Source organism: Microvirga sp. RSM25, assembly GCF_044784385.1.
In the GTDB taxonomy this organism is placed as follows: Bacteria; Pseudomonadota; Alphaproteobacteria; order Rhizobiales; family Beijerinckiaceae; genus Microvirga; species Microvirga tunisiensis.
Map to the genome: position 1 here is coordinate 4,673,609 of NZ_CP173039.1, position 113,044 is coordinate 4,786,652.

The 113,044-nt window shown below is 64.3% G+C and carries 102 protein-coding genes and 5 pseudogenes (1 of these 107 only partly in view); 62 read left to right on the top strand and 45 right to left on the bottom strand.

All coding sequences use genetic code 11. The features are described 5' to 3' along the window. Positions 1–265 carry the start of an ABC transporter ATP-binding protein gene (locus ACD578_RS22230; protein WP_404288572.1) on the bottom strand. Its footprint begins 2,282 nt before the window's first position, so the window shows 265 of its 2,547 coding nt (coding positions 1–265); the start codon lies at positions 263–265; the stop codon falls past the left edge of the window. A 265-nt stretch (positions 266–530) separates the two neighbouring features. On the opposite strand from ACD578_RS22230, the gene ACD578_RS22235 reads away from it, so the two are divergent. Beyond that, positions 531–1,085: a tetratricopeptide repeat protein gene (locus ACD578_RS22235; protein ID WP_404288574.1), complete on the top strand. Its 555-nt coding sequence runs from the start codon at positions 531–533 to the stop codon at positions 1,083–1,085. A gap of 193 nt (positions 1,086–1,278) precedes the next feature. Here ACD578_RS22235 and ACD578_RS22240 read toward each other — a convergent pair whose 3' ends face one another. Beyond that, positions 1,279–2,136, bottom strand: a complete 858-nt coding sequence (locus tag ACD578_RS22240; protein ID WP_404288576.1) for a GNAT family N-acetyltransferase — start codon at positions 2,134–2,136, stop codon at positions 1,279–1,281. Between the two features lie 136 nt (positions 2,137–2,272). Between ACD578_RS22240 and ACD578_RS22245 the strand changes: the two genes are divergently transcribed. Together ACD578_RS22245 and ACD578_RS22250 are read left to right on the top strand one after the other, a co-directional pair. Next, positions 2,273–2,770 (top strand): MmcB family DNA repair protein, encoded by a 498-nt coding sequence (locus tag ACD578_RS22245; RefSeq protein ID WP_404293991.1) that lies wholly within the window; start codon positions 2,273–2,275, stop codon positions 2,768–2,770. 116 nt (positions 2,771–2,886) lie between these two features. Further along, on the top strand, positions 2,887–3,429 hold the full coding sequence (locus tag ACD578_RS22250; RefSeq protein ID WP_404288578.1) for a DUF6790 family protein: 543 nt from the start codon (positions 2,887–2,889) through the stop codon (positions 3,427–3,429). A 20-nt stretch (positions 3,430–3,449) separates the two neighbouring features. On the opposite strand, the gene ACD578_RS22255 is transcribed toward ACD578_RS22250, so the two are convergent. Together ACD578_RS22255 and ACD578_RS22260 are read right to left on the bottom strand one after the other, a co-directional pair. Beyond that, complete coding sequence (locus ACD578_RS22255) at positions 3,450–4,007, bottom strand: ActR/PrrA/RegA family redox response regulator transcription factor (protein ID WP_152714742.1); 558 nt, start codon at positions 4,005–4,007, stop codon at positions 3,450–3,452. 82 nt (positions 4,008–4,089) lie between these two features. Next, positions 4,090–5,445: an ActS/PrrB/RegB family redox-sensitive histidine kinase gene (locus tag ACD578_RS22260; protein WP_404288580.1), complete on the bottom strand. Its 1,356-nt coding sequence runs from the start codon at positions 5,443–5,445 to the stop codon at positions 4,090–4,092. Positions 5,446–5,673: 228 nt separating this feature from the next. On the opposite strand from ACD578_RS22260, the gene ACD578_RS22265 reads away from it, so the two are divergent. The 4 genes from ACD578_RS22265 (at position 5,674) to ACD578_RS22280 (ending at position 11,196) form a co-directional block, all read left to right on the top strand. Continuing rightward, positions 5,674–6,936: a polyhydroxyalkanoate depolymerase gene (locus ACD578_RS22265; protein WP_404288582.1), complete on the top strand. Its 1,263-nt coding sequence runs from the start codon at positions 5,674–5,676 to the stop codon at positions 6,934–6,936. Between the two features lie 76 nt (positions 6,937–7,012). Continuing rightward, positions 7,013–7,756 (top strand): M48 family metallopeptidase, encoded by a 744-nt coding sequence (locus ACD578_RS22270; RefSeq protein ID WP_404288584.1) that lies wholly within the window; start codon positions 7,013–7,015, stop codon positions 7,754–7,756. Positions 7,757–8,238: 482 nt separating this feature from the next. Next, positions 8,239–9,924 (top strand): methyl-accepting chemotaxis protein, encoded by a 1,686-nt coding sequence (locus ACD578_RS22275; RefSeq protein ID WP_404288586.1) that lies wholly within the window; start codon positions 8,239–8,241, stop codon positions 9,922–9,924. Between the two features lie 72 nt (positions 9,925–9,996). Further along, positions 9,997–11,196, top strand: a complete 1,200-nt coding sequence (locus tag ACD578_RS22280; protein WP_404288588.1) for a multidrug effflux MFS transporter — start codon at positions 9,997–9,999, stop codon at positions 11,194–11,196. Here ACD578_RS22280 and ACD578_RS22285 read toward each other — a convergent pair. Both ACD578_RS22285 and ACD578_RS22290 read right to left on the bottom strand, forming a co-directional pair. After that, positions 11,181–11,531 (bottom strand): DUF1330 domain-containing protein, encoded by a 351-nt coding sequence (locus ACD578_RS22285; RefSeq protein WP_404288590.1) that lies wholly within the window; start codon positions 11,529–11,531, stop codon positions 11,181–11,183. The two genes, ACD578_RS22280 and ACD578_RS22285, sit on opposite strands and share 16 nt — an antisense overlap. 150 nt (positions 11,532–11,681) lie before the next feature. Beyond that, positions 11,682–13,820 (bottom strand): transglycosylase domain-containing protein, encoded by a 2,139-nt coding sequence (locus tag ACD578_RS22290; RefSeq protein WP_404288592.1) that lies wholly within the window; start codon positions 13,818–13,820, stop codon positions 11,682–11,684. Positions 13,821–13,967: 147 nt separating this feature from the next. On the opposite strand from ACD578_RS22290, the gene ACD578_RS22295 reads away from it, so the two are divergent. Both ACD578_RS22295 and ACD578_RS22300 read left to right on the top strand, forming a co-directional pair. Continuing rightward, on the top strand, positions 13,968–15,215 hold the full coding sequence (locus tag ACD578_RS22295) for a cation:proton antiporter (protein WP_404288594.1): 1,248 nt from the start codon (positions 13,968–13,970) through the stop codon (positions 15,213–15,215). A 121-nt stretch (positions 15,216–15,336) separates the two neighbouring features. Next, positions 15,337–16,083: a Crp/Fnr family transcriptional regulator gene (locus ACD578_RS22300; RefSeq protein WP_404288596.1), complete on the top strand. Its 747-nt coding sequence runs from the start codon at positions 15,337–15,339 to the stop codon at positions 16,081–16,083. Between the two features lie 296 nt (positions 16,084–16,379). Here ACD578_RS22300 and ACD578_RS22305 read toward each other — a convergent pair whose 3' ends face one another. Further along, a complete protein-coding gene (locus tag ACD578_RS22305; protein WP_404288598.1) occupies positions 16,380–17,822 on the bottom strand; it encodes a UdgX family uracil-DNA binding protein in 1,443 nt (480 codons plus the stop codon). 229 nt (positions 17,823–18,051) lie between these two features. After that, a complete protein-coding gene (locus ACD578_RS22310) occupies positions 18,052–19,266 on the bottom strand; it encodes a putative DNA modification/repair radical SAM protein (protein WP_404288600.1) in 1,215 nt (404 codons plus the stop codon). 333 nt (positions 19,267–19,599) lie between these two features. Between ACD578_RS22310 and ACD578_RS22315 the strand changes: the two genes are divergently transcribed. Then, positions 19,600–19,974: a ComEA family DNA-binding protein gene (locus ACD578_RS22315; RefSeq protein ID WP_404288602.1), complete on the top strand. Its 375-nt coding sequence runs from the start codon at positions 19,600–19,602 to the stop codon at positions 19,972–19,974. A gap of 53 nt (positions 19,975–20,027) precedes the next feature. Here ACD578_RS22315 and ACD578_RS22320 read toward each other — a convergent pair whose 3' ends face one another. Further along, complete coding sequence (locus ACD578_RS22320) at positions 20,028–20,657, bottom strand: PRC-barrel domain-containing protein (RefSeq protein WP_404288604.1); 630 nt, start codon at positions 20,655–20,657, stop codon at positions 20,028–20,030. Between the two features lie 203 nt (positions 20,658–20,860). Here ACD578_RS22320 and ACD578_RS22325 point away from each other — a divergent pair, with 203 nt between their 5' ends. Genes ACD578_RS22325 through ACD578_RS22335 form a run of 3 tightly spaced genes read left to right on the top strand, consistent with a single transcriptional unit; the run spans position 20,861 to position 23,735 of the window. Next, the gene (locus ACD578_RS22325) at positions 20,861–21,406 is read left to right on the top strand and encodes a TRAP transporter small permease (RefSeq protein ID WP_404288606.1); all 546 of its coding nucleotides are present in this window, start codon (positions 20,861–20,863) and stop codon (positions 21,404–21,406) included. A gap of 4 nt (positions 21,407–21,410) precedes the next feature. Further along, complete coding sequence (locus tag ACD578_RS22330) at positions 21,411–22,718, top strand: TRAP transporter large permease (protein ID WP_404288608.1); 1,308 nt, start codon at positions 21,411–21,413, stop codon at positions 22,716–22,718. Positions 22,719–22,751: 33 nt separating this feature from the next. After that, the gene (locus ACD578_RS22335) at positions 22,752–23,735 is read left to right on the top strand and encodes a TRAP transporter substrate-binding protein (protein WP_404288610.1); all 984 of its coding nucleotides are present in this window, start codon (positions 22,752–22,754) and stop codon (positions 23,733–23,735) included. Between the two features lie 118 nt (positions 23,736–23,853). Here ACD578_RS22335 and ACD578_RS22340 read toward each other — a convergent pair whose 3' ends face one another. Continuing rightward, positions 23,854–24,276 (bottom strand): OsmC family protein, encoded by a 423-nt coding sequence (locus ACD578_RS22340; protein WP_152713745.1) that lies wholly within the window; start codon positions 24,274–24,276, stop codon positions 23,854–23,856. Positions 24,277–24,369: 93 nt separating this feature from the next. Between ACD578_RS22340 and ACD578_RS22345 the strand changes: the two genes are divergently transcribed. Beyond that, positions 24,370–25,014, top strand: coding sequence for a DUF1345 domain-containing protein (locus tag ACD578_RS22345; RefSeq protein WP_404288612.1), 645 nt, complete (start codon positions 24,370–24,372; stop codon positions 25,012–25,014). Positions 25,015–25,168: 154 nt separating this feature from the next. Continuing rightward, positions 25,169–25,714: a GNAT family N-acetyltransferase gene (locus ACD578_RS22350; protein ID WP_404288614.1), complete on the top strand. Its 546-nt coding sequence runs from the start codon at positions 25,169–25,171 to the stop codon at positions 25,712–25,714. 19 nt (positions 25,715–25,733) lie between these two features. On the opposite strand, the gene ACD578_RS22355 is transcribed toward ACD578_RS22350, so the two are convergent. From ACD578_RS22355 to ACD578_RS22370, 4 genes are all read right to left on the bottom strand, one after another. Beyond that, positions 25,734–26,321: a DUF2239 family protein gene (locus tag ACD578_RS22355; protein ID WP_404288616.1), complete on the bottom strand. Its 588-nt coding sequence runs from the start codon at positions 26,319–26,321 to the stop codon at positions 25,734–25,736. A gap of 87 nt (positions 26,322–26,408) precedes the next feature. Continuing rightward, positions 26,409–26,960: a regulatory protein RecX gene (locus ACD578_RS22360; protein ID WP_404288618.1), complete on the bottom strand. Its 552-nt coding sequence runs from the start codon at positions 26,958–26,960 to the stop codon at positions 26,409–26,411. Continuing rightward, positions 26,957–27,709: a phosphatase PAP2 family protein gene (locus ACD578_RS22365; RefSeq protein ID WP_404288620.1), complete on the bottom strand. Its 753-nt coding sequence runs from the start codon at positions 27,707–27,709 to the stop codon at positions 26,957–26,959. The genes ACD578_RS22360 and ACD578_RS22365 overlap by 4 nt, the downstream gene beginning before the upstream one ends. A 248-nt stretch (positions 27,710–27,957) precedes the next feature. Then, the gene (locus ACD578_RS22370; protein ID WP_404288622.1) at positions 27,958–29,151 is read right to left on the bottom strand and encodes a winged helix-turn-helix domain-containing protein; all 1,194 of its coding nucleotides are present in this window, start codon (positions 29,149–29,151) and stop codon (positions 27,958–27,960) included. A gap of 295 nt (positions 29,152–29,446) precedes the next feature. On the opposite strand from ACD578_RS22370, the pseudogene ACD578_RS22375 reads away from it, so the two are divergent. Then, positions 29,447–30,571 (top strand): annotated as a pseudogene (locus ACD578_RS22375) (MFS transporter); the annotation flags it as partial. Positions 30,572–30,855: 284 nt separating this feature from the next. On the opposite strand, the gene ACD578_RS22380 reads toward ACD578_RS22375, so the two are convergent. The 5 genes from ACD578_RS22380 to ACD578_RS22400 all read right to left on the bottom strand — a co-directional run bounded on the left by ACD578_RS22380 (position 30,856) and on the right by ACD578_RS22400 (position 35,159). Beyond that, positions 30,856–32,028: an ABC transporter permease gene (locus ACD578_RS22380; RefSeq protein ID WP_404288624.1), complete on the bottom strand. Its 1,173-nt coding sequence runs from the start codon at positions 32,026–32,028 to the stop codon at positions 30,856–30,858. Next, complete coding sequence (locus tag ACD578_RS22385; protein WP_404288626.1) at positions 32,025–32,987, bottom strand: ABC transporter ATP-binding protein; 963 nt, start codon at positions 32,985–32,987, stop codon at positions 32,025–32,027. The genes ACD578_RS22380 and ACD578_RS22385 overlap by 4 nt, the downstream gene beginning before the upstream one ends. After that, on the bottom strand, positions 32,984–33,970 hold the full coding sequence (locus tag ACD578_RS22390) for an HlyD family secretion protein (protein ID WP_404288628.1): 987 nt from the start codon (positions 33,968–33,970) through the stop codon (positions 32,984–32,986). The genes ACD578_RS22385 and ACD578_RS22390 overlap by 4 nt, the downstream gene beginning before the upstream one ends. Further along, entirely contained in the window at positions 33,967–34,614 is a 648-nt protein-coding gene (locus ACD578_RS22395; RefSeq protein WP_404288630.1) for a TetR/AcrR family transcriptional regulator, read from the bottom strand. The genes ACD578_RS22390 and ACD578_RS22395 overlap by 4 nt, the downstream gene beginning before the upstream one ends. A 290-nt stretch (positions 34,615–34,904) precedes the next feature. Beyond that, on the bottom strand, positions 34,905–35,159 hold the full coding sequence (locus ACD578_RS22400) for a hypothetical protein (protein ID WP_404288632.1): 255 nt from the start codon (positions 35,157–35,159) through the stop codon (positions 34,905–34,907). A 195-nt stretch (positions 35,160–35,354) separates the two neighbouring features. Here ACD578_RS22400 and ACD578_RS22405 point away from each other — a divergent pair, with 195 nt between their 5' ends. The 7 genes from ACD578_RS22405 (at position 35,355) to ACD578_RS22435 (ending at position 44,845) form a co-directional block, all read left to right on the top strand. Continuing rightward, positions 35,355–36,896, top strand: a complete 1,542-nt coding sequence (locus ACD578_RS22405; RefSeq protein WP_152713720.1) for an ATP-binding protein — start codon at positions 35,355–35,357, stop codon at positions 36,894–36,896. 100 nt (positions 36,897–36,996) lie between these two features. Further along, positions 36,997–38,850 (top strand): ABC transporter ATP-binding protein, encoded by a 1,854-nt coding sequence (locus ACD578_RS22410; RefSeq protein WP_404288635.1) that lies wholly within the window; start codon positions 36,997–36,999, stop codon positions 38,848–38,850. 102 nt (positions 38,851–38,952) lie between these two features. Beyond that, on the top strand, positions 38,953–40,389 hold the full coding sequence (locus ACD578_RS22415) for a M20 family metallopeptidase (protein WP_404288637.1): 1,437 nt from the start codon (positions 38,953–38,955) through the stop codon (positions 40,387–40,389). A 146-nt stretch (positions 40,390–40,535) separates the two neighbouring features. Continuing rightward, positions 40,536–41,474 carry a ring-cleaving dioxygenase gene (locus tag ACD578_RS22420; protein ID WP_152718637.1) on the top strand — a complete coding sequence of 313 codons (939 nt, stop codon included), beginning with the start codon at positions 40,536–40,538 and terminating at the stop codon, positions 41,472–41,474. Between the two features lie 236 nt (positions 41,475–41,710). Beyond that, positions 41,711–42,229 carry a molybdopterin-dependent oxidoreductase gene (locus tag ACD578_RS22425; protein ID WP_404288639.1) on the top strand — a complete coding sequence of 173 codons (519 nt, stop codon included), beginning with the start codon at positions 41,711–41,713 and terminating at the stop codon, positions 42,227–42,229. Positions 42,230–42,261: 32 nt separating this feature from the next. Then, positions 42,262–44,196, top strand: a complete 1,935-nt coding sequence (locus tag ACD578_RS22430) for a putative bifunctional diguanylate cyclase/phosphodiesterase (RefSeq protein ID WP_404288641.1) — start codon at positions 42,262–42,264, stop codon at positions 44,194–44,196. A 262-nt stretch (positions 44,197–44,458) separates the two neighbouring features. Then, positions 44,459–44,845 (top strand): 6-carboxytetrahydropterin synthase, encoded by a 387-nt coding sequence (locus tag ACD578_RS22435; RefSeq protein WP_404288643.1) that lies wholly within the window; start codon positions 44,459–44,461, stop codon positions 44,843–44,845. Between the two features lie 75 nt (positions 44,846–44,920). On the opposite strand, the gene ACD578_RS22440 is transcribed toward ACD578_RS22435, so the two are convergent. Then, positions 44,921–45,739, bottom strand: a complete 819-nt coding sequence (locus ACD578_RS22440; protein ID WP_404288645.1) for a MipA/OmpV family protein — start codon at positions 45,737–45,739, stop codon at positions 44,921–44,923. 188 nt (positions 45,740–45,927) lie between these two features. Between ACD578_RS22440 and ACD578_RS22445 the strand changes: the two genes are divergently transcribed. Further along, on the top strand, positions 45,928–46,134 hold the full coding sequence (locus ACD578_RS22445; protein WP_152709565.1) for a hypothetical protein: 207 nt from the start codon (positions 45,928–45,930) through the stop codon (positions 46,132–46,134). Positions 46,135–46,234: 100 nt separating this feature from the next. Here the strand turns inward: ACD578_RS22445 and ACD578_RS22450 are convergent, their stop codons facing one another. Next, entirely contained in the window at positions 46,235–46,783 is a 549-nt protein-coding gene (locus ACD578_RS22450; protein WP_404288647.1) for a BON domain-containing protein, read from the bottom strand. 93 nt (positions 46,784–46,876) lie between these two features. On the opposite strand from ACD578_RS22450, the gene ACD578_RS22455 reads away from it, so the two are divergent. Both ACD578_RS22455 and ACD578_RS22460 read left to right on the top strand, forming a co-directional pair. Continuing rightward, positions 46,877–47,149 (top strand): HNH endonuclease, encoded by a 273-nt coding sequence (locus ACD578_RS22455; RefSeq protein ID WP_404288649.1) that lies wholly within the window; start codon positions 46,877–46,879, stop codon positions 47,147–47,149. Positions 47,150–47,234: 85 nt separating this feature from the next. Further along, positions 47,235–47,414 carry a hypothetical protein gene (locus ACD578_RS22460; protein ID WP_404288651.1) on the top strand — a complete coding sequence of 60 codons (180 nt, stop codon included), beginning with the start codon at positions 47,235–47,237 and terminating at the stop codon, positions 47,412–47,414. A 4-nt stretch (positions 47,415–47,418) separates the two neighbouring features. Here the strand turns inward: ACD578_RS22460 and ACD578_RS22465 are convergent, their stop codons facing one another. Then, complete coding sequence (locus ACD578_RS22465) at positions 47,419–48,522, bottom strand: patatin-like phospholipase family protein (protein ID WP_404288653.1); 1,104 nt, start codon at positions 48,520–48,522, stop codon at positions 47,419–47,421. 134 nt (positions 48,523–48,656) lie between these two features. On the opposite strand from ACD578_RS22465, the gene ACD578_RS22470 reads away from it, so the two are divergent. Then, positions 48,657–49,388, top strand: coding sequence for a dienelactone hydrolase family protein (locus ACD578_RS22470; RefSeq protein WP_404288655.1), 732 nt, complete (start codon positions 48,657–48,659; stop codon positions 49,386–49,388). A gap of 29 nt (positions 49,389–49,417) precedes the next feature. On the opposite strand, the pseudogene ACD578_RS22475 reads toward ACD578_RS22470, so the two are convergent. Continuing rightward, positions 49,418–50,118, bottom strand: a pseudogene (locus tag ACD578_RS22475) (winged helix-turn-helix transcriptional regulator). A 63-nt stretch (positions 50,119–50,181) separates the two neighbouring features. On the opposite strand from ACD578_RS22475, the gene ACD578_RS22480 reads away from it, so the two are divergent. The 5 genes and pseudogenes from ACD578_RS22480 (at position 50,182) to ACD578_RS22500 (ending at position 51,817) form a co-directional block, all read left to right on the top strand. After that, positions 50,182–50,613: a VOC family protein gene (locus tag ACD578_RS22480; RefSeq protein ID WP_404288657.1), complete on the top strand. Its 432-nt coding sequence runs from the start codon at positions 50,182–50,184 to the stop codon at positions 50,611–50,613. 44 nt (positions 50,614–50,657) lie between these two features. Beyond that, a complete protein-coding gene (locus ACD578_RS22485) occupies positions 50,658–51,137 on the top strand; it encodes an SRPBCC family protein (protein WP_404288659.1) in 480 nt (159 codons plus the stop codon). A 30-nt stretch (positions 51,138–51,167) separates the two neighbouring features. Then, positions 51,168–51,587 (top strand): DoxX family protein, encoded by a 420-nt coding sequence (locus ACD578_RS22490; protein WP_404293993.1) that lies wholly within the window; start codon positions 51,168–51,170, stop codon positions 51,585–51,587. A gap of 35 nt (positions 51,588–51,622) precedes the next feature. Next, a pseudogene (locus ACD578_RS22495) lies at positions 51,623–51,676 on the top strand (VOC family protein); the annotation flags it as partial. Positions 51,677–51,679: 3 nt separating this feature from the next. Beyond that, positions 51,680–51,817, top strand: coding sequence for a hypothetical protein (locus ACD578_RS22500; RefSeq protein WP_404288661.1), 138 nt, complete (start codon positions 51,680–51,682; stop codon positions 51,815–51,817). Between the two features lie 12 nt (positions 51,818–51,829). Here ACD578_RS22500 and ACD578_RS22505 read toward each other — a convergent pair whose 3' ends face one another. Continuing rightward, positions 51,830–53,524 carry a diguanylate cyclase gene (locus ACD578_RS22505; protein ID WP_404288663.1) on the bottom strand — a complete coding sequence of 565 codons (1,695 nt, stop codon included), beginning with the start codon at positions 53,522–53,524 and terminating at the stop codon, positions 51,830–51,832. 221 nt (positions 53,525–53,745) lie between these two features. Between ACD578_RS22505 and ACD578_RS22510 the strand changes: the two genes are divergently transcribed. From ACD578_RS22510 to ACD578_RS22520, 3 genes are all read left to right on the top strand, one after another. Then, entirely contained in the window at positions 53,746–54,210 is a 465-nt protein-coding gene (locus ACD578_RS22510; RefSeq protein WP_404288665.1) for a DUF4126 domain-containing protein, read from the top strand. Continuing rightward, positions 54,207–55,586, top strand: a complete 1,380-nt coding sequence (locus tag ACD578_RS22515; protein WP_404288667.1) for an FAD-containing oxidoreductase — start codon at positions 54,207–54,209, stop codon at positions 55,584–55,586. The genes ACD578_RS22510 and ACD578_RS22515 overlap by 4 nt, the downstream gene beginning before the upstream one ends. Positions 55,587–56,013: 427 nt before the next feature. Next, on the top strand, positions 56,014–56,655 hold the full coding sequence (locus ACD578_RS22520) for an O-methyltransferase (protein WP_404288669.1): 642 nt from the start codon (positions 56,014–56,016) through the stop codon (positions 56,653–56,655). 73 nt (positions 56,656–56,728) lie between these two features. Here the strand turns inward: ACD578_RS22520 and gyrB are convergent, their stop codons facing one another. From gyrB to mutM, 10 genes and pseudogenes are all read right to left on the bottom strand, one after another. Next, positions 56,729–59,155 (bottom strand): DNA topoisomerase (ATP-hydrolyzing) subunit B, encoded by a 2,427-nt coding sequence (gene gyrB / locus ACD578_RS22525; RefSeq protein WP_404288671.1) that lies wholly within the window; start codon positions 59,153–59,155, stop codon positions 56,729–56,731. A 191-nt stretch (positions 59,156–59,346) separates the two neighbouring features. Then, positions 59,347–59,961, bottom strand: coding sequence for a LysE family translocator (locus tag ACD578_RS22530; protein WP_404288673.1), 615 nt, complete (start codon positions 59,959–59,961; stop codon positions 59,347–59,349). Positions 59,962–59,985: 24 nt separating this feature from the next. Then, positions 59,986–60,315, bottom strand: coding sequence for a DHCW motif cupin fold protein (locus ACD578_RS22535; RefSeq protein ID WP_404288675.1), 330 nt, complete (start codon positions 60,313–60,315; stop codon positions 59,986–59,988). Further along, positions 60,312–61,474, bottom strand: a pseudogene (gene recF / locus ACD578_RS22540) (DNA replication/repair protein RecF). The gene ACD578_RS22535 and the pseudogene recF overlap by 4 nt, the downstream one beginning before the upstream one ends. A 282-nt stretch (positions 61,475–61,756) precedes the next feature. Further along, on the bottom strand, positions 61,757–62,875 hold the full coding sequence (gene dnaN, locus ACD578_RS22545) for a DNA polymerase III subunit beta (protein ID WP_152709533.1): 1,119 nt from the start codon (positions 62,873–62,875) through the stop codon (positions 61,757–61,759). A 160-nt stretch (positions 62,876–63,035) separates the two neighbouring features. Further along, positions 63,036–64,487 (bottom strand): chromosomal replication initiator protein DnaA, encoded by a 1,452-nt coding sequence (gene dnaA, locus ACD578_RS22550; protein WP_404293995.1) that lies wholly within the window; start codon positions 64,485–64,487, stop codon positions 63,036–63,038. 831 nt (positions 64,488–65,318) lie between these two features. Continuing rightward, positions 65,319–65,585, bottom strand: a complete 267-nt coding sequence (gene rpsT / locus ACD578_RS22555) for a 30S ribosomal protein S20 (RefSeq protein WP_152709529.1) — start codon at positions 65,583–65,585, stop codon at positions 65,319–65,321. Positions 65,586–65,759: 174 nt separating this feature from the next. Then, a complete protein-coding gene (locus tag ACD578_RS22560) occupies positions 65,760–66,551 on the bottom strand; it encodes a TSUP family transporter (RefSeq protein WP_404288678.1) in 792 nt (263 codons plus the stop codon). A gap of 3 nt (positions 66,552–66,554) precedes the next feature. Beyond that, a complete protein-coding gene (locus ACD578_RS22565) occupies positions 66,555–67,328 on the bottom strand; it encodes an enoyl-CoA hydratase (protein WP_404288680.1) in 774 nt (257 codons plus the stop codon). Between the two features lie 87 nt (positions 67,329–67,415). After that, entirely contained in the window at positions 67,416–68,309 is an 894-nt protein-coding gene (gene mutM, locus ACD578_RS22570; protein WP_404288682.1) for a bifunctional DNA-formamidopyrimidine glycosylase/DNA-(apurinic or apyrimidinic site) lyase, read from the bottom strand. 98 nt (positions 68,310–68,407) lie between these two features. Here mutM and ubiE point away from each other — a divergent pair, with 98 nt between their 5' ends. The 10 genes from ubiE (at position 68,408) to ACD578_RS22620 (ending at position 75,205) form a co-directional block, all read left to right on the top strand. Beyond that, positions 68,408–69,157 carry a bifunctional demethylmenaquinone methyltransferase/2-methoxy-6-polyprenyl-1,4-benzoquinol methylase UbiE gene (gene ubiE / locus ACD578_RS22575; protein WP_404293997.1) on the top strand — a complete coding sequence of 250 codons (750 nt, stop codon included), beginning with the start codon at positions 68,408–68,410 and terminating at the stop codon, positions 69,155–69,157. Between the two features lie 2 nt (positions 69,158–69,159). Further along, the gene (gene ubiB, locus ACD578_RS22580; RefSeq protein WP_404288684.1) at positions 69,160–70,734 is read left to right on the top strand and encodes a 2-polyprenylphenol 6-hydroxylase; all 1,575 of its coding nucleotides are present in this window, start codon (positions 69,160–69,162) and stop codon (positions 70,732–70,734) included. Continuing rightward, the gene (gene coaBC, locus ACD578_RS22585) at positions 70,731–71,945 is read left to right on the top strand and encodes a bifunctional phosphopantothenoylcysteine decarboxylase/phosphopantothenate--cysteine ligase CoaBC (RefSeq protein ID WP_404288686.1); all 1,215 of its coding nucleotides are present in this window, start codon (positions 70,731–70,733) and stop codon (positions 71,943–71,945) included. The genes ubiB and coaBC overlap by 4 nt, the downstream gene beginning before the upstream one ends. After that, positions 71,942–72,397, top strand: coding sequence for a dUTP diphosphatase (dut, locus tag ACD578_RS22590; protein ID WP_152709520.1), 456 nt, complete (start codon positions 71,942–71,944; stop codon positions 72,395–72,397). Before coaBC ends, dut begins: the two co-directional genes overlap by 4 nt. A gap of 12 nt (positions 72,398–72,409) precedes the next feature. After that, complete coding sequence (locus ACD578_RS22595; RefSeq protein WP_152709518.1) at positions 72,410–72,859, top strand: Rrf2 family transcriptional regulator; 450 nt, start codon at positions 72,410–72,412, stop codon at positions 72,857–72,859. Positions 72,860–72,932: 73 nt separating this feature from the next. After that, the gene (gene cysK, locus ACD578_RS22600; RefSeq protein ID WP_404288689.1) at positions 72,933–73,913 is read left to right on the top strand and encodes a cysteine synthase A; all 981 of its coding nucleotides are present in this window, start codon (positions 72,933–72,935) and stop codon (positions 73,911–73,913) included. A gap of 146 nt (positions 73,914–74,059) precedes the next feature. Beyond that, entirely contained in the window at positions 74,060–74,416 is a 357-nt protein-coding gene (locus tag ACD578_RS22605) for a hypothetical protein (RefSeq protein WP_404288691.1), read from the top strand. A 12-nt stretch (positions 74,417–74,428) separates the two neighbouring features. After that, a complete protein-coding gene (locus tag ACD578_RS22610; protein ID WP_404288693.1) occupies positions 74,429–74,656 on the top strand; it encodes a hypothetical protein in 228 nt (75 codons plus the stop codon). A gap of 42 nt (positions 74,657–74,698) precedes the next feature. Beyond that, positions 74,699–75,019, top strand: a complete 321-nt coding sequence (locus ACD578_RS22615) for a hypothetical protein (RefSeq protein ID WP_404288695.1) — start codon at positions 74,699–74,701, stop codon at positions 75,017–75,019. 21 nt (positions 75,020–75,040) lie between these two features. Further along, a complete protein-coding gene (locus ACD578_RS22620; RefSeq protein ID WP_404288697.1) occupies positions 75,041–75,205 on the top strand; it encodes a hypothetical protein in 165 nt (54 codons plus the stop codon). Between the two features lie 110 nt (positions 75,206–75,315). Here ACD578_RS22620 and typA read toward each other — a convergent pair whose 3' ends face one another. Continuing rightward, a complete protein-coding gene (gene typA, locus ACD578_RS22625) occupies positions 75,316–77,142 on the bottom strand; it encodes a translational GTPase TypA (RefSeq protein ID WP_404288699.1) in 1,827 nt (608 codons plus the stop codon). 1,250 nt (positions 77,143–78,392) lie between these two features. Between typA and ACD578_RS22630 the strand changes: the two genes are divergently transcribed. The 3 genes from ACD578_RS22630 to ACD578_RS22640 all read left to right on the top strand — a co-directional run bounded on the left by ACD578_RS22630 (position 78,393) and on the right by ACD578_RS22640 (position 81,302). Then, positions 78,393–80,201, top strand: coding sequence for a PAS domain S-box protein (locus tag ACD578_RS22630; protein ID WP_404288701.1), 1,809 nt, complete (start codon positions 78,393–78,395; stop codon positions 80,199–80,201). Continuing rightward, positions 80,131–80,664 (top strand): sensor histidine kinase, encoded by a 534-nt coding sequence (locus ACD578_RS22635; RefSeq protein ID WP_404288703.1) that lies wholly within the window; start codon positions 80,131–80,133, stop codon positions 80,662–80,664. The genes ACD578_RS22630 and ACD578_RS22635 overlap by 71 nt, the downstream gene beginning before the upstream one ends. Before the next feature lie 125 nt (positions 80,665–80,789). Beyond that, on the top strand, positions 80,790–81,302 hold the full coding sequence (locus ACD578_RS22640) for a hypothetical protein (RefSeq protein ID WP_404288705.1): 513 nt from the start codon (positions 80,790–80,792) through the stop codon (positions 81,300–81,302). A 33-nt stretch (positions 81,303–81,335) separates the two neighbouring features. Here ACD578_RS22640 and ACD578_RS22645 read toward each other — a convergent pair whose 3' ends face one another. The 3 genes and pseudogenes from ACD578_RS22645 to ACD578_RS22655 form a co-directional block, all read right to left on the bottom strand. Next, the gene (locus ACD578_RS22645; protein ID WP_404288707.1) at positions 81,336–82,733 is read right to left on the bottom strand and encodes an amidohydrolase family protein; all 1,398 of its coding nucleotides are present in this window, start codon (positions 82,731–82,733) and stop codon (positions 81,336–81,338) included. 277 nt (positions 82,734–83,010) lie between these two features. Beyond that, a pseudogene (locus tag ACD578_RS22650) lies at positions 83,011–84,278 on the bottom strand (PQQ-dependent sugar dehydrogenase); the annotation flags it as partial. Positions 84,279–84,339: 61 nt separating this feature from the next. Further along, on the bottom strand, positions 84,340–84,804 hold the full coding sequence (locus tag ACD578_RS22655) for a DUF2231 domain-containing protein (RefSeq protein WP_404288709.1): 465 nt from the start codon (positions 84,802–84,804) through the stop codon (positions 84,340–84,342). A gap of 686 nt (positions 84,805–85,490) precedes the next feature. Between ACD578_RS22655 and ACD578_RS22660 the strand changes: the two genes are divergently transcribed. After that, positions 85,491–85,826 carry a hypothetical protein gene (locus ACD578_RS22660; protein WP_404288711.1) on the top strand — a complete coding sequence of 112 codons (336 nt, stop codon included), beginning with the start codon at positions 85,491–85,493 and terminating at the stop codon, positions 85,824–85,826. 276 nt (positions 85,827–86,102) lie between these two features. Here the strand turns inward: ACD578_RS22660 and ACD578_RS22665 are convergent, their stop codons facing one another. Beyond that, a complete protein-coding gene (locus ACD578_RS22665; protein ID WP_404288713.1) occupies positions 86,103–87,746 on the bottom strand; it encodes a cadherin domain-containing protein in 1,644 nt (547 codons plus the stop codon). A 163-nt stretch (positions 87,747–87,909) separates the two neighbouring features. Further along, the gene (locus tag ACD578_RS22670; protein WP_404288715.1) at positions 87,910–89,142 is read right to left on the bottom strand and encodes an argininosuccinate synthase; all 1,233 of its coding nucleotides are present in this window, start codon (positions 89,140–89,142) and stop codon (positions 87,910–87,912) included. 241 nt (positions 89,143–89,383) lie between these two features. Between ACD578_RS22670 and ACD578_RS22675 the strand changes: the two genes are divergently transcribed. From ACD578_RS22675 to ACD578_RS22735, 13 genes are all read left to right on the top strand, one after another. Continuing rightward, complete coding sequence (locus tag ACD578_RS22675; protein WP_404288717.1) at positions 89,384–90,013, top strand: 2-hydroxychromene-2-carboxylate isomerase; 630 nt, start codon at positions 89,384–89,386, stop codon at positions 90,011–90,013. Positions 90,014–90,169: 156 nt separating this feature from the next. After that, entirely contained in the window at positions 90,170–91,465 is a 1,296-nt protein-coding gene (locus ACD578_RS22680) for an MFS transporter (protein WP_404293999.1), read from the top strand. Between the two features lie 257 nt (positions 91,466–91,722). Then, positions 91,723–92,943, top strand: a complete 1,221-nt coding sequence (locus ACD578_RS22685) for an SMP-30/gluconolactonase/LRE family protein (protein WP_404288719.1) — start codon at positions 91,723–91,725, stop codon at positions 92,941–92,943. A 314-nt stretch (positions 92,944–93,257) separates the two neighbouring features. After that, on the top strand, positions 93,258–94,955 hold the full coding sequence (gene rpsA, locus ACD578_RS22690; RefSeq protein ID WP_152709486.1) for a 30S ribosomal protein S1: 1,698 nt from the start codon (positions 93,258–93,260) through the stop codon (positions 94,953–94,955). A 292-nt stretch (positions 94,956–95,247) separates the two neighbouring features. Next, positions 95,248–96,213: a signal peptide peptidase SppA gene (gene sppA / locus ACD578_RS22695; RefSeq protein ID WP_152709484.1), complete on the top strand. Its 966-nt coding sequence runs from the start codon at positions 95,248–95,250 to the stop codon at positions 96,211–96,213. A gap of 26 nt (positions 96,214–96,239) precedes the next feature. Continuing rightward, entirely contained in the window at positions 96,240–96,554 is a 315-nt protein-coding gene (gene ihfB, locus ACD578_RS22700; protein WP_152709482.1) for an integration host factor subunit beta, read from the top strand. A gap of 40 nt (positions 96,555–96,594) precedes the next feature. After that, entirely contained in the window at positions 96,595–96,948 is a 354-nt protein-coding gene (locus ACD578_RS22705) for a LapA family protein (RefSeq protein ID WP_162002792.1), read from the top strand. Positions 96,949–97,015: 67 nt separating this feature from the next. Next, entirely contained in the window at positions 97,016–97,960 is a 945-nt protein-coding gene (locus ACD578_RS22710; RefSeq protein ID WP_404288722.1) for an ornithine cyclodeaminase family protein, read from the top strand. 13 nt (positions 97,961–97,973) lie between these two features. Continuing rightward, positions 97,974–98,636, top strand: coding sequence for a phosphoribosylanthranilate isomerase (locus ACD578_RS22715; protein WP_404288724.1), 663 nt, complete (start codon positions 97,974–97,976; stop codon positions 98,634–98,636). Between the two features lie 57 nt (positions 98,637–98,693). Beyond that, complete coding sequence (trpB, locus tag ACD578_RS22720) at positions 98,694–99,914, top strand: tryptophan synthase subunit beta (RefSeq protein ID WP_404288726.1); 1,221 nt, start codon at positions 98,694–98,696, stop codon at positions 99,912–99,914. Between the two features lie 148 nt (positions 99,915–100,062). Further along, on the top strand, positions 100,063–100,902 hold the full coding sequence (gene trpA, locus ACD578_RS22725; RefSeq protein ID WP_404288728.1) for a tryptophan synthase subunit alpha: 840 nt from the start codon (positions 100,063–100,065) through the stop codon (positions 100,900–100,902). A gap of 196 nt (positions 100,903–101,098) precedes the next feature. After that, the gene (gene accD / locus ACD578_RS22730; RefSeq protein WP_404288730.1) at positions 101,099–101,989 is read left to right on the top strand and encodes an acetyl-CoA carboxylase, carboxyltransferase subunit beta; all 891 of its coding nucleotides are present in this window, start codon (positions 101,099–101,101) and stop codon (positions 101,987–101,989) included. Between the two features lie 70 nt (positions 101,990–102,059). Next, positions 102,060–103,385: a bifunctional folylpolyglutamate synthase/dihydrofolate synthase gene (locus ACD578_RS22735; RefSeq protein WP_404288732.1), complete on the top strand. Its 1,326-nt coding sequence runs from the start codon at positions 102,060–102,062 to the stop codon at positions 103,383–103,385. 242 nt (positions 103,386–103,627) lie between these two features. Here ACD578_RS22735 and trxA read toward each other — a convergent pair whose 3' ends face one another. The 5 genes from trxA to tsaE all read right to left on the bottom strand — a co-directional run bounded on the left by trxA (position 103,628) and on the right by tsaE (position 113,043). Then, positions 103,628–103,948 (bottom strand): thioredoxin, encoded by a 321-nt coding sequence (gene trxA / locus ACD578_RS22740; RefSeq protein ID WP_152709470.1) that lies wholly within the window; start codon positions 103,946–103,948, stop codon positions 103,628–103,630. 102 nt (positions 103,949–104,050) lie between these two features. Continuing rightward, positions 104,051–107,485: a double-strand break repair helicase AddA gene (addA, locus tag ACD578_RS22745; protein WP_404288734.1), complete on the bottom strand. Its 3,435-nt coding sequence runs from the start codon at positions 107,483–107,485 to the stop codon at positions 104,051–104,053. Beyond that, positions 107,482–110,655 (bottom strand): double-strand break repair protein AddB, encoded by a 3,174-nt coding sequence (gene addB / locus ACD578_RS22750; RefSeq protein WP_404288736.1) that lies wholly within the window; start codon positions 110,653–110,655, stop codon positions 107,482–107,484. The genes addA and addB overlap by 4 nt, the downstream gene beginning before the upstream one ends. Positions 110,656–110,712: 57 nt before the next feature. Further along, the gene (locus tag ACD578_RS22755) at positions 110,713–111,447 is read right to left on the bottom strand and encodes a nucleotidyltransferase family protein (protein ID WP_404288738.1); all 735 of its coding nucleotides are present in this window, start codon (positions 111,445–111,447) and stop codon (positions 110,713–110,715) included. Between the two features lie 9 nt (positions 111,448–111,456). Continuing rightward, complete coding sequence (tsaE, locus tag ACD578_RS22760; protein ID WP_404288740.1) at positions 111,457–113,043, bottom strand: tRNA (adenosine(37)-N6)-threonylcarbamoyltransferase complex ATPase subunit type 1 TsaE; 1,587 nt, start codon at positions 113,041–113,043, stop codon at positions 111,457–111,459. Between the last annotated feature and the right edge of the window lies 1 nt (position 113,044).

Sequence of the window (113,044 nt, forward strand, 5' to 3'; positions counted from 1 at the left end):
CAGGGCCCAGCAGGACGCCCGGAAACAGGACGATGGGTTCGGGCCAGAGACCGGCCGGCGGGGAGATGGCGATCCGCAGGAAGGAGGCCGGCGCATTCCAGCCGCCCGCTCCCCCGGTTGCGCGGTCGACGACGACGCGCACCAGATCGAAGCCGACGAGGATCAGAAGGCCTGCCAGGGCCAGAAGGCTGAATCCGACGAAATGGCGAAAAGGAGATGTTTTCCACGCCAGGCGCAGCGGGTCGCGCTCCACGACAACTCCCAAGGACAACTCCAACGAACAGGTTCGGTGACTTTGATAGAGCCTAGAGCATTTTTTGACGAGTGGGATCAGCTTGGCCGTTAAAAAATGCGCTCCGGCACAAAACAGGGCGATCCGAGGCTCCATATCCTCAAGCGGCGCATCGTTCTTCGCGGAAAACCGGATCCACACTTTTCCGCACGATGCGCCGGTTGCCCCTCGCCGCGCCGCGCCTCAACTCTATGTCATCCCCCTTGCTGCCTTTCACGGAGGATCGGTGAGCCTGTCCATGACGTCTCCCCTGCCGCTCGACCCGGTTTTCCAGCTCGTCCTCGAGGTTCCGACCCGCACGCCGAGTCCGGATCTGCCGCGCCGTCTGACGAGGCTCTTCAAGGAACTGGCTCTGTCGGAACCGGCCCGTCCGGTCGAGGACATCGAGGATCAGATCTGGGCACTGTGGGGATCCCACGAAGACCGCCTCGCCGAGGAGACCATGATGGCGGCCGTGGAGGCCATGGGCTCGGGATCGCTCAAGACCGCCCGGCCCCTGCTCGATCATCTGGTCGCCAAGTACCCCGGCTGGGCGGAGGCCTGGAACAAGCGGGCGACGCTCGCGTCCATCGAGAACCGCGACGCGGACAGCCTGCTCGACATCGCCCAGACCCTGCGGCTCGAGCCGCGCCATTTCGGTGCCATTGCCGGGTTCGGCAATATCTGCCTGCGCAACGGACATCTCAACGAGGCCCGCGCGGCGTTTCAGATCGCCCTGTCCATCAACCCGCACATGGACGATCTGCGCGACATGCTGGAGAACCTGTCGCCACATCATCTGATGCTGCATTAGCGCCTCGTGCGGAGCTGATCGGCCGCGCAACGACGAACAGCGGTGCTCGATGGCCGCTCGCCACGTGATCACCGGCCTTGTGCCGGTGATCCCGATGATCTGAAACGCTGCGCTCTTCGGTTCGAGATGGCCGGGACAAGCCCGGCCATGACGTAGAGGGTTATCGTTCCGGCCTGTAAGATCGAAAAATCCTTCACCCCAACTCGAAGGTCGAAATCCCGTAGGTTCGCGAGAGCGGCAGGTCCGGTTCCCGGCCGCGATACATCCGTGCCGTCTCGAACGCGGGCGACAGGCCATAGCGCGCGGCAAGCCGGACGGCGGCCTGGTTCGGCTCCGGCAGATCCAGGAAGACCGCATCGCCGTTCGCCCCTGATGCGAGCGCCCGGAACAGGAGATCGGCCTCGCGCTCGCCATCGGCGAAGAGCGGCCCGATCTTGGAGCCGCTCCGGCAGGCCCGGATGACTCCGTAGCCCTTGATGATCCCATCCTCCACGAACGCGAAGGCATCGCGCGCCTCGGGCTTGAGCCAGCAGCGCAGAAAGGCCTCGCGCGGCGCGGGAAAGAACGGCCGGTCGTAGGCGAGAACGGCGTCCACGATCTCAGGGTTTACTCGCTTCAGGCCCTCGTCCCGGGGCGCTGCGACCTGCGGGGTGCCGCCGAAGCGCACGTTGCGGTGCGCCAGGGCGAAGCCGGATTTCCGATAATTCTCCTGCTGGGCCACGACGCCGTCGAGACCAACCGTGCGATCGCCGAGAGAATCCATGCCGGCCCGCCACAGGCGATGGCCCAAACCGCGTCCGCGCCGGTCCGGCCGGACGACGTAGAGGCCGAGAAAGCCGAAGGTTCCGGCGTAGCGGACCACCGAGATGGACGCGACGGGCTCGTCGCCGAGACAGCCCATCAGGAAGCCTGCCGGATCGGCCGCCTGGAAACACGTGGCATCGTTGAGTCCGGGGTTCCAGCCCTCGGCCGCAGCCCAGTCGATCGCCCGGTCCAGGTCGTGACGGGTCATGACGCGGATCGTCAGATCGTCCGGGTTTTCGAGGGTCATGTCCGGCCTCGTCGGTTGCTCCCGTGAGAGAGCCCGCTGCATGAATCGATCCGAGAATAGAATGCACGTTGAGACACATCGCAAGCGCGACAATGGAACCGTTGCGGGTTCATCGCGGGCCAGTACCTTAGACGCCATGTCCGATTCGCCTGCCATTCTCTCTCGTCCCATCGTCCTGCCCGCCGACGGCCGCCAATCCACCGTTGCCGCCGGTGTCCAGCGCGGCGTGCGCCGCCTGTTCTCGCAACTCGGCCATGTGACCCTGCCGGAATTCACCCTCGCCAACGGCAGGCGCGCCGATCTCATCGCGCTCGCGCCCGACGGCGCGCTCACGATCATCGAGATCAAGTCGAGCGTGGCGGATTTCCGGGCCGACAGGAAATGGCCCGATTACGAGGATTTCTGCGACCGGTTCTATTTCGCCGTGCCGGAAACCGTGCCCTTCGACATCCTGCCGGAGGATCGCGGCCTGATCATCGCCGACAGCTTCGGGGCGGCGATCATGCGGGAGGCGTCGCACCATCCGCTCGCCGGCGCGCGCCGCAAGGCCGTGACCCTGCGCTTCGCCCATTCGGCCGCATCGCTGCTCCATGCCCTGGCCGATCCGGACCGGGTCGCGGACGGGCGTCTCTGAGGCCTGCGCTGCCGCAGCGTGATTTCTGTGCATGTCCGTTTCGAACGGTTGCATGACAGCAGGCCGGGTTTCACTCTTCCCGCGGCCTCTCAGGCTGGGAGGATGGTGGGGCGATCATGGAACAGGCCATCAGGTTTCTGCTCAGCAATTTCACCCTGACCCTTTTCGGCGTCGGGCTTGTGGCTTCGCTCGTCGCCTTGCTGCGACACCCGCGCCCCTGGGGCCGCGCCACAATCATCGAGGCTTTGCTGTCCTGGTTCCTGTTCTTCTCGCTCGGGATCAGCTTCCTCTACAATTTCGTCATGCACGTCTTCTTCTCCGAGATGGCGGCCGCGTTCATCGGCTGGCCGACCAGCCCATTCCAGAAGGAAGTCGGCTTCGCGAGCCTCGGATTCTCCGTCGTGGGATTCATGGCGTTCCAAGGCAGCCCCGGCCTGCGCCTGGCCGCGCTCGTCGGCCCGGCCTGCTTCCTCTGGGGGGCCGCGGCCGGTCACGCGGTGCAGATGGTGGAGGCGCACAACTACGCTCCCGGCAATGCCGGCGTGATCTTCTACACGGACATCCTGCTGCCGGTCTTCGGGCTTGTCTTGCTAGGGATGCGGCGACGGGCCGAGACGATCACAGGGACAGGGATGCCGAGGCCGGCTTTTCCTCGCTAAGCACTCGTTGCCATGGAAAGTCAGCGCGGCGCGCGCTTGGCGAGGATTCGCTGCAGGGTCCGGCGATGCATGTTGAGGCGGCGGGCCGTCTCCGAGACGTTGCGGCCGCACAATTCGTAGACCCGCTGGATATGCTCCCAGCGCACCCGGTCCGCCGACATGGGATTCTCCGGCGGCAAGGCGCGTTCTCCGGGCTGGGCCATGAGGGCGGCATGGATCTCGTCCGCATCGGCGGGTTTCGCCAGATAATCGAAGGCCCCCATCTTCACCGCCGTCACGGCGGTGGCGATGTTGCCGTAGCCGGTGAGGATGACGCCGCGGGCGTCCGGTCGGCGGCTTTTCAGGCGCTCGATCACATCGAGCCCATTGCCGTCTCCGAGGCGCATGTCGATCACCGCGAAAGCCGGTGGTTCGTTTTCGATGGCCGCCAGGCCGTCCGACACGCTCTCGGCCACGCGAACCTGATAGCCGCGGCCTTCCATGGCACGGGCGAGTCGGGTCGAGAACGGCCGGTCGTCATCGACGATCAAGAGGCTCTTGTCGGCGCGATCTTCGAACGCGGCAGGCGCATCGGCCATCAGGACATCTCCTTGCATTTTAAGGCTGAGCTCCTTCATGAGCGAGCCTGTCCGGCTCCTCTCTCATATGGGAATTCTTCCTCTAACCTTTGAGAGATAGCTTGGAATCTCCCTGCGGCGAAATTGCCGCACCTCGTTCAAACGCATGACGGGGCCAAACGATCCGTGCGATGGCGCCGGAGGCGGGCGGAGCGGTATTCGTCAGGGTCAATTCGGCCCCCGAGCGCTCGATCAGGGTCTTGGCGATGAACAGGCCCAATCCCAATCCTCCGCCCTCCTCGCTGTCCTCGGTGCGCTCGGCGGCGCTGCGGGTGGTCACATAGGGCTCGCCGACCCTGAGCAGAATATCGGGAGCGTAGCCGGGGCCGTCATCCCGGATCTCGATGAAAACCTCGTGAGGCGACCAGCAGGCCTCGATCGTCACCCGGCTTTCGGCGAAGTCCGTCGCGTTGTCGAGGATGTTGGACAGGCCATAGACGACGCCGGGATTGCGGCGTCCCATGGGCTCCGGCCCTTCGCCGCTCGTCTCGACCGTGACGTCGAAGCCGACGGCGCGCTGCGGCTCCACGATCTCCTCCACGAGGTGGCTCAGCGAGATCGTCTCCAGGAACTCGGATTCTTCCTCCTGGCCCATGGAGGTGAGCTTGGTCAGGATGGTGCGGCAGCGCTCCACCTGCTCCTGCAGGAGCTTCAGATCCTCTCCCACCGGGCCGTCCTTGGGCATGGAATGGCTCAGTTCCTTCGTCACCAGGGCGATGGTGGCAAGCGGCGTGCCGAGTTCGTGGGCCGCCGCCGCGGCCAGGCCGTCGAGCTGGGACAGGTGCTGCTCGCGGGCGAGCACCAGCTCCGTGGCGGCGAGCGCCTGGGCGAGCTGCCGGGCTTCCTCGGCCACGCGCCAGGCATAGATGCCGGTGAAGGCCGTGCCGAGCACGATCGCGGCCCAGATTCCGGTTACGTAGAGGAAGGGAAGGGTGAAGCTCTGCCCGGGATACCAGGGCAGCGGCTTGTGGGCGAGCACCAGGAGCGTCGCGCAGCCGATGGCCAGAAGGCCGAGCCCCAGGGTCCGCTCCGGGGTCAGGGCCGTGGCGGAGATCAGCACGGGGGCCAGGAACAGCATGGCGAAGGGATTCTCCAACCCGCCCGTCAGGTAGAGCAGCCCCGCCAGCTGCAGGATGTCGAAGGCCAGAAGCGCCGTGGCGATGTTGTCGCTGAGCCGGTGGCTGGCCGGATACTGGATGCGCAGGAGAAGGTTGACCCAGATTGAGGCGCTGATGACCAGGAAGCACAGGGCGAAGGGAAGGGGAAAGCCGAGGCCGAAGCGCACCCCGGCGACCGCCGCCGCCTGACCTGCGATGGCGAGCCAGCGCAGGCGAACGAGAGTGTCGAGGCGCAGATGCCGGGCGTGGTGGGTCAGACTCTTCTGGTCGATTTTGGACATCACCGAACAGAATAGGGCCGCGCGTATGTTCGCCAAGCATTCACTACCGGGCTATTTTCCTATCGTCGACTTGAGGGATGCTCTGAAACCAAAGTATGTAGTTCGTTTTTGCAGGGGAAGAGCTAGGCTGTTGCAATAATCTGAAGGAACTTTAATCTTAAAATTACGGTTGAGGATAAAGCCTACCGCAATATGCGAGAACCAGGCGCCCGGCCTTTGGGGATACAGATGAATTTTTCTTATGTTTGGTACGATACCGCGCATTGGCTTTTGAGTCCGGCTCGCGCAGCTACCGATTTCACGAAGCACTTGTTCGATAATCCCGACAACCCCCTCACGAACACGCCTTATGGCCGGACCGTCTCGGCGGCCTGCGAATTGTTCGAGCGCACCACGCGGCGCTACGGCAAGCCCGCCTTCGACCTGCCGACCACCGTGATCGGCAACGAGGAGGTGGCGGTCACCGAGAAAATCGTCTGGGAGCGTGCCTTCTGCCGCGTCATCTCCTTCGAACGGGATCATGCGAGCGCCAAGGATCAGCCGAAGCTTCTGATCGTCGCTCCGATGTCGGGCCATTACGCCACGCTCCTGCGCGGCACGGTCGAGACCTTCCTGCCGACCCACCAGGTGATGATCACCGACTGGATCGATGCCCGCATGGTTCCTCTGGCGGAAGGTTCGTTCGACCTCGACGATTACATCGATTATCTCAAGGCCATGTTCCGGGAATTCGGCCCGAGCTTAAGCGTGATGGCCGTCTGCCAGCCGGCCGTTCCCGTGATGGCGGCGATCGCCCGCCTCGAGGCCGAGAACGACCCTTCCACCCCGCGCTCCATGATCCTCATGGGCGGTCCCATCGACACCCGCCGCTCACCCACCGCCGTGAACCGGCTGGCGGAGGAACGCGGCATCGATTGGTTCCGGCAGCACTGCATCACCAAGGTGCCGCCGTCCCATCCGGGCTTCTGGCGCGATGTGTACCCCGGCTTCCAGCAGCTTTCCGGCTTCATGGCCATGAACATCGACCGGCACCTGACCGCCCATTACGAGATGTTCAACCATCTCGTGGACGGCGACGGCGATTCGGCCGAGAAGCACCGGGACTTCTACGACGAGTATCTCGCCGTCATGGACCTGACCGCCGAGTTCTATCTTCAGACGATCGAGAAGGTGTTCGTGAACCACGAACTGCCCAAGGGCGAGATGATGCACCGGGATCAGCCGGTGGACCTGATGGACATCCGGCGCTGCGCCATCATGGCGGTCGAGGGCGAGCGGGACGACATCTCGGGCGTAGGCCAGACCCTGGCCGCCCTCGACTTGACCCCCAACCTCCCGTCCGACAAGAAGCTCTATCACCTGCAGGCCGGGGTCGGTCACTATGGCGTCTTCAACGGTTCTCGTTTCAGGGCTCAGATCGCTCCTCGAATCGTTGAATTCATTGAGAATCACAATCGAGAACCAGCCCGGAAGAAGTCGTCAAGGGCTTGAGTCCGTTCTTGATACGTTCCTAGGAGCGGCAAACGGCTGCGCTGACAGAATCAGCGTGACAGGGCAGATTGCGGACATGAAATCCGCCCTGTTCCGCCGCGTCCCTGCGGACCCGCCTCATCTCAAGGTTTTCCATGAGGGCCAATCCTTCAAGGTGGCCCTCAAACGCCGTCCGACGGCCAAACGGATCACGCTGCGCGTCTCCAACGCGACCGGCGAGGTCGTGCTCAGCATCCCCGAGCGCACGGATGTGGGCCTCGCCCAGAAATTCGCCGACAGCCACAGCCAATGGATCGCCACCCGGCTCGCCAAAGTGCCGGAGCGGGTGCCGTTCGAGCCGGGCGCCCTCGTGCCCTTGCGCGGCGTCCCGCACCGGATCGTCCATTGGTCCACGATTCGGGGTGTGACCCAGGCCACCAAGGGCGGCGCGGGCGAGCCGATCATCGCCGTCACCGGCGAAGCGAACCACGTGGCGCGGCGGGTGCGGGATTTCCTCGAGGCCGAGGCCAGACGTGATTTCGCCGCGGCCGTGAAGAAGCATACGGCTCAGCTTGGGCAGCCGGCCAAGCGCATCACCGTGCGCGACACCAAGAGCCGCTGGGGCTCCTGCTCGGCCAATGGGGCGCTCAGCTTCTCCTGGCGGCTGATCATGGCCCCGCCCTTCGTGCTGGATTATCTCGCCGCTCACGAGGTGGCCCACCTGCGCGAACTCAACCATTCCAACCGGTTCTGGAAGCTCACCTACCAGCTCTGCCCGCACACGGACGAGGCGGAGGCCTGGCTCAAGACCTACGGCAGCGCCCTGCACCGCATCGGGTGAGGGGCCGTTGCGGCCAGGTCGTCTTACTGGCCGTCAGCCGGGAAAGGGCCGCTGATAGCCCCTCCCCGTCATCACCGGCCTTGTGCCGGTGATCTCGTTCGGAAAGGCTCGGCGTTCCACAGGATCGGGATGGCCGGGACTGATTCCCGGATCAAGTCCGGGGACGGCCATGACGTGGAGAGTGTCATCCCCGGCGGTCCATAGGACCGGAAAGGGGATCCATGATCAGGCGCAGCGCTATGGATTTCCTTCCCCTCCGCTGCGCTTCGGCCGGGAATGACACCGGGGCCCGCGATCCCCGGATCGCCTGAGCGCGTCCGGGATGACATCCGCTCCCAATCCCTTTGTTTCCATTGGACAATTTATCGATTTTTTAACCAACGCCCCGCAGACATGCCGTTAGGGCAATAGACCTGACGCGTGTCGATCCGGCCGCTCTCCCAGAGCTGGACGTGCCGTCGGTCGGCAGGGGCATGATTCCAATGGCACTGAAGAATTTTTCGATTCCGCAGAAGGTGATTGCGGTTGTTTCTCTCATGGGGCTCGTCGCCGCCATGATCGCCGTGGTGGGCTGGCGCGAGACGTCCAAACTCAAGGACGCGATGGAGATCGTGGGTCTGCGCGAGGAAGCCGCGCGCGAGGCCATGGACCTGCGCGTCGACATCATCGCCATCAGCCGGATGACCTATCAGGTCGCGCAGCAGCCGAACAAGGCGTCCGATTTCAGCACCGAGGCCGAACGCCGCTCGAAGGAGATGCTCGATCGCTTCAAGAAGCTCGAAGCGGTTGCGGATTCGCAGGAGAAGACCCTGCTCGGCGAGATGCGGGCTGCCCTGAATGTCTATTTCGACGCCATCCGCTCCATGATCAAGGTGGCGGCGTCCGACAAGGGTAACGTACAGGCGGTCATGAACGCCGAGGTCGAGAAGGGCCTGGCCTCTCAGCGCAATGTCACCGACACGGTGAAGGCCTACAGCACCTATACGGCGAAGAAGCTCGCCGACATGCGCTCGGCTGCCGAAGAGGGTGCGAATGTCGCGATCCAGCTCCAGATCGGCGTTGCGGCCATCGGCATCGTCCTCGGCGTGCTGATCAGCCTCCTGATGACGAAATTCAGCATCGTGTCGCCCCTGCGCAGCCTGACCTCGGTCATGCGCCGGCTGGCGGATGGCGATCTCGCGGTCGACTTGCCGGCTGGCAATCGCAGCCGCGATATCGGCCTGATGATCGAAGCCGTGCAGGTCTTCAAGGACCGCATGGTCCGCAACAAGGCGCTGGAACTCGAGGCGATTCAGGCCCGCGAGGCCTCCGAGGTCCAGCGCAAGCGGACGATGACCGAGCTGGCCGAGACCTTCGACAGCGCCATCGGCGAGATCATCCAGTCGGTTTCGACGGCCGCCGGCCGCATGCAGTCGACCGCGGAGCAGCTGACGAATTCCGCCCAGGCCACATCCTCGCGCTCCACGGCCGTTGCGGCGGCAGCCGAACAGACCTCGGCCAACGTGCTCGCCATGTCGAGCGCCACCGAGGAACTCGGCGCCTCCGTGGGCGAGATCAGCCGCCAGGTCGAGCAATCCGCCATCATGTCCCGCGAGGCCGTGCAGGCCGCGACGACGACCAACGAGATCGTCTCGCAGCTGAGCGCCGCCGCCGACCGGGTCGGTGCGGTCATCGACATGATCTCGGCCATCGCCGGCCAGACGAACCTCCTGGCGCTGAACGCGACCATCGAGGCCGCCCGCGCCGGCGAGGCCGGCCGCGGCTTCGCCGTGGTGGCGACCGAGGTGAAGTCGCTCGCCGACCAGACCTCGAAGGCGACCGCCGACATCTCGAGCCAGATCGCCGCGATCCAGACCTCGACCTCGCAGGCCGTGGAGGCGATCAACGGCATCACCCAGCGCATCCAGGCGATGAGCGACGTGTCGAGCAGCATCGCCATCGCGGTGGACCAGCAGGGCGCCGCCACGCAGGAGATCGTCTCCTCCGTGAACCAGGCCTCCGCGGGCACGGGCGAAGTGACGGCCAACATCAACAGGGTGGCCCAGGTGGCCGAGGAAACGGAGACCGCCGCCCATCAGGTGCTGACATCGTCCTCGGCTCTCGTGGGCCAGGCGGAGCATCTGCGCGATCAGGTCAACAACTTCCTGGCGACCGTCCGCGCCGCTTGACACGCCTAAAACAGATGACAGGCACGCGGTTTCCGCTTAACCGGGCGTGCCTGTCATTGTTGAACCCGTTTCATGCTCAAACCCGATACGCTGGCCCTCACCGTCGTCCTGGCGCTTCTCACCGCGCTCGGGCCCCTCTCGACGGATATGTATCTGCCCTCGCTGCCCGCGATTGCGGCGGGACTTGAGGCGACGACCGGGCAGACGCAGCTCACCCTCTCGGCCTTCCTTCTCGGCTTTGCCGCCGGGCAGTTCTTCTACGGGCCGATCTCCGACCGGATCGGGCGCAAGCCCGTGCTGCTCTTCGGGCTCGGGCTCTTCACGCTCGCGAGCCTGATCTGCGCGCTCTCGCCCAACATCGAGACCCTGATCGGCGCGCGCTTCCTGCAGGCGCTCGGCGCCTCCGGTCCCATCGTGCTCGGGCGCGCCATCGTGCGCGATTTCTACGAGGGGCCGCGGGCCGGTCGCGAGTTGTCGCGCATGGGCACGATCATGGGCGTGGTGCCGGCGGCGGCCCCGATCCTCGGCGGCGTGATCGAGCGCTTCACGGGCTGGCGCGTGACCTTCGGCGTGATGATCCTGTTCGGCCTAGGCATGGCCGCCGTCATCAGTTTACGCATGCCGGAAAGCATCCGCCGGAAATCGGATGTGCCGATCTCGTTTCTCTCGATCCTGCGGGGATTCCGGCTTCTGCTGGGACATACCGGCTACCGGACTTATGTCGGCCTCTCCATGCTCACCTATGGCGGGCTGTTCGCCTTCATCTCCGGCTCGTCCTTCGTGCTGCAGAAGATCTATCACCTGGACGAATTGTCGTTCGCCTTTTCCTTCACCTTCGTGGTGGCGGGCTTCATCACCGGCACCACGCTCGCTCAGTCTCTCGTGGGGCGCTACGGGCTCGACGGGACCATCAGGCTCGGGGTGACGTGCCTGGCGCTCGGCGGCGTCACCATGCTGGCTCTGGTGCTGGCGGGTGTCCCGTCGTCCTTGAGCATCAGCGCCCCCATGGCGATCTATGGCGTGGGCGTCGGCCTCACCATGCCGCAATCCATGGCCTCGGCCCTGATGCCGTTTCCGGATCGCGCCGGCGCGGCCTCGTCCCTGCTCGGCATCTGCCAGATGACCTTTGCCGCCATCGTGGGCATTCTCCTGGGGCGCAACCTCGACGCCTCCGCGATTCCTTTGCCCGCCACCATCGCCACGACGGGCGTTCTGGCGCTTGCCCTGTTCCTGGCGACGGGACGGGCGCGAGGGCATCAGCCCAAGGGCTGATCCATCGTCGGGATCCCGGCCAGGACATCGGTGGCCTTGTGATCGTCCGAAACGCCGTCAATGAAGAAGATGGCGCCCCGGGAGTTCTTCGTGCGCAGGGGCAGGATTTGCCGATAGGCGGGTGAGTCGTACCAGGCGCGGATGCTGTCCTTATCCGGGAACTCGATCACGATCAGGTCGCCCGACCAGGAGCCCTCCACCACCGACACGGGTCCTCCGTGAATGATGAACCGCCCGTCGAACGGCGCGAGAGTTTCATCGATGCGCTTGAGATATTCGATGACGTCCGGACCGACATTCACATCGTGCAGATGACCGACAGCATAGGCAGGCATGGCGTGCTCCTCCTTGTGTGATGAAGCGAGCATGCCGGGCCGAAGGAGCGTTGGCGATTACGTGCCAGGTCATGATCGGCGAGATTTTCGTCCGCTTACCGTCATGTCGGGTTCGCACCAGAGGTGCGCCCCGGCATGACGGTGCTGCATTCAAAGCCCGAACAGCTTCTCGAAGAAGTTCTTCTCGCGGCTGGCGCGGCGCTGGGGAGCGGGTTGAGGCGGGATCCAGGCATTGTCGCCGTTGCCCGCATTGGCGTAGCGCGGATCGCCTCCGACACCGGCCACGGGCACATCCGACGGGGTGCGGAAGCGCTCGCTGCCCGGCAGCGCCACGGGCTGCTGGTCCTTCAGGGCAATCTTCATGAAGTTGTGCCAGACCTCGGTCGGCAGGTTGCCGCCGGTCACACGCTTGGTGAGCGTGCCGTCGTCGTTGCCGAGCCAGACGCCGGCGACGAGGCTGCCGGAAAAGCCCACGAACCACGCATCCTTGTAGTCGTCGGTCGTTCCGGTCTTGCCGGCGAGCGACCAGCCGGGAATCTGCGCCTTCTGCGCGGTGCCGACCACGAAGGTGTTGTGCATCATCTCGTTCATCATCGCGACGACGCCCGGGTCGATGACGCGGCCGAGACCGCCCGCGTTCGGGCGCTTGTAGACCAGCTTGCCGTCGGTGGTCTTCACCTGGGTGATCACGTAAGGCACGACGCCGGTGCCGCCGTTGGCGAAGGCCGCATAGGCGCTCACCAGTTCGAGCGGCGTGACCTCCGATGTTCCGAGCGCCAGCGAGCCGTTGGCCTGCAGCGGCGAGGAGATGCCGAGCCGCTGCGCCGTCTGCACCACGGCCTTCGGCCCGACCTCCATGTTGAGCTTCACCGCGATGGTGTTGAGCGAGAGCGCCAGCGCGTCGCGCATGGCGATGGGCCCGCGATACTTGCGGTCGTAGTTCTTGGGCGCCCAGCCGCCGAAATTGACCGGGCCGTCCTCGAGAACCGTGTCGGGCGTGTAGCCGCGCTCCACGGCGGTGAGATAGACGAAGGGCTTGAAGGACGAGCCCGGCTGGCGGCGGGCAGCGATAGCCCGGTTGAACTGGCTCGACTCGTAATTGCGGCCGCCCACCAGGGCCTTGACGGCGCCGTCCGGTTGCATGGCGACGAACGCGCCCTGGCTCACGTTGAACTTCTGCCCCTTGGCGTTGAGTTCGTCCACGAGAACGCGCTCGGCCGCCGCCTGCATGGAGGGCTCGACCGTGGTGGAGACCACGATGTCGGCCTCGACGTTGCCGACGAAATCGTCGAGCACGTCCATCACGTAATCGGCGGCGTAATTGGCGGAGCCGGCCCCGTTCGGGCGCACGGGCTCGGCCGGGGTGCCGAGCGCCGTCTTGGTCATGCCCGGCGTGATGAAGCCGAGCTCGTTCATGGCCGCGATCACCAGCTCCGCACGGGCCTGCGCACGATCGGGATTGCGGTTCGGGGCAAGACGCGAGGGCGATTGCACGAGGCCCGCCAGCACGGCGGCTTCCGCAAGCGACACGTTGCGGGCGGACTTGCCGTAATAGCGCTGGGCGGCGGCCTCGACGCCATAGGCGCCGGCGCCGAAATAGACCCGGTTGAGGTACAGCTCGAGGATCTGATCCTTCGAGTAGTTGCGCTCGAGCCAGAGCGCCAGGATCGCCTCCTGGATCTTGCGCGAGGCGGTGCGCTCCTGGGTCAGGAAGAGGTTCTTGGCGAGCTGCTGCGTGAGGGTCGAGCCGCCCTGCAGGCCGCCGCGATGGGCGAGATTGCGATAGACCGCGCGGGAGATGCCGACGGGATCGATGCCGAAATGGTCGTAGAAGCGCCGGTCCTCGATGGCCACGAAGGCCTTGGGCAGGTAGGGCGGAAGCTCCTTGAGCGTGACGGTGCGTCCGCCGGTCTCGCCGCGATTGGCGAGAAGCGAGCCGTCGCTGGCCATGATGGCAATGTTCGGCGGGCGCTTCGGCACCGTGAGCTGGTCGATGGGAGGCAGCTGCGAGGCGTAATAGGCCACGACGCCGCCGACGGCGATGACGCCCCAGAGGCAGAGCACGAGGCCGGCATAGACGAGCTTGCTGAGGAGAGACCGGCCGCCCTTGCGCTTGGATTTCTTTGGCTTGGCGGCGCGGCGCGGCCCGTCGCCGCCGTTCGAAGAAGCCCGCCTGCGCGCCATGGTTCCCCCTGCCCGATCCTCGGGCGAGAGGCGAAAGTCCAACTCCCCCGCTTCCCCAGCGGGTGCATCGAAGACCGGCTCTCGCCGGTCACGTCCGTTCGCCACCTCTTAAACCCCGCATCGATATGGCCGGTATACCGTCCGGCCTTTCATGCTCTGGAGCACCTTAATTGTGGCGGTTTAAGGGGCGGTTAACACCGATTAACCCACCGTCCGCCGGAACTGCCGAGTCTGGGCCGCGTTCGCTGCCTGATGAACGCTTATGTTGTCGTGCTGGCGGGGTTCGGGGTGGTGGTGTTGCTGACCGCCTGGCTTCCGATGATTCTCAAGGAACTGCCCCTGTCCCTGCCGATCTTCTGCGTGGCCCTGGGGGCGCTGATCTTCGCCTTCCCCGATCTTCCCGGGATCATACCGCATCCCAGTGAGGAACTCGCCATCGTCGAGCATCTGAGCGAGTTCGTGGTCATCATCTCGCTCATGGGCGCGGGCCTGAAGATCGACCGGCCCTTCGGCTGGCGGCGCTGGCGGCTCACTTGGCGGCTGCTGGGCATCTCCATGCCGCTGACGATCCTCGGCCTTGCCTGGCTCGGCCAGAACCTGCTGGGCCTGAGCCTGGCCGCGGCCGTGCTGCTGGCGGCCGCGCTCGCCCCCACCGACCCGGTGCTGGCGAGCGACGTGCAGGTCGGCCCGCCGGGAGACGAGGAGGAGGACGAGGTGCGTTTCACGCTCACCTCGGAAGCGGGCCTCAACGACGGCCTGGCCTTTCCCTTCGTCCTGCTCGCCATCGCCTTCGCGCAGGAGGGGAGCTTGGCGAGCGTGGCTGAATGGTTCGCCTATGCGGTTGTCTGGAAGATCGCCGCAGGTGTCGGCATGGGCTATCTGGTCGGGCGGGTGCTCGGCTGGCTCACCTTCCACCTGCCGAACCGGGCCAAGCTGTCGCGCACCGGCGCCGGCTTCGTGGCGCTCGGCATCACCTGCGTGGCCTATGGCCTGACCGAGATGGTGAAAGGCTACGGCTTTCTCGCGGTCTTCGTCGCGGCTTTGGCCCTGCGGGCCACCGAGCCGGAGCACGACTATCACCAGAAGCTGCACGATTTTGCGGAGGAACTCGAGCGGCTCATGATGATGATGCTGCTCGTCCTGCTCGGCGGCGCCACAACGGGCGGCAACCTCCTCGCCGCGCTCACATGGCAGGCCGCCGCCTTCGGCCTTCTGGCGCTGTTCGTGGTGCGACCGCTCGCCGGCTGGATCGGCCTGATCGGAACCGATCCTCCCCCTGGCGAGAAGGCGGCGATCAGCTTCTTCGGCATCCGCGGCATCGGCTCGATCTACTATCTCGCCTATGCCCTGCAGCATGCGAAGTTCGACAACGGGCATCTTCTCTGGAGCACGGCCGGATTCATTATCCTGGTCTCCATCGTGCTCCATGGCATCACCGTGACGCCGACGATGCGGCGGCTCGATTATCGCCGCAAGCTTGCGATAACGGCCGACGGATAACCTAAATCAATGACAGATATTCACTTTTGTGGGATACTGAAGCCATCATCAGTAACCGGTCACTAGGCGCTGATGGCTGAGAGATCCGAGTGCTCCCGCCTTCAACAGGAGGAGCGCCGTCGTGCACGCTTCATTTCAATCGGATCACAATCCGCTCATCCGCAAGCTTGAGAGCATCTTCACGCTCAACGATGAGGAGCGGCAGGCCCTGTCGGACTTGCCGATGCAAGTCCTGGCTCTCAAGGAGAACCAGGACGTTGTGCGCGAGGGGGATCGCCCCTCGCGATCATGCCTGATCTTGAGCGGCTTCGTCTGCGTCTACAAGATCACGGGAGAGGGCAAGCGCCAGATCGTCACGTTCAACATTCCCGGCGATATCCCCGATCTACAAAGCCTTCATCTGAAGGTTCTGGACACCAGCGTGGGCACGATCACTCCATGCAGCGTGGGTTTCATCCCTCACGAAGCCTTGCACGACATCTGCATCCGCCATCCTCGAATCATGAGCGCATTCTGGCGCGAGACCCTCATCGATTCGGCCATCTTCCGGGAATGGATGACCAGCATGGGGCAGCGTGAAGCCTATGGCCGGATCGCTCATCTCCTATGCGAGATGCTGGTGCGCATGAGAGCGGTCGGTTTGGCGGAGGACCATGCCTGCAACCTGCCGATCACCCAGGCGGAGTTCGGTGACGCGCTCGGCCTTTCGACCGTTCACGTCAACCGAATTCTGCAGGAGTTGCGCGCCAATGATCTCATCGAGCTGAAAGGCGACCGGTTGAACATTCTCGACTGGGACAGGCTGAAGGCAGAGGGCGGCTTCGATCCGACCTACCTTCACCTGGAGCGTGAGCGGGAGGCCTCCTGACTCTCGCCTGTCAGCCGGTGCGCGTTGCCACGGGCTGCGGTGAGGAGGGCATACCGGTCTGCGACGGCGAGCAACAGCTCGTGGCGGTCCGGACACACCTTTCGGCGCCGCATGACGATATGGCCGGCAGGGATTTCCGGAAGCGGTCTTCGGCCGGCTCGCGCAATGAGCCACCCTGTCTTGGCTGATCTGGACGAGACTCGGCATTGGACCAGCGCACGCCTTGGCCCAACAGGCGGTGCTTACGGTTCGAAATCGTTTCAATGGCCTCCGAAACCGTCAAGGTCCGGGTCAGCCTATTCCGCCGCCAGCGGCAGCTCGCCCGTTTCCGGATCGGCTTGCGCGAGATCGTGGATGCGGCGCAGGTCGTTCAGGAATGCCTCGTAGGCTTCGCGCTTCGTCGCTTCGTCAGGCAGGCGCAGCAGGTAGGAGGGATGCACGGTGACATAGCCCTCGTAGGACCCGAACCGGGCCCGTCCACGCGAGCGGGTGATCGGCGTCGACTTGCCGGTGAGCGCCAGCAGAGCGGTGCCGCCGAGCGCCACGACGAGCTTCGGCTTCACCAGCTCCAGCTCCTTCACGAGCCAGGGGCGGTAATGCTTCACCTCGCCGGCCGTGGGCTTGGAATGGATGCGCCGATGGCCGCGCTGCTCGAATTTGAAGTGCTTGACCGCATTGGTGAGATAGACATCCTTGCGGTCGATGCCGGCCTCGGTCATCGCCTTGGTGAAGAGCTTGCCGGCCGGTCCCACGAAGGGCCTCCCCTGCAGATCCTCCTGATCGCCCGGCTGCTCGCCGACGAAGACGATCTCGGCATGAGCCGGGCCCTCGCCGAACACGGCCTGGGTCGCGCCGGGCACGAGCGGTCCTGCCTTCGCGATGATGGCGTTGAGCTCCGCCAGGTTCTTCGGCTCCTGATCCCACATGGCTTCAAGAGCGCGCTCCGGAGTGCGTTTGGTGGGCATCGTCGCCTCCTGTTCGATCATCCTTTCAACGCGCTGGGAGGCGGTTTGGATCAGACCCGGGATGGCGGCGGTTTCGGGCATGTTGCGCCAGTACTTCTTCGGCATCTCGGCGCGCATTGCGGTCGGGTTCACCCGGGCGGGGTTGAACACGCTCTCGTAATAGCCGCGCCAGCCCTCCTCGAAGCTGTCCTCGGCGGGTGCATTCTCGCGCTGGGCCGGCGGGCCGAAGGTCAGGGTCTCCCGGTCCCAGCGCATGGAGCCGATAGGCGTGAGGATCGTCCAGTCCATGGAGCGGAAGCGATCGATGAAGAAGGGCGCGGCCGCCTCCAAGATGAAATGCTCCGGCTCGAACCAGGCGGCGAAACGTTCGAGATCCTCTCCGATCATCCGACGGAAGCGTACGAAGGCGTGCATCTTGTGCAGGTCGCGCCGCACGGCACGCGCCATCAGGTCGATGCGATGCACGAGAGGGTCGCTCGCGACCTCGAGCAGATCGCGCTCGCCGTTCCGTACGCGCCAGACGAGCTGATAGAGCAGGGCATAGCGCTCCGGTTCGCTGTGGCAGACCACGTGCTCGATGAGGCGCGCCACGCCTTTCGGGATCGACACCGCCGGCGCGTCGCCCGTCGCCTCCTGGCCGAAGAGGCCGGGCGCATCGTCGACGGCGAAGACCACATGCTGCGGCGCCAGCTCCTCTGCGATGAGCCACCGCACCGCCCGGCGAAAGTTGTGGAGATCCGCTCCGGTTTTGAGAGTGATGCGGTGGAGGTTCATGCCGTCTCTCTCTTGGTCATTCCGGACGCTGTCGGCGATCCGGGATCGGGTGCAGGATGAGGCGCTTCCCTTGCCGTCATCACCGGCCTCGTGCCGGTGATCCCGATGACACGAGGCGCAGTGCTTTTCCGATCGGGATGGCCGGGACGTGCCCGGCCATGACGAGGAGGACTCATCCAACTCTTGGGAACTCTGCGACGCAGTTCCGAGATGACAGTCACATGTCCGTTCATCCAAACAAGCTCAACTGTTCCGGCTTCTCGATCAGCCTCTCGCGCAGGTCGAGCGTGTCGAGCCTGGCTCTCGGGTGGTGGTCGACCGTGATCAGAAAGGGCTTGGCGCGCTTGAGACCCGAGGTGAGGCGGGCGACGTCCTCCAGACGCAATGTCGTGTGCTTGCGCGCCACCACGATCTTGTCGACCGCGCGCGCGCCGAGCCCCGGCACGCGCAGCAGCATCTCGCGCTCGGCCCGGTTCACATCGACCGGGAAGCGGTGGCGGTTTTTGAGCGCCCAGGCGAGCTTGGGATCGACGTCGAGGTCGAGCATGCCCTTCTCACCGCCGGAGGCGATCTCGTCCACGTCGAAGCCGTAATAGCGCAGCAGCCAGTCGGCCTGGTAGAGCCTGCTTTCGCGCATCAGCGGCGGCGATTTCAGGGGCAGGATGGCGCTCGAATCCGGGATCGGGCTGAAGGCGGAGTAATAGACGCGCTTCATGTCGTAATGGCCGTACAGCTTGGCCGAGGTGCGCAGCACGTCCGCATCCGTCGTCTCGTCCGCGCCGACGATCATCTGGGTGGTCTGGCCGGCCGGCGAGAAGTGGCGGCGCTCCTCGCGCGCCTCCTCGATGCGCTCGAACATCTGCGCCATGGCGCTCTCGATGGAGGCGCCGTCCTTCTCGGGCGCCAGCCGCTCCAGGCTCTTTTCCGTCGGCAGTTCGAGATTGATCGACAGGCGGTCGGCGCACAGGCCCGCCTCTTCGATGAGCCAGGGGCTCGCCTCAGGGATCGTCTTCAGGTGGATGTAGCCGCGAAAGCCGTGGTCTCTCCGCAGCTTCTTTGCCACCAGCAGCATCTGCTCCATGGTATGATCCGGCGAGCGGATGATGCCGGATGAGAGAAACAGGCCCTCGATGTAGTTGCGCTTGTAGAACTCGATCGTGAGCGTCACCACCTCGTCGACCGAAAACTTCGCCCGCTTCACGTTGGACGAGCGCCGGTTCACGCAATAGGCGCAGTCGAACAGGCAGTAATTGGTGAGCAGGATTTTCAAGAGCGATACGCAGCGCCCGTCCGGCGTGTAGGCGTGGCAGATGCCGTTCCCGTCCGTCGAGCCGAGGCCTCCTACATCGGCCTTGCGCCTGGGTGCGCCGGAAGAGGAGCAGGAGGCGTCGTATTTGGCCGCGTCCGCCAGGATGCGCAGCTTCTTGGCAAGCTTCTCGTCCATGGGTCTTTCGCAGAGTTGTTCGTGTTTTGTTCTAGCATGAAGTTAGGACTCTGGCGAGAGCGGGCGAGGGGGCGGGTGGTCGCACATCCGAGCGCACCGTGCCGACGTGCGCCGGCGTCCCAGGCCCAACCATGCACGAGCAAAGGGGAGCCCTGATCCGCCACGATCGAGGCTGCTTCTCAGAACGACGAACTGGACGTCCCGGTTCTCGCGTGCCGTCTCGAAGCTGAACCGGGCATAACGGATCGTTCAGGCTCTCCTCCGCGTTGATCGTTCACGATGACCAAGCCGGGCCGAGCCATCGGAGAGATCCGGCGATCACAGGAGGTTTGAATGCGCATATCCCACCTTGGAGCGCTGGTGGCGCTCGGCTCCCTGCTCGCCGCGCCCGTTCTGGCGCAGACGGCCGCCCCGGGCGCCGGCACCTCGAGCCTGGCGGCGAAGCCGCCGATGACCGGCACCGCACCCGCGCCGAGTGCCGCCAGGCCCGCGCCCAGCGCGACCTCCTCCACGAGCGCCCTGATCGACATCAACACAGCCCCCAAGGATCAGCTCGACAAACTGCCCCAGATTGGTGAAGCCCGGGCCGATGCCATCATCAAGGGACGCCCCTATCGGGCCAAGAACGAGCTCGTGGACAAGAAGATCATCCCGCAGAACGCCTATGATGCGATCAAGGATTGGATCATCGCGCACCAGAAATCATGACCAGTCGATAAAAAGGGGCCCGATGGGCCCCTTTCTCGTTCCGAGGATCGGACCTAGCGGCTGTACTTGAACTCCGGGGCGGCCTTCAGCTGATCCTTCGTCATGTCCAGCATGGCGTGATCGGGAGCCGACCGGTTCATGTTGGCATCGGCAGTCGCCGCCGGCGCGTTTGCGGTCGAACCGGTGGTGGCCGGCGCATTCGCGGCCGTGCCTGTTGTCGTGCCGGCGGTATTGCCGCTCGTGCCGGCCGTTCCGGTCGCGGTGTTCGAGGCGCTCGCAGCCGCCCGCGGCTCGTTGACGAACTTGATCTGGTCCATGGGAATGGCCACGTCACGTTCGCCGATGCCCAGGAAGCCGCCGACCCCCACGACCACCGCCTGGATCTTGCCGCTGCTGTCCACAAGCAGTTCGCTGATGTCGCCGATCTTCTCATTGTTCGGGTTGTAGACATCCAATCCTTCGAGCTTGGAGGCCCGCCATTGCCCGGGCTGCTCCTGGGTCAGCCAGCTGCCGGGGTTCATGCGAGCCGGTTCATTCGCGCCGAAGCTGCGGTCGCCCGCCGAAGGGGCCGGCATGGGGCTCGCGGGCTGGTTGGTCTGGGCCAGTGCCGGAATGACCATCAAAGCCGTGCCGACAAGAGCGAGGGAGAGAGGCTTAGCGAGGGAGAGAGGCTTGGAGAACATGGATTCCTCCTACGATCAGGACGTATGATCACGTCTGACATTTCAACGGCGAGGCCGGGGCGATGGTTCTGTCAGGAAGAGAGGCATTCCCGCGGACTTATGCCCAATGCCTGTGCAGCCGGAATCGAGGAAGCGCTTGCACCTGTCATGAATGCCCCTAGACTTGGCCAAAGCTTCCTCGCCGAACGCCCGAAACGGACTGCATGATCCGCACCATTCTCGACGGCCTCTATCTCCTTGCCGGCTATCTCGCAGGCCTGTTCCTCATCGTGATCTTCCTGTTGATGATGGGCCTTTCCATCGGACGGGGCATCGGCATCAATATTCCCGCGGGCGACGATCTCGCCTCCTGGTCCATGGCCGCGATGGCTTTCCTGGGCCTCGCCCACACCTTCCGCTCCGGCGAGATGATCCGGGTCGGGCTGCTCACCGACCGGGTGCGGGGGCGGACCCGGTGGCTGTTGGAGATGTTCTCCCTCGTGATCGGCTTGTGTTTCGTCGGCTTCTTCGCCTGGCACGCGGTGCAGCTCACGTATGACAGCTGGCGCTTCAACGACATGGCCCAGGGCGTGCTGGCGATCCCGCTCTGGATTCCGCAGATCGGCTATGCGAGCGGCCTCGTGATCCTGTTCATCGCCTTCGTCGACGAGTTCCTCCATGTGCTGCGCGGCGGCGACCCGCGCTACGAGAAGCCGCCCGCCACCACGGCCGAAGAGGTGGTGGAGCGCGCGATCCAGAGCGGAGTGTAGGGCCATGGAACTCATCGAGATTTCGGGCCTGCTGCTCCTGCTGCTCGCGGTGCTTCTCGCCGGCGGCGTGTGGATCGCCATCGCGCTCATGGCCTGCGGCTGGGTCGGCATGCAATTCGTGGGCGGCGGCATTCCGGCGGGCTCGGTGCTCGCCACCACGATCTGGGGCAATTCCGCCTCCTGGACGCTCGCCGCCCTGCCGCTCTTCATCTGGATGGGCGAGATCCTGTTCCGCACCAGGCTTTCGGAGGAGATGTTCCGCGGCCTCGCGCCCTGGCTCAACTGGCTGCCGGGACGGCTGATGCACGTGAACGTGCTCGCCTGCGGCATCTTCGGGTCGGTCTCCGGCTCGTCCGCCGCCACCTGCGCGACGGTCGCCAAGATCGCGCTGCCGGAGCTGAAGAAACGCGGCTACGACGACATGGTGAGCTTGGGCAGCCTCGCGGGCGCTGGCACGCTCGGCATTCTCATTCCGCCCTCGATCACCATGGTGGTCTATGCGGTCGCCGCCAACGTGTCGATCATCCAGATCTTCCTCGCGGGCTTCCTGCCGGGCCTTCTCGTGATGGCGCTCTATTCCGGCTATATCGCCGTGTGGTCCCTGCTCAATCCCGAAAAGTCGCCGCCGCCCGAGCCGGCCATGAGCTTTCGCGAGAAGCTGAGGGAATCGACCAATCTCATCCCCGTCGCATTGCTGATCGCGCTGGTCTTCCTCACCCTTCTGCTCGGCTGGGCGACGGCCACCGAATGCGCCGCCTGGGGCGTGCTCGGCTCGCTCGCCATCGCCTGGTGGTCGGGCTCGCTGTCGTGGGACTCGTTCTGGAAGAGCGTCATGGGCACGACGCGCATTACCTGCATGATCATGCTGATCCTGGCGGGCGCGTCCTTCATGTCGACCTCGATGGCCTATACGGGCATTCCCCAGGCGCTCGCCACCTGGGTCGACGGCCTGCACCTCTCGCCTTATGCGCTCATCGCCGCGCTGACGATCATGTACATCCTGCTCGGCACGGCGCTCGACGGCATCTCCATGATTGTGCTCACCACCGCGGTGGTGATCCCGATGGTGAAGACGGCGGGCTTCGACCTGATCTGGTTCGGCATCTTCCTGATCCTGGTGGTCGAGATGGCGGAGGTCTCGCCGCCGGTCGGATTCAACCTCTTCGTGCTGCAGACCATGTCGGGCAAGGATTCGAACACGGTGGCGCTCGCCTCGCTGCCTTTCTTCTTCCTGCTCGTCGCGGCGGTCGCGATCATCACGATCTTTCCCAGTATCGTGATGGTGCTGCCGCAGATGGCCTTTCCGGATTAACGTCGTTCACAAAACCAGAGGGAGACAAAAACGATGAAACACATGACGCGCTTCGGTCTAAGCCTCGCGGGGGCTCTGCTCATGGCGGCCCCCGCGCTGGCGCAGACCAAGTGGAACCTGCCGGCCGCCTATCCGACCGACAACTTCCACACCGAGAACCTGAACGCCTTCGCCAAGGACGTGGCCGACGCCACCGCCGGCAAGCTGCAGGTCACGGTCCATGCCAATGCCTCGCTCTTCAAGGCGCCGGAGATCAAGCGCGCGGTGCAGACGGGCCAAGCCCAGGTCGGCGAGGTGCTGATGTCCCTGCACGAAAACGAGGATCCGGTCTACGGCCTCGACGTGGTGCCCTTCCTCGCCACCTCGTTCGACCAGTCGAAGAAGCTCTGGGACGTGCAGAGGCCGGCGATCGAGAAGAAGTTCGCGAGCCAGGGCCTGATGCTGCTCTTTGCGGTGCCGTGGCCGCCGCAGGGCATCTTCGCCAAGAAGGACATCAACACCGTCGAGGATCTGAAGGGCGTGAAATGGCGCTCCTACAATCCCGGCACCGCCCGGATCGCCGAACTCGTCGGCGCGCAGCCGGTCACGGTGCAGGCGGCGGACCTGCCGCAGGCGCTCGCCACCGGGGTGGTCAACACCTTCATGACCTCGGGGGCCACCGGCTACGACTCGAAGGTGTGGGAATCGCTCACCCACTTCTACGACACCCAGGCCTGGATCCCGAAGAACCTGACCTTCGTCAACAAGGCAGCGTTCGATGCCCTCGACAAGCCGACCCAGGAAGCGGTGCTGAAAGCCGCCAGGACGGCGGAGGAGCGCGGCTGGAAGACCGCCCAGGAAAAGACCAAGTGGTACGTCGACCAGATGACCGCGAAGGGCATGAAGATTCAGCCGCCGAGCGCCGAGCTCAAGGCAGGTCTACAGAAGGTCGGCGAGCAGCTGACGCAGGATTGGCTGAAGAAGGCCGGCCCCGACGGGCAGGCCATCATCGACAGCTACAAGAAGGCGGCGATGTAAGGCATCGTTGCCCTCAGACGTCATGGCCGGGCTTGTCCCGGCCATCCCAATACGGAAGAACGCGGCGCCTCTTTCAATCGGGATCACCGGCACAAGGCCGGTGATGACGGGCGGAGGCTCAAGCCAGCGTGAAATCCATCGTGATTTCGGCGTTGAGCACCTTGGAGACCGGGCAGTTCTTCTCCGCCGCGCGGGCGAGTTCCTCGAACTTGGCGCGGTCGATGCCCGGCACATTGGCATTGAGCGTCAGGGCCGATTTCTTGATCGTAAAGCCGCTGCCCTCCTGTTCGAGAGAGACGACCGCCTCCGTGGCAAGCTCCGTCGGGGTGAAGCCTGCGCCCTGGAGCTGGAACGCGAGCGCCATGGTGAAGCAGCCGGCATGGGCCGCGGCGATCAGCTCCTCCGGATTGGTGCCCTTCTCGTTCTCGAACCGTGTCTTGAAGGAATAGGGCGTCGACGACAGAACACCGGAATCGGACGTGAGCTGGCCACTGCCATCCTTGCCCGTGCCCTGCCAAACGGCTCTTGCCTTGCGGTTCATCCTGATTCTCCTTTTGCGGATAGGTTTGGGGTGATCTAGGACAGGGGATATCGGCCACCAGTGGTCCTATTCCCTTAGGGTTGCGAGTTTGTGATGACGATCCCCATGCAGGCCCGCCTACGCCCGCGGCTCCTCGGCTCCGCCGTCGTCGCGCTCCTCGTCTTTGCCGTTCTACCAACCTCCTGGCCGGTGAATTCGCGGATGCTCGTGGCGTGGGACATCGGCGTTGCCTGTTACCTCTTCCTTGCCTGGACCATGGCCCTGCGCTCATCCACGACCCAGATGCAGGAGCGTGCCGCGCAGGAGGACGAGAAGGCGATGGTCGTGCTCGCGCTGACGCTCGCGGCATCCGTTGCGAGCCTCGCCGCCATCGCGGTGGAATTGACCAATATTCAAGCCAGCCGGGCCGATCAGCAAGGCTTCCACCTGACCATCGCCGGCCTCACGATTCTCTGCTCGTGGTTCTTCGTGCACACGATCTACGCCATCCACTACGCCCATGAATATTACGGCGACAAAGGCGAGCGGCGGGGGCTCGCCTTTCCGCATGAGGGCCGGCCCGATTACTGGGACTTTCTCTACTTCTCGTTCAATCTGGGCGCGGCCGCACAGACGTCGGACGTGGTCATCGTCTCCAAACGCATGCGCCGCCTGGCGCTGGCCCACACGATCCTGTCCTTCCTCTTCAACACGACGGTTCTTGCGCTGGCAGTGAATGTCGGCGCAGGATTGCTCTAGAGCCTCGGACCCAAAAGCGGATTTGCACTTTTGGGATCCATCCGATGCTCTTTGTGCTCGGCGCATCGTTCGGAGCAGAAACCGGGTCTCCTTTTCCGCGCGATGCTCTAGGTTGTTTCCTTTCCAGGAAGTGCCGAATCCTCCAGGCTTCTCCATGTCCCCTTCTCGCGTCCCAGCCGAAATGGTGCCCGTTCTCGAAACCGAGCGTCTCGTCCTGCGCGGTCACCGCGTGGGGGATTTCGCCGATTGCCTCGCGCTCTGGACGGATCCGGAGGTGACGCGGTTCATCGGCGGCAAGCCATCCACGCAGGAGGAGATCTGGTCCCGGCTGGTGCGTTACGTCGGACACTGGGCGCTGATGGGCTTCGGCTATTGGGCCGTGACCGAGAAGGAGAGCGGCCGCTTCATGGGTGAGGTCGGCTTTGCCGATTTCAAGCGCACGATCGAACCGTCACTCGACGGCGTTCCGGAAATCGGCTGGGTGATTGCGCCCCACGGCCATGGCAAGGGCTATGCGACGGAGGCTGCGCGCGCCGCCGTCGCCTGGGGCGACAAGCATTTCGGCCACGCCCGCACGGCCTGCATCATCGCGCCCGAAAACGCATCATCCATCCGGGTGGCTGAGAAATGCGGCTATCGCGAGTTCCAGCACACGACCTACAAGGATCAGCCCACGATCATGTTCGTGCGCTCACCCTAGGAAGAGAGTGTCTCCCGCCTTACGTTCCGGCCGACCCGTTGGCGAAGGCCGCGCCGGCGAGCTTTTCGGCGTACGCGCGAAGATCCTTTGGCCAGAGCTGGATCAAAGCTGTGAACAGCGTTCGATCGCCGGCAAAGAGCGCCCGCGAGGCTTCCTCGAAACCCGCTTCATCACCGGCCAGCGTCGACATGAACCGGTAGAGGGTTTCCTGAGCCTGCCGCGTCCGGTCTTTCGATTCGTTGCTGCGTCGCGCCTCCTCGACGAGCTTGCGCAACGCGACGGAAGCGCCGCCCGGCTGGGCATTGAGCCATTCCCAATGCCGCGGCAGCAGGGTCACCTCCCGCGCGACGACACCGAGCCTGGGCCGTCCGGGGCCACGCGGCTCCGGCTTGTCGGCGGGGTCGCTCAGCCGTGACAGCACATCTTCGGCCGTACCTCGTAAATCGACCTCGACGGCGCGGCAGGTCTCATCGTCGAGGATCAGGACGGACGCGCTCTCGCCCTGATCGAGTGTCGCCTTGGTTTTCGCCGCCACCGACGGGAGATCGCCGGAGGCGATCCGGCGGATGCCGGCGAAAGCCGTATAGGTCTTGTGGTCTTCAGGCATGGTCGTCCTCCGCCATCATCGTCATGTTCGGCAGGGTTTTATCCGGGTCAAATTAGGGTGTCAATAAAATCCGGGTAAAAATATCCGCTACGGTCCATCCCGCTCGTCGTCCCGATCCGCGTCGATGACCCCTCGCGCCACGTCGAACCGGAACCCGGCCCGCGCCATGGCCGCGAGATCCTTGTCGCGATAGGGCGCCCGTTCGCCGGGCCGGAACGGTCCGAGCCTGCGGCGGCGGGCGAAGGCCAGTGCCGCCTGTTCCTCATCGCTTTCCTCGCCCTCCAGCGCCGCCGCGATGGCGGTGCGGTCGACGCCTTTGGCCGAGAGCTTGGCCTGGATCGCCCGGGCCGAGCCGCCCCGTCGACGGAAGGTGGCGACGCGCGCCTCGGCATAGCGGGTATCGTCGATGAGGCCGATCTTCAGGCTTTTCGCCACCACCTCGTCGATCATCTCGTGAAACTCGGCCGGATCCTCGCCGCGCAGGCGGCAGCGCTTGTCGACCTTGCGCCGCAGCACGCGCCGCAGGTTCTCGGCCGAGGAGGCATAGCGCTCGAGATAGGCGAGAGCCGCCCGCTGCAGATAGGCAGGCGTCACCTTGCGTGGCGGCTTGCGGAGAGGCTTTTCCGTTTCGCCCGTCATTCGGACTTGGCATCGGCCGGGGGCGAGGCCTCGCCCGGCTTCTCCACCTGGCCACGTCGCTGCAGTTGCAGGGCCACGAACCAGCACAGGGACGCCCAGGCGGCGCCGACCGACCAGCCGGCGACGACGTCGCTCGGCCAGTGCACGCCGAGATAGACGCGGCTTAAACCCACGAGCAGGGTCGTGATGATGGCCAGACCCATGATGAAGGCGCTGACGCGCCGGCTCTTCTCCACGCGGGCGAGCAGGGCGCCCAGGGTCAGGTAGGTGATGGCCGACAGCATGGCGTGGCCGCTTGGGAAGCTCGCCGTGTAAACCCTCGTCGCACGGGGCACGAGATCCGGACGGGGCCGCTCGAACCCCATTTTCAGCCCTGTGGAGAGCAGCATGCCGCCCACGATGGCGACGAGCACCAGAAGCGCCGCGCCCTGCCTCCGGGTCATGAGCAGGTAGGCCAAAGTGGCCAGGGTGAGAAGCGTCAGGATCGCATAGCCGCCAAGGCCGGTGATGTCCCTGGCCGATTCCTCGAGCCAGGAGGGCCCGAGGGGGTTGGCCGGATTCTGCGGATCGCGCAGGGCCAGCAGGAGCTGGCTGTCGAGGGCATGGGTTTCCCCTTCCCGGACCTCGTCGGCCAGCGCGATGAATGCCCAGGCGAAGAACCCGCAGGCGGACACCGACAACAGGGGGCCGATCTCATTCAGCCGCAGGCGAAGCCACAGGCGCGTGGCGGGGGCGAGGAGCGTGTTCATGGCCTCCTGAGATAGGCAAGTCCGGGGCATCTGGCGAGGGGGACTTGCTCGCGCGATGGATGTCATCCCTGACGAGTCGTAGGCCGGGAATGGATAACACTCGTTGTCATCACCGGCCTTGTGCCGGTGATCCTGATGCGAATGGCGCGGCGCTTCACAGGATCGGGATGGCCGGGACAAGCCCGGCCATGACGTGGGTGGGTGTCATTCCCAGCGGCTAAAGGCTGGGAGCGACACACTCGCTGCAGTCAAACCGCGAGCTTCTTCCGCCACTCCTTCGGCGCCGTGATGCTGCCGAGGTTGAGCCATTCGGCCATCAGGCGAAGCTCCTCCCCAAGAGCGGGCGCGATCTCCTCCGGAGGCGTCCCGGCTTCCGGGTGGATCGAATGCACGATGAGATTGCCCGCAACGCGGTCGGCCTTCAGGTCCACGCGGGCCACGATCCTTTCGCCGAGCACGAAGGGCAGGCAGTAATAGCCGAATTCCCGCTTCTCGGCCGGCGTGTAGATCTCGATCCGGTAGCGGAAATCGAACAGGCGCTCGGTGCGCGTGCGCTCCCAGACGATCGGATCGAACGGCGACACCAGGGCCCTGGCCTCGACGCGGCGCGGGATTCTGGCCTGTGGATCGAGATAGACCGGCCCGCTCCAACCCTCGACGGTGACGGGAACGAGATCGCCGGCTTCGACCAGTTCGGGAATGCGGGCCTTCGCATCCTGCGGCTCCAGGCGGAAATAGTCGCGCAGGCAGCGCTCGGAGGCGATGCCCAGCGCCCGGATGGAGAGCCGCAAGAGCTCGCGCTGCGCTTCGTCCTCGGGTGGGGTCGGCGCGTTCAGAACGTCCGAGTGCAGAACCCGCTCCGGCAGGTCGTAGATGCGCTCGAATCCGCGCCGGGTGGCGGTGGTGACCAGGCCGGCCCAGAACAGCCATTCGAGCGCCCGCTTGCCGTCGCTCCAGCCCCACCAGGAGCCCTGGCCCTTGCCGCCGATGGACAGGTCGCCCGCCCCGATGGGGCCGCGCGCGGCGATTTCGCGGCGAACATCCTCGATGAAGGCGCGCTTCTCGTCACCGAACCGGGCGAGCCCGCCATAAATGCCCTCGCCCCGCTTGGCGCGATCCATGCGCCAGCGGAAGAAACGCTGCAGGTCGAGCCGAATCAGCGAGGCCTCATGGCCCCAATACTCGAAGGCTTCGCGCTTCTTGCGGTGATAAGCGGTCTTCTCGAGAAGATTTCGGTCATAGGCGCCGATTCGCGAAAAGAGCGGCATGTAATGGGCCCGCACCAGCACGTTGACCGAATCGATCTGGAGCAGATGCGAGCGCTGCAGCACGCGGCTCAAGTGACGCTTGGTCGCCGCCTCAGGGCGGTTTTCGTGAAATCCTTGGGCGGCGAGCGCAATGCGCCGGGCTTGGGCGAGGGAGAACTTGGTACGGGATGCCATGGCGCGAACAATACAGGAACATTGTCGGCTCACGCCAGAGCCGGGACTCCCGTCGGAGATCGGAATAAGGCGGAACCTGTGGATGGTCCTTGTGCTTTAGATCAGTCTTCGGTTCGAACGCATATCTGCCCTGCAACGGAGTGGCGGGCAAAATGGCTCGTTCTCCTCTAGATGGGCTCTCCGCAACACGATGGATACGATGGACCAATCACCGAATGAGAGCGTGCGGGAAAACCCGGCACCCGCCTTGAGCCACGCCGAAATCCGCACGATCATCCTCGGCGTCCTGCTGGCCATGTTCCTGGCGGCTCTGGACCAGACCATCATCGCGACGGCGCTCCCGACCATCGGCCGCGAACTGGGCGATCTGGAGCACCTGCCCTGGATCGTGACGGTCTATCTTCTGACCTCCACTGCCGTGACGCCGCTCTACGGCAAGTTCAGCGATTCTTACGGCCGGCGCGGCACCATGCTGATCGGCATCGTGATCTTCATCATCGGCTCCATCGCCTGCGCGCTCGCGCCCAACATGATCGTCCTCATCCTGGCGCGCGGCCTGCAGGGCATCGGCGGCGGCGGGTTGATCGCGCTGGCGCAGACCATCATTGCCGACATCGTCTCGCCGCGGGAGCGCGGACGCTATCAGGTCTACTTCGCCAGCGTGTTCATGACATCGAGCCTGCTCGGGCCGGTGCTGGGCGGCTTCTTCGCCGAGCATCTGCACTGGTCGGTGATCTTCTGGATCAATCTGCCACTGGGGCTGCTGGCTTTCGCCATCGCGTTCCAGAGTCTGAAGAAGCTCCCGCGTTTCGAGCGTCCGCACAAGCTCGATCTCCTGGGTGCGCTTCTTCTCGTGGCGGCAACCGTCGCGCTGCTGTTGGCCTTGAGCTGGGGCGGACTGCGCTACCCCTGGGCCTCCCTGCCGATCCTCGGGCTCTTCGCCGCGTCCCTGGTGCTCTGGGGCCTGTTCGCCGTTCGCATGCGCTTGGCTCCCGAGCCGCTGATTCCGCCCGGTGTGCTGCACAATCCCGTGGTGCGCATGGCCGTGCTCGCCGCCTGTTTCGCCATGGGCACCTATATTGGTCTCACCATCTATCTGCCGGTCTATTTCGAGGCCGTGCGCGGCCTCTCGGCCAGCCTGTCGGGTCTCTCCCTCATCCCCCTCATGGCGGGAACGGTGGTCGGCGCGACGCTCTCCGGCCGCACCATGGCGAAGGTGAAGCACTACAAGCGGCTTCCGACCGTGGGTCTCCTCGTCGCGATGGCGGCCACGGGCGTCCTCGCGATGTATGGCCAATCCCTGTCCATCGTGACTGTCGAGATCATCCTGGCCATCATCAGCGTGGGCTTAGGCACCGTTCTCCCGGTCACTATGGTGACGACCCAGAATGCGGTCGCGCCCCACCAGATGGGCACCGCGACGGGCACGGCCAATTTCTTCCGATCGCTCGGGGGAGCCTTCATCGTGGCGATCTTCGGGGCCATCGTGCTCAGCGGGTCGGGCTTGAGCGGAGCCGCGAGCTTCGAATCCCTGAGCGCAGTCGCTGCTCAGAGCGGCATCGATCTGGCCGATGTGTTCAGCCATGTGTTCATCGCGGCCATCGTGGGCTTCGGTCTGTCGCTCGCCTTTCTCCTCGCCCTGGAGGAGCGGCCTTGCGCGGCAGCGCCATCAAGGCCGCGGAAGCGGCGGTCGCCGATTGACTTTCAGTCAAGGGTCTGGCGGAAGCGCGCCACCGCCACGCCCATAGCAAACAGGGTGAAGACGGCGAGCGCCAGAACGTCGGTCTGCAGGTCGAAGAAGGTCGCGCCCTTGAGCATGATCCCGCGAACGATGCGCAGATAATGGGTGAGGGGCAGAATCTCGCCGACCGCCTGCGCCCAGCCCGGCATGCCCTTGAACGGGAACATGAAGCCGGAGAGCAGGATGTTCGGCAGGAAGAAGAAGAACGACATCTGTATCGCCTGAAGCTGGTTCTGGGCGATGGTCGAGAAGGTGTAGCCGATCGATAGATTCGCCAGGATGAAGAGCAGCGTCAGGCCGACGAGAAGCCAGAGGCTCCCGATCACCGGAATTCCGAACAGGAGCCTCGCGGCGACGAGGATGATGGTCATCTGCACGCCCCCGACCATCAGATAGGGCGCGATTTTGCCGAGCATGATCTCGACCGGGCGGATCGGCATGGCAAGCAGGCTCTCCATCGTGCCGCGCTCGATCTCCCGGGTGACGGACAGGGCCGTGAAGATCAGCATGGTGAGCGTCAGGATCAGGCCCATGAGGCCGGGCACGATGTTGAGGCGGGTCTCGCCCGCCGGATTGTAGCGCTGGTGCACACGCAGCTCATAGGGCAACGGTCGGGGCGCGAGGTGTGCTGCCGGGCCGGTGAGCTCGCGGGAGAAGACCTGCGTCGAGAGGCCCTGCAGGGCCGCAATGGCGCTGCCGGTCGCCGTCGGGTCGGCGGCATCCGCCACGACGAGAAGCGCCGGTCGCTCGCCCCGCATGAGGTCGCGCCCGAAATGCGCCGGGATCTGTACGCCGAACAGCACCTTGCCGGAGAGGATCAGGCGGTCGAGCTCCTCCTCGCTTGCGGCCGAGGTCGAGATGTCGAAGTAGTCGGTGGCGCGCATCGCTGCCAAGAACGACCTGGCAAACGCGCTGTCGTCCTGCACGAGAACGGCGGTCGGCAGATGCCGCGGGCTGGTGTTGATCGCGTAGCCGAACAGCGTGAGCTGCAGGAGCGGGATCATGATCATCATCGCAAACGTGATGCGATCGCGCCGCAGCTGGATCAGCTCCTTAATGAAGGCGGCGCGAAGGCGCATCAGCGAAGCCTTGAAGCCCCGCGTGCGGCGATCGACATCGCTGATTCCGGCGCTCATCCGAAATTGTCCTTCGACCGGCTCATCAGATCGATGAACACATCCTCGAGGGTGGCTTCGCCCGGCGCCCAGTGCTGCGGCCCGTGTTCGCGCAGCTCGTTCGTCGCGGCGTCGAACTTGTGTTTGTCGCGCCCGCTCACATGCAGCGCCGTGCCGAAGGGCGCGACCATGTCGACGCCGTCGAGCGACTTGAGCCGCTCGGCCAGTCCCGCAAGGTCGGGGCCCGTGACCGTGTAGGTCGTCAGATGCGCGTTGGCGATGACCTCGTCGACGGTGCCCTGCGTGAGCAGTTCGCCATAGGCGATGTAGGCGATCTCGTGACAGCGCTCGGCCTCGTCCATGTAATGCGTCGAGACGAGCACGGTCATGCCTTCGTGTGCCAGCGCATGGATCTCGTCCCAGAAATCCCGGCGCGCCTTCGGATCGACGCCGGCGGTCGGCTCGTCGAGGAGGAGAAGCTGCGGCTCGGGCAGGATGCACGCGCCAAGCGCCAGGCGCTGCTTCCAGCCGCCCGACAATTCGCCTGCAAGCTGCTCGGCGCGGTTCTCGAGCCCGAGCCGCACGATGGCGTTACGCGCCGCCTTTCGCGGATCGTCGAGATTGTAGACCCTGGCGACGAATTCGAGGTTCTCGCGGATCGACAGGTCCGCATAGAGCGAGAATTTCTGCGTCATGTATCCCACGTGACGCTTGATCTCGGCCGATTGCGTGAGAATGTCGTAGCCGAGGCAGGTGCCGTGCCCACTGTCGGGCGTCAAAAGCCCGCACAGCATGCGGATGGTCGTCGTCTTGCCGCTGCCATTGGGGCCGAGAAAGCCATAGATCAGCCCGCGCCGAACCTGCATGGAGAGGTTCTTCACGACGGGCCGACCACCGAAGGATTTGGTGAGCCCCTCGACGTCGATGACGATCTCGGGCTCCGCCGCAACGGGACGGGACGATGCGACATCCACGGTCATGATTGCGGTTCCGGCTCAGTGGGGGTGACGGTGACCGGCAGGCCGATGGGCAGGTCCGCTCCGTCCAACGGGCGCGCCTCGACGCGGAACACGAGCTTTGCCCGTTCCTGCTCGCTGAAGATCACCGGCGGCGTGAACTCGGCCTCGTTCGAGATGAAGCTGATTCGGGCCCGGAGCCCATCCTTGCAGCTGTCACACGAGAGGCCGACCGTCTGTCCCAGGGCGATGGTGGCGAGCAGGGGTTCGGGCACATAGAAACGGATCCGACGGTTGGCCGGCGGCAGGAGCGCCAGCACAGGCTGGCCCGCATTCACCGTCTCTCCTGCGCGAAAATAAACGTCCTGCACCTGGGCATCGGACGGTGCCTTCACCTGGCGTTTGGCAAGGTGGGTTTCTGCCTGCATCAGGGCCGCCTCATTCGCCTGCACGGCCGCTTCCGCCGCACCGATTTCCCCCGACCGACCTGCGATCTGTCCGGCATCGATCTGCCGCTGCACCTCGGCGAGGGCGGCCTTGTCCCGCTCGAAGGCCGTCCTGGACTGATCGTACTGCGCCTTTGCAGCAATGCCGCGCTCGAACAGGGTTCTCTGCCGGTCGAGTTCGGCCTGCGAGAGGCCGAGCTGCGCCTGTGCGCGCTCCTCCTGTGCCTCGAGAACCGCGATCTCCTCGGGCCGCCGGAGGGCGGCCTCAAGATTGGCGAGCTGGGCGCGGGTCTGCTGCAGCTTGGCCGCAGCCTCGTTGCGTTGCGCGGATTGCACCGACGCATCGAGCCTGAAGAGCATTGTCCCCTCGGCCACGCGATCTCCCGAGTCGACGGCCAATTCCTCGATGCGTCCCCCTTCCTCGGGAGCCATGAAGACGAGGTAGCCTTCGACATAGCCTTGGAAGCGGATTGTATCGTCGGGCCGTGGCCAGAAGAACCAGGCAGCCGCCCCGCCCGCAAGAAGCAGCACGGCGAGGACGATGAGCCGTGCTGTCTTCATGACGGATGTCCCTTCAGGGCTTTCATCAGAAGCGTCAGATGCGTCTCCAGCATCGCCTCGATGTCGATGGGATCGAAGCGCTGGAAGAGGCTGGTCCAAAGCAGGGCGACGAGCGCCGGCGCGATGGCAAGCTGCGGAAACCGTGCGATCTCGTCAGAGCGGAACTCGCCCCGAGCGACGCCCCGTTCGGCGATGCCGCGCAGGATCCGCAGGCCTCTGACGATCACCTCGCGGTGATAGACTTCCGCCAGTTCGGGAAAGCGGCTCGCTTCCATCAAGAGGAGGCGGACGATGTCGCGACGGCGCGTGCCGAGGATCTCCGTCCGCAGAAACAGGAAAAGCGCCCTGAGCTGGTCCTCCGCCGAAATGTCGGGATCCGGGACCTTCTGCTCGATGGCGCCGACGGGGCCGCCGATGCCGGAACGCACCAGCGCCTCGAACAGGGCCTGCTTCGAGGGCACGTAAAGGTAGAGGGTGCCTTTGGCGACCCCGGCGCGGGCGGCCACATCGTCGAGGCGCGCATCGGCGAAGCCCTTCTCCAGAAAGATGTCGAGGGCGGCGTCCAGGATCGTCTGGAGCTTGGCCTGACGTTCGCTCTCGCTCCGGGCAGGAGCCCGCCGTTTCGCCTGTCGACGCGCCGTCACGATATCCTCACCGGTAATTGACTGACTGGACAGTCATTATAGCCGGAGCGGGGTCGGAAGTCGAATCGGATTTCACGCGAGTTGATTGTGCCCGGGCGGCTGGAGGTTTTAAGCGGGCTGCGGGGTTGGACCCGAAAACGGCCCGCTTTAGGGACCGGTTCGATGCTCAATCCTTAGGTGGCGCATCGTGCGAAAAACCCGATTCAATTTCGCGGATGCGGACCTCGGGTTTCGCACGATGCGCTGAGAGCCCGGTGCCCGGAATACGTCGAGGCGACGCCCGAATCGGCTCAGCGACGACGCTGACGAAACAGGGTCCAGAGGAACGCTACGGCAAGAATCAACAGCAGGAAGATGCCGACGGTCGCAAAAACCGTTTCGGCGCGCGAGGCGCCGGCCGGCGGGAGCATCAGCCCGTTGGGATCCTCCTCCTGGATAACGGAACGGTCGGCTGCAGCCTCGAGAACCCGAGGCCGGCTTCCCTCGTCCCCGATGAAGACCGGGACGGCAGGAAGGGCTCGACTGACGGAAAGCTCGACGGGCATCGATCCTCTCCTGTATCGAGGTCCGCGGACGTCCTGCGAGTTAATGGTCCGGGGGCGGGCAGGTTTCGCAAAACCTGCGGCGTCATGGCTGGGGAAAGCGTATTTCGCCTGTGGAGGACTGACGGCGACCCGGCACTTCCTTAAGCCTTGCCGTGTTAGGACCAAGCCGGTTTTGCAATCGCAAGAGGGAGGGTGATGAAGGTCGGCATCGACATGGGACAGGCATCCTCCGCCCCCGGAGGACAATCGGCACTGCTCGATCTGGAAGAGCTTTTGGCGACGCGTCTGCTCGTCCAGGGCAATTCCGGTTCCGGCAAGTCGCATCTCCTGCGCCGCCTTCTCGAACAGAGTGCCAATCTCGTTCAGCAGGCCATCATCGATCCGGAAGGCGATTTCGTCACGCTGGCCGACAAGTTCGGCCATGTGGTGGTCGATGCCTCCCGCAGCGAGGGCGATCTTCAACGCATCGCCGCCCGCGTGCGCCAGCACAGGGTCTCCGTGGTGTTGAGCCTGGAGGGCCTCGATGCCGAGGCGCAGATGCGCTGCGCCGCCGCCTTCCTCGGCGGCCTCTTCGATGCGGAGCGCGATTACTGGTATCCGATGCTGGTCGTGGTGGACGAAGCGCAGCTCTTCGCGCCCGCCGCTGCCGGCGACGTGTCGGACGAAGCCCGAAAAGTGTCTCTCGGCGCCATGACCAACCTCATGTGCCGCGGCCGCAAGCGCGGGCTCGCGGGCATCATCGCCACCCAGCGCCTCGCCAAGCTCGCCAAGAACGTCGCGGCGGAAGCCTCCAACTTCCTCATGGGCCGCACCTTCCTCGACATCGACATGGCCCGCGCCGCCGACCTTCTGGGCATGGAGCGCCGTCAGGCCGAGATGTTCCGCGATCTCGAGCGCGGCCATTTCGTGGCCCTTGGCCCGGCTCTCTCGCGCCGCCCGCTGCCGATCCGCATCGGCGAGGTCGAGACCTCGACCCGCAGCGGCACCTTCAAGCTCATGCCGCTTCCCGAGCAGCCGAAGCAGGAGGCCCGTGACCTCATCTTCAAGGCCGGCGAGGACGAGCCGGCCCGCCCGGTGATGCCCCGCCGCGCACCTCCGCCGCCTCCGGCCCCGTCCACCAACGATCTTTTGGCGCAGCTCGCGCGCACCCGCCCGGCTGCCGCTCCGGAGCCTCAAGCCCAGGAGACCGAGCAGTCCAAGGCCGAACGTGATGCCGCCCTCGATGCGATCCTGCGTGAGATCCTCGACGATCCGGAGGCCGCCTTCCGCTCGGTGGCCGTTCTGTATCAGGATTTTCTCGTTCGCTGCCGCATCCGCCGCGTTGCCGGGGAGCCCCTGAACCTTCCCGCCTTCCGCCGCCGTCTCGCGGTCGCCCGCGCCGGCGTCGATACGGCGACCGCCGACGGGACCGAATGGGATCGCGCGGTCGCTTTCGCGGCCGATCTCGCGGAGGATATCCAGGGCATCTTCCTGCTCATTGCGCGGGCGGCTATGGAAGGCTCGGCCTGCCCGCCCGACGGCGAGATCGCCCGCGCCTGCGGCAGCCGCTCTCCCGGCCGGGCCCGGCGCCTCATCGCCTATATGGAAAGCCGCAACATCGTCGTGACCCGCAACGATCCGCGGGGCCTGCGCATCATCGCGCTCCCCGATCTCGGCTGGGAAACCGGCCCCGGCGACCCCAATGCCTTCGAGGAGCCTCAGGCGCCCGAGACGCGGGATCTGTTCGCGGTCGGGTAGGTCTTCAACTTAGCGCGATCGTCACCTCAGGGACAAAGATCGTTGCATCATGCGTCCGCTGCCCGCTGTGATTCGGGTCCTAAGAGGACGAGACGCGCCGATGTTCCGCTACTTCGAGACCCGGATCGACTTCACCAAAAGACCTCCTGAGGAATCGCCGCCGGATAATCTCTGGGGCTTCTACTGGCACTTCATCGCCCAGGCGAAGGGCCTGTTCATCGCGCTGTTCGCGCTGGGCTTCGTGCTCGCCGTCTTCGAGGCGCTGATCCCCTATCTCATCGGCCGGCTGGTCAACGCCCTCTCGCATACGTCCCCGGAAAACATTTTTCGCGAGGCCGGGCCGCTGCTGATCGCCATGGGGTCGATCATCCTCCTGGTGCGGCCTGTGGGGACGATCCTGTTCCGGCTTTTGGTCAACCATTCGCTGGCGGTCTCCTTCACCACCATGGTCCATTGGCAGAATTACTGGCACGTGGTGCGCCAGCCCTTGGGCTTCTTCCAGGAGGATTTTGCGGGCCGAATCGCCAACCGGGTGCTGCAGACGGGACGGCCCCTGCGTGAGACGGTTCTGTCGGTGGCTCGCGCCGTCTGGCAGATCCTGATTTTCGGGGCGGCCTCCATCGGATTGATGGGAACGCAGGACATTCGCCTGGCTCTCCCCATGGCCGGATGGTTCATGCTCTATGCGACGTTGCTGGCCTTTTCCGTGCCGAGCATCCAGAAGCGCTCGCGCGCGTCGAGCGAGGCGCGCTCCGCCGTCACCGGCAAGGTGGTGGACAGCTTTACCAACATCATGACGGTCAAGCTGTTCGGGCGCCGCAAGGACGAGGACGAATATATCAGCGAGGGCTATCGCCGGCTCAACGATGCGTTCATGAGCCAGCAGCGCATCAACACGTTCTATGTGGCCGGTCTCACCTTTCTGAATGCGATTTTTCTCGTCTCGACCGGCGCCATGGCGGTGTGGCTCTTCAGCACGAACCGCATCGATGCCGGCACCATGACCACCGCCCTGCTGCTCTCCACCCAGATCGTCTCCATGTCCGGCTGGGTGGCTTTCGAAGTGATGGGCATCTTCGAGAATGTGGGCACGGTGCAGGAGGGCATGAAGACGATCTCGCGTCCGCTCACCATGCAGGACAAGCCGACCGCCCGCCCCCTCACGGTGACGCGCGGCGAGATCCGGTTCGACGACGTGAGCTTCTCCTATGGCGATGGCGACAAGGTCGTCGACAGGCTGAATCTGATCATTCGCCCGGGCGAGAAGATCGGCCTCGTCGGGCGCTCCGGCGTCGGCAAGACGACGCTCGTCAACCTGCTCCTGCGTTTCTTCGAACCACAGGAGGGCCGGATCCTGATCGACGACCAGGACATCGCCGACGCGCAGGAGGAAAGCCTGCGCTCGCAGATCTCGGTGGTGACGCAGGATACCTCGCTGCTGCACCGCTCCATCCGGGAGAACATTCTCTACGGGCGGCCCGAGGCGAGCGAGGAGGCGATGCGCGAGGCGGCGCGTCAGGCCCATGCGGTCGAATTCATTGAGCGCCTGGTCGACGGACGCGGCCGGCGCGGCTTCGATGCGCATGTGGGCGAGCGCGGAGTCAAGCTCTCCGGCGGCCAGCGCCAGCGCATCGCCATTGCCCGCGTGATCTTGAAGGACGCGCCGATCCTGATCCTGGACGAGGCGACCTCGGCCCTGGATTCGGAGGTGGAGGCCGCCATCCAGGAATCGCTCGCCACCCTCATGGAAGGCAAGACGGTGATCGCCATCGCCCACCGCCTCTCGACCCTGCAGCTCATGGACCGCCTGATCGTCATGGACGACGCGAGGATCGTCGAGGAAGGCACGCACGAGGAGCTTCTGGAAAACGGCGGCCTCTATGCCGGCCTCTGGTCGCGCCAGTCGGGCGGGTTCCTCGTGGGGCGCAAGGGCGTGGCGGACGAAGCGGTCTAGGGTGCGTTGAAAACAAAGCTTCCATGAAACGATGTCTCTTCCTTACCGACTCGAACCTGATAATGTTCGCGCCATATCCATTTTACGAGACATCATAACATTATGCATAACGACCGCCTGAGCCTTGATGCCGTCGCCCGTCATGTCGATGCCAAGGCCGAAGATTACTGCGCCTTGAGCGACCGGATCTGGGCCGCGCCGGAATTGGCTTTCGAGGAGCATCGCGCCGTTCAGGAGCAGATCGCCATGCTCGAGCGCGAAGGCTTTCGCATCTCGAAGAATGTCGGCGGCATGGCGACGGCCTTCATTGCGGAATTCGGGAACGGCGGCCCCGTCGTGGGCATCCTCGGCGAGTTCGATGCCCTGCCCGATCTGGCACAGGAATCCGGCCGCACCGAACATGCTCCCACGGTGAAGGGCACGCCAGGCCATGGCTGCGGCCACAACCTGCTGGGGGCAGGTTCCGCACTGGCGGCCGTCGCCCTCAAGGATGCGCTTGTCGCGGAAGGCATTGCCGGCACCGTGCGCTATTACGGCTGCCCGGCTGAAGAGAGCGGCTCGGGCAAGACCTTCATGGCGCGCGCCGGCCTGTTCCACGATCTCGACGCTGCCTTCTGCTGGCATCCGAGCGTCGTCAACGAGGTGCAGACCGCGTCGTCGCTCGCCTGCATCCAGGCTTACTTCCGCTTCAAGGGCCGCGCCGCGCACGCGGCAGCGGCCCCTCATGTGGGCCGTTCCGCGCTCGATGCGGTGGAACTGATGAATGTCGGCGTGAACTACATGCGCGAGCACATGCCCTCCGATGCGCGCGTGCATTACGCCACCACCCACACGGGCGGCGATGCGCCGAATGTGGTGCAGGCCTTCGCGGAATCGCTCTACCTCGTGCGCTCGCCGCACCTGCCCGATGCCGAGCGTCTGTTCGAGCGCGTGAAGAAGATCGCAGACGGCGCGGCGCTGATGACGGAAACTTCCGTCACGGTGCAGATCACGGACGCCACCTCGAATGTCCTGCCCAACAAGGCGCTGCAGGAGGCCATGTACGAGAACATGCGCCGCCTTGGACCGCCCGCCTTCGACAAGGCCGATTTCGCCTTTGCGGAAAAGCTCCAGAGAACGGCGCTGACGGATGAGGAGATCCTGGCCAGCGTCAAGCCGCATGATCTTTCGCTGAAGACCAAGATGCTCCATGACGGGGTGCTCGCCATGCCGACCCGCGAGGATGTCATGATGGGCACCACCGATGTGGGCGATGTCAGCTGGATCGTGCCGACGGTGCAGTGTCACACGGCCTGCTTTGCCATCGGCACGCCGTTCCACACCTGGCAGCTCGTCACGCAGGGCAATCTGCCCGCTGCCCACAAAGGCATGGTGCTGGCCGCCAAGGCCATGGCGGCGACTGCCGCCGATTGCTTGCGCAACCCGGATCTCGTCGCCCGCGCCAAGGCGGAGCTGAAGGAACGCAATGGCGGCCGCGACTACCATTGCCCGATCCCGGACGACGTCACGCCGGACGATCTGCGCGCCAAAGCAGCCTGATCGTCGAGCGCCTTTCAATTCTGCAAACACCCCCGCCGGCGGCTGGGGTGTTCTTGCGTTTCAGCAAGATTGACTTGGCGTCCCGCAGGCTCGTAACGGCACCACCTGGGGTCTATCTTCATCGCAACATTGATGGAGACAGCACCATGAAGCTGACCGGAATTCACCATTTGACGGCCGTTACGGCCGATGCACCGGGCAATCACGCCTTCTACACGCAGTCCTTAGGCCTGCGCCTCGTCAAGAAGACGGTGAACCAGGACGACGTGAGCGCCTATCATCTGTTCTATGCGGACGGAAAGGCCTCTCCCGGCACCGACATCACCTTCTTCGACTGGCCGGTCGAGCGCGAGCGGCGCGGCACGCACAGCATCTCGCAGACAGCCCTGCGCGTGAACGGCGAGAAGGCACTGCAATGGTGGAAGGATCGTTTTGAGAGCCTCAGCATCAGCAGCGAACGGATCGTGGAGCGCGATGGGCGCCTCACCCTCGATTTCGAGGACTTCGAGGGCCAACGCCTCAGTCTCGTCGACGATGGCGGGCAGGGTGAAGTCCATCCGTGGGAACGCAGCCCCGTGCCGGTCGAGTACCAGATCCGGGGCCTTGGACCGATCCGGATCAGTGTGCCGAAGCTCGAGCGCACGGCTCGCGTTCTGACGGAAGCGATGGATATGCGCGCCGCCCGTGAATACCGCGTCGGTGATACGCCGGTTCATGTGTTTGAGATGGGCGAGGGCGGACCGGCGGCGGAACTGCATGTGGCGGTCGAGCCCGGTGTCTCCCCGGCCCGGCCGGGAGCGGGTGGAGTCCACCACGTGGCCTTCCGCACGCCCAACGAGCAGACCTACCAGGAATGCTGGGAGCGGCTGCAGTCGCTAAGGGCACCCTCCAGCGGCCCGGTCGACCGCTACTACTTCCAGAGCCTCTACTTCCGCGAGCCGAACGGCATCCTGTTCGAGATCGCCACGGACGGGCCGGGCTTTGCCACGGACGAGCCCATGGACAAGCTTGGGGAACGTCTGTCCCTGCCGCCCTTCCTGGAGCCGCGCCGGGGGCAGATCGAGGCAGGTCTCAAGCCTCTCTAATATCTGATGATTTCCGTCTCTTGAACGGTCTGGAGACCTGAAGCCGCTTCGCACCACGACGCGAAGCGGTTTTTCTTTGCAGATCCAGACTAGGATTGGATGCCGTTACGTTTAGATAACCATTATAAAATAACAATGGCAGTTTCGTCGCTTTTACTTCTGAAGCAGAGTTGTGTAACACTTTGATCAAATTTATGTGTTTCTATCGCTTACATTAATTTCCGTAGGGGATCTGCATGCTTGGCGCCAAGACGAGAACGGGCCTGCTAGGAACGTTTGTCGCGTTCCTAGGGATCATTGGCGTGGCCTATGCCGCGTCACTGCCCGCCCCGAAGGAGCGGCCGATCCTCACGATCTCGGGCAAGATCGGCGTGACCAACAAGGACAGCACCGCCCAGTTCGATCGCGCGATGCTGGAATCCCTTGGTCTCATTACAATCGAGACGACAACGCCCTGGTACGAAGGCAAGGTCAAGTTCGAAGGCATTTCCCTCGACAAGCTGATGAAGCAGGTCGGAGCAAACGGGCAGCGCGTTTCGGTCATCGCGCTCAACGATTATGCCACCGAGATTCCGATGGAGGATTTCGGGAAGTACAACGTGATCCTCGCGCTCAAGCGCAATGGCGAGTACATGCCCGTGCGGGACAAAGGTCCATTGTTCATCGTCTATCCGTATGACAGCAATCCCGAGCTCAAGAGCCAGACCTACTATGCCCGCTCGGCTTGGCAGGTTGCCAGGATTGAAGTGAAGTAGCAGCAGTCGGCAGGTCTCGGAGGCCTCAGCATTTGTCCCTGCGCACCTTCAAAACGGTTATTGCGATCGTCATTGGCGGTTTTCTGATCGCCGGCATCTACATTTCGGTGCTGGTCGTTCAACGCCAAGGTGCGTTGCAGCAGATCTCCGTCTACAATCCAGCCTGGGAGGCGGGACAAGCCGCTTCCGAGTTTATCCGCCTCGAACATCGCCTGGCCGAATTCGGGATGCCTGGGAGCCATATCGACAAGGACGAGGTCGAACTGCGCTTCGATATCCTGCTCGGCAGAGCCCGGATGCTGAACGAGGGAAGCTTCCAGGACCTTCTCCAGCGCAATCCGGAACATCACGCCACTCTCCGCGAGTTCCAGGAGACGCTCGCGGCAGCCCAGCCCTTGATCGCGGAAATCGACCGGAATCCGGAGGCGGCCAGAAAGGCGCTTGAACTTCTGCGTCCCTTGGAGGGCAGACTCGCACAGCTCGCATCCGTGGCGCACAATCACGGGGCCGCGCTCGTTCAGAAGGATCAGCAGGAATTGATCCGGCTGCACTGGGCCTTCTCCGGCATCGCGGCAAGCCTGATCCTTGTCGGAGTTGTCCTGATCTTCCTGCTCGACAAGCACAACCGGCTGCTGGGGCGAGCCCATGAAGAGCTTCATGTTCTGGCGCATCAGGATGCGCTCACGGGCCTGCCCAATCGCGTGGTGCTGCGCAACGAATTGGAACACGCACTCACACGCTTGAAGCCGAACGGACGCACGGTGTCCGTTTCCTATCTGGATCTGGATCACTTCAAGGATGTCAATGATTCCTTCGGCCACGAAACGGGCGACGAACTGCTCAAGGCCGTAGCCGATCGCCTGCGCGCCTGCATTCCCGCCAGCGAAGGCCAAGTGAGAAACCTGATCTCCCGGTTCGGCGGCGATGAATTTGCCATCCTTCAGACAGGGATTCGTCGGCCCCAGGAAAGCGCCGCCCTCGCATCGCGCATCGTCGAGTCCCTCCGCGCGCCCTTCAGCGTGAACGGGCAGGAACTCTTCATCGGCACGAGCATCGGCATCGCTTTGGCTCAGAGGAATATGACCCCGAGCCAGATCCTGAAGCATGCGGATATGGCCCTCTATCACGCCAAGGCCGATGGGCGGGGCACGTTCCGATTCTTCGAGTCGGATATGGATGAGCAGCTTCAGGCTCGTCGTGTTCTGGAAGTCGATCTGCGCAAGGCGATGACCAACGGCGAGTTCGAGCTGTTCTATCAGCCTCAGATCAATATCCAGAAGAACGAGATCGGCGGCTTCGAGGCTCTCCTGCGCTGGCACCACCCCGAGCGCGGTCTCGTCCCACCGGCGGAGTTCATTCCGGTGATCGAAGATACCGGTCTCATCTCGCCTTTGGGCGATTGGATCATCGAGCAGGCCTGCAAGGAAGCCGCCACTTGGCCGAGGGACGTTCACGTCGCTGTGAATCTCTCGCCGATTCAGTTCCGGAACCGGGGTCTCGTGCAGAGCGTCAGCCGGGCTCTGGCGGCGTCGGGACTCGCTCCGAACCGGCTGGAACTGGAGATCACCGAGTCGGTGCTGCTCCAGGACAATGAGATGACCGTCTCCACGCTTCATCAGCTGCGCCGACTCGGCGTACGGGTCGCGATGGATGATTTCGGAACCGGCTACTCATCCCTGAGCTATTTGCGCAGCTTCCCGTTCGACAAGATCAAGATCGACCAGTCCTTCGTGCGTGAAATGTCCCAGCGGGCGGATTGCCTCGCAATCGTGCAGTCCGTCGCCAACCTGGGCGCCAGCCTAGGCATGCCGACCGTAGCCGAGGGCATCGAGACGGAGGATCAGCTGCGGCAGATCCAGGCGGCCGGGTGCACCGATGCGCAGGGCTATTATTTCGGGCGCCCGAAGCCGGCACGGGAACTGGTCCATACGCTGGCCGCTCTCAAGCACAAGGTCAGAGTCGCGTAAGAAGCAATGGACCCATGCTCTACAAAGCATCGAGGACCACGTTGCGGTGCCTTCGCGGGATTTTGTCGATGAAGCGAAATATGCTAGGCACATTTTCCATGGCCTGAACGCAGGAATGCGAACCCGATCGAATGTTCAGCAGGCTGCGCCTCCAGTGCAGCGTGCGGACAGGCGGACTCGGTTTTCGCTGACGCGGACCTTCGGTTCGCACTCAACGATGCGTTCGGCAACAAGCAGAGAACCGGCGACGGGAGCAAGGTGAATGAAGACATATTGCGAGTTTACGTTCGAGGCCGCGCACTCGGTGGCTCCCTATTCCGGGCTGCACGGGCACACCTTCATCGTCAAGCTCACCTTCGGCGGGGCCGTCGACGAGGTCTATGGCTGGCCGGTCAATCTCTATGACGTCGAGAACTACATCAAGGAGATCAAAGGCGAGCACGGATCGGGCCTGGACCACGGCAACCTGGACCTCAACCCTGAGATCGGCATCGCCTCGCTGGAGAACGTCACCACGTATATCTGGAGGCTCGTGAAGGCCCGGTTCCCCAACCTTGAAGAGGTCGAGCTCAAGCGCGGCATGTCCGGTTCGTCGGAAGGCTGCATCTATCGCGGTGAATCTGCCATCAGCAGCAGCCTAGCGGCCTGAGAACGTTCGATATTCTCAAAATGAAAGAGCCGCCTGCAAGGGCGGCTCTTTCATTTGGGATGCAGCCTTAAATCTTCAGGGCGTGTAGCCGAAGGAATAGGACACCGTCAGCCCGACGCCGACTTGGTGCTCCGAGCCGAAGCGCTCGACGATCGGGCTGTCGGCGGCATCGCCGACCAGATGCTTGTAGGTGACGAAGGCGGTGGTCGACCATTGCTGCGACCAGTCGTAGCTGATCGCCCCGGTCGCCCCCACCGAAGTGATGCCGCCTGACGGCCGGTAGGGCGTGACTTGGCCGTTCAGCGCCGCCTCGGCGGGCGTCACGCCGAAATAGGTGCGGGTGAATTCGTTGTCGCCGAGAGCAAGGCGCGGACCGATCGAGACGGTGAACGCGCCGAATCTCTGGACCGCATCGAGGCCGAAATCGGCCACGAAGCCCTCATGCCCGTTGAAGCCGCGCCGGATCTCGGCGCGGGCCCGCAGGAACTCGAGCGGCCAGTATTCCACGAAGACGCCGGGCTCCACCGCCCAGTCGATCTTCTCCAGGCCGAAGAGCTCCCGATTGTCCTGCAGATAACGCCCGCCCACGAAGCGGCCGACGACACCGAAGCGGACGGCGGAATCCTCCAGGAACGAGAAGCTCAGGCCGTCATCGGGAGCGCTGAAACGCTCGACCGTACCGGCGCGGCGAAAGCTCAGCGAGGGGTAGCCGATGAAGCTGAACTCGTCCGAACCCGGGTAGGACGGCCCCACCCGCAGATTGCCCTTCACGGTGACGATCCAGCCCGAGGAGTCTTGAATGGGTTCGGGCGAGAAGAGCGGATCGGCCGCCTGAGCCACGGTCGAACCCGCCAGTAGGGCAGTCAAAACGGCGAGGGATGAGGCTGCGCGCATGGCTCTTCCGATTCCAAATTCCACCCTGCCGTCGTGGCCGCAAACTGACGTAAGGTCAAGCCTCGGATTTCGACTATGGTTTCGTTTTGGTGACGGCACCGAAATCGACCGGAGGGTTTCAGCCGCGAGAGAACTTTCGCGCAACTGGGCGGTTGATCACGAGACAGAATGTTGCAGGGGAGAGCTTCTTGTCCGTACCCAGTACCAGCGGCCGGCCGCAGCCGGATGAGTTTTATCCCAAGCCGCCACCGACCGAGCCGGTGCCGACCATGCCGATCCCTCCCGAGACTCCTCTGCCGTCCACTCCCCCGAGTGCTCCGTCATCCCTGCCCGAGCAGCCCCCGGAATCTGAAAAGCCCATCATTCATCCGATGCTGCCGCCCGAGGTGCCGTAAGAGGCGCCAAGAGAGTTGCGCGAACCAAATGCGAAGAACGGGGAGATATCGTCCAGCAATGAGAGAAAGCTCCCACGGGAGGTGGGAGCTTCCATGCGTCTCAGACTCCTTCGACGCGAAGATTGTTCTGCACGTGAGCTACGCTTGAGGCCAGTTCCGCCAGATCCTCGGCGCGGCGCTTGAGACCTCGGCTCGAAACGGTGCCGTTGAGCGTGACCTCGCCGTCCTTCACCGCCACCTCGATGTTGGAGGCATCGATGAACGGGTCCTCTGTCAGGCGCTCGCACACATCCTCATGAATGCGCTCGTCGGATCGCTTGTAGCCCTTGGGCCCGCGGCCGCGATGGCCGCCGGAGGAGCGCCCGTCCTCTCGGCCGGAGCGAACATCCACATCGTTGGGATCGCGTGAGCCGAAGGCGCCCAGGCCGGAACGGTCGTGGCTGTAGCCGGGGTCGAATCCTTCGTCGTCCGGAGGGCCGCCCCGTCCATCGTCGATCACCCCGCCTGCAAACTCATTGGCATCGCTGCCGTAGCCGCCCGGATATTCCCGGCCTTCGCCGCGAAAGCCGACGGCACCGCGCGGAGGCACATCACCGTAGCCGTTATCGTCATTGAAGGGGTTCCGGTTCCTGCGGCGGGTGTCTACCATGGGTTCTGCTCCTCTGAATGCAGGAGCAACCACCCCGCTTCCCCTCCGGTTCCACACGAAGAGCCCCCTGAAAGGAGGGCAGGTTTTATTGCCATGAAAGCAGTTCAGCGCATCAGGCTTTTCAACGATGTCTTCGCCCGCGACGAGGGACGTTGCGTTTATTGCGGTATTCCCGCGCGGCGACCGGGACGTGGCGTAAAACGTGCGCCCGATCTCGCGACCCTCGATCACGTGGTGCCCAAGTCCTTCGGCGGCCCGCTCAACCGCGACAACATCGTGCTGGCCTGCTCGGCCTGCAACAACGAGCGCGGCACCATGGATGCACAGGCGTTCCGAGCCTTGAAGGCCGTTCGAACAGAGCCTTGAGCCCCTGAAGCTGTGCAGGCGTGGAACAGGGTCGTCCGTCCCGACGTTCGACAGCAAGAAACGCCACGGTGAAAGGACGATAGCGATGAACATCGAGGATCAAGTGCGCGAAGCCATCATCGCCGAGCTGCAGCGGCAATCGGAGGCCGGCCAGCAGGGCCTTCGCGTCAAGCCTAGCGATGCCGAGATGATTACCATCGAAGGACGCGTCAATCTCGACGAGCTGACCATGGCGGTGGTCGGATCATTGGCCGGGGGCCCCTGATCCGTCAGGCACGAGGCGCCGAAGCTCCAAGTTCGGCCGATACGGCTTCCTGCCGAGGATCCAGGGCCAGGTAGCGAAAGCGGTGCCGGGTTCGCGGCGCATCGTCCAGCAGCGCCAGACTCTTTTTCATATCGCGCTTTCCGGCACCCCAGCGGTCACGGATCGAGGAGGGCGAGTAGTCGAAGGTCTTGCCGGCGCGCTCGTCACTTCCCGCATAATAGGCCAAGTGCAGCAGCGTGGCCGTGGGACCATCCGGCTCCCATTTGTCGCGCAGGGCATATTCCCGCTCAAGCGCCTTCAAGGTCCGCCGCGTGGGGCTGGCGAAGATGAGATCGTTCGCGCGCTCCGCCGTTGAATGGAGCGAGGCTGGACGCGACGCGTGCAGGCTGAACAGCTCGACCGCGATGCAGGTGAAGTCCTGGTTCATCGGTTCGGCGAACGGCACGTCGAGAGGCAGATTGTTGGTGTAGCCCGGATCGCACAACAATTGACCGCCGATCTCGACAGGCGGGAAGATCGGCGTGATCGCGGTGCTGGCCAGAAAGTGCTCGGGCGTGAGCCTGTCGCGGGTCGTATCGAACAGAACCTCGTCACCGGATTCCAGGTCGACGCAGCCGACGGTGAGCCTGATGTCACTTCGGTTCAGCCTGTCGAAATCGACGAGCCGTTCCAGCGTCTGGCGCAGAGGTGTGTGATCGTAGAGCGCAATGTCGTCCGGCATCCAGGGCAACATGGACAGCGCCCCGGGAAAGCGATGGCCGAACAGCCCCGGCCGTCCGAACAGAAGTGTCGTGATCGTGTGAAGCTCGTTATAGGTGTGCCGGGTCTTCGTGCCGCGTCCCAGCAGGCCCGGCGAGCGGATCATCGCCTCGTCCCAGAACGCCTTGAGCCGGGGCAGGCGATCCTCGGGAGCATTCCCGGCGATGATCGCGCCCATGACGGCACCGATGGAGCCGCCGACGATCCATTGTGGCTCGATGCCCTGCTGCAGCAGATGCTCGCATGCCCCGGCCAGATAGGAGCCGAGCGCATTGCCGCCGCCGAGCACCAGGACGAGCGGCTGCTCCTTGGCCAATTTCTCTCGACCGGACTCTGACGAAGGGGCCATCGTGAATGCCTCGGCGGGTCAGCGGGCGTGCCGGATTTGAAATAGCGCTCCTATAGGGTCATAGGAGAGGGCAGGAAACGCTCGCATTCAGCGAGGGTTCCGAGGGCGGGCGGCGCAAGCACGAGGAGAGGATCTTGGCAAAGCAGGACATTTCGATCCGGACGGAAGACGGAACCGCCAAGGCAGGGTTGTTCCGCCCGAGCCATCAAGCTGCGGCGGGTATCATCCTCTACATGGATGCTTTCGGCCCGCGGCCCGCGCTCGATACGATGGCCGAGCGCCTCGCGGGTGAGGGCTATGTGGTTCTCGTTCCCGATCTCTTCTATCGCTTCGGCGATTATGGCCCCTTGGATGCCAGGACGGCCTTTTCGGAGGAGCCCACCCGCAGTGCGTTGCGGAGCATGATCGACGGTACGAGTCAGGACATGACCCGGCGCGATTCGGCCGCGTTCCTTGCCGTATTGACGGAAGCGGGCGCCGTGGGCCGGATCGGCACGGTCGGCTATTGCATGGGCGGAAGCCGCGCCATCCATGCTGCTGCGGCCTATCCCGACCGCATTGCCGCGGCGGCGAGCTTCCATGGTGGACGCCTCGCGAGCGATGCGCCCGACAGTCCGCATCGCCACGTGTCCACGATCAAGGGACGCGTCTATGTGGGAAGCGCGGGCGTGGACGGCAGTTTTCCGCCCGAGCAATCGGCCCTGCTGGCGGAAGCGCTGCGACGGGCCGAGATCGATCACATCATCGAAAACTATGTCGGCATGGCGCATGGCTGGGCCGTTTCCGACCACAACGTTTATGACGAACGCGGTGCCGAGCGGCACTGGAAGCGGCTGCTCACCTTCTTCGAAGAGACGCTGCGATAAGAAGATCGCTGCGGCCTGCCTGACGTCCCTCAGGCGGGCTTTGAAACCTTCGGCGGCAGCGGGAACAGGCTCACGAAACGGCGGGCCATGTCACGGTCGCCCTCGACCCGCAACGCGCCGGTCCGTTCCAGCGCCTCCAGCGGTTGGCTGCCATAGATTGCGCCGGCGAGCACCGGCGGCAGCCCTGTCAGGATCACCTCGGCCTCGTCGAGTGCGGCGCGCCCGATCTCGATCCGTCCGTCGGATAGATGGGCGAGGAAGGTTTCCTCCCCTATGCGAAAACCAATCCTCGCATCCATGCCCTTTGCCCGCTCTCGATTGAACATCGTCCTCATGGACAACACCAGGGACGCCGTGCTGAACGGCAGGGCCGGGTCGTGCGCGGGCGAGCGCGCCGCCCAGCGGCCGAGCGCCTGAAAGATCGGCTCGCTCTCATATCCCCATTCCGTCAGTTCATAGACCTGCACCGCCGCAGGCGGGGCAGCTTGCGCCGCACGAGAATGCCGGCCGATTCCAGCCCCTCGAGGCGTTGGGTAAGGACATTCGCACTGATGCCGGGCAGGCTCTCGCGCAGGTCGCTGAAGCGCTTGGGGCCCAGCATGAGTTCGCGCATCACCAGGAGTGCCCAGCGTTCGCCGACGAGGTCGAGGGCATGGGCGGTCGCACAGGCGTCCTCATAATGGCGCCTGGCGCGAGGTTCTGGCCTATCAGTTATTTTTTCTAACTTCATAGTTGCTATTAATAACTTTTCATGGAATCAATGTCAAATCACAAGCCGAGAGGGAGAGACCCAATGTCCAAGCTGATCTTCGTGAACCTGCCCGTCGCCGATTTGCCCCGGTCCATCGCCTTCTATGAGGCCCTGGGGGCGGTGAAGAACGAGCAATTCACCGACCATACCGCCGCTTGCATGGTCTTCTCCGACACCATTCATGCGATGCTCCTGACCCACGACAAGTTCCGTCAGTTCACGCCGAAAAAGATCGCCAATGCCAAGGAAACGACCGAGGTCCTGATCTGCATCTCCGCTGAAAGCCGCGATGACGTCGATGCGACACTTGCCAGGGCTGCTTCTGCCGGTGGCACGATCGATCCCGGCCCGAAGCAGGACTACGGCTTCATGTATGGCCGCAGCTTCGAGGATCTCGACGGTCACATCTGGGAAGTGATGTGGATGGATGTCGCGGCGGCCAAAGAAGCCATGAGCGAGACGACCGCAGCGTGAGCGCGAAAGTTCATGGGGAGTAAAGTTCACGGGGAGTGAAGACAATGATCGACCAGAATGCTGCTAAGCATGAGCTCTCGATCACGCGACTGATCCATGCCTCGCCCGAGACCGTCTACAAGGTCTGGACCGAACGCACCGGCGAATGGTGGGCGCCGCGCCCCTACACCACGCCCGTGGTCGATTTCGAGCTTCGGCCCGGTGGACGTGCCTACACGATGATGCGCTCGCCCGATGGCGCCGACATGCCCCATGACGGTGTGTTCCTGGAGGTCGTGCCCAATCGCAAGATCGTCGTGACAGATGCCTTCAAACCGGGCTGGATCACGCAGGATGCGTTCATGCTCGCGATCGTCACGTTCGACCCGGAAGGCTCCGGCACCCGCTACACCGCCCGGGTGCAGCACTGGAGCGAGGAGGCCATGAAGCAACACGAACAGATGGGCTCCCATGAGGGCTGGGGCATCGTGGCGGGCCAATTGGCCGAGCTCGCCGAAGGCCGGCTGGTATCCTCCGCGGCTTGATTCATCGAAGTGAGGGAACGAATGAATACGATGTCTTACGCAACGACGGCACAAGCAGACACCAGGAGCAGCGCAGGTGTCTGGACAGGACGGGCCCTGAGCGGCCTCGTCGTCCTCTTCCTCCTCTTCGACGGGGCAATCAAGCTGGTGCCGCTTCAGGTGGTGATCGACACTGTGATCCCGCTCGGCTGGCCGACCGATCCCGCCCTGTGGCGCACCCTGGGAATCGTGCTCATCGCGTCCGCTCTGCTCTACGCCACTCCGCGCACGTCGATCCTGGGCGCGATCCTGATCACCGCCTATCTCGGCGGCGCGATCGCCACCCATGTGCGCATCGGCAGTCCGCTGTTCAGTCACACGCTGTTCGGTGTTTATCTCGGGATCGCTCTCTGGGCTGGACTCTGGCTGCGCGATCCGCGCGTGCGGGCGCTTTTTCCGCTTGCCCGCTGACATCTCGCCTAACATGTCCTTGATGAAACGGCGGTGGTTCGTCTCAGCGATGCGGCTGGATCACGGATCGCTATGGCGTCTCCTGGCAGATCGTGCCAGCCGCACTCCGCATCATGATGATGGACAGGGATCCCGCACAGATCCGCCGGGTCATGGAAGCGCTGCTCGCGATAGTTGAGCTCGATGCGAGCGCACACGAGAGCGCCTATCGCGCCTCCTCGGCGGCGTGACGAATTGATTGTTCAGGCAACGGCCGCGGCGAGCTGGATCTGCAGCCCGTCGATGACGACGCGGTTTCGTCCGGCCGCCTTGGCCTTGTAGAGAGCGCCGTCCGCCCGCTCGATGACATCCTGAATGTCCCGGTCAGCGGCATTTGCCATGGCACCGCCGATGCTGATGGTAATGGACAGTCTCTGCTCCTGGTGCTCGATCGGAAGGGCCTCGATCGCGCGGCGCAGATTCTGGGCGATGGTAATGATCCCGCTCGCATCCGCTCCATGCACGAGGACGATGAACTCCTCGCCGCCGAAACGCGCGATGATGTCGGAGGATCGCAGGGCCTTCGTCAATGCGGTTCCGACGGTCTGGATCACGGCATCGCCAGCGGCATGTCCGTAGGTGTCGTTCACCTTCTTGAAGAGATCGATGTCGAGGAGCAGAACGGCCAGCGAGCGCTCGGAGCGTCGGTAGAGATTGAAAGCATCGCTGGCCAGGAGGCTGAAGCCACGGCGGTTGAGGAGGCCTGATAAGGCATCCGTCTCGGCCAGCTGACGAAGAGCCGTCACGTCCTTTTCATGCTGCGAGGCAACCTCGATCACTTGCTGCTCCGCCGCACCGGCTCGCCGGAGAAGGGAGCGGAGCGCCGCCGAAAGCCTGACGATCTCCGAGGATCCCACCACCCGGGGAACCTGGGAAATCGTCGGATCGCGGCCGATCTTGTCGGCCGCCTGGATGATCGCCTGCAACGGGCGGGCAACGCCCTTCGCAATGAGGCGGGCGCAGATCAGTCCGGCGAAAGCGATTGCGAATCCCAGGCCGATGATCGTCCAGACGATGCCCTTGGTGGCTGCGAAGGCGATGGTGTCGGGCTGACGGGAGATCACGATCCAGCCGAGACCCCGGTAATCCTTGTAGCCGTCTGCAACGGCATAGCCGGTCAGCATCGCCTCGGGCCCTGAGACATCTTCGAAGGCGCCCGTCTTGGCCTGACGCATCGCGCGGATCTGCTCGTCCGGGAACGGCTTGCTGCCGATATTCGGCCCGAGGAGCATTGTCCCATCACCGGAGAGGATCCAGATCGACTTGGCGTCAGGGCGAGCTTGGCTGCGGAGAATGGTCTGCCGCCGCTCCTCCGCCCAGGTCCAACTCAGATGCGCTCCGACCACGCCGATCACGCGGCCGCTCTCGTCACGAACGGGCGCCGCCACGTCGACGAAGCGGAACGGCTCGTTGTTCGGTGCCGGACCCAGAAGAGTGGCGAGGAGCTTGGCTTCGTGCACGTCGCCGACGGCCGGCCCCTTGAGGCCATCCTGGAACCATGGACGCGCCTGGACGGATTGGCCCTCCAGCATGCCTTGCGTCGCAGCCTGGACTGTTCCGTCGGGCGTGGCATATCCGATCCAGGCATAGTCCGGATAGGACGTCCGCAACTGCTCGAGCACCTGGCGGATCATGGCCGGATCGCCTGTCCAGATAGCCTTCAGGGGCGGCATGGCGGCCAGATTGCGGACCTCCCGGTAGCGTTCGAACATGCCGCGATCCAGGATGCTCGTCGTGAGGGCCGCATCGTGGGCCTCGTTGTTCATGACGATCTGTCTGACCCGGCTCTGGGCGATATAAGCCGCTCCCGCGGCAAGAGCGCACACGAGGGCAAGGCACAGCACACCCACCAGCAGGGTCACCTGCTGCCGAAGCGACCAATGCCGCATTGCTATCATGAGTGCCGTCCGCTGAAGAAAAAGAGGTTGGAAGGCCGAGCCTTATACCGGCGATGTATCTTCGTGTCACCTTTCCAGCCGGATGGTTAAGGTTGTTTTGCCGGGCCTGGTCTCGCCGCCGAGTTCGTCCAGCCGCCCGGTGTGACGCTCAATGCTATTCCGCATAGGATTGAAAAACGCGTTCCCGCCGTGCAAGCTTGAGCAGACAGCAGGGATGAGCGATGGCCGTTTATATGTTGGCGCTCCTGATCGGAGTGATCGCCGGGTTGCGTGCGATGACGGCTCCCGCAGCCGTCAGCTGGGCAGCCTCTTTCGGTCTTATCAATCTCGAGGGAACCTGGCTCGCCTTCCTGGGCTATCGCTTCACGCCCTGGATCATGACGGTTCTCGCCATCGGCGAACTGATAGGCGATCAGCTCCCCACCACGCCCAGCCGCAAAACGCTGCTTCCCTTCGCGACCCGGATTATCGTCGGTGGCCTGTGCGGCGGTGCGATTGCCGCGCAGAGCGGTTCCTTCCTCGGCGGGCTTGTTGCCGGAGCCGTGGGCGGGATCATCGGCACGCTCGGAGGGGCGGAAGGCCGGGCACGCTTGGCAGCCGCCTTTGGCAAGGATCGTCCCGCCGCTTTGATCGAGGATGTTATCGCGATTCTCGGAGCGGCATTGATCATGGGAGTGGTATCATGACCCAATCTTTCGATGCCATCGTCGTCGGTGCCGGACAGGCAGGGCCTTCGCTGGCCGGACGGTTGGCGGCGGCGGGCATGAAGGTCGCCATCATCGAACGCAAGCTTTTTGGCGGGACCTGCGTCAATACCGGCTGCATGCCGACGAAGACGCTCGTGGCGAGCGCCTATGCGGCGCATCTCGCCCGTAGGGGTGCGGATTACGGCGTTTCCATCACGAGCCCCATCGCTATCGACATGAAGCGGGTCAAGGCGCGCGCCGACACGGTCTCGACCAATGCGCGCACGAATCTCGAGACTTGGCTGCGCGGCATGGATGGCCTGACCGTCATCGAAGGTCATGCCCGTTTCGAGGGACCGGACACGATCCGTGTCGGGAACGAACTGCTGAAGGCATCGCGTATCTTCCTCAATGTGGGTGGCCGCGCGAGCATTCCCGACATGCCGGGCGTCGATACGGTTTCCTATCTCACCAACAGGTCGATCCTCCAGCTCGAGACGCTCCCACGGCATCTCGTCGTAGTCGGCGGCAGCTATATCGGTCTCGAATTCGCGCAGATGTACCGCCGCTTCGGCGCGCAGGTGACCGTCGTCGAAAAGGGACCGCGCCTGATCGCCCGCGAGGACGAGGATGTCTCGGAGGCCATTCGCGACATCCTGACGGCAGAAGGGATCACCGTCCGCACCAACGCCACCTGCATCGGCTTCAAGCCGCACGCTGACGGCGTGGCGGTCGATGTCGATTGCACCTCCGGCGAGCCGGTCGTGGTCGGCTCGCATGTGCTGCTCGCCGTCGGGCGTCGCCCCAACACGGACGATCTCGGCCTCGACAAGGCTGGTGTTCAGGTCGACGCGAGAGGCACCATCGTCGTTGATGACACGCTTGCAACCAGCGTGCCGGGCATCTGGGCTCTGGGCGACTGCAACGGTCGGGGTGCCTTCACGCACACGGCCTACAACGATTACGAGATCGTGACCGCCAATCTGCTCGACGGCGCGTCACGGCGGGTCAGCGATCGGCTGTTGGGCTATGCGCTGTATATCGATCCGCCGCTCGGCCGTGTCGGCATGACGGAGACGGAGGCGCGCAAGACGGGCCGCGAGCTTCTCGTCTCCAAGCGTCCGATGACACGGGTCGGACGCGCGATCGAGAAGGACGAAACCAAGGGCTTCATGAAGATCGTCGCCGATGCCGACACGAAGCAAATCCTCGGTGCCGCGATTCTCGGAACAGGCGGCGACGAGGCGATTCATGGCATCCTCGACATGATGAATGCCGGCGCGAATTACCCGACCTTGCAATGGGCCGTGCCGATCCACCCGACGGTTTCGGAGCTGATTCCGACGGTTCTCGGCGACCTGAAGCCCCCCGGTTGAGGCAAATGTAGGTTCCGTTCTCTCCCTATCGAACCAGGTGCATTACAGAATTGTAATTCTTCCGCAATGCAGCGGGCAAACGGCCACGCCTACCTTGATCCTCGTTGCAGCGCGAACCCATTCATTGCTGTGTCGGCTCATACGGAGGATCATCAGTGACTTCGAATCAGGAGCTCAAAGGGCAACGAAGTGCGACGCTATCCCCCTTGGATTTGAAACAGATCAGGGAAGCCGTCAGCGAACTGCGCGCCACAAGCCCGAAAAGTGTCTTGGCGGACCTCGTCGAGGAAAAGATCCGGGCGCTTGAGGACGATGATCCAGGTCTGCTGCTTGACTATGCACCCTCGCAGAGACGGCGGATCTTCAGTTAAGAAGAAGCCTGAACCAGTCCCACATCCGGGCTCCAATCGATCTCAGGAAACACCGAATGGACGACAAAATCACGGCCGTGCTCGATGCCTATCACGAACTGATCCGCGAGGAGCGGAGCGGGGCCCGTGAAACGCCTCCGGGCGGACGCGACGGCGGGCAGGATCGTCGCATGCGTGCGGTCGGGCCGGAAACTGGCCAGCTGATCAACATCATTGCAAGGGGCTTGCAGGCGCCGAACATTCTCGAACTCGGCACGTCCTTCGGCTATTCCGGCATCTGGCTGGCGGAAGCTGCACGGGCAAGCGGCGGCAGGCTGACGACGATGGAGTTGCACGACTACAAGTCGGCCTATGCCCAGGAGATGGCCATCAAGGCAGGCCTTGCCGAGTCCATCGACTTCAAGGTCGGCGATGCGGTCCAGATGATCGATGAACTGCCGTTTGGACTCGATTTCGTGCTCGTTGATCTGTGGAAGGATCTCTACGTGCCCTGCCTGGAGGCGTTCTATCCCAAGCTCAATCCCGGCGCGATCATCGTGGCCGACAACATGCTGCGTCCTGGAGGCGAAGATGTGAAACGCTACGGCAAAGCCATCCGCGCCAAGCCCGGAATCACGAGCGTGCTGTTACCCGTCGGGACAGGGATCGAGATCAGCCGCTTTGAGCCAATTGAGGCGAGCGGTCACTTCAAGAAGTAAAGGCGAAGCAGTTGATGAACTGCTTCGCCTTTTCATGTCTCGGTGGCGCTGTACGGGTCAGCGACACTCGTGATCAGACGTCCAGATTCGCTACTGAGAGCGCATTTTCCTGGATGAACTCGCGACGGGGCTCCACCACGTCGCCCATGAGCTTGACGAAGAGATCGTCGGCGTCGGTGGTGTCCTTCACCCTCACCTGCAGCAGCGAACGCACGTCGGCATCGAGAGTCGTCTCCCAGAGCTGCTGCGCTGTCATCTCGCCGAGGCCTTTGTAGCGCTGGAGCTGCAGGCCCTTGCGGCCGGCGGCAAGCACCGCGTTGAAGAGCGAGAGCGGGCCGTCGATCTGCATCTCGTCATTCTTGCGCACGAGCTTCGCCGGCTTCGCATAGACGTCCTGCAGGGATGTGGCGCGCTCGTCGAGCTTCTTGGCTTCCTGGCTGGCGATCAGCGCCTGATCGAGCGTTGCTGTCTGCGTCACGCCGCGCACGGTGCGCGAGAAGACATAGCCGCCATCATGGACCTCGCCGGTCCAGCCGCGCTCGAGCTCCTCCGAGATCGCATCGAGGCGCTGGGCGATATAGATTGCTGCAGCGGGGCCGCGGTCGGGATCATCGACCACATCAGGACGCAGCGCGCCGGCAATTGCCGCCTGCTCCACCGCCTTGCGGTTATAGCGCGTATGCAGGCTGTTCAGCACCTGCCGCACGAGGCGGGCCTCGTCAATGAGCCCCTTGAGCTGGGCGCCTTGGAACTCCACACCGGTTTCGAGGCGAAGCGCAGCCGAGTCGATACCGGCATCGATAAGGAAGTCCTCCAGCGCGCGTTCGTCCTTGAGGTAGATCGCCTGCTTGCCGCGGGTCGCCTTATAGAGCGGCGGTTGCGCGATATAGAGATATCCGCGGTCGATCAGCTCCGGCATCTGCCGGAAGAAGAACGTGAGCAGCAGCGTGCGGATGTGCGAGCCGTCCACGTCCGCGTCGGTCATGATGATGATGCGGTGGTAACGCAGCTTGTCGAGGTTGAACTCCTCGCGGCCGATGCCGGTGCCGAGCGCGGTGATCAGCGTGCCGATCTCCTGGCTCGACAGCATCTTGTCGAAGCGCGCGCGCTCGACGTTGAGGATTTTTCCGCGCAAGGGGAGCACCGCCTGGAAGGCCCGGTTGCGGCCCTGCTTGGCGGAGCCGCCGGCCGAGTCGCCCTCGACGAGCAGCAATTCGCACTTCGACGGATCGCGCTCCTGGCAATCAGCGAGCTTGCCGGGAAGAGACGCGATGTCGAGCGCTCCCTTGCGGCGGGTCAGCTCGCGCGCCTTGCGCGCAGCCTCGCGGGCGGCAGCGGCTTCCACCACCTTGCCGACGAGAGTGCGGGCTTCCTGCGGATGCTCCTCGAGCCAGTTGTTGAGAGCCTCGTTCATGACGTTCTCGACGGCGGGACGCACCTCGGACGAGACGAGCTTGTCCTTCGTCTGCGACGAGAACTTCGGATCGGGCACTTTCACCGACACGACGGCGGTCAGGCCCTCGCGGCAATCGTCGCCGGTGAGCGAAACCTTTTCCTTCTTGGTCAGGCCGGAGGATTCCGCATAGCCGTTGACCTGACGGGTCAGGGCTGCGCGAAAGCCCGCGAGGTGCGTGCCGCCATCCCGCTGCGGGATGTTGTTGGTGAAGCAGAGCACGTTCTCGTGGTAGGAGTCGTTCCACCATAAGGCCACTTCGACGCCGATGCCGTCCTTCTCGGAGCGGATCAGGACCGGCTGCTGGATCAGAGGGGTCTTGGCGCGATCCAAATAGCGCACGAAGGCTTCGACGCCGCCCTCGTACATCAGCTCCTCGCGCTTGTGCTCCGCATGGCGCTTGTCGGTGATGATGATGCGCACGCCCGAGTTCAAAAAGGCGAGCTCGCGCAGGCGGTGCTCCAGGGTGGCGTAATCGTACTCCACCATGGTGAAGGTTTCCGTGGAGGCCAGGAAGGTCACTTCCGTGCCGCGCTTGCCTTCGGCGTCGCCGACAACGGCCAGAGGCGCAACCGCATTGCCATGACGGAACTCGATCTCGTGAGCCTTGCCGTTTCGGTAGATGCGCAGCTTGAGCCAGCTGGAGAGCGCGTTCACCACGGACACGCCCACGCCGTGCAGACCGCCGGAAACCTTGTAGGAGTTCTGGTCGAACTTACCGCCCGCATGCAGCTGGGTCATGATGACCTCGGCCGCCGAAATGCCTTCGCCCTGGTGGATGTCGGTGGGAATGCCGCGGCCGTTATCGGTGACCGTCACGGAGCCGTCCGCATTGAGCGTGACCGTGACTTCCGTCGCGTGACCGGCGAGAGCCTCGTCGATGGCGTTGTCCACCACCTCATAGACCATGTGGTGGAGGCCCGAGCCGTCATCGGTATCGCCGATATACATGCCCGGCCGCTTGCGCACCGCATCAAGGCCCTTGAGCACCTTGATCGATTCCGCGCCATAGGCGTCGGCACTTACGTTGATAGCAGGTTCGGCCATTTGGGATCCTTCAGGACGCACAAAAAGGAGAGGCGCGCCAGGTTTTGATTCGTCATATCAGATATTTAGTGACGATTGGTTGAAATTTCACCCCCACGCGCATACGCGCGCGTGAAAAGGGGCCGAAAAATCCACCAGAAACTGCTGATCGAGCTGCCGGAGAGGCGGTTCTTTGCCTCAGGACGCAAGGTTCAACGTGACGCAACGGCCGCTGCCGCGCCGGCCAGCAGGGCGCCCGTGGTGCGGTTGAGGATCCGGATCGCCATCGGCGTCGTGAAGAGCTGCCGGGCGCGAGCGGCGAGCACGATATAGCCGGCAAAGACCACGCCCACCACGCTCAAGGTCGCCACCACCAGTTCCGCATAACCCAGCACTGTGATTTGGGTGAGATCGAGGATGGTCGGCAGGAGGGCCAAGTAGAAGACGATGGTTTTCGGATTGCCCAAGGTCAGGGCAAGCCCGCCGAGCAGAAGCTTGGCTGGATGCTCGGTCCCGGCCTGCGCCTCCACGTCCCTGGCCACGACGGGCGCCGTCCAGATCTTGTAGGCGAGGTAAAGCAGATAGGCTGCGCCCGCATATTTCACGACCAGGAAAATCTCGTGGAAAGCCTGTGCCAGGGCGGCCAATCCTAGGACAGCGAAGGTGAGCCACACCACATCGCCCAGGGCAATACCGATACTGAAGGGGATGGCCTCTTTCGACCCTCGTCCGAGCACTCGCGCCACGATGGCGGCAATCCCCGGCCCCGGTGAGGCGGCGGCGACGAAGAGGGCAGAGGAGAACAGGATGAGACCTGCGAGTTCCATGCGCGCTGCCCTTTCCGGATTGGCTCAATCGACAATAAAAAGTTTTGCCCCGCCCGTCGACCAGGAGCGATGGGGCTCTTCCCCATCGGCGACCTGGAAGCTTTGACCTGCAGTGAGAGTGAAAATACGGCCGTCCTCGAGCTCGGTCACGAACTCGCCCTCGAGAACGAACAGGATATGACCTTTGCTGCACCAACGATCGGCCCGGTAATTCCGGGAGCATTCGACCAGCCGGACTCGGATGTCGCTGAACTCTCGTGTCCGCCAAAGTGCGTCGCCCGTCTCGCCAGGATAGCGAATCGGCTCGACGGAGGACCAATCCGTCGAGCCGAAGCGGATGTCTGACATCTTCATGGGTGATCCTGAGAAGCAACAATGTGACCAGGAGCAACATGCAAGAGATCGGCTCTCCCGTCCAGTTCCTGGAATAGGCCCGGATCCGCTCCCGTCATCCAGACCTGCCCCCTAATGTTTCCAGCGCGTCATAGAGCCCGGCCCGGCGGCGGGGATCGAGGTGAGCGGCGACCTCATCGAGGAGCACGAAGGGAGCGATGCCGCTCATGCTGGCGACGAGCCGGGCATGGGCGAGCACGAGGCCGATCAGCAGCGCCTTCTGCTCGCCGGTGGAGGCCGTGTTGGCGGGAATGTCTTTGGGCCCGTGGCGCACGAGAAGGTCAGAGGCCTGAGGCCCGACGAGGGTGCGTCCGGCCGCCCGATCGCGGGAGCGGTTGTCGCGCAAAAGGGCGCGGTAGCGGTCCTCGGCATCGACGGCAGGCAGAGTAGCGACGAGCGCATCGATTTCACCCTCGAGACCCATCATGGCGAAGGGGAAGGGCGATTCCTCCTCGCGCGTCTCGAGAATGAGGGTCGCAAGCCGCTCCACGGTTTCACGGCGGGCGGCGGCGACTGCAATGGCGAGCTCCGCCACCTCGCGCTCGAGTGCATCGAGCCACAGGCGGTCGTCCGGGTTTTCCTCGAGCACGCGGTTGCGCGAGCGCAACGCCCGCTCCAGCGCATTCACCCGCGTGCCGTGTTCCGCATCGACCGCGAGCACGAGACGGTCGAGGAAGCGGCGCCGGTCACCGGCGGCGCCACGAAACAGCGCATCGAGATCCGGGGTGAGCCAGACGATGCGCAGATACTCGGCAAAGGCGGTCGGCGAGGAGGCGGGCATGCCGTCGATGCGGCAGATGCGCGAGGCGCGCGTATTCTCACCCTGCGGTTCCAGTCCGGTACCGAGACGGTGCTCGCCGTAAGGGGCATCGAGGGTTACGGAAACGGCGAAGGAGCCCGGCCCCTCATTGCGCGCCATCTCGCTAAGTTCCGCCCGTCTTAAGCCCCGTCCGGGCATGAAGAGCGAGATCGCCTCCAGCACATTGGTCTTGCCGGCCCCGTTCTCGCCCACGAGCGCCACGAGCGGGCGCGAGATAGTGAGATCCAGGCTCGCATAGGTGCGGAAATCCTGGAGGATCAGACGGGCGATTCGGGAAGCGGCAACAGGGGAGGAGGACATGCGCCCCCTTCATTCAGGAGCGGGCGCGAAAGATCAAGCGTTGGCACGGCCAAACCGGTTTTGGACCGGTATGATGCGCCCTTTGCATTCAACCCCTTCTCTGTCATGGCCGTCCCCGGGCTCGATCCGGGGATTAGTGCCGGCTATCCGGATCAGGAAGAGTGTCGCGCCGGACCAAAGCGAGATCACCGGCACTAGGCCGGTGATGACATAGAGGTTGATTCTGAAGACGATCCCGGATCGTCGCTGCGCTCCGTCCGGGATGACCAACGCTGAAGCGGTTTACACCCGCATCGGCATCAGGACGTAGAGCGCGGAGGCGCCTTCGCGGTCCTGGACGATGGTGGGGGAGCCGGGATCGGCGAGCTTGAACAGGGCGGTGTCGCCGTCGAGCTGGGCCGTGATGTCGAGGAGATAACGGGCGTTGAAGCCGATATCGATCGGCGTCGCATCGTAATCGACTTCGATCTCCTCTGTCGCGCTGCCCGAATCCGGGTTGTTGACGGTGAGCGTCAGGCGGCCGTCATTGAGCGCGAGCTTCACCGCGCGTCCGCGCTCGGACGAGATGGTGGAGACGCGGTCCACGGCTTTGGAAAAATCGGCACGCTCGACCACGAGAACCTTGTCATTCCCGGCGGGAATGACGCGTTGGTAATCGGGGAAGGTACCGTCGATGAGCTTGGAGGTCAGCACCACGCCGTCGAAGGTCAGCCGCACCTTGGCGGAGGACAATTCGACGGTGATGTTTTCAGAGCCGTCCTCGACGAGCTTGACGATCTCGGCCACCGCCTTGCGCGGAACGATCACGCCGGGCATGCCTTCCGAACCTGTGGGAGCCGGGATTTCGACCCGGGCGAGGCGGTGGCCGTCCGTGGCGACCGCCCGCATGACGACGGAGCCGCCCGCATCGATCGTGTGGAGATAGATGCCGTTGAGGTAGTAGCGCGTCTCTTCTGTCGAGATCGCGAACTGCGTCTTCTCGATCAGGCGCTTGAGATCGGCCGCAGCCAGCGTAAAGCGGTGCGGCAGGTCGCCGGCGGCGAGATCCGGGAAGTCGCTTTCCGGCAGGGCCTGCAGCATGAAGCGCGAACGCCCGGAGCGGATCTGCATCTGGCCCGTATCGGCGGTCATCTCGAGGGAGACCTGGGCGCCGTCCGAGAGTTTGCGCACGATGTCGTAGATCATGTAGGCCGGAACGGTGGTCGAGCCGGCTTCCGTGATCTCGGCGGGGATCGTCTCCGTCACCTCGATATCGAGGTCGGTGGCCTTGAGGCGAAGCGATCCTTCGTCCGCGCGCAGCAGGACATTCGACAGGATCGGAATGGTGTTGCGGCGCTCGACGACGCGGTGCACATGCCCCAGCGCCTTCAGCAGAGCGGCGCGCTCAACGGTAACTCTCATAACCTAGCACCTAGTTTCGGTGAAATTCTTGGCTCACCCCCGCGAAGGACCAGCCTCGAGCGGGATAAGCAGGGCAGCAAGATTGGCTTTTGTCGCCCGAGAAAGCAAGGCCGGGGCTTTGCCCGGCCAATATCCGCCTTGGACGGCCCGGATCCGAGACTTACTCCTGCAGCATCCGCTTGAGGAGTTCGACCTCGTCGGAGAGGGCGTGGTCTTCGCCCAGGGCCTTTTCGATCTTGCGCACCGCATGGAGCACAGTGGTGTGATCGCGCCCGCCGAAGCGGCGACCGATCTCAGGCAGGGAGCGCAGGGTCAGCACCTTGGACAGATACATGGCGATCTGGCGTGGGCGCACCACGGCGGCGGTGCGGCGCTCCGAGAGGATGTCGGAGCGGGAGACGTTGTAGCGGGAGGCCACCAGCTTCTGGATATCCTCGATCTTGACCCGCTTCGGCTCGCGGTTGCGCACCAGATCGCGGATCGCGGTCTCGGCGGTTTCCAACGTGATGGCAGAACTGGTGAGCGTCGCATGGGCGAGCAGGCGGTTCACGGCGCCTTCGAGGTCGCGTCCGTTGGCGGTGATGGCGCGGGCCACATAGGCGATCACGTTCGGGCTCACCTCGAAGGTGGGATGGATCGTCTTCAGCGCCTCGATGCGCGTCGTGAGAATCGAGGTCCGCAGCGCCTCGTCGAGAGCGCTGACCTCGACCACGAGGCCGCCGGCGAGACGCGAGCGGACGCGCTCGTCGAGATTTTCCAGATCCGCCGGCGGACGGTCGGCGGCGATCACGATCTGGCGGCCTGCATCGATGAGGGCATTCAGCGTGTGGCCGAATTCCTGCTGGATCTGCTTGCCCTGAATGAACTGCACGTCGTCGATGATGAGCAGGTCGATGCCGCGAAGGCGCTCCTTGAAGGCCAGCGACGTCTGCGCCTTCAGAGAGGCGACGAAGCCATACATGAAGCGGTCGGCCGTAAGATAGATGACGCGACGGCCTTGAGAGCGCACTTCATGGCCGATGCCATGGAGAAGATGTGTCTTGCCGAGGCCGACGCCCGCGTGGAGATAAAGCGGATTGTAGATCGCCTGGCCATTCTGGGCATGGGCGACCCGGTCTGCCGCCGCATGGGCGAGGGCGTTGGATCGACCAACGATGAAGCTCTCGAAAGTGAGGCGTGAATCGAGTGGCGCACCGCCGAGGTCGCTGTTCTCGCCGCGCTCCTCCTGGGAAGCGGTCACCGAGGGAGATTTGATCTCACCGGCCATGCTCGGCATTGCCATCGACGCGGTCGGAGCCGGACGGGGCGCTTCGCTCGCCCGGCGCTGGGCCGCGGGATCGCGTCCAAGAGTGCTGCGCACGCCGATGGAGACGCGCTCGATGTCGCCAGCCTCGGAGCGATAAACCGTCAGCACTCGGTCGGCATAATGGGATTCGATCCAACTCTTCAGGAAGCGGGTGGGAACGGTGAGATAGGCGCAGCCCTCGATCACCGAATCCAGTTCCAGGCGTCCGAACCAGCTCGCAAAGATATCCTCCCCCAGCTCGGCCCGGAGACGGCGCTTGACCCGCGCCCACACATCCGATGCCGTTTGTTCGCCCGGAGCCTCCATGCCGTTCTCGCTGGGAGCGGCAAAGGTGCGGTGATCTTCGCTGCGATACATCAATGTTCCTCCACGAGGTTCCGCCTCCTTTAAGGTCGGAAACCCCCACGCATGACCCGTTTTGAACACCAAGGCACAATGGCCTCACAGGTTATCCAAAACGTGGCGCCCCCAATTGTACTAAAGATTATCTGAACGCTTTTAAGTGGAGACGATCGCTGACTGTCGTCTCCTTTGCCTTCACTCAAGTTTTATTAAGTTTACCTATCGGTAAAGGATGAGCCTTCGCTTGCTTCTTGAGAGAATGAAACAACGACTTATCCCCGCACATGGTGTCTTTAGTTCTAGCTTTGAGTGAATGACTTCACGGCGAGCCGTTGAAGCAGATTGACCTTACACAGGGTGCGGGACGGCGTGCAATACGGCCGAGTCGAGTCGCAAGCGCTTGCAAGCCCCTTGTTGCGTTCACAGCCTCGTCCACAGGTTTTGAATCTGGGCTTTAAAGTCCTGACTCTTCAACTGATTCACTGTTCCACCACAGCCTGTCCGCAGGTCTAAAAAAGAGTCTTTCCGCAACCTTGATTCAGAACCGATTCGCCTCGACTCGGGAGGTGATTCTGATGCTTCACGATGCTTTGCCTGCTAAGCTCTTGAAGAAGCTAAATGTTTTATGTGCGGTTTGAATCCGGGCTGTGGAGCTTTCACCCGGTCTGCCGGGGATAAAGTCAAGCTGCCATGTGGATAAAATTTGAAGGCGGAATCCGGGTCCAAATACGAAAAAACCCGGCCGCGAGGCCGGGTCTGATCAACGATGAAAAGAACAGCTATGAAGGCTGCTTGTTAAGCGCTCAGCGTCTTGATGCGGCTCGCGAGGCGCGAAACCTTCCGCGACGCGGTATTCCTGTGCACGATGCCCTTCTGAGCGGCGCGCATCATCTCCGGCTCGGCGGCGCGCAGGGCGGCTGCGGCCTCGGTCTGGTTGCCGGCAGCGATCGCCTCTTCAACCTTGCGGACGAAGGTCCGCATCCGGCTGCGACGCGACTTGTTGATCGCGGTGCGCTTCACGATCTTGCGGGTCATCTTCTTGGCGGACACGGTGTTGGCCATGGCCCATCCTCGTTCTTTAAAAATCCCGATGCGCCAAGCTCAAGCTTGTCGAGAGCTCCGGCAGCGATCGGTTGATTGCATGGAAACCGAAGAGCCCGCGGGAAGCGCGGGCTCATGTGAGGCGGCTTATAGACGCGAAGGCCGCGAACGTCAACGTCCGTGGTCCTTTGCGCGTCAAAAAAGCGCCCGAAGGGCCTGACGCCACGGATTGGCCGGGTCGAGAAGAAGCCTGAACGCCATGAGGCTCGACACAAGAACCAGGAGCGGACGGATGATCCGGGAGCCCAGCCGCATGGCGAGCTGCGAGCCGATCTGGGCGCCGAGAAAGGAGGCTCCGGCCATGATGAGCCCGACGGGCCACACCACCGCCCCGGTTGCCGAATAAAGAAGGAGGCTGCCGAAATTGCTCGCGAAATTGACAAGCTTGGTATGAGCGGTCGCCTTCACCACTCCGTAGCCGAGGAGCGTCACGAAGGCGAGCATATAGAAGGAGCCTGCCCCCGGCCCGAAGATGCCGTCATAAAAGCCGATGGCGACCGGCGCGGTGAGGCCGAAAGCCAGGGCCGTCATCCGGGCCTGCGCGTCCTCGTCATGCATCTTGCGTGAGAAGGCGAAGAAGAGGGCTATGGCAATAAGCAGTACCGGGATCAGCACCTCAAGCACGGAGCGCGGCAGGAACTGCACACACAGCGCTCCCGCGATGCTGCTGAGGAAAGCCACCAGGGTGAAGCCCCAAGCCTTGCGCCATTCGATCAGACCCTTTCGGGCGAAGCTGTAGGTTGCGGAGGCCGCTGCGAACGAGCCCTGCACCTTGTTGGTCGCAATGGCCTGGGCCGGATCGAGGCCTGCGAGCAGGAGGGCGGGCACGGTCAGAAGCCCGCCGCCTCCGGCGATGGAATCCACGAAGCCCGCAAGAAAGGAGACCGCCGCGAGAGCCGCGATCATGTCGAAGCCGATGTCGACCACGTTCTACTGGTTCTTGAACTCGGCCGCGCGCTTGCCCACGAAGGCCGCCATGCCTTCTTTCTGGTCGGCGGTGGCGAACATGGCATGGAACAGGCGCCGCTCGAAGCGGATGCCCTCTGCGAGCGACACCTCGTCGGCACGGTTGATGGTTTCCTTCGTCATCATGGCGACGGGGAGCGACATGGAGGCGATGGTCTCGGCCGTCTTCATGGCCTCGCTCATGAGATCGGCCAGCGGCACCACGCGGGCGACAAGGCCGGAGCGCTCGGCCTCCTCGGCGCCCATCATGCGACCCGTCAGGCACATCTCCATGGCCTTGGCCTTGCCGATGAGCCGGGTCAGGCGCTGCGTGCCGCCCATGCCCGGCATCACGCCGAGCCTGATCTCCGGTTGGCCGAACTTGGCGTTATCCGCCGCGATGATGAAATCACACATCATGGCGAACTCGCAGCCGCCGCCGAGCGCAAAGCCCGCCACCGCCGCGATCATCGGCTTGCGTCGTCCCGAAACCTTTTCCCAGCCCGAGAAGTGATCGGCCATGTAGGTATGCGGATAGGTGAGTTCGGCCATCTCCTTGATGTCCGCGCCCGCGGCAAAAGCCTTTTCCGAGCCGGTGATGACGATGCAGCCGATATTCTGATCCGCCTCGAAGGTGTCGAGTGCCTGGTTCACCTCGTTCAGCAGCGCCGAATTGAGGGCGTTCAGGGCCAGGGGCCGGTTGAGTGTGATCAGCCCGACCTTGTCGCGCGCCTCAACGAGAATCGTCTCAAAAACCATGCCGGCGTCTCCTCATTGCTGGATGAGACACCGGTAGGCGAGGCTTAAAGGTCCGGCAAGAGAAAAACCGGATTCGGTGTGTTCGCCTTACGATGAGGAGCGCTTCTGGCATTCCGGGCAATAGAAGGTAGAGCGTCCGGACTGTACGAGCCGCGCTACCGTCCCTGTGCAGGCGGGGGTTGCGCACGGCTCTCCCTCGCGGTCGTAGACCCGGAAGGAATGCTGGAAATAGCCGAGCGAGCCGTCCACCTGCGCATGGTCGCGGAGGGTCGAGCCGCCGGCCTCGACGGCCTCAGTGAGCACGTCCCGGATGATGTCGGCCAAGAGGTGTGCCTTGTCGGTTGGCTGTCCCTTCTTCGTCACGAGCGAACCGGCCGCAGCCTCGGGGTGAAGGCCAGCGCGGAACAGGGCCTCGCAGACATAGATGTTGCCGAGGCCTGCGATCAGGCGCTGGTCGAGGAGGGCGGCCTTCAAGGGGGTGCGTTTGCCCTCGAAGAGCCGGGCGATGGTCTTGCCCGAGAGCTCGTTGCCGAGGGGCTCGATGCCCATGCCGGCAAAATGCTTCGAGGTCTCGATGGCGGAGCGGGGCACCAGATCCATGAAGCCGAAGCGGCGGGCGTCATTATAAGTGACGGCTGCCCCGTTGGAGAGCTGGAACACCACGTGGTCGTGGGCGCCCAGGCCCCCATGCTCGTGGTGGAACTCCCCCGGCATGCGGGTGGCACCGCCTTGGGTCACCAGGAAGCGCCCCGACATGCCGAGATGCATCACCAGCACCTCGCCGGAGGCAAGATCGGCGAGGAGATACTTGGCTCTTCGGCCCAAAGCCTTGATCTCCTGGCCTTCCAGGCGCTCGGAGAACCGTTCGGGAAAGGGAAAACGCAGATCGGGCCGGCGCTGGGTCACCTTGGTGAAGCGGGCGCCAACCATGGCGGGCTCCAGGCCGCGGCGCACGGTTTCGACTTCGGGCAGTTCGGGCATCAACCATCTCTCGGCTTCTTGAGACCTCTTACATAGCCATCCGGCCCCGCTTCCGCTATGGATCGCGACAACAGGTGACGAGAGGTTTGGTGCAGATCATGACCGACGAGAACACCCATTTCGGGTTCCAGTCCGTGCCGCTCGGCGAGAAGCAGGGCAAGGTCAACGAGGTCTTTCGCTCGGTGGCGAGCCGCTACGATCTGATGAACGACCTCATGTCGGCCGGGCTCCACCGCCTCTGGAAGGAGGCTCTCGTCTCGACCCTGCGTCCGCCCCGCGATCGTCCGTTCCGCCATCTCGACGTGGCAGGCGGCACCGGAGACGTCGCCTTCCGCATCCTGGACGAGAGCGGCCCGCAGACCCGCATGACCGTGCTCGACATCAACGGCGAGATGCTCAAAGTCGGCGCCGAGCGGGCTGGCCATCGGTATGAAGGCCGCATTGACTTCGTCGAGGCCAATGCGGAAGAACTGCCCCTCGAGTCCAAGACCTACGACGCCTATACCATCGCCTTCGGGATCCGGAACGTGCCGCGCATCGATGCGGCGCTTCGCGAGGCGCATCGGGTGCTGAAACCCGGCGGGCGCTTCCTGTGCCTTGAATTCTCGAAGGTCGACGTGCCGGTTCTCGACAAGATCTACGATGCCTATTCCTTCAACGTCATTCCCAAGATCGGGGGCATGGTGACGGGCGATGCGGAATCCTACCAGTATCTGGTGGAATCGATCCGTCGCTTTCCGCCGCCGGCCGCCTTCGCTCGTATGATCGAGGAGGCGGGATTCAAGTGCGTGACGCATCGGACGCTGACGGCCGGCGTCGTCGCCATTCATTCCGGCTGGAAGATCTGAGTGTGATCGGCAGTCTCGTTCATCTTATCCGCAACCTGCGCGCCGGCTTCGTTCTGGCCCGGGAAGGCGCACTTGCGCTCATCGATCCGAGCGCCCTGCCGCCTGCTGCCCGCTTCGGCTTGCGGATGGCGCGTCTCATCGAGCGACCGCAAGCCGGCGACGGCGCGGCGCGGCTCTCCAAGGCGCTGACGCGGCTCGGGCCTTCTTACGTAAAATTCGGCCAGTTCCTCGCGACCCGCCCCGACATCGTCGGCGTCGCGGCCGCCCGAGACCTGGAGCGTCTGCAGGACCGCATGCCGCCCTTCCCCCGTGCGGAAGCGGTGCGCATGGTCGAGGTTGCGCTCGGTCGTCCCATCGACGAGCTGTTCCTGGAATTCAGCGAGCCGATAGCCGCCGCCTCCATCGCTCAGGTCCACAAGGCCCGCATCCACACCGCGGAAGGCGAGGAGATCATTGCCGTAAAAGTGGTGCGGCCCGGCGTGCGCGAAGGCTTCGCCCGCGATCTCCAGGCCATGCGCGCCGCCGCCCGCCTGTTCGAGCGCGTGGTGCCCGATGCGCGCCGCCTCAAGCCCCTTGAGATCGTGGAGGCGCTCGCCCGCTCCGTCGCCGTCGAGATGGATCTGCGCCTGGAAGCCGCCGCCGTCTCCGAACTGGCGGAGAACACGAAGGATGATCCCGATTTTCGCGTCCCGAAGCCGGAATGGGATCTCACCGCCCGGGACGTGCTCACCACTACCTGGATCGACGGCATCCGCCTCAACGATCTGTCGGGGATAGAAGCAGCCGGTCTCGATCGAGTGGCTCTGGGGCGCACGGTGATCCAATCCTTCCTGCGTCATGCCATCCGCGACGGCTATTTCCACGCCGACATGCATCCCGGCAATCTGTTCGTGGATGCAGAAGGCCGTCTCGTTGCGGTTGACTTCGGCATCATGGGCCGGCTCGGCATGAAGGAACGGCGGTTCCTCGCCGAAATTCTGTTGGGCTTCATCCGCCGCGATTACCTGCGTGTGGCGCAGGTGCATTTCGAGGCCGGCTATGTGCCACCACACCATTCGGTGGAGGATTTCGCGCAGGCCATCCGTGCCATCGGCGAGCCGATCCACGACCGGCGCGCCGACGAGATTTCGATGGCGAAGCTTTTGACGCTTCTCTTCGAGATCACGGCCCTCTTCGACATGGCAACCCGCATCGAGCTCGTCATGCTGCAGAAGACCATGGTCGTGGTCGAGGGCGTGGCCCGCAACCTCGACCCGAAGCTCGACATGTGGACCACCTCCGAGCCGGTGGTTCGCGACTGGATCGAGCGCAATCTTGGTCCTCTCGGCCGGGTCGAGCAGGCAGGCAAGGGTCTGTGGACGCTCGCCGGCGTCATCGGCGATCTGCCGGAGCTGGCCTTACGCGCTGAGCGGGTGCTCAACCAGCTCGAGGATGTAACGGCACGAGGCGTGGCGCTCGACCAGGACAGTGTCGCGGCCATCGGGCGCGCCGAGGCCCGCGGCAACCGCTGGGGCGTGGCGGCCTTGTGGATTATCGCTGCCTCGCTGATGATCATGCTGTTCAGAGGCTTCGCATGACGGCGCTTTCAGGAAAACGCATCCTCCTCGTCATCGGCGGCGGCATCGCGGCCTACAAGTCGCTCGATCTCATCCGCCGCCTGCGCGAGCGCGGCGCCTCCGTCCGCTGCATCCTGACGGCCGGGGCGCAGCAATTCATCACGCCGCTCGCTGCCTCTGCTCTCACAGGGCAGCGCTCGCATACGGATCTCTTCGACCGTGAGGACGAGGCCGATATCGGCCATATCCGTCTGGCCCGCGATGCGGACCTTGTGGTCGTTGCGCCGGCCACCGCCAATCTCATGGCGAAGATGGCGGGCGGCCATGCGGACGATCTTGCCTCCACGGTGCTGCTCGCAACCACGTTGCCGATCCTGGTCGCGCCGGCCATGAACGTGCGCATGTGGCTGCATCCGGCAACACAGCGCAATCTTAAAGCTCTTCAGGCCGAAGGCGTTCATGCAGTCGGGCCCAATGACGGCGCGATGGCGGAGGCTGAGTTCGGCCCCGGCCGCATGGCTGAGCCCCTGGAAATTGCGGCGGCCGTCGAGCGTCTGCTCGCGCCGTCGGGACCGCTCGCCGGGAAGCATGTGATCGTCACCTCCGGTCCGACGCACGAGCCCATCGATCCGGTGCGCTACATCGCTAACCGCTCCTCCGGCAAGCAGGGTCATGCGATTGCGAAAGCCGCTGTCGAAGCAGGCGCACGCGTGACGCTGATCTCGGGCCCCGTGACGCTGCCCGATCCTGCAGGCGTGATCACCGTGCATGTGGAAAGCGCCCGCGAGATGCTACAGGCCGTCGAAAAGGCCTTGCCGGCCGATATCGGGATCTTTGCGGCCGCCGTGGCCGATTGGCGCGTGGCGAATGCCGGTGAGCAGAAGATCAAGAAGAAGGACGGCGCGCTGCCGAATCTGTCGCTCACCGAAAATCCCGATATCCTCGCCACCATCTCGCATCGCACCAAGAACCGCCCGCCGCTCATGGTGGGCTTTGCGGCCGAGACTGAACATGTGATCGAGCACGCCAAACAGAAGCTGGCGAAGAAGGGCTGCGATCTCATCGTCGCCAACGATGTATCCACCGCAGGCGGTGTCATGGGCGGCGATAGCAATACCGTGCATCTCGTCACCGCGTCGGATGTGGAGACCTGGCCGACCCTGTCGAAAACCGACGTGGCGAAAAAGCTCATTGGGCATTTGAGTGCCATGGCGGAAGGCGCAAAGTCATGAGCCATCGCCTGTGCGTCCAGCGCCTCGCCCACGCTGCCGATCTACCTCTGCCGCGCTATGAGACCGCTGGAGCCGCGGGAATGGATCTCGTGGCGGCCAATCCTGCCGATGCGCCGATCGTCCTGCAGCCGATGCAGCGGATTCTCGTTCCCACCGGCCTCGTGTTTCAACTGCAAACCGGCTTCGAGGCACAGGTGCGGCCCCGTTCGGGACTGGCCTTCAAGCATGGCGTCACCGTGCTCAATGCGCCGGGTACCATCGATGCGGATTACCGCGGCGAGGTGCAGGTACTTCTCGTCAATCTGGGCTCCGAGCCCTTCACTATCTCGCGCGGCATGCGCATCGCCCAAATGGTGATTGCACCGGTAACCGTGGTAGAACCGATCGAGGTGGGACAGGTCGACGAGACCGGCCGCGCCGCAGGCGGTTTCGGATCGACGGGGCTGGGGTAAGGGAGCACTCGCATGAACTTTCTCTCGCGCCGCTCGCTTCTTGCCATCGCTGCCGTCACCGACATTGCGCTTCATGCCCGGCCCATGCCGGTCTCGGCCAAGGCGCTTGCCGCCCGGCACAACCTGCCCCCGCGCTATCTGGAGCCAGTCCTGCAGGCTCTGGTCCGTCAGGGCATCCTGAAAGGCGTGCGCGGTCCCCGTGGAGGCTACGAACTGGCCCGCGAGCGGCGGCGGATCACGGCAGGGGACATCGTGCGCATCGCCATGTCGGCCCTGGAGGAGGACGGGTCCTCGCCGTTGCCGGAATCGCGCCTTGCCGAGGCCGTCGTTTCGCCCTTGGTACAGCGCGGAACCGAGGCGTTCCTGGCCGAGCTCGATAAGGTGACGGTGGAGGATTTGTGTCAGAAGGCGCAGGCTGAATCGGCTGTCGAAACGATGTCCACCGTCGATTTCACAATATGAAACGTGAATTGATGTAAATATCGACACCCCGTGCGGGAAAGGTTAAGTTTCGCCGATCTGAAGGAGGAAACCTATGGCTGACACTCTCCATCTGTCGGGCTCCGATGCCAAGCCCGGACGTGGCCGCATCTACGGCTCGATCACGGAAACCATCGGCAACACCCCGCTCGTGCGCCTGAACCGGCTGCCCAAGGAGCGCGGGATAGACGCCGAGATCCTCGTCAAGCTCGAGTTCTTCAACCCGATCTCAAGCGTGAAGGACCGCATCGGCGTCAGCATGATCGAGGCCATGGAAGCCGCCGGCAAGATCAATCCCGATACGACCCTGATCGAGCCGACCTCCGGCAACACCGGCATTGCGCTCGCCTTCGTGGCAGCAGCGCGCGGCTACCGCCTGATCCTGGTGATGCCCGAGACCATGTCCATCGAGCGTCGCAAGATGTTGGCCTATCTCGGCGCGGAGCTCGTTCTCACCCCTGGCCCCATGGGCATGAAGGGCTCGATAGCCAAGGCCGAAGAACTCCTGAACGAAATTCCCAACTCCGTCATTCCGCAGCAGTTCAAGAACCCGGCCAATCCGGAGATCCACCGCAAGACCACGGCGGAGGAGATCTGGAACGACACCAACGGCCAGTTCGACGCCTTCGTGGCCGGTGTCGGCACCGGTGGCACGATCACGGGCGTCGCCCAAGTGATCAAGCCGCGCCTGCCGAACATGAAGGTGATCGCCGTGGAACCGGAGGATTCCCCGGTGCTCTCCGGCGGCCAGCCCGGCCCGCACAAGATCCAGGGCATCGGTGCCGGCTTCGTGCCGGATGTGCTCGACCGCTCGCTCATCGACGATGTGGTGACGGTGGGCAATCAGACGGCGTTCGATACGGCGCGCCAACTCGCGAAACTTGAGGGCATTCCCGGCGGCATCTCGACCGGCGCCAATGTGGCGGCGGCGCTCGAAGTGGCCTCGCGCCCCGAGTTCAAGGGCAAGCGCATCGTCACCGTCGCGCCTTCCTTCGCCGAGCGCTACATCTCGAGTGCTTTGTTCGACGGTCTCTGATTTCTTCATCAGACAAATGATCGAGGGGCGGCTTCACGGCCGCCCCTTTTTGTTTGCGCTCATCCCAAGCGTAGCCAGAACTTCGCCTTGCCCGCCGGGTTCTCCTTGCACTCACGAGATTCGAGCGATGGTTCAAGGAGCTCATCATGGCGGAACGCAAAGCGCCCTATTCATTGAAGGATCAATCGGCGGACCAGATCCGCAACGAGCAGCGCGGCGGCGTCGACAGTCCGGTCGATCCGAACCGGGATGGCGGCGTTGAGGGCAACGCCACCATGCGGCGCGTGTGGAGCGAGCCCGGCGGCGAGGCCTACAATTACCGCCAGGGGCAGACCGGCCAGACCAGCAAGGCCGGCATGGACGGTCACGACGAGCTCACGGCCGCCGAAACGCCGGAGACCACCAAGCACCTGAGCGATGCCAGCCTGTCGCCGGATGACAAGGATGCAACGGCAGAAGCCATCGAGCGCGCGACAGCGGTCAACGGCAAGGACCAAGGCTGACAGGAGCGTATCATGGGCAATGCAGGCTACGGCAACCACACCGACGACACGAAGAACTATGTCGACAGCGAGCGTCCGGACCCGCAGGCGGGTCGCTCGGCCGAGAAGCAGCCCGGCGGCAAGCAGCCGGCGGCAGGCCCGCACGACAAGCCGCACCTGACGAACCCGGATGCGACCCCTGGGGCCGGCTCCTTGCCGGAATCGGGTGATCACGACGCGACGGATTCGACAAGTTCGTAAGGCAAGTTCGTAAGGCGAGTTCGTAAGGACAGAGAGGCCCCCATGACCCAGAACCGGAACTCGGGACCTCGCGTCCCGACGGAACGTCCCGATCCCGAAGCGGCAGAGCGCGACCCAGGTCCCGGCGCTCAGGACCGTCCTGGTTTCGATCTCGGCGGCGCGGTGGATCCATCCAACAAGACGCAGGTTGGCTCGGGCACCATTCCCGGCGGCCCGAAGGGCAGCCCCACGAGCGGCACCGATGCCGGAGGCCGGGCGACCGGGCTTACCGATCCCAGCGGCTCGCGCTCCCTCGGCAATGAGGGTGACGCGGGCTCCGATTCAGGCGCGGGCCCGACCGACGGCTCCGGCGGTCCCGCTTAAGGCAGCAAAGGAAAGACAGCGATGGCAAAACCCGACAACAAGTCCGACAAGGCTACCGAAGAGGATATCAATGCACCCCGGCTGACCCCGCAGGGCCGCGAGAACCCCGAGGCCTCCGGCGAGGATTCGACGAACCCGATGGGCGAGGGTGCGAAGAAGGGACAGCCCAGCAAGGCCGAGGGATAGACCTGTCTGCAGCCGTCATCCGAGTCGGCTATGCCGTCCGGGATGACGATGAAGCCAAAGGAAAAGGCCGCCCAAGGGGCGGCCTTTCAACTTCGCTCGATGCGCTGCGTTTAAGCGCTCAGCGCTTCCTTCGAACGCTCGGCGCGCTTGCGGTCGTTGGGGTCGAGAATTGCCTTGCGGATGCGGATCGACTTCGGCGTCACCTCGACGAGCTCGTCGTCCTGGATCCAGGCGAGCGACTTCTCCAGCGTCATGCGGATCGGCGGGGTCAGGCGCACCGCCTCGTCCTTGGAGGTCGTGCGGATGTTGGTGAGCTTCTTGCCCTTCAGCACGTTCACCTCAAGATCGTTCTCGCGGTTGTGCTCGCCGACGATCATGCCCTGGTAGACCTTCCAGCCGGGCTCGATCATCATCGGGCCGCGGTCTTCGAGGTTCCACAGCGCGTAGGCCACGGCCTCGCCGGAATCGTTCGAGATCAGCACGCCGTTGCGGCGGCCGGCGATCTCGCCGCGATAGGGCTCGTAGGCGTGGAACAGGCGGTTCATGATCGCAGTGCCGCGGGTGTCGGTCATCAGCTCGCCCTGGTAGCCGATGAGGCCGCGGGTCGGAGCGTAGAACACGAGACGCTGGCGGTTGCCGCCCGAGGGGCGCATCTCGACCATGTCGGCGCGGCGCTCGGACATCTTCTGCACCACGACGCCGGAATGCTCCTCGTCCACGTCGATCACCACTTCCTCGATGGGCTCGAGGAGCTGGCCGTTATCGTCCTTCTCGAACACGACGCGGGGACGTGACACGGCGATCTCGAAGCCCTCGCGGCGCATGGTCTCGATCAGGATCGCAAGCTGCAATTCGCCGCGGCCCGAAACGTAGAACGAGTCCTTGTCGGTGGCTTCCTCGATCTTGAGGGTCACGTTGCCTTCCGCTTCCTTGAACAGGCGGTCGCGGATCATGCGGCTCGTGACCTTGTCGCCCTCGGTGCCCGCAAGCGGTGAGTCGTTGACGATGAAGGACATGGTCACGGTCGGCGGATCGATGGGCTGCGCCTGGATCGGAATGTCGTTCTCAGGAGCGCAGAAGGTGTCGGCCACGGAGCCCTTCACAAGGCCCGCGATGGAGACGATGTCGCCCGCCTCGCCGAGCTCGATCGGCTGGCGCTCGAGTCCGCGGAAGGCCAGAATCTTGGACACGCGGCCGGTCTCGACCACCTTGCCCTCGCGGTCGAGCACCTTGATCGACTGGTTCGGCTTCACGGTGCCGGAGCTGATGCGGCCGGTGACGATGCGGCCCAGAAACGGGTTGGCTTCGAGCAGCGTGCCGAGCATGCGGAACGGGCCTTCCTCGGTCTTGGCCGGAGGCACGTGATCGAGCACGAGGTCGAACAGGGGCGCCAGACCCTCGTCGCTCGGGCCTTCCGGCGCCTTCGCCATCCAGCCGTTGCGGCCCGATCCGTAGAGGATCGGGAAGTCGAGCTGCTCGTCAGTGGCGTCGAGCGCCGCGAAGAGGTCGAACACCTCGTTGACCACCTCGATATGACGGGCGTCGGGACGGTCGATCTTGTTGATGGCCACGATGGGCTTGAGACCGATCTTGAGGGCCTTGGAGACCACGAACTTCGTCTGCGGCATCGGGCCTTCGGCCGCGTCCACGAGCACGATGGCGCCGTCGACCATGCTCAGGATGCGCTCCACCTCGCCGCCGAAATCGGCGTGGCCCGGGGTATCGACGATGTTGATGCGGGTGTCCTTCCAGACGACCGAGGTCGCCTTGGCCAGGATGGTGATGCCGCGCTCTTTCTCAAGATCGTTCGAGTCCATGGCGCGCTCTTCCACGCGCTGGTTCTCGCGGAAGCTGCCCGATTGCTGAAGCAGCTTGTCGACGAGGGTGGTCTTGCCGTGGTCGACGTGAGCGATGATGGCGATATTGCGTAGTTTCATAGGGGTCTTTCAAAGCAAAGCGGCCCGGCACGCGGCAAGCGTAGCCGCGCCCCTGGCTCCTACCGGGCGGAAATCTGATGTGCTGCAATATAATGATAAGAGAGCGGCGGCAATAGGGCAGGGTGACGCCTTTCTGGGAAGAGCAGCCAGCACCGTGTGGCCCGGAGCCTGTGGGCTCCGAGCCGGACGGTTGATCGAGGGTGGCGCGAAGGGCAGCCGGGCTCGATGACTATGGTGGAATGGAAGAGCCGGAGTGCCTCTTCGCGCACGGCTTTTTTAGGCGGACAGGAGAGGCAAGCTCAGTCAACCGCCGCAGGCGTGGTCCGTCTGCTCGACGGGGGCCTGCGACCGATCCCGACTACCCACCCACATCCTGGGCCTCCCGTCGACAGGGGTGCGAACCCTGCCACGGGACCGTGCCTGCTTCCGCACTGCGACGCCTCGCGAGCGCGCCCCTCTCAGAAGCAGATCTGTGCAATGATATAGCTCAGCTCACACCCGTCGTCAAGAACAAAGTGAGAACATTACACACGTCCTCACGTCATCACCGGCCTTGTGCCGGTGATCCCGATCGGAACAGCGCTGCGCCTCACCGCATCGGGATGGCCGGGACAGGCCGGCCCTGACGGCAGAGGGTGTCACGGGCCATGATCCCGATCGTCTCGCTCGGCCTCATCCTGAGGAGCCGCGAAAAGCGGCGTCTCGAAGGAGGGTCCGGAGAGCACTGAACTCCTCCTTCGAGACGCAGCCTCACGGCTGCTCCTCAGGATGAGGGCCATGGGTCTGGAAGCGGGATGGCCGGGGCTGATCCCCGGATCAAGTCCGGGACGGCCATGACGGGGAGAGGATGCACGGAGACCAGCCGGTGTCATCCCCGCGAGGACGCGCAGCGGAGGGGGCGGAACCCATCAGCAGCGCCGAGAGCGGGAGTGGAACCCGCTCCCATCTGCGGAGCGCCCGAGACGATGGGCAGCATCATCGTCACACCTTGCCCTGCCATTCACGTTCGGCCATGGGGAAGCATTGAAGTCACATGGAGTTGGCCTAGATGGCTGAGATCCTCAGCCTTCCGAACCCCGGCATGTCGGCCAGAACAACCTTGATCGCCCTCGCACGTCCGGACTTTCAGCCGCCATCGCGGCCAGGGTTGACGCTCGTCGCCAAGGCGTCGGTGCCGTCAGATCCGCCACTCTCTGCCGTCTCGGGCAGCCGGCTCGTGCGCGGAAGACCCAAAAATCTCCGGTAGGCGCATGATGCATGGTAAGCTTGGTCCCAGTCTGGATTTCCTGAGCGGGGGCGGTGAAATGGGTGCGCTCATGCGCGCCCACGACTGGTCCACGTCGCCCCTCGGGCCGCCGGAAAACTGGCCCCAGAGCCTCCGGACCGTGGTGAGCCTGATGCTCACCTCCAAGTTTCCCATGTTCATCGCCTGGGGACCTCACCTCGCCTTCCTGTACAACGACGGCTATCGGCCGATCTTCGGCGCAAAGCACCCGCATGCCCTCGGATTGCCATTCCGGGATGTGTGGTCGGAAATCTGGCCCGACATCGAACCCCTGGTGACGAAGGCTCTCGCAGGGGAGGCGACGTATCACGAGGACCTGCACCTCGTGATGGAGCGCAACGGCTACCCGGAAGATACGTGGTACACCTTCTCCTACTCGCCTGTACGGGACGAGACGGGCGGCATTGCCGGCATGTTCTGCGCCTGCACGGAGACCACGCAGGAGGTCAAGTCCCGCGCGGCGCTGAAAGCGGAGCAGGATCGGCTCCGCGAGCTCTTCAAGCAGGCTCCGGGCTTCATGGCGATGCTGAGCGGGCGCGATCATGTCTTCGAGCTGGCGAACGACGCCTACCTTCAGCTCGTGGGCCACCGTCGTGACATCATGGGCAAACCCGTGCGAGAGGTTCTGCCCGAGGTCGCGGGTCAGGGCTTCTTCGAGCTGCTGGACAAGGTCTACACGACGGGTGAGCCATTCGTCGGACGCAACTTGCGGGTCGGGCTTCAACGAAAACCGGGAAGCCGTGTTGAGGACCGCTTCGTCGACCTCGTCTATCAGCCGATCACCGACAGCGAGGGCAAGGTCACCGGCATCTTCGCCGAAGGGTATGACGTCACGGAGCGGGTTCAGGCCGAAGAGAGCCTGCGTGAGAGCGAGGCACGGTTCCGCAATCTCGCCGACAACGCCCCTGTCATGGTCTGGGTGACGGCACCCGACGGGACTTGTGCCTACCTGTCCCGCTCCTGGTACGAATTCACCGGGCAGACCCTGGAGACCGGCTTAGGGTTCGGTTGGCTGGACGCGATCCACCCGGATGATCGGGACTGGTCGGACGAGGTGTTCCGGAACGCCAATCTCAAGCGGGAAGCATTCCAGCTGGAGTACCGGCTGCGCCGCGCAGACGGAACCTACCGCTGGGCCATCGATGCTGCGGCGCCGCGCTTTGGCAGTGACGGCACCTTTCTCGGCTATGTGGGGTCGGTGCTCGACATCACCGAGCGCAAGCAGATCGAGGATCGCCTGAGCGCAAGCGTGGCGGAGTTCCGAACCGTCACCAATGTAACGCCTGCTCTCGTCTGGGTGTGCTCAGGAACGGGCCGAAGCATCTTCCTGAACCAGCGTTGGCATGAGTTCACTGGCCAGACCGTCGAGGAAGCCGAGGGGCAAGGGTGGGCGCAAGCCATGCACCCCGAGGATGCCGAGCGTATCCTGCCCTACTGGCAGCATTGCCGTGAAACCGGCGAAACTTATGAGGGCGAGGTGCGCTACCGCCGCCGGGACGGGGAGTACCGCTGGCACGCCTTTCGCGCTCTGCCGCATGCCGACCAGAATGGTGTCATCGAGAAATGGTTCGGCGTCAGCGTGGATATTCATGAGCGCAAGGAATGGGACGATCACCGGGAGCTCCTCATCAACGAGCTGAACCACCGCGTGAAGAACACGCTGACCATCGTCCAGGCGATGGCTGCTCAAAAGCCTGCGGCACGTGAGCGACGAGGACCGGCCCAAGGCCCAGGCCTTCGAGGACCGTCTGTTCGCCCTGGCGCGTGCCCATGACGTGCTCACGCGTGAGAACTGGGAAGGGGCGGAGCTTCGGGAGATCATCGACGAGGTTGTCGAACCCTATCTCCGGCAGAAGACAAAGCACTTCGAGATCGAAGGGCCGCGCCTCCGCCTCATTCCCAGGACGGCTCTGGCCATCGCGATGGCGGTCCACGAACTCGCGACGAACGCTGCAAAGTATGGCGCGCTCTCCGTCCCGTCGGGATGCGTCGTCATCACCTGGGCTATCACGCCGGGTGACGTGCCGCGCCTGGTGCTACGGTGGCAGGAGCGGGGTGGGCCGCCCGTGACCGTTCCGACCCGCAGGGGCTTCGGCACGCGGCTGATCGAGCGGAGCCTGGCGCAGGACATCGGGGGAGAGGTTCGGCTGACCTACGCGCCCGCCGGCGCCGTGTGCGTGATGGACATCCCGTTGAGCGAAGCAGGCGGCACGGCGGAACACCCTTCACGGCATTAGGCGAAAAGCCCCAACCCGAACCCGATGCACTCGCGCGATGGCCGAAGAGAATCTGCTTCTAGGAACTGTTGCACAACCCCATGCGTAACCCTGCGGATGCCATGCCTTCCGCAGGAGACAGATCCATGATCCGGGCCGTGCTGACCGTTCTTGCCCTCGCCCCGATAGCGGCGGCGCCTGCTTCTGCGGCGGGATGGGCCGATGACGAGGCCCAGGCCGGTGCCTGCGAGAAGACGCTGGAACTGATGACGGCCAGCAAGATCGACGAGGCCATCGACACGATCTTCCTGGAAGCGCAGCCGTGGGACGCCCAAGCGGCCAAGACGCGCCCGGACTATGAGAAATTGGCCGATTCGATGCGCGGATTCCTGCGAGCCGGCCTTGAATCGGTGCACAAGCAGAACGAGTCGACAAAGGTGCGCTCCCGTCAAACGGTGTCGCGTCCCACCCTGGGTGAGCGGGTCGTTCATCTCGAGCAATGGGAATTCGACAACGGGCGCAAGGTCTATGCCGGTTGCGTCCGCTGGCCCAATCCAGGCTCCGGGAGAGGATGGGTCACCGAGATGGAGTTCGGACCCGATCAGGCCGAGGTGATCAGGCGGCTGGGGGAGAAGGTCAAACGGGCGGGCGCCAAATAGGAGGCATCGGGGCTGCGCCCCGATCTCGCCACCTCACCGCGGCAGCGTGTCCTTGTGGACCTTGCCGTCCTTCATGATGACGAGGAAGTTCCTGTCCGGATCGGCAACGAGATCGAGGTTCTCGAGGGGATTGCCGTCGACCAGCAGCAGGTCCGCCAGCGCTCCCTCCTGCACGACGCCGAGCGTGCCGGGATAGGGATTGCGCAGGCCGGACAGTTTCAGCAATTCGGCATTCGTCGACGTTGCCATGATCAGCGCCTCGGCTGGCGTATACCATCGCTTGAGGGCCGCGAGCATGGCGCCCTGCCGCTTCGCCAGGGCCTCGGAGAACAGGATGTCCGTGCCGAAGGCCGTCTTGATCCCGTATTTCTTCGCCAGCGCATAGACCACGTCGGTGCCGGTGACCACCTGTCCCATCTTGGCCTGCTCCGCGGGCCCGAGCCCGCTCGCGGCCGACATGTCGAGGAAGGGCTGCGTGCTCAACCAGATCCCCTTCTCGGCCATCAGCCGGGCCGTGGCGTCGTCCATCAGATGTCCGTGCTCGATGCACTTCACACCGGCCGCGATCGACCGCTGGATCGACACGGACGTATAGGCATGGGTGCAGACGTAGGTGCCCCAGTTCTCGGCCGCTTCGACCGCGGCGTGCAGTTCGGCCTCGGTGAAAGTGGACACGTCGAGGGGGCTGAACGGGGATGCCACGCCGCCGCCGGCCGTGAGCTTGATCTGCGATGCGCCCTGCATGAGCTGCTCGCGCGTCCGCAATCGCACCTCGTCGGGACTGTCGGCGATCATGCTTCCGCCGAGCTGCTCGACACGGGCGAGCATCCCGCCGATGGTCCTCGGCAGATCCGAGAGCTGGCGAAAGTCGCCATGGCCGCTGGTGATCGTGATGACGGCGCCGGACGGATAGATGCGCGGCCCTGGCAGCAATCCTTCGTCGATGGCGCGCTTGAGATCGAAGGATGGCCCACCCAGGTCACGGATGGTGGTGAACCCGCGCATCAGCGTGGCCGTGGCCTCGGCCCCGGCCAGGAGGGTGGAATAGCCGATGCCGCTGGACAGAAGCGTCACGGGCGTCGGCCGCACCATCATCGCATGCCAATGCATGTCGATCAGGCCCGGCATCAGCACGCGCCCGCTCCCGGGGAGGACCCGGACGCCGGTCTCCGCCGCGACGTCGATCGGGTCGGCCGATATGCGCTCGATGACGTTTCCCCTCACCAGAACATGAGAGGGACCCGACAGCGTTGCGCTCTTCCCGTCGAAGATCCGGACGTTTTCGAAGAGAACTGGCGCGTTGCGGTCTCTAGCGGGCGATTGCGGCTGCGCCACGGTCGCCGAGGAATGCCCGATCGTCAGAGCTCCCGCCAGGACGAGCAATCGGGACAAGGTGTGCTTCAGATTGCTGACCATTCGTCTGCCGGACATTGCGACCACCTGTTCCCGTGAGCTGCCCCCTTGCACACCGCCGAGGGCATTGAAGTCTTGGTTGAGAAGCCTCGTCTCTGTCCGTGCGTCTGACCATCAGGGAAAACCCTGAAATCGGCAGGGGCGATATGGGAGACGACACGGACCTGACCCCGCCCGGCGTAAAGTGTTCAGGCCGACATCGAATACGACATTCGCCGGGAAGCCCGCCTGGCGCTCTCTTCCTCCGTGTGCGACCTTCCTGATCCCGGTATCATTGACTCCGCGGAGCCGCGGCGTTGGCCGCCGCGACACGCCACACGGTATTGCCCGTATCGTCGGCAATGAGGAGGGCGCCGGTGCCGTCGATGGCGACTCCGACCGGCCGACCGCGGGCCTGGTCGCCCTCCAGAAACCCGGTCACCACATCCTGCGCCTTGCCGGCCGGTCTGCCATTCTCGAACGGCACATAGACCACCTTGTAGCCGTTGAAGGCCTTGCGGTTCCAGCTGCCGTGCTCGCCGATGAAGGCGCCGTTCCTGTAAGGCTCCGGCAAGGACGAGTTCATCGAGAAGGTCAGGCCGAGCGCCGCGACATGGCTGGACAGGGCATAGTCGGGCTTGATCGCCTTCTGAACCATCTCGGGGCGCGGCGGGTGCACGCGCTCGTCCACGTGATTGCCGAAATAGCTCCACGGCCAGCCGTAGAACCCGCCCTCCTGCACCGACGTCAGGTAATCCGGCACGAGATTGGGTCCGAGTTCGTCACGCTCGTTCACGACCGTCCAGAGCGCTCCTGTCTCGGGATGGAAGCTCAGGCCATTGGGGTTGCGCAAGCCCGAGGCGAAGAGCCGGGACGCGCCTGTCGCGCGGTCCACCTGCCAGATCGCGGCCCGGCCCTTCTCGGCCTCGAGTCCACGCTCGCCGGCATTCGAGTTGGAGCCGACGGAGGCATAGAGAAACCGCCCGTCCGGGCTCAGCGCCAGATCCTTGGTCCAGTGGTGATTGATCGGTCCGCCCGGAAGCGGCGCCAGCTCCTTCGGCGGCGCGGTGATCTCCGTCTGACCGAGCTGGTAGGGATAGGCCAGGATCGCATCGGCTGCGGCGACGTAGAGCGTGCCGTCGTGCCAGACGACGCCGAAAGGCGAGTTGAGATTCTTCAAAGGTCCTTGCGCTCGTCGACCTTGCCGTCGCGGTTCGTGTCGCGCAGGAGCGTGATCAGGTTGCTCTCCTTCGACGGCCCGGTGTCACCTTTCGCCACCGCCATGACCCATTCGCGGATGAAGTCCTTGGGCCGCGCCTTCGGCTTGCCTTCGGGCGCGCGCGACTGCACGACGAGCACGTCGCCGTTCGGCAAGGGGCGTACCATGCGCGGACTCACGAGGTCCTTGGCGTAGACCGTTACCGTCAACCCGTCAGGAACCGTCGGCGACTGACCGTCCTTCCAGCCGACGACCTCGGCGACTTTCAGGTCGGGCATGATTTCCGCGCTGGGCTCCGGCAGAACCGGATCCGGACCGATCTGGCTTGCGGTGTCGAAGTTTCCATTGCCGTCGTCGCAGCCCATGAGCGTGAGCGTGAGGAGGCAGGTTCCCGTGAGAGCGGCGGCACGCTGCAGGCGGAAGCAATCAATCATGGTTGCGCACTCCCATGCCGTGGGCATGAACAAGCGAGACGCTGAGCCAGAGCGTGACGAGCATGACCAGCACCGTCAGTGCCGAGAGGGTCAGCCCCCAGGGCATGACCGCAGTCCAGCCGTCGGCGGTGTGAACAAGGTTGTTGAAGAAGGCCAGGATCAGCACGACAAGGGTTCCGATGGCAGCCGGCCAGGCAAACCTCACGGCGCGGGCTCCGAAGCGGACCAGGAAGGAGACCGCGCCGAACAGGGCCGCAGCGACGCCGACGGTGATTCCCGCCAGCAGGAGCCAGGCGGAGAACTCCAGCCACATCAGATTCGACGTCCGCCAATAGGCGATGTCGGTTGCGAGCGCGAGCGTGAAGCACGCGATCGGAAACGACGCCAGCAACCGGTGGATCGTGTGCCCGGCAATCGCAGCGTTCGACGGCCGGTACGGGGCATGGAGCGACGGCATCGGGCCTCTCTGAAGTCGATGACACTTCAAGTCGACGGCCGAGCTTCCGTTAAGTTCCCCATCTCCACCTAAGGGCAGCCTCACATCAACGCGAGACGATCGGGAATGGCAGCACGCGGAGCCGGGCCGCTCCCGTCGGACATCAAAATGGCCGAGACGTGCCCGGCCATGACGGGATGGTGGCAGGACGGAAAGAGTGTGCGCCATGACGAGCAGGTGTCGGCACCAATGGGAGAGGGACAGGCGCGCCACCTCACCGCGCTATCACGGACCAGGAATGACAGTGGCGCATTCCGACCCACGTCATGGCCGGCCTTGTGCCGGCCATCCCGATCATTTGAAGCACGGCGTTTCAGACAATCGGGATTACCGGGACAAGCCCGGTGATGACGGCTGGGGGATGGATGACGGGCGGAGCATCACCCCCACCCGATTGACGCCCCCGCCTGCAACCGTGTTATCTCGTCACCGGAGCCGTCTGTCCCCGGCTCTGAGGCGTGAGACCCCCCCGTAAAGCGGCCGGCATCGGCCGTCAACGATGCCTTCCCAACCTTACGGTCGGGGAGGCGCTGTCGCATGTCCAGGGTGAAAGCCTAAAGGGCAGCGCGGTCGTCCTTGTGCGGCTTCGCAGCTCCCCGACCACCAGCCCCGCTGGTGGTCGCTTCACCTCAAGGGGAGTTGCCGCCATGGACCAGCCGTACAGCCTCTGGGCCGATTGGCTCACCAAGTTCCAAAGCTCGTCCGAACCGATCCAGGCGCTCTGGCTCCTCGCCGGGCTGCTGACCCTTCTCGGCCTTGCCTGGCTCGTGCTGCGGGCGTTGAGCGATCTCATCGGTCTCGCACGTCGCGAGCGCCGCTGGCGCGGCCATCTGGTCTACGGCGTGTACCAGGACGGCCAGGGCCGCTGGATGGTCTACCGGCACGGCCGTAAACCGCAGGAGATCGACTGGGCAAACCCACCGCCGGAACTGATCGGACGCGGAACGGTCGTGCAGGGCGTCTTCCGCAGGCCGGAGGGGTGATGCGTCTGCGGTGTCATTGCTCCTCGCTGTCATCCCCGCGCAGGCGAGGATCCATAACCACTGAGGTTGCAGAAAGGGTGCGATGCCGTGCGCCTTATTCCTCAGCGCCAGCGGTTATGGATTTCTACGGCGCATCGCTTCGGCTCGGGCTCCCGCTCGGCTCGCCCCGGAATGACACGCCTTATTTCGCCTCCCACGTCATGCCCGCACGCGCTGCGGCCATCCACATCTTTGATCCGCGAGCAGGAAGACCGTACTTCTGTACCGATCAATCTCCTAAATGACCCATAAGTCCGTGAATTCCAGATTTGCCTTGTTGGTCAGCGTCGCGAAATGCACGGCTTTCGATGATCCCGTTCCATCCTGATCGTAAGAGAGAGCACCCGTCTTTTTATTGTAGATGATGCGATCCTGCTTGTCCTGGGATTGGCTGCCCACATGGAAGGCCTCCTTCTTCAAGGCGCCAACCTTGAAGAGCTTCTTGAAGATCGCATTTTCAAGATAGATCTTGTCCTGCTTTGGCAGGAAATCGGAAATCTTGTCGACGTTGTTCTTCCCGAGCTTCGTGGTGAAGGCAAAAACGTCATTGCCGCTGCCACCGGTCAATGTGTCGTTACCCAGATATCCATTCAAGAGATCTTGTCCCGCGGTGCCGACCAGTTTGTCCTTACCTTTCGATCCCGAAATCTCTTCCCGAACATCCGTGACGGAAATCGTGAAGGTTGCGGGCAGACCGTCCTTCTCACCGTCGTTCGCAACAACCGTGACCTTGTGGCTCGCTGCCTTCTCGAAATCGAGAGGAACCGTGCCGGAAGCGACCAGCTTGTCGCCCATGATGCTAAAGCGCCCCCCGGCATCGTCGGTCAGCTTGTAGCGTATAGGATCGCCATTGGCGTCGGTCGCTTTAAGGGTACCGACGACTTGACCGGCAGTAGCGTTCTCCGCAACGGACGTTCCTGTGAGCGTCGGCTCGGTCGGCGTCCAGTTCGTTTCGGCATTCACGGTAAGAACCGCTTGGGCTTTCCGGCCCCCCTTATCGTAAGCCGTGATCGTCACGGTTACATGCTCGGCATAAACGAAGTCGCCGGGCGTGTAGGCGAGGCCTCGCACGAACTCGTTGATCATCTCCGCAGTGGCGGATTGATTGAAGGAGATCCTTGCCTCGTCGAAGATATAACCCCGGCCGATCTGCCCGATGACGGTCCCTTTGTAAATCAAGGTTTGATCGAAGGAGTTGTCGACGATTTTGAAATTGCTGCTGACCTCAAAATCGTTCATGACGAAATAAGAGCCGGTGTCCGACACTGAAATGGCAAGAGACGCGATAGGTCCGCCATCATCCGAAATGAGGGCGTTGCCATCGGGATCCAGTCTCACGCTTCCGCCTTCGCGGACATCGAAGCTTCCGCTAAGGCCCGTCAGCGTCGGAGCTGCATCAATCCAAACGTTCGAGCCCTCCACGATTCGATCAAATCCATGGCTGAAAAGGTCGGCCCTGCTGGCAGGGGTCGTGATGGGGCCATTGAGAGTAATCGTTTCGCCCTGGCCCTCGAACGCTCTGAGCTTCAACGCAAGCGCCAGGTTGCTGACCGTCACGTTCGCCTGATTGTCGGCGACATATACCACATCGAAGTTACTGAACGTTTTGCCGCTCAGATCGATATTCGTCCCGGTCAAAGTCAGCGAGGCTCTCGAGCTCGTCGATCTCGCGAGCGAGGTCACACCGGCAAGCTGATCTCCCGAAATCCGTATCGACGGATAATCGCCTTGCACCGCTTCTGACACGATCTCGGAAATTCCGGACAGCGTCACGTAAGCGAAATCGAATGTGCCGCCTCCTTTGAGAACCAGGGTATCCGTTCCTGACCCGGCAAAGGCGCTCCCGGGGAAATTGTTGGCGGTCACTTCGCTGCGGGCCATAGGGTTCTCTCATTCAGCCGAGTGTTGACACCCCGTTCTGTAACATAAAAACGTTATCTTGCAAGGACGGACATTGCGCGCAACATCCGATTGAAAAATGCAACGGGATGCCGTTCGGGCGAGCGCTCGTGGAACGCTCGCCCGAATTGACGGTAGAGGACCTTTACAGCCCCAGCTTCTTCTTGCGCTGGGCCAGGGTGCGCAACCGCAGCGCGTTGAGCTTGATGAAGCCGGCGGCGTCGCGGTGGTCGTAGGCCACGGCGCCTTCCTCGAAGGTGACGAGGTCCTGGTCGTAGAGAGAGTAGGGGCTCGTGCGGCCGATGAGGTGGACGCCGCCCTTGTAGAGCTTGAGCGTCACGTCGCCGGTGACGAATTCCTGGGATTTGTCGATCAGTGCCTGGAGCATCTCGCGCTCCGGCGAGAACCAGAAGCCGTTATAGATGAGCTCGGCGTATTTCGGCATCAGCTCGTCCTTCAGATGCGCGGCGCCGCGGTCGAGGGTGATCGACTCGATGCCGCGATGGGCGAGGTGAAGGATCGTGCCGCCGGGGGTCTCGTACATGCCGCGGCTCTTCATGCCGACGAAGCGGTTCTCGACGAGGTCGAGGCGGCCGATGCCGTTGACCTTGCCGAGCTCGTTGAGCTTCGCCAGCAGGTCGGCCGGGCCCAGCTTCCGGCCGTCGATGGCGATCGGGTCGCCCTTCTCGAACGTGATGGTGATGACGGTGGGCGTGTCGGGCGCGCTCTCGGGACCGTCGGTGCGCGAATAGACGTAATCCGGCACTTCGACGGAGGGATCCTCCAGCACCTTGCCCTCGGAGGAGGCATGCAGGAGGTTCGCGTCGACGGAGAACGGCGCCTCGCCGCGCTTGTCCTTGGCGATGGGGATCTGGTTCTGCTCGGCGAAGGCGATGAGCTGCTCGCGGGAGCGCAGGTCCCATTCGCGCCAGGGGGCGATCACGGTCACGTCGGGCTTGAGGGCATAATAGGCGAGCTCGAAGCGCACCTGATCGTTGCCCTTGCCGGTGGCGCCGTGAGCGACCGCGTCGGCGCCGACCTTCTCGGCGATCTCGATCTGCTTCTTGGCGATCAGCGGACGGGCGATGGAGGTGCCGAGCAGGTAGAGGCCCTCGTATTGCGCGTTGGCGCGGAACATCGGGAACACGTAGTCGCGCACGAACTCGTCGCGCAGGTCCTCGATGAAGATGTTCTCCGGCTTGATGCCCAGAAGCTCGGCCTTCTTGCGCGCCGGCTCCAGCTCCTCGCCCTGGCCGAGATCGGCGGTAAACGTCACCACCTCGCAGCCATAGGTGGTCTGCAGCCACTTGAGGATGATGGAGGTGTCGAGGCCGCCGGAATAGGCGAGCACGACCTTGTTCACGCGCTTCTCAGCCATAGCAAAGGGTTCCAGAGTGCAAGAGTCCAGTGAAAGGGTGCTCGCGACTTAGAACATCGGACCTGAAAGTGGAAGCCACTTTCGGTCGGATCGCATGGTATGCCCGCTCTGCATTCCTGACCAGAAAGCCAGGGGGCTGCCATAACTTAAAGGAACGCGATAGGTCAGATCATGGAGCGAAAAGCCGGCTTTGGAAGCGGGCCGGTTCCTTCCTCCAGGGCTCTGGCAGTGAAAGGCGCTCATGATCCGTCAGCCGAACCTCGAATTCTGGTACGAATTCGCCTCCACCTATTCCTATCTCGCCGCCATGCGCGTCGAAAAGGCCGCCGCGGAGGCCGGCGTGGTGCTCCTCTGGCGGCCGTTCCTGCTCGGGCCCGTCTTCAAGGCCCAAGGCCTGGAGACCTCGCCCTTTGCGCGCTATCCGGACAAGGGGCGCTACATGTGGCGGGACATGGAGCGGGAGGCCGCCCGGCTCGGTCTGCCCTTCTACCGCCCCAAGACCTTTCCCCAGAATGGGCTCACGGCGGCGCGCATCGCGCTCCTGGGCATCGAGCCCGGCTGGACCCCCGCCTTCACGAAGGCCGTCTACACGGCCGAGTTTGGCGAGTGCCGCGACATCGCCGATCCGGCGGTGCTGACCGGCATTCTGACGGAGCTGGGGCTCGCGGCCGAGGCCATCCTGGCCGAGGCGCAGACAGACGCCAACAAGATGCGCCTGCGCCGGATGGGCGACGAGGTCCAGTCCCGCGGCATCTTCGGCGCGCCGACCTTCTTCACCGAGGACGGCGAGATGTTCTGGGGCAACGACCGCCTCGAACAGGCCCTCGACTGGGCCGTCGCCCAGGCAAGGCGCTCGGACTGGCCGGTTTGACCCGAGGTCGAGCTGGCTCTATGTCGGGGTCAACCAAATAAGGCCGCAGTGACACGCCAAACGCTGCCGCCCCTTCCGACAATCCTTCCATCCTCTCCGTAAAGCCATGCGCTCCTCGTTTGGAGCGTGTGCCCACGTTGGAAAACGAGTCGCATGATGTTGATGAAAAACAGTGTCGCCGACCAGAAAGGCCGTCTCAAGTCGATCCTCGGCGGATCGGCCGGCAACATGGTCGAGTGGTACGATTGGTACGTCTATTCAGCCTTCACCCTCTATTTCGCGCCCATCTTCTTTCCCAAGGGCGATCAGACCGCCCAGCTCCTGAACGCGGCGGCCGTCTTCGCCGTCGGCTTCCTCATGCGCCCGATCGGCGCCTGGATCATGGGCATCTATGCCGACCGGAAGGGCCGCAAGGCGGGCCTCACCCTCTCGGTGACGCTGATGTGCACGGGCTCGCTGATGATCGCCGTCACGCCGGGCTATGACAGCATCGGCGTGCTCGCTCCGATCATCCTGATTCTGGCGCGCCTGCTCCAGGGCATCAGCGTCGGCGGCGAGTACGGCGCCAGCGCGACCTACCTGAGCGAAATGGCAGGAAAAAGCCGGCGCGGCTTCTTCTCGAGCTTCCAGTACGTGACGCTGATCTCGGGTCAGCTGATCGCGCTTGCCGTGCTGCTGATCCTGCAGCAGGCCATGTCCGAGCAGAATCTCGAGGCCTGGGGCTGGCGCATCCCGTTCGCCATCGGCGGCGTGCTCGCGGTGATCGTGTTCTACCTCCGCCGCGGCCTCGCCGAGACGGAATCCTACAAGAACGCGCAGGGCGCGGCGGCGCCACGCTCCAGCGGCCTCGCGCTCTTTACCAAATATCCCCGCCAGGCCTTCACGGTCATCGCGCTCACCGCCGGCGGCACGCTCGCCTTCTATGCCTATACCACCTACCTGCAGAAGTTCCTGGTCAACACCTCGGGCTTCTCCCGCGAGTCGGCGAGCCAGATCACGGCGGCGGCGCTCTTCGTCTTCATGCTGCTGCAGCCCGTGGCCGGCGCCTTGTCGGACAAGATCGGCCGCAAGCCCCTGATGGTGGGCTTCGGCATTCTCGGCGTGCTGTTCACCTACCTGATCTTCTCGACGCTCGCCGGCGCGAAGGATCCGTATGTGGCCTTCGCCCTCTGCCTCGCGGCGCTCGTGATCGTCACCGGCTATACCTCGATCAACGCGGTGGTGAAGGCCGAGATGTTCCCGGCGCATATCCGGGCGCTGGGCGTCGCCTTGCCCTATGCCATCGCCAACACGGTCTTCGGCGGCACGGCCGAATACGTGGCGCTCTGGTTCAAGCAGGCCGGCATCGAATACGGCTTCTTCTGGTACGTGACCGCCATGATCGGCCTGTCCCTCATCGTCTATCTCGGGATGAAGGACACCCGCGAGCACAGCCTCATTCACGAGGACTGAGGACGAGCCCTCTGACATCGATCCATCCTTTTCACCCCCCGCTTTTCCGGAAAGCGGGGGTGAATCGTTTATGGCTGCGAGCCCCTGCAATCGGCATGCGCGGTGACGGGCCCAATAACTCTTTCGAGTCGGCCCTTGACCGCATTCCTCAAAAGAACAGTTCAAGCTTCGCTGAAATATGGGATTCTGATCCATTCAGCGAGACTCGCGGTCCGCCGACCAGCGGGTGAAAAAGACGCCGAAACAGGGAGGTGTCCATGACTTCGCAGCGACGTTCGCCGGTCGAGTATCCTGATATCCTGTCCAGACGCAGTCTCATCAAGGCCATGGGTGCCGGAGCCGTCGTGGCCGGATCCGGCGCCGCATGGGCCCAGACTCCCGCCCAGCCTCCCAGCACGGTGACGAATCCTCCGCGGGATTTCGGCCCCGGTGGCGCTCCGACGACCTATTTCACGGACCCGGACGTCATTACGGTCGACCCGCTCTTCAACCAATATGCCCAGCCGAACAGCGCCATCACCCGTCTCTGGACGGGAGCGCTCTGGTCCGAGGGGCCGGCCTGGAACGCCCAGGGGCGCTATCTCGTCTGGAGCGACATTCCGAACAACCGGCAGATGCGCTGGCTCGAGGACGACGGCCGCGTGAGCGTGTTCCGCATGCCGTCGAACAACAGCAACGGCAACAGCTTCGACTTCCAGGGCCGCCAGCTCTCCTGCGAACATCTGACCCGGCGGGTCGTCCGGTACGAGCTCGACGGATCGGTCACGGTGCTGGCCGATTCGTTCGAGGGGAAGCGCCTCAACTCGCCCAACGACGTGGTGGCCCATCCTGATGGCAGCTACTGGTTTACGGACCCGCCCTATGGCGGCCAGCTTTATGAAGGCGCGCCCGACATTCAGGGCGGGCCGAGCAATGCGGGCGGACGGCTCAATCCCAAGCTTGGCCAAGCTGCCGGCATCGGCAGCGCGCGACGGGAGCTGCCGACGAACTGCTACCGTGTCGATCCGAGCGGCCGCGTCGACCTCGTGGTGACGGAGGACCAGGTTCCCGATCCCAACGGATTGTGCTTCTCGCCGGACTACAAGAGGCTCTATGTCGCGAGCACGGGCAAGGGTCCGGGCGACACGGGCGCTGGCGGCAAGAGCGACATTCACGTCTTCGACGTCGGCACCGACAACAAGCTTTCGAACCGGCGGCTGTTTTCCGACTGCACGATCGACGGGGTGAAATGCGGCCCCGACGGCCTGCGCTGCGACGTGGACGGCAACCTGTGGGCTTCGAGCAATGCCGGCCGGGCGGTCGGCTACAGCGGCGTCACCGTCTGGACACCGGAGGGCAAGCTCATGGGACGCATTCGCCTGCCCGAGGTTTGCGGCAATATCTGCTTCGGCGGCCCCAAGCGTAACCGTCTGTTCATGGCGGCCAGCCAGTCGCTCTACGCGGTCTATGTCAACACTCAGGGTGCAGGTCCGGGGTGAGGTGATGCGGGCCCCGGCCGAATGGCTTGAAAGCCTTGTGATCCGGGGCCACATGGGATAAAAGAACCCCCATCCGACAAGACATTGACGGTTTTCGATTGTAAGGGTGCGTGTTCCGCGCCCTCGCGGTGTTCCGAAAAGTCTTGTCGGTACAAGCGTTTCCATCCGTCGATGATACGCCGGCCCGCTCAATGAGCGGCATGCCTCGGACATGGCCCTAAAAGGGGCGTCCTCAGGCAGCGGCGGCTGGAAACGGCCCGTTAACACGAGCCGCCGGCGTTGCCCCTTTAAACGAGGGCCATTCAGGAGAACCTATGTCTGCAGCTTTGCAACAGCCGAGCCGTGAAGATTTCGCGGCCCTGCTCGAAGAATCCTTCCGCACGAACGAGATCAGCGAAGGCTCGGTCGTGAAGGGCAAGGTGGTCGCGATCGAAAAGGACGTCGCGGTCATCGATATCGGCGCCAAGACCGAAGGTCGCGTCGCCCTCAAAGAATTTGCCGGCCCGAACCGCGACCAGACGGTCGTCGTCGGTGACGAGGTCGAGGTCTATGTCGAGCGCATCGAGAATGCGCTGGGCGAGGCCGTCATCTCCCGTGACAAGGCCCGCCGCGAAGAGTCGTGGGTGAAGCTCGAGAAGGCCTTCGAGGCCGGCGAGCGCGTCAACGGCACGATCTTCAACCAGGTGAAGGGCGGCTACACGGTCGACCTCGACGGCGCCGTGGCGTTCCTGCCCCGCTCGCAGGTCGATATCCGCCCGGTCCGCGACGTCACCCCGCTCATGGGCGTGGCTCAGCCGTTCCAGATCCTCAAGATGGATCGCCGCCGCGGCAACATCGTCGTGTCGCGCCGCACGGTTCTCGAAGAGAGCCGCGCCGAGCAGCGTTCCGAGCTCGTGGCGAACCTCGAAGAGGGTCAGGTCATCGACGGCGTGGTCAAGAACATCACCGAGTACGGTGCGTTCGTTGATCTCGGCGGCATCGACGGCCTGCTGCACGTCACCGACATGGCATGGCGCCGCGTGAACCATCCGTCCGAGGTCGTAACCATCGGCCAGACGGTGAAGGTGAAGATCATCAAGATCAACCACGAGACGCACCGCATCTCGCTGGGCATCAAGCAGCTGCTGGCTGATCCGTGGGAAGGCATCGCCGCCCGCTACCCGGTCCAGGCGAAGCTGAAGGGCCGCGTCACGAACATCACCGATTACGGTGCGTTCGTCGAGCTCGAGCCCGGCATCGAAGGCCTGATCCACGTCTCCGAGATGTCCTGGACGAAGAAGAACGTCCACCCGGGCAAGATCATCTCCACCTCGCAGGAGGTTGAGGTCGTGATCCTCGAGGTCGATCAGGTGAAGCGCCGCATCTCGCTGGGTCTGAAGCAGACGCTCCAGAACCCGTGGGATGCTTTCGCCGAGAAGCATCCTGTCGGCTCCGAAGTCGAAGGCGAGGTCAAGAACAAGACCGAGTTCGGTCTGTTCATCGGTCTCGAGAACGACGTCGACGGCATGGTCCACCTCTCGGACCTCGACTGGAACCGTCCGGGCGAGCAGGTCATCGACGACTTCAAGAAGGGCGACATCGTCCGTGCTCAGGTTCTCGACGTGGACGTCGAGAAGGAGCGCATCTCGCTGGGCATCAAGCAGCTTGCGGGCGATCCCTTCGCCGAAGCCGGCGAGATCAAGAAGGGCCAGATCGTCACCTGCGAGGTTCTCGAGGTGAAGGACGGCGGCCTGGAAGTGAAGATCGTCGACACCGACCTCTCCACCTTCATCAAGCGCAACGAGCTCGCTCGTGACCGCGCCGACCAGCGCCCCGAGCGCTTCGCCCCCGGCGAGAAGCTCGATGCCCGCGTCACGCAGTTCGACCGCAAGGCCCGTCGCGTCACCGTCTCCATCAAGGCCCTCGAGGTCGCTGAGGAGAAGGAAGCCATGGCTCAGTACGGCTCGGCCGATTCGGGTGCGTCGCTCGGCGACATCCTCGGCGCCGCTCTGAAGGCCAAGGACAAGAAATAATCGGGCTCGAAAAGAAACCTGATTGGATCCCCGGGCTTAAAGCCCGGGGATTTTTTATTTCGTGAACCCGCGCGAGCCATCGCGCGGGTTTTTTTGTTGGCCGGCGCGCTTGCCGCCCTATGTGCCTCGCAGCGCATCGCGCGGAAAAGCGCGCCCGGTTTTCCGCTCAAGACGATGCGCTACTTAAGGAATTGAGCGTCGGATGGATTCCAAAAGTGGTTTCCACTTTCGGGTCCGATGCTCTAGGGTGCAGCCCTTCTCATCCGATCTGGAACCAGCAAGAGACCAATCGATGTCCATCGATGCCGAAGCCATCGCCGACCGCCGCCGTCTGCGCCGCAAGCTCTCCTTCTGGCGCGTTGCGGGATTCTCGGGCCTCATCGCGGCCGTTGCCGCCCTCGGCTACGCTGCGGCCGACCGGGCGGGATATGGCGCGATCCAGAACCAGATCGCGCGCATTTCCGTCGACGGCGTGATCACCGGCAACCAGCGCCTCGCCGACCTGATGCAGCGCGTGGGCGATTCGAACGCGGTCTCCGGCGTCGTGATTTCCATCAACAGCCCCGGCGGCACGACGACGGGCTCCGAGGAGCTCTATCGCAACATCCGCCGGCTCGCCGAGAAGAAGCCCGTCGTCACCTTCGTCGACGGAACGGCCGCTTCGGGCGGCTACATCACGGCCATCGCGACCGATTACATCGTCGCGCGCGAGACCTCGCTCGTGGGCTCCATCGGGGTGCTGTTCCAATATCCCGACCTGTCGGGACTCATGGGCCAGGTCGGCGTGAAGCTGGAGGAGGTGAAATCCTCGCCGCTCAAGGCGGAGCCGAGCCCCTTCAAGCCCACATCGCCGGAAGCCCGTGCCGCCATGCAGGCGGTGGTCAACGACACCTACGACTGGTTCAAGGCCCTGGTGCGCGACCGTCGCCGCCTCAGCGAGGGCGAGTTGGCCACCGCCTCCACCGGTCAAGTCTTCAGCGGCCGTCAGGGCGTGCCCATGAAGCTCGTCGACAAGATCGGCGGCGAGCGGGATGCGGTCGCCTGGCTCGAGCAGACGAAGGGCGTGGCCAAGGACCTGCCGATTCGCGATTGGAAACCGAGCAGCGACCGGGATCTTTCGATCTTCGCCATGAGCGCGACCGTGGCCGATCTCTTCGGTTTCGAGCGCGTGGCCGAGGCGCTGCGCAGGACATCGGCTCATGGGCAGGTTGCGCAACTTGACGGCCTCCTGGCTGTCTGGCAACCTTTGGAAAAATAAAGCAACGTCAAAGATATAGCCACTCCATGATCAAATCCGAACTGGTGCTCAAGATCGCTGAGCAGAACCCGCATCTCTACCAGCGCGACGTGGAGAAGATCGTGAACGCGATCCTCGACACCATCGCCGACGCCCTCGCCAGGGGCGACCGGGTCGAGCTGCGCGGCTTCGGCGCGTTCTCGGTAAAGAAGCGGGATGCCCGCACGGGTCGCAACCCGCGCACGGGTGCATCCGTTTCCATCTCCGAAAAGGTCGTTCCCGTCTTCAAGACGGGCAAGGAAATGCGTCAGCGGCTCAATGCTCCGGCTCCGAAGGTGCTCAAGGCCGCGGCCGCCCAGTGATCCCTGACGGGATCCTTGAAGTCATTCTTGAGAGGTGTTCGTGATTCGCTTTCTGAAGGCGCTCATTCTCCTGCCGATTGCCATCCTGGTCGTTCTGCTCGCTGTCGCGAACCGCGCTCCGGTGACCCTGTCGCTGGATCCGTTCTCGCAGGACGCGCCGGAATTCGCCGCTCAGCTGCCCCTCTTCGCCGTGATCTTCGCCGCCGTCATGCTCGGTGTGGTGATCGGCGGCGTGGCGAGCTGGCTTGCGCAAGGCAAAAACCGCAAGTCCCGCCGTCAGCTGAGGCGCGAGACGCGGCAGCTGCGCTATGAGACCGAGCGCCTCAAATCGCAGGGCGCCCCGGCCACCACCGTGCCGGCCACGGTTCCTTCCGCTCAAAGCTCCAGGTTCTAACGCATCGTGCGGAAACGTGGCTCCGGTTTCCGCAACCAACGATGCGCTCCTCAGAAGAGACTCTCCCATGCGCGTCGTGACCTCTGCCGAGATCGATCGGGTTCTCAGCTTTCCGGCCCTGATCGATGCCCTGGCCGAGGCCTTTCGCGGCGATATGGTCACGCCGGTGCGCCATCACCACGAGATCGAGCGTCCCGGCGCCCAGGGCACACTCCTGCTCATGCCGTCCTGGACCGGTCCTGCCATGCAGGAGGGTTTCATCGGCGTGAAGATCGTCTCCGTCTTTCCGGAGAACGGCGCCAAAGGCCTTCCAAGCGTGACGGGCTCCTATCTGCTGATGGACGGCGCCACGGGCGAGCCTGTCTCGGTTCTTGACGGGACCCGCCTGACGGTTTGGCGCACCGCCGCCGCCTCGGCGCTTGCCGCGCGCCATCTCGCCCGCGACGATGCCAGCCGCATGGTCATGGTTGGTGCAGGCTCCCTCGCGCCTTTCCTGATCCGCGCCCATATGAGCCAGCGGCCGATCCGCGAGGTGGCGCTCTGGAACCATAACCTCGAGAAGGCGGAAATCCTCGCTGCCGAGTTGCGAGCCGAGGGCCTGCCCGTCGCGGCGGTGGCGGATCTGGAGTCGGCCGTAAGCGAGGCCGATCTCGTCTCCTGCGCCACCCTTTCGACCACTCCCATCGTCACGGGAGCCTGGCTGAAGGCGGGCGCGCATCTCGATCTCGTCGGCGCGTTCAATCTCAAGATGCGCGAAGCCGACGATGAGGCCCTGCGCCGGGCTCAAGTCTATGTCGACACGCCCGCCGCCAAGTCGGAAGGCGGGGACGTCGCGGTGGCCCTGTCCCGGGGCGCCATCTCCGAGAGCCATATCCGCGGCACCTTGACGGATCTGTGCCACAACCCGCCGCGCCGCGACCCCGCGGCCATCACGGCCTTCAAGTCGGTCGGCACCGCGCTGGAGGATCTGGCTGCGGCGATGCTGGTGTGGCGCTCCCTGGCAAAAGTGTAGTAAAATACCCCTTATGGATAGTCTGATCAAAATCTGCGGGCTCTCGACGCCCGAAACCCTCGATGTGGCCCTGGGTGCAGGCGCGGACATGGTCGGCTTCGTGCGCTTTCCCAAGAGCCCCCGTCACGTCAGCCTCGATCTCGGTCACCGTCTCTCCCTGCAGGCCAGGGGCCGCGCCCAGCGCGTGGTGCTGCTTGTCAATCCGGAGGACGAGGCGATCGCGCAGGCCATCGAGGCGATCAACCCTGACCTGATTCAGCTGCATGGAAGCGAAAGCCCCAAGCGCGTGGCCGAGATCCGCTCCATGGTCAGACGCCCGGTCATGAAGGCTTTCGGTATCGCGGAAGCCTCGGATCTGCAGGCACTTGGCCCCTATGCATCCGGCGTCGACCACATCCTGCTCGATGCCAAGCCGCCCCGCGCGGCCAACGCGCTCCCCGGCGGAAACGGGATCGCCTTCGATTGGCGGCTCCTGAACGGGCTTGACCCCGGGCTTTTCTTCATGCTGTCAGGGGGCCTCAATCCCGACAACGTGGCGGAGGCGATCCGGCTCACGAAGCCGCAGGCCGTCGACGTGTCGTCCGGGGTGGAAAGCGGACCAGGTCTCAAGGATCCGGCCAGGATCGAGGCTTTCATCAGGGCCGCCCGGACAGCATTCGCTGCTGCCCATCACTAGTTTAGACAGCGCGTCCTCTCCCGGGCGTGCCTTAAGATCTTCAAGGCAGGACAGGCCGTGTCAGCTCAAGCCCAACCCAACTCCTTCCGCACCGGTCCCGACGAGCGCGGGCATTTCGGCCAGTTCGGCGGCCGCTTTGTCGCCGAGACCCTGATGCCGAACATCCTCGAGCTGGAAAAGGCCTACGAGGAGGCGAGGAACGATCCGGCCTTCCATGCCGACATGGCGTATTTCTCCACGCATTATATCGGCCGTCCGAGCCCGCTCTATTTCGCAGAGCGCATGACCGAACATCTCGGTGGAGCGAAAATCTACTTCAAGCGCGAAGAGCTGAACCATACCGGCGCGCACAAGGTGAACAACGTGCTGGGCCAGATCCTTCTCGCCCGCCGCATGGGCAAGAAGCGCATCATCGCCGAGACAGGCGCGGGCCAGCACGGTGTGGCCACCGCGACGCTCTGCGCGCGCTTCGGCCTCGACTGCGTGGTCTATATGGGGGCCGTCGACGTGGAGCGGCAGAAGCCCAACGTGTTCCGCATGAACATGCTCGGCGCCAAGGTCGTGCCGGTGCAGTCCGGCACCCGGACCCTCAAGGACGCCATGAACGAGGCCCTGCGCGACTGGGTCACCAATGTCTCCGACACCTTCTACTGCATCGGCACGGTGGCGGGTCCGCATCCCTATCCGGCCATGGTGCGCGACTTCCAGTGCGTGATCGGCACCGAGACCCGCGAGCAGATGATGCAGGCGGAAGGCCGCCTGCCGGATTCGCTCGTCGCCTGCATCGGCGGCGGCTCCAACGCCATCGGCCTGTTCCACCCGTTCCTCGACGACAAGGACGTGGAGATCTACGGCGTCGAGGCGGCGGGCCATGGCCTGTCCGGCCTCCATGCCGCGTCGTTGACGGGCGGCCGCCCCGGCGTGCTCCACGGCAACCGCACCTATCTGCTCATGAACCAGGATGGGCAGATCGCGGATGCGCATTCCATCTCGGCCGGCCTCGACTATCCCGGCATCGGCCCGGAGCACGCCTGGCTGCACGAGACGGGCCGGGTGACGTACATCTCCGCCACCGACGAGGAGGCGCTGGAGGCTTTCCAGCTCTGCTCGCGGCTCGAAGGCATCCTGCCCGCGCTCGAGCCCAGCCACGCGCTCGCCAAGGTGATGGAACTGGCCCCGCAAAAGCCCAAGGATCACCTGATGGTGGTCAATATCAGCGGCCGCGGCGACAAGGACCTGTTCCAGATCGCCGAGCATCTGGGTAACCAGATCGTTTGAAAATGCTCCGTGTCATCCCCGGCGGCCGAAGGCCGGGAAGGGGATCCGCAGTGTGGAGCGTGCGGGTGGATTCCCTTCCCCTTCGCTGCGCTCCGGCCGGGAATGACACGCGTGTTCATTCCGATGTCCTCATGCTAAAGACCCGCCCATGACCCAACGCATCGAAGCCCGTTTCCAAAAGTGCCGCGCGGAAGGCCGCGCCGCGCTCGTCACCTATGTGATGGCCGGCGATCCGGATCCCGAGACCTCGCTCCAGATTCTCAAGAGCCTGCCCAGGGCGGGTGCCGACATCGTCGAGTTCGGGCTGCCCTTCACCGATCCGATGGCCGACGGGCCGGCGATCCAGGCGGCGGGCCTGCGCGCCCTGAAGGTGGGCCAGGATACGGTCAAGACCCTCGATCTCATCCGCCGCTTCCGGGCCGAGGATGCGGACACGCCCGTGATTCTCATGGGCTATTTCAATCCCATCTTCGTCTACGGCGTCGACCGCTTCCTCGAGGACGCCAAGGAGGCCGGCATCGACGGCCTGATCGTCGTCGATCTGCCGCCGGAAGAGGACGACGAGCTGTGCCTGCCGGCCCTCAAGGCCGGCCTTGCCTTCATCCGGCTGGCCACGCCGACGACCGACGACAAGCGCCTGCCGGCGGTGCTCGCGAACACGGCGGGCTTCGTCTATTACGTCTCGATCACCGGCATCACCGGCGCTGCGACCCCGGATTTCGGCAAGGTCGCCACGGCCGTGGAGCGGATCAAGCGCCACACGCCCCTGCCGGTGGTGGTGGGCTTCGGCGTCAAGAGCGGCGCCCATGCGGCGGCGGTGGCCAAGGGTGCCGACGGCGTGGTGGTGGGCTCGGCCCTCATCGATGCGCTGAAAAACACTCTCGATGGCCAGGATCGCGCAACGGCAGGCACCATTGAGGCGGTCACGAAGCTGGTGAAGGAATTGAGCGACGGCGTGCGCTCGGTGGCAAAACGCGCCGCGGCCTAATACATAAGGCAAGGTCTCCTCTCATGCCGAGGAGACTGGGTCATAACGCTCTGCCTCATCCTGAGGAGCCGCGAAGCGGCGTCTCGAAGGAGGATCCAGAGAGCACTGGAGGCGCCCTGATCCTTCGGGACGCGAGCACGCTCGCTCCTCAGGACGAGGGCAGGGCTTCCGGGGTGCTGACAGAAAAGGGTAAGCGATGAACTGGATTTCCGAAGTCGTCCGTCCGAAGATCAAGACGCTCTTCAAGCGCGAGACGCCGGACAATCTCTGGATCAAGTGCCCGGAGACGGGGCAGGTCGTGTTCCACAAGGACGTGGAGGCAAACCAGTGGGTGATCCCCGGTTCCAACCACCACATGCGCATCTCCGCCACCCAGCGCCTGCAGCTCATGTTCGACGGCGCCACCTGGCTCGACGTGGCCGTGCCGGAAGTGCCGGTCGATCCGCTCAAGTTCCGCGACGAGAAGAAGTATATCGACCGCCTGAAGGACGCCCGCACCAAGACCGGCCAGCAGGACGCGTTCAAGGTCGGCTTCGGCCGGGTCGAGGACCTGCCGATGACCATCGCCGTGCAGGATTTCGGCTTCATGGGCGGCTCCCTCGGCATGGCCGCGGGCGAGGCCTTCATCAAGGGCGCCGAGACGGCGCTCGACAAGAAGACGCCCTTTGTGCTCTTCGCCGGCTCCGGCGGCGCGCGCATGCAGGAGGGCATCCTCTCCCTCATGCAGATGCCGCGCACCACGGTGGCGATCCGCCGCCTGCGCGATGCGAAGCTCCCCTACATCGTCGTGCTCACCAACCCGACCACGGGCGGCGTGACGGCGTCCTACGCCATGCTCGGCGACGTGCATCTCGCCGAGCCCGGCGCGCTCATCGGCTTTGCCGGCCCGCGCGTGATCGAGCAGACCATCCGCGAGAAGCTGCCCGACGGCTTCCAGCGCGCCGAGTATCTGAAGGAGCACGGCATGGTGGACGCGGTCGTGCACCGGCACGACCTGAAGCCGACCGTCGCGCGCCTGTCGCGCCTCTTCACCAAGGCGCCGGCTTCCGCGCCGGAGACGACGGCCGTCGCTGTCGCCGCCGAGTAACTTATTGTTGTCGCATGGTCTTGCTGAAAAACCGCTTCCCACTTTTTCAGATCATGCTTGGAGCAGGGCGATGGAATCCTCCGATGCGCTGATTGCGCGCTTTCTCGCCCTGCACCCGAAGACCATCGATCTCTCGCTCGGGCGCATCCAGCGGCTTCTGGGCCAGCTCGGCCATCCGGAGCGCCGCCTGCCGCCGGTGATCCATGTGGCCGGCACCAACGGCAAGGGCTCGACCATCGCCTTCATGCGGGCGATCCTGGAGAGCGCGGGGCTCGCCGTCCATGTCTATACCTCGCCCCATCTCGTGCGCTTCCACGAGCGTATTCGGCTCGGGCGGTTCGGGGGCGGGCGCTATGTGAGCGAGGAGAGGCTCGTCGAAGCCTTCCGCCGCTGCGAGGCGGTGAACGCGGGCGAGCCCATCACCGTGTTCGAGATCACGACCGCGGCGGCCCTGCTGATCTTCTCGGAGGAGCCTGCCGACGTGCTCCTGCTCGAGGTCGGCCTCGGCGGCCGCTTCGACGCCACCAACGTCATTGACAGGCCGGCCGCCGCCGTCGCCACGCCCATCGGCCACGACCACGCGGAATATCTCGGCACGACGCTGGAGGCCATCGCCAAGGAGAAGGCGGGCATCTTCAAGCGCGGCTGCCCCGCCATCATCGCCCCGCAGGATTATTTGGAAGCCGACCAGACCCTGCGCGACGAGGCGGAGCGCATCGGCGCCTTGCCGCTCCTCGTCGGCCAGCAGGATTTCTCCGTGCACGAGGAGGGAGGGCGTCTGGTCTATCAGGACGAGAAGGGCCTCCTCGACCTGCCGCGTCCCAAGCTCATCGGGCGGCATCAATTCACGAATGCCGGCACGGCCATCGCGGCCTTGCGCGCGGCCGGCTTCGAGCAGTTCGAGACCTCGGCTTTCGAGGCGGGCCTCACCCGCGCCGAATGGCCGGGCCGCCTCCAGCGCCTCAACCGAGGCCGCCTGCCCGAGATCGCCCCGCAGGGCTGTGAGCTTTGGCTCGACGGCGGCCACAACCAGGATGGCGGCCGGGTTCTCGCCGCCGCGATGGCCGACCAGAGCGAGCGCTCGGATGCGCCCCTCGTGCTCATCGCGGGCATGCTCGGCACGAAGGATTCCCAGGCCTTCTTCAAAAATTTCTCCGGTCTCGCCCGCGAGGTGATTGCGGTGCCGATCTCGGGCCAGATCGCGGCGCGCCCCGCCGAGGAAGTCGCAACCCTTGCGGCAAGCGTCGGGCTCACGACCTCGATTGCTTCCAGCGTCGAATCGGCGCTCGCCGCGCTCCACAACTATGTCTGGGACCGCCCGCCCCGCGTGCTGATCTGCGGCTCGCTTTATCTCGCCGGCGAGGTCCTGGCGGCGAACGGGACTTTGCCGGAGTAGCTCTCCCATCATCATCATCGGCCCTGTACCGGTGATCTCGACAGGTTGAAGGGCTGCGCGTTCCATGATCGGGATGGCCGGGACCGATCCCCGGATCAAGTCCAGGGACGGCCCTATGACGGATGGCGTTCCCGCATTCTCGTCTGGCGATCCTGGGTTCCGCGGTGCAGGCCGGAGATGACCCACGCAAAAGAAAAGGGGCCTTTCGGCCCCTTCGCATCTCTTCAAAAACGGGAACGAACTTATGCCGAAGCCTGGATCCAGCGGGACAGCTCGCCCTTGGGGGCGGCGCCGACCTTCTGGGCGACGACCTTGCCGTCCTTGAACATCATCAGCGCCGGGATCGAGCGGATGCCGAGCTGGGAGGAGATCTGCGGGTTCTCGTCCACGTTGAGCTTGACGATCTTCACCTTGCCGGCCATCTCGTCCGAAATCTCTTCCAGGGCCGGGCCGATCATGCGGCAGGGTCCGCACCATTCGGCCCAGAAATCGACCACGACGGGCTCGGAGGATTGCAGGACATCCTGCGCGAAGCTTGAGTCGGTCACCTTTACGGTTGCCATCAGATCACCTTTGACTTTGAACGCGACTCATATCCCGAGCCGCTCGGCTATAGGGCCAAGGTAAGAACCCGGCTCGATTGAATCAAGCAAGCGCGCTTTCGCTCACGCCGCTTTGATGAGGGTAAGTGCCGATTCCAGGTCGGGTTCCAGAAGTTCGTGGATCACGGGTCCGGAGGTCCAGATCAGGAAGGTGCGGATGCGCCTGTCCGGATAGATCTCGGCCAGCAGCGTCCGGTAGAGGGCAAGCTGCGCCACGTAGGATTGTGGCGGCGGCTGACCGGCTTTCGGCGGACGTGCGGTCGTCTTGAAATCGGCCACCAGGACTTCGTGTTCGAGCACGGCCAGTCGGTCGATCTGGCCCGACACCATGATCTCGCCCTCCGCCGTCCGCACGCGCCCGGCGATGGGCGCCTCGGCCCGCGAGCTCTCGCCGAACAGGGGCTTCAGGTCGGGATGGTCGAGGACGTTGAGGGCGCTGGCCAGGATCGATTCCCGCAAGTCGGAGGCGAGGCGCGGCGCGCGCGCCTTGATGTAGGAACGCGCCATGTTCTCCCGGAGCTCCGGCGACAGACTCGGCAGACGTTCCAGCAGGGCATGGACCAGGGTGCCGCGCAATCGGGCCTCTGGTGCGTAGGGGCCGTCGCCGGGGCGTGTCATGCGATCGGCGGCGCCCAGCGCGCTGGAGGGGCGGATCGGAGGCAGGGGCTCGGGCTCCGGCAGCACCGCCGTCGTCAGCCAATCCGGCACGGCGATGGGATCGAGCGGCTGAACATCGGATTCGGCCGCGAGCGTGCGCGCGAGCGGTGAGCCGTCGCGCCAGACCGAGATCGGGCCATACGGCGCCTCGTCGAGTTCCAGGCCTCCCGCCTTGGCGACGAGCCCATGACGGATCATCTCGCACCAAGCTTCCTGCCGGGTCTCGTTGCCGGTCATCCGGTAAGGAGCGATCACCAGCCGGTCCTTGGCGCGGGTCATGGCGACGTAGAGCAGCCGGTTGTGCTCCTCGTAGCCCTTGGCGTGCAGGAGGTCGCGCGCCTGCGTCATCGCGCTCGAATCGGAATTCTTGCCCGGCGACCAGACGGGAATCCTGTCGCCGCCTGCCGACTGCAATGGCAGCAGCGGCGGATCGCGGCCCAACACCTCGCAGCCATCGATGAGTACCACGATGGGGGCTTCCAGGCCCTTCGCCCCGTGCACGGTCATGACGCGCACTTCGTTGTTCACGGAATCGAGGTCGCGCTTGATGGTGTGGGAGGCGGATTCGAACCGGTTGAGGAAGACGGTGAGCGAGGGCGTCTCCGTCATCTCGGACTGGTGCGCGAAGCACAGGAAAGCATCGATGGCATCGCCCGCTTCGCTGCCCAACCGCGCGACGAGCAGCGAGCGTCCGCCGCGCGGACCGAGCAGGGTGGCGAAGAATCCGAAGGGGCCATGGATGCGCGCGAGCGCGCGCCATGCAGCGAGCGCCTCGCATCCGCGCTTCGCCTTCGCGTCACCTGCTTCCGCATGGCGCGTCATGGCGGCGTGAAGCGATTCCCCGTCGGGGCGGTCGGCGGCGATGCGGATGAGATCGTCGTCGGTGAGCCCGACGAGGGGCGATTTCAGCGCGGTCGCGAGAGTCAGGTCATCGTCCGGCAGAAGCGCCGCACGTCCAGCGGCGACGAGATCGAGCACGGCGATGTGCTCGCCGATGTTGAGTCTGTCCGCGCCAGCCACCGGCACGCCCGCTTCCTTCAGGGCGCGGATCACCGCCTCGAAGGCCGCGCCGCGCTTTCGCACCAGCACGAGCACGTCGCCCGCCGTCCAGATGCGGCCCATCTCGTCGCCCTTGGTGGTCCAGCATTTGACCGCCTGCGCGATGCGCCGCGCGACGACGACGGGCGGGGATTGCTGCTCGGGTTCGTCGATGGGCAGCACCCAGGCCTCGGGTTCTTCTTCTTGAGCGGGCGTCTCGAGGGGCCACATCTCCACGAGACCCGGTGCATGCGGACGTGCGCTTTCATGCACGGTGCCGACCGCCTTGTCCTCGAACGAGAGGCCCTTGAAGTTCCGGTCGACCGCGAAGGTGGCATCCACCGCCGACAGTACGGCCTTGGCCGAGCGGAACGACATGGTGAGCGACACGTCCTCGAAATGGAGCTCCGCTTGCTTGACCTTCTGCGACCAGCTCCGGCGCGTCGTCTCGAATTCCTGCGGGGCGGCGCCCTGGAAGCCGTAGATCGACTGCTTGGGATCGCCGACCGCAAAGAGCGTACGCACGCGCCCGCCCGCCGCGCCCGCGCCCGCGGTGAAATCCTCGGTGATCTTGCGCAGGATCTCCCATTGCTCGGGGTTGGTGTCCTGCGCCTCGTCGATCAGAACATGATCGATGCCGCGGTCGAGCTTGTAGAGCACCCAGGCCGTGTCTCCGCGCGAGAGCAGCGCCAGGGTCTTGTCGATGAGATCCTGGAAGTCGAGCGCGCCGAGGCGCATCTTCGCCTGCTCGACGCGAGCGTGGATTTCGGCCGCAAGCGTAAACAGCGCATCGGTGCGCTCGGCGGCGCGCACGGCCTTGCGCCTGTCGATCAGCGAGCACACCCGCTCCTGCTCGCGCAGCAACGCGTCTTTCAGGCTTTCGCTGACGTCTTTTGTCAGGAAGGCCGAGCCCTTGCGCGGCGTGCCGCTATCCGTGAGAAAGACCGAGAGATAGATTTCCAGCTTCTCAGAAACATTCTTGGCTTCGGCAGTCGCAATAAGAGAGGCCGCCCGCTTCTGATCGGTTGCTTTGCCAGCCAGAAGCTCCTGTGCGATGGCAGGCCATTGTTCCGGCCCGATGCCGCCTTCCAGCATCATGGTCTCGATGGACTCGAGAGTGTCGTCCGGTGCCAGGCCGAGTTCCTGGCGAAGCCGTGCGGGACGCGCCGGATCGTGCAGGAACGTCTTGCATTTCAGGGCCGCATTTATGGCGGAGGCGAGCGCGTCGCCCACTGCATCGACGCTGATGGTATCGAGCGCTTCGGCGAGTTCCGGATAGTTGCCGCTCGCCGCATCGGCCATGACATTCGACGTCGCCTGCGCCAGCATCTCGTCGGTCTGGCTCTCGTCGAGCACGGCAAAGCGCGCGGGCACGTTGGCCTCGAACGGCACGAGGTGTAGAAGCCGCTCGCAGAAGGCGTGGATGGTGTCGATCTTGAGACCGCCCGGCGTTTCCACCGCGCGGGCAAAGAGCGTCCGCGCGAGCTTCACCTGGCGACGCGTCGGCTTCTCGCCCTCCAACTCCGTCAGTTCCTTGACGAGGCTTTCCTCGTCCAGGGTCACCCAGCGGCCGAGACGCTCGAAAACGCGGATCGCCATGTTGGCAGCAGCCGCCTTGGTGAAGGTCAGGCACAGGATGCGGCCCGGCAGCGAGCCCGCAAGCAGAAGGCGCACGACGCGATCCGTCAGAACCTTGGTCTTGCCGGCGCCCGCATTGGCCGACACCCAGGCGGAAGCCCGTGGGTTGGCCGCGCGGCGCTGCGCGTCCTTGGTGTATTCCGGAATGACGAGATCGGCGCTCATTCGGATCCCTCTCCGCCGCCCGCACTTGCCAGCGACCATTCCTTCACGCGTGCCAGATGATCGTATTCCGAAAAGCGGCGCGCATATTTCGGGAAGGGCCGCGAGAGGTAAGCCGCTTCGCCCTTGGCGTAGCGCACGATCATGCCCTCGAACCGGCGGCGGTGCTCTTCGACGATGTCCGCAACACTCCGTGTTTCCTTGCCCGTTGGCTTAATCTCTCGTGGGTCGATAGGTTTGCGTCCGCCAGTCGTATGCACGTAGACCAGGTCCGGCGTTTCCTTCGCCATGGGCAGGCCCTTGAAAGCGCCTTTCATCAGCATCATGGCCTCTAACGTGAGCTGCGGCGAAAAGCCGGCATAGACCTCGCGCACGCCGGGCGGCTGGCCGGTCTTGAAGTCGATGATGGCAAAGCCGCCGTCACGGCGGTGCTCGATGCGGTCGGCTCGGGCGCGCAAGTTGAAGATCGTGCCGTCCGGCAGCGGGATCGACAATCGGCCCGAGCGTTCGGCATGGACCTCGACGAGGTCCGGGCGGCGTTCTTGCTCCCAGCCTACGAATGCAGTGGCGAGCCGCGTAAAGCGCGGCCACCATTCCGCATAGAGCTCGGGAAAAGTCTCGGCGATGTCGGCAAACGCATCCGTGCCGAGTGCGAGCAGTTCCTCCAGCGCGTGAGCGGGGATGGTCTTCGGATATTTCTCGGCGAATTGTCCGACCACGTCATGAATGATCGTGCCGCGCTCGGCCGCGCTCGGCGTGACCGCAATCGCATCGAGCGCGTCGAGCTTGAGGATGTGGCGCGCGAAGATCGAATAGGGATCTCGTACCAGCGTCTCGATCTCCGTGACGCTCAAACTGCGCGGGAAGAGAGCCGGATCGGGTTTCGGCCGCGGGCGGGGCAGAGGAGGCGCGGGCTCCGGCGTGTCGAGGGTGCGCGCGAGGCGGCGGTAATCATCGCCGGCCTTCGTCATCCGCTCCCACACATCCTTGCCGGTGAAGGCCTTGAGGCGCTGCAGGAAGCGCGAGGGCACCATGGGCGAGCCGTCGCGCTTGTGCGCGCGGGTGATCACCACGTCGTGGGTGCCGAGCGCCTGCACGAAATCATGCGCCGTCTGGCCGATGCGCCGCTCCGGCGGCATCAGCCCGACGCGCGTCCGCATGGGCCGGTTGAGGAACGCATCCGTCACGGTCCGCGGGGGCCACGTGCCCTCGTCCAATCCGCCGAGCACCACGCGGTCGACGGAGAGAAGGCGCGCTTCGAGAAGGCCCAGGATTTTCAGGCGGCGATGCGTGGCGCGGGGCGAGGGGCTCAAGGACCGCTGCTTGGCGAGCGCCGTGAAGAAGGTCGGATAATCGACGAAGCGGCCTCGGAGTGGATGCCCTTCCTCCGCGCGGATGTCGGAATGTTCGAGATCGTCGAAGAGCGCGGCGAGCGCCTCGCGGGATGAATCCGTATCCTCGATCTCCTCATCGTCCGCTGCCGTCCACAGGGCCTCCACGGTGCGGCGATGATCCTCCACCAGGGACATGAGATCGAGCTTGCCCTCGCCATGAATGGCCGGCGTGAAGGCATTGAACGCCACTCCGAGACGCTGCAGCAATTCGTCGGCGAGGCCCCACTCGGCTTCCGTCAGGCGCTTGCGTGGACGTGGCGTGCGGTGATCGTTCTCGGCGCGGCGGCTGGCCAGCGCCGCGCGCATGCCCTCAATGCCGAGTGCGGGAGCGGGCCCACGCAGCACGCCGATCTCGAGCACGCTCGCCGCATGTTCGACCGTTTCGCGGGGCAAGCCGAGGCGCACCAGCGGATGGGCGAGCAGAGCCAGCAGCCGCACGGGCCGCAAATCGTCCGCGGCGGCTTCCGCAGCCAGACGCGCGAGGCGTCCCGCGGGCGTGTCGGACAGGGGAATGCCCGCTGAATCCTCGACGCTCAAACCCCAGCGCGCGAGCTCCGCCGTCACGCGTACGGCGAGTGCACGGTCCGGCGTGACGAGGGCTGCGGTCTTGTGTGGATGCGCGATGGTTTCGCGTAAGGCGATCGCGATGGCGAGAGCCTCCTCGCGCTCGTCCATCGCCTCGATGATGGCGAGGCCCTCGCAGCCGCTGTGGCTCAACGCGGCGCGACCCTCGGGCGCGATCAGCGACCAGCGATCCGTGGTATCCGCCGGGCGCAGGGCTTCGGAGAGCAGGTGGTTTCTGGCTTTCGCAGCTTTCGGCACGTCGCCGAGAACGGTGACGTCGGAGCGCGGGACGCGCAGATGCCTGTCGAGAAGGCGGCGGAGCGAGGCCTGCGGATGTCCATGCACCGGATCGGTCTCATCGTCGCCGATGCCGCCGATGGTGGACCAGCTCTCCTCGTCGAGATCCGTGTCGAGGCCGGGTAGCACGATGGCGCCTTTGGGCAGGCGCGCGATGACGCCCATGAGGTTCGCGGTGGCGGGCACGGAGCCGGTCGAGCCCGCGACGATGATGGGATGCTCCGGCCGCTCGCGGGTGAGGCGCCGCGCCTCGGCTTCGAGCAGTGCGTTGCGCCGCTGCGCGGGATCGCTCGCCTGGCGCTCGGCGAGGATTTTGGGCCAGTTCTCGCTCGCGATCTGCACGAAGTGGCGGGTGATCTCGAAATATTTCGAATAATCCGCATCCACCGCCAGTTCGAGGGCATGCCAGTCGATGCCTTCCGTCGTGAAGGCATCCATCAGGGTCTCGAGATCGCCCGCGAGGTTCACCGCGTCGGCGGGCGAGGCCGGCACCATGAAGGGCACCTCGGGGCCGAGCTGCAGCAGGGCGCGGTCCACTTCCGCCGACCAGCGCTGCACGAGACGCGTCAGGATGAGGCGGCGCTCCAGGGGCGGGATCGGGGGCTTGAGGCTCGCGGCGTCCTGCAGCGGCGTGCCTTCCAGACCCGTCAACTCGAACTCGGCCTCGTCGGTTTCGCCCAAGGGCACGATGCGCGGCAGGAGCTGTGCCTTGCCCGAACCGCGCTCGGCGAGCAGTGCGATCAGCGCGCGGGTGGCACGGCGGTTGGGAACATAGATCGTGATGTCGGCAAGAGCGGCGGGATCGTCGGACAGGGGGCCGACAAGGCGGCCGTCGAGAAGCGCATCCACCAGGGTCGGCAGGAAGGCGCAGCCCGGAGGGATCGAAAAGACGTGCGGCAAAGTCTTTGAATCATGCATGACCTGGTCGGAAAGCCGGTTCCCACTTTTCCGGGTCATGCTCGACACCACAAAACCTCATCGCTTGCTGGCGGCAAGGCACTTTTCGGCCTCGGCAATGGCCTGAGGCTCCCCAACATGCAACCATTGCCCCTCCATGCACAAGCCGTAGAGGCGTTCGTTCGCGATGGCACGGTCGTAGAAGGCATTGGCCGAGAACGCTCCATCCGGGGTGCCGTGAACGAGTTCCGGCTTCACGATGGCGACGCCCGCGTAGGCGAAAGGAGCGCTGTCATCCGTTCCGCGGCGGCGAAGACGACCGCTTTCCTCCATGTGAAAATCGCCGCGGCCTTCGAATCCAATGCTTGTGGATAACGGAGCCACGAGCATCAGGATATCCATCCGCTTCGGGTCCCAGGCCTTCACGAGGCGCTTCAGATTTGGCTCTTTTCCCTCGATCCAGAGCGAATCGGAATTGAAGGTGATGAACGGCTCACTTCCTAAAAGCGGCAACGCCTTCTTCACGCCGCCGCCGGTCTCCAGCAGCGCGCCGCGCTCGTCCGAGATGATGATGCGGGGCAGGGCCCGGGTGCGCAAATGCGCTTCGAGCATGTCGGCGAAGTGGTGCACGTTCACCACCACGGTCTCGATGCCCGCCTCGTGCAGCCTGTCGAGGGCGAAGTCGACGAGGCTCTGGCCGGCCACCTTCACGAGGGGCTTCGGCATGGAGGCCGTGATCGGCAGCATGCGCTTGCCCAAGCCTGCAGCGAGGACGATGGCTTTATGCGGCGCGCGCGGGGAGGTCTGGGACAAGGAGATGGCTCAGGATTCGGGAGGGGCTTCATCCGCATGCGGAATGAGCCTCGGCAGATAGTTTTCATACCAGACCTTGAGTTTCCCCAGGGCCGGATGGGCGAGGTTGCGGATGAGGTAGGCTTCGATCCGCGGCAGATGCTTGAGGTAATGCGGCTTGCCATCGCGCCGGTCGAGGCGGGCGAAGATGCCGAGGATCTTGGTGGCGCGCTGGCCCGCCATGATGGCGTAGGCGCGGGCGAAGGCCGAGACGTCGAAGGCAGGATCGGCGGCCTTCCGCTCGCGGGCATAATGGCCGATGAGCTTCAGTTCGAGCTCCGGCGGCACGGTCACGCGCGCATCCTGCAAGAGGGACGCGACGTCATAGGCCGGCGAGCCCAGCACCGCATCCTGGAAATCGATCATTCCCACCCGCTGCAGGCCTTCGCGCTCGGGGAGCCAGATCAGGTTGGGCGAGTGGTAGTCGCGCAGGGTCCAGGAAGCCGGTGTGGAGAGAACTTCGCCCAGAGTCTCGGTCCACAGATTGACGAACTCGGCCCGCGCCGAGCCCGAGAGCTGCGTGCCGATGATGTGCGGCACGTACCAGTCGAGCAGAAGCTCCACCTCGATCAGAAGCGCCTCGAGATCGTAGGGCGGGATCGAATGATCGATCCCCCCGGCCACGGGCAAGATCTGAGGCAGGGTCTGGCCGTGGAGCTGCGCCAGAAGCCGCGTCGCCTCCGCATAGCGCTCGGGGATCGGGCTGTTCTTGTCTGTGAAGGGCTCGGAGCCGAGATCCTCGATGAGGAGGAGACCTGCCTCCAGGTCCTCGCCGTAGATGTAGGGCGCGCTGAAGCCGAGCGCGCGCAGGCCCTTGTCCATGGCCACAAAAGCATGGACCGTCTCGGCGAGCTTCGCGATGGTCGTGTAAGGCTTGCCACGCCGCACGGCGGGTCCGACCGGGCGTGGCGGGGAGATCATCAGGAGCGCGGTTTCGCCCGAGGGCTTCACGAGGCGCTCGTAGGAACGGATCACCGAGGCGTCGCCCGTCATGGGATGGCGTGAGGCATCGGCCCAGCCGCAGCGCTCAACCAGGCTCCGATAGGCCTTCATGCGCTGGAGCCGGGAGGCGAAGGCGCCGGTTCCGGTGAGCATGGCAAGCCGCCCCCTGCCCTGGCTGCCAGGGGCGAAATCGAGGCGGATATCGAGGTGCTCGGGCTTGAGCGCTTCCTCGGCGCGTTCAGGCCACTCGACGAGCGCGATGGCGTTCTCCGTCATTTCGTCCCAGCCCAGCTCCACCAGCTCATAGCCGCCGGAGAGGCGGTAGAAATCCGCATGAACGATGGGGCAGCGCGGGCCGTCATAGACCTGCATCAGGGTGAAGGTGGGGCTTGGAACCTCGAGCTCCGGATCGCCGGCGAGCAACCGCACCAGGGCGCGGGCAAGCGTCGTCTTGCCGGCGCCGAGACCGCCCGAGAGGGTGACGAGATCGCCGGGCTTGAGCTCTTCCGCCAAAATCCTCGCGAAGCGCTCAGTCGACTCGTGGTCGGGGAGCGTCACGATCCATGCGGCTTGCAAAAGGTCCTGCTCGGGCATGCGGGCCAGTCCATTCACCATC

Excerpts from the sequence above, each read along its gene's own strand:
- ACD578_RS22325 (WP_404288606.1), top strand. The coding sequence starts at position 20,861 with ATGATCCGCACCATTCTCGACGGCCTCTATCTCCTTGCCGGCTATCTC.
- ACD578_RS22340 (WP_152713745.1), bottom strand. The coding sequence starts at position 24,276 with ATGAACCGCAAGGCAAGAGCCGTTTGGCAGGGCACGGGCAAGGATGGC.
- addA (WP_404288734.1), bottom strand. The coding sequence starts at position 107,485 with ATGAGCGCCGATCTCGTCATTCCGGAATACACCAAGGACGCGCAGCGC.
- dut (WP_152709520.1), top strand. The coding sequence starts at position 71,942 with ATGAGCCATCGCCTGTGCGTCCAGCGCCTCGCCCACGCTGCCGATCTA.
- ACD578_RS22645 (WP_404288707.1), bottom strand. The coding sequence starts at position 82,733 with ATGTCCGGCAGACGAATGGTCAGCAATCTGAAGCACACCTTGTCCCGA.
- ACD578_RS22315 (WP_404288602.1), top strand. The coding sequence starts at position 19,600 with ATGCGCATATCCCACCTTGGAGCGCTGGTGGCGCTCGGCTCCCTGCTC.
- ACD578_RS22295 (WP_404288594.1), top strand. The coding sequence starts at position 13,968 with ATGAACGCTTATGTTGTCGTGCTGGCGGGGTTCGGGGTGGTGGTGTTG.
- accD (WP_404288730.1), top strand. The coding sequence starts at position 101,099 with ATGAACTGGATTTCCGAAGTCGTCCGTCCGAAGATCAAGACGCTCTTC.
- ACD578_RS22565 (WP_404288680.1), bottom strand. The coding sequence starts at position 67,328 with ATGGTTTTTGAGACGATTCTCGTTGAGGCGCGCGACAAGGTCGGGCTG.
- ACD578_RS22250 (WP_404288578.1), top strand. The coding sequence starts at position 2,887 with ATGGAACAGGCCATCAGGTTTCTGCTCAGCAATTTCACCCTGACCCTT.
- ACD578_RS22350 (WP_404288614.1), top strand. The coding sequence starts at position 25,169 with ATGTCCCCTTCTCGCGTCCCAGCCGAAATGGTGCCCGTTCTCGAAACC.
- ACD578_RS22305 (WP_404288598.1), bottom strand. The coding sequence starts at position 17,822 with ATGAACCTCCACCGCATCACTCTCAAAACCGGAGCGGATCTCCACAAC.
- ACD578_RS22595 (WP_152709518.1), top strand. The coding sequence starts at position 72,410 with ATGAACTTTCTCTCGCGCCGCTCGCTTCTTGCCATCGCTGCCGTCACC.
- ACD578_RS22515 (WP_404288667.1), top strand. The coding sequence starts at position 54,207 with ATGACCCAATCTTTCGATGCCATCGTCGTCGGTGCCGGACAGGCAGGG.
- coaBC (WP_404288686.1), top strand. The coding sequence starts at position 70,731 with ATGACGGCGCTTTCAGGAAAACGCATCCTCCTCGTCATCGGCGGCGGC.
- ACD578_RS22435 (WP_404288643.1), top strand. The coding sequence starts at position 44,459 with ATGAAGACATATTGCGAGTTTACGTTCGAGGCCGCGCACTCGGTGGCT.
- ACD578_RS22655 (WP_404288709.1), bottom strand. The coding sequence starts at position 84,804 with ATGCCGTCGCTCCATGCCCCGTACCGGCCGTCGAACGCTGCGATTGCC.
- ACD578_RS22400 (WP_404288632.1), bottom strand. The coding sequence starts at position 35,159 with ATGCCCGTCGAGCTTTCCGTCAGTCGAGCCCTTCCTGCCGTCCCGGTC.
- ACD578_RS22280 (WP_404288588.1), top strand. The coding sequence starts at position 9,997 with ATGCTCAAACCCGATACGCTGGCCCTCACCGTCGTCCTGGCGCTTCTC.
- trxA (WP_152709470.1), bottom strand. The coding sequence starts at position 103,948 with ATGGCAACCGTAAAGGTGACCGACTCAAGCTTCGCGCAGGATGTCCTG.
- ACD578_RS22265 (WP_404288582.1), top strand. The coding sequence starts at position 5,674 with ATGAATTTTTCTTATGTTTGGTACGATACCGCGCATTGGCTTTTGAGT.
- ACD578_RS22505 (WP_404288663.1), bottom strand. The coding sequence starts at position 53,524 with ATGATAGCAATGCGGCATTGGTCGCTTCGGCAGCAGGTGACCCTGCTG.
- ACD578_RS22415 (WP_404288637.1), top strand. The coding sequence starts at position 38,953 with ATGCATAACGACCGCCTGAGCCTTGATGCCGTCGCCCGTCATGTCGAT.
- ACD578_RS22620 (WP_404288697.1), top strand. The coding sequence starts at position 75,041 with ATGGCAAAACCCGACAACAAGTCCGACAAGGCTACCGAAGAGGATATC.
- ACD578_RS22405 (WP_152713720.1), top strand. The coding sequence starts at position 35,355 with ATGAAGGTCGGCATCGACATGGGACAGGCATCCTCCGCCCCCGGAGGA.
- ACD578_RS22530 (WP_404288673.1), bottom strand. The coding sequence starts at position 59,961 with ATGGAACTCGCAGGTCTCATCCTGTTCTCCTCTGCCCTCTTCGTCGCC.
- ACD578_RS22485 (WP_404288659.1), top strand. The coding sequence starts at position 50,658 with ATGATCGACCAGAATGCTGCTAAGCATGAGCTCTCGATCACGCGACTG.
- ACD578_RS22235 (WP_404288574.1), top strand. The coding sequence starts at position 531 with ATGACGTCTCCCCTGCCGCTCGACCCGGTTTTCCAGCTCGTCCTCGAG.
- ACD578_RS22355 (WP_404288616.1), bottom strand. The coding sequence starts at position 26,321 with ATGCCTGAAGACCACAAGACCTATACGGCTTTCGCCGGCATCCGCCGG.
- ACD578_RS22270 (WP_404288584.1), top strand. The coding sequence starts at position 7,013 with ATGAAATCCGCCCTGTTCCGCCGCGTCCCTGCGGACCCGCCTCATCTC.
- ACD578_RS22675 (WP_404288717.1), top strand. The coding sequence starts at position 89,384 with ATGATCCGTCAGCCGAACCTCGAATTCTGGTACGAATTCGCCTCCACC.
- ACD578_RS22520 (WP_404288669.1), top strand. The coding sequence starts at position 56,014 with ATGGACGACAAAATCACGGCCGTGCTCGATGCCTATCACGAACTGATC.
- ihfB (WP_152709482.1), top strand. The coding sequence starts at position 96,240 with ATGATCAAATCCGAACTGGTGCTCAAGATCGCTGAGCAGAACCCGCAT.
- ACD578_RS22670 (WP_404288715.1), bottom strand. The coding sequence starts at position 89,142 with ATGGCTGAGAAGCGCGTGAACAAGGTCGTGCTCGCCTATTCCGGCGGC.
- addB (WP_404288736.1), bottom strand. The coding sequence starts at position 110,655 with ATGCATGATTCAAAGACTTTGCCGCACGTCTTTTCGATCCCTCCGGGC.
- rpsA (WP_152709486.1), top strand. The coding sequence starts at position 93,258 with ATGTCTGCAGCTTTGCAACAGCCGAGCCGTGAAGATTTCGCGGCCCTG.
- tsaE (WP_404288740.1), bottom strand. The coding sequence starts at position 113,043 with ATGGTGAATGGACTGGCCCGCATGCCCGAGCAGGACCTTTTGCAAGCC.
- ACD578_RS22370 (WP_404288622.1), bottom strand. The coding sequence starts at position 29,151 with ATGGCATCCCGTACCAAGTTCTCCCTCGCCCAAGCCCGGCGCATTGCG.
- ACD578_RS22260 (WP_404288580.1), bottom strand. The coding sequence starts at position 5,445 with ATGTCCAAAATCGACCAGAAGAGTCTGACCCACCACGCCCGGCATCTG.
- ACD578_RS22440 (WP_404288645.1), bottom strand. The coding sequence starts at position 45,739 with ATGCGCGCAGCCTCATCCCTCGCCGTTTTGACTGCCCTACTGGCGGGT.
- cysK (WP_404288689.1), top strand. The coding sequence starts at position 72,933 with ATGGCTGACACTCTCCATCTGTCGGGCTCCGATGCCAAGCCCGGACGT.
- ACD578_RS22365 (WP_404288620.1), bottom strand. The coding sequence starts at position 27,709 with ATGAACACGCTCCTCGCCCCCGCCACGCGCCTGTGGCTTCGCCTGCGG.
- ACD578_RS22710 (WP_404288722.1), top strand. The coding sequence starts at position 97,016 with ATGCGCGTCGTGACCTCTGCCGAGATCGATCGGGTTCTCAGCTTTCCG.
- ACD578_RS22610 (WP_404288693.1), top strand. The coding sequence starts at position 74,429 with ATGGGCAATGCAGGCTACGGCAACCACACCGACGACACGAAGAACTAT.
- ACD578_RS22685 (WP_404288719.1), top strand. The coding sequence starts at position 91,723 with ATGACTTCGCAGCGACGTTCGCCGGTCGAGTATCCTGATATCCTGTCC.
- ACD578_RS22330 (WP_404288608.1), top strand. The coding sequence starts at position 21,411 with ATGGAACTCATCGAGATTTCGGGCCTGCTGCTCCTGCTGCTCGCGGTG.
- ACD578_RS22715 (WP_404288724.1), top strand. The coding sequence starts at position 97,974 with ATGGATAGTCTGATCAAAATCTGCGGGCTCTCGACGCCCGAAACCCTC.
- ACD578_RS22665 (WP_404288713.1), bottom strand. The coding sequence starts at position 87,746 with ATGGCCCGCAGCGAAGTGACCGCCAACAATTTCCCCGGGAGCGCCTTT.
- dnaA (WP_404293995.1), bottom strand. The coding sequence starts at position 64,487 with ATGGAGGCTCCGGGCGAACAAACGGCATCGGATGTGTGGGCGCGGGTC.
- ACD578_RS22320 (WP_404288604.1), bottom strand. The coding sequence starts at position 20,657 with ATGTTCTCCAAGCCTCTCTCCCTCGCTAAGCCTCTCTCCCTCGCTCTT.
- ACD578_RS22255 (WP_152714742.1), bottom strand. The coding sequence starts at position 4,007 with ATGGCCGATGCGCCTGCCGCGTTCGAAGATCGCGCCGACAAGAGCCTC.
- ubiE (WP_404293997.1), top strand. The coding sequence starts at position 68,408 with ATGACCGACGAGAACACCCATTTCGGGTTCCAGTCCGTGCCGCTCGGC.
- ACD578_RS22490 (WP_404293993.1), top strand. The coding sequence starts at position 51,168 with ATGTCTTACGCAACGACGGCACAAGCAGACACCAGGAGCAGCGCAGGT.
- ACD578_RS22465 (WP_404288653.1), bottom strand. The coding sequence starts at position 48,522 with ATGGCCCCTTCGTCAGAGTCCGGTCGAGAGAAATTGGCCAAGGAGCAG.
- ACD578_RS22385 (WP_404288626.1), bottom strand. The coding sequence starts at position 32,987 with ATGACCGTGGATGTCGCATCGTCCCGTCCCGTTGCGGCGGAGCCCGAG.
- ACD578_RS22450 (WP_404288647.1), bottom strand. The coding sequence starts at position 46,783 with ATGGTAGACACCCGCCGCAGGAACCGGAACCCCTTCAATGACGATAAC.
- gyrB (WP_404288671.1), bottom strand. The coding sequence starts at position 59,155 with ATGGCCGAACCTGCTATCAACGTAAGTGCCGACGCCTATGGCGCGGAA.
- ACD578_RS22390 (WP_404288628.1), bottom strand. The coding sequence starts at position 33,970 with ATGAAGACAGCACGGCTCATCGTCCTCGCCGTGCTGCTTCTTGCGGGC.
- ACD578_RS22460 (WP_404288651.1), top strand. The coding sequence starts at position 47,235 with ATGAACATCGAGGATCAAGTGCGCGAAGCCATCATCGCCGAGCTGCAG.
- ACD578_RS22630 (WP_404288701.1), top strand. The coding sequence starts at position 78,393 with ATGATGCATGGTAAGCTTGGTCCCAGTCTGGATTTCCTGAGCGGGGGC.
- ACD578_RS22240 (WP_404288576.1), bottom strand. The coding sequence starts at position 2,136 with ATGACCCTCGAAAACCCGGACGATCTGACGATCCGCGTCATGACCCGT.
- ACD578_RS22285 (WP_404288590.1), bottom strand. The coding sequence starts at position 11,531 with ATGCCTGCCTATGCTGTCGGTCATCTGCACGATGTGAATGTCGGTCCG.
- ACD578_RS22420 (WP_152718637.1), top strand. The coding sequence starts at position 40,536 with ATGAAGCTGACCGGAATTCACCATTTGACGGCCGTTACGGCCGATGCA.
- trpA (WP_404288728.1), top strand. The coding sequence starts at position 100,063 with ATGACCCAACGCATCGAAGCCCGTTTCCAAAAGTGCCGCGCGGAAGGC.
- typA (WP_404288699.1), bottom strand. The coding sequence starts at position 77,142 with ATGAAACTACGCAATATCGCCATCATCGCTCACGTCGACCACGGCAAG.
- ACD578_RS22410 (WP_404288635.1), top strand. The coding sequence starts at position 36,997 with ATGTTCCGCTACTTCGAGACCCGGATCGACTTCACCAAAAGACCTCCT.
- ACD578_RS22640 (WP_404288705.1), top strand. The coding sequence starts at position 80,790 with ATGATCCGGGCCGTGCTGACCGTTCTTGCCCTCGCCCCGATAGCGGCG.
- ACD578_RS22275 (WP_404288586.1), top strand. The coding sequence starts at position 8,239 with ATGGCACTGAAGAATTTTTCGATTCCGCAGAAGGTGATTGCGGTTGTT.
- ACD578_RS22605 (WP_404288691.1), top strand. The coding sequence starts at position 74,060 with ATGGCGGAACGCAAAGCGCCCTATTCATTGAAGGATCAATCGGCGGAC.
- ACD578_RS22425 (WP_404288639.1), top strand. The coding sequence starts at position 41,711 with ATGCTTGGCGCCAAGACGAGAACGGGCCTGCTAGGAACGTTTGTCGCG.
- sppA (WP_152709484.1), top strand. The coding sequence starts at position 95,248 with ATGTCCATCGATGCCGAAGCCATCGCCGACCGCCGCCGTCTGCGCCGC.
- mutM (WP_404288682.1), bottom strand. The coding sequence starts at position 68,309 with ATGCCCGAACTGCCCGAAGTCGAAACCGTGCGCCGCGGCCTGGAGCCC.
- ACD578_RS22380 (WP_404288624.1), bottom strand. The coding sequence starts at position 32,028 with ATGAGCGCCGGAATCAGCGATGTCGATCGCCGCACGCGGGGCTTCAAG.
- ACD578_RS22360 (WP_404288618.1), bottom strand. The coding sequence starts at position 26,960 with ATGACGGGCGAAACGGAAAAGCCTCTCCGCAAGCCGCCACGCAAGGTG.
- ACD578_RS22245 (WP_404293991.1), top strand. The coding sequence starts at position 2,273 with ATGTCCGATTCGCCTGCCATTCTCTCTCGTCCCATCGTCCTGCCCGCC.
- dnaN (WP_152709533.1), bottom strand. The coding sequence starts at position 62,875 with ATGAGAGTTACCGTTGAGCGCGCCGCTCTGCTGAAGGCGCTGGGGCAT.
- ACD578_RS22615 (WP_404288695.1), top strand. The coding sequence starts at position 74,699 with ATGACCCAGAACCGGAACTCGGGACCTCGCGTCCCGACGGAACGTCCC.
- ACD578_RS22335 (WP_404288610.1), top strand. The coding sequence starts at position 22,752 with ATGAAACACATGACGCGCTTCGGTCTAAGCCTCGCGGGGGCTCTGCTC.
- ACD578_RS22510 (WP_404288665.1), top strand. The coding sequence starts at position 53,746 with ATGGCCGTTTATATGTTGGCGCTCCTGATCGGAGTGATCGCCGGGTTG.
- ACD578_RS22660 (WP_404288711.1), top strand. The coding sequence starts at position 85,491 with ATGGACCAGCCGTACAGCCTCTGGGCCGATTGGCTCACCAAGTTCCAA.
- ACD578_RS22735 (WP_404288732.1), top strand. The coding sequence starts at position 102,060 with ATGGAATCCTCCGATGCGCTGATTGCGCGCTTTCTCGCCCTGCACCCG.
- ACD578_RS22680 (WP_404293999.1), top strand. The coding sequence starts at position 90,170 with ATGTTGATGAAAAACAGTGTCGCCGACCAGAAAGGCCGTCTCAAGTCG.
- ACD578_RS22480 (WP_404288657.1), top strand. The coding sequence starts at position 50,182 with ATGTCCAAGCTGATCTTCGTGAACCTGCCCGTCGCCGATTTGCCCCGG.
- ACD578_RS22345 (WP_404288612.1), top strand. The coding sequence starts at position 24,370 with ATGACGATCCCCATGCAGGCCCGCCTACGCCCGCGGCTCCTCGGCTCC.
- ACD578_RS22310 (WP_404288600.1), bottom strand. The coding sequence starts at position 19,266 with ATGGACGAGAAGCTTGCCAAGAAGCTGCGCATCCTGGCGGACGCGGCC.
- ACD578_RS22455 (WP_404288649.1), top strand. The coding sequence starts at position 46,877 with ATGAAAGCAGTTCAGCGCATCAGGCTTTTCAACGATGTCTTCGCCCGC.
- rpsT (WP_152709529.1), bottom strand. The coding sequence starts at position 65,585 with ATGGCCAACACCGTGTCCGCCAAGAAGATGACCCGCAAGATCGTGAAG.
- ACD578_RS22535 (WP_404288675.1), bottom strand. The coding sequence starts at position 60,315 with ATGAAGATGTCAGACATCCGCTTCGGCTCGACGGATTGGTCCTCCGTC.